This window comes from Phyllobacterium lublinensis (assembly GCF_020164435.1).
GTDB classification, from domain to species: domain Bacteria; phylum Pseudomonadota; class Alphaproteobacteria; order Rhizobiales; family Rhizobiaceae; genus Phyllobacterium; species Phyllobacterium lublinensis.
The window spans coordinates 57,672-166,748 of sequence record NZ_JAIUDQ010000010.1; the positions used below are offsets into that span (position 1 = coordinate 57,672).

General features: G+C 57.8%; 95 protein-coding genes, 1 tRNA gene, 1 pseudogene and 1 riboswitch (1 of these 98 cut by a window edge). Of the genes and pseudogenes, 46 read left to right on the top strand and 51 right to left on the bottom strand.

The annotated features are described in order from the left end of the window. Window positions 1-362: the 3' portion of an SRPBCC family protein gene (locus tag K9U38_RS13715; protein ID WP_224494900.1), read on the top strand. 118 nt of this gene lie to the left of the window's left edge; the window shows 362 of its 480 coding nt (coding positions 119-480); its start codon lies off the left edge, out of view; its stop codon occupies window positions 360-362. A gap of 232 nt (window positions 363-594) precedes the next feature. On the opposite strand, the gene K9U38_RS13720 is transcribed toward K9U38_RS13715, so the two are convergent. The 3 genes from K9U38_RS13720 to K9U38_RS13730 all read right to left on the bottom strand — a co-directional run bounded on the left by K9U38_RS13720 (window position 595) and on the right by K9U38_RS13730 (window position 4,211). Then, entirely contained in the window at window positions 595-1,122 is a 528-nt protein-coding gene (locus K9U38_RS13720; RefSeq protein ID WP_224494901.1) for a GreA/GreB family elongation factor, read from the bottom strand. Between the two features lie 182 nt (window positions 1,123-1,304). After that, on the bottom strand, window positions 1,305-1,754 hold the full coding sequence (gene rnk / locus K9U38_RS13725; protein ID WP_224494902.1) for a nucleoside diphosphate kinase regulator: 450 nt from the start codon (window positions 1,752-1,754) through the stop codon (window positions 1,305-1,307). Window positions 1,755-2,759: 1,005 nt separating this feature from the next. Next, window positions 2,760-4,211 carry an EAL domain-containing protein gene (locus K9U38_RS13730; protein ID WP_224494903.1) on the bottom strand — a complete coding sequence of 484 codons (1,452 nt, stop codon included), beginning with the start codon at window positions 4,209-4,211 and terminating at the stop codon, window positions 2,760-2,762. A 1,138-nt stretch (window positions 4,212-5,349) separates the two neighbouring features. Here K9U38_RS13730 and K9U38_RS13735 point away from each other — a divergent pair. Further along, window positions 5,350-5,841, top strand: a complete 492-nt coding sequence (locus tag K9U38_RS13735; protein ID WP_224494904.1) for a YidB family protein — start codon at window positions 5,350-5,352, stop codon at window positions 5,839-5,841. A 52-nt stretch (window positions 5,842-5,893) separates the two neighbouring features. Then, window positions 5,894-6,166, top strand: coding sequence for a GlsB/YeaQ/YmgE family stress response membrane protein (locus K9U38_RS13740; RefSeq protein ID WP_224494905.1), 273 nt, complete (start codon window positions 5,894-5,896; stop codon window positions 6,164-6,166). Window positions 6,167-6,539: 373 nt separating this feature from the next. On the opposite strand, the gene K9U38_RS13745 is transcribed toward K9U38_RS13740, so the two are convergent. Together K9U38_RS13745 and K9U38_RS13750 are read right to left on the bottom strand one after the other, a co-directional pair. Next, complete coding sequence (locus tag K9U38_RS13745; protein WP_224494906.1) at window positions 6,540-8,654, bottom strand: putative bifunctional diguanylate cyclase/phosphodiesterase; 2,115 nt, start codon at window positions 8,652-8,654, stop codon at window positions 6,540-6,542. 276 nt (window positions 8,655-8,930) lie between these two features. Next, complete coding sequence (locus K9U38_RS13750; RefSeq protein ID WP_224494907.1) at window positions 8,931-9,119, bottom strand: hypothetical protein; 189 nt, start codon at window positions 9,117-9,119, stop codon at window positions 8,931-8,933. 354 nt (window positions 9,120-9,473) lie between these two features. Here K9U38_RS13750 and K9U38_RS13755 point away from each other — a divergent pair, with 354 nt between their 5' ends. Further along, window positions 9,474-11,327 (top strand): TPR end-of-group domain-containing protein, encoded by a 1,854-nt coding sequence (locus tag K9U38_RS13755; RefSeq protein ID WP_224494908.1) that lies wholly within the window; start codon window positions 9,474-9,476, stop codon window positions 11,325-11,327. A gap of 162 nt (window positions 11,328-11,489) precedes the next feature. On the opposite strand, the gene K9U38_RS13760 is transcribed toward K9U38_RS13755, so the two are convergent. The 3 genes from K9U38_RS13760 to K9U38_RS13770 form a co-directional block, all read right to left on the bottom strand. After that, window positions 11,490-12,029 (bottom strand): hypothetical protein, encoded by a 540-nt coding sequence (locus K9U38_RS13760; RefSeq protein WP_224494909.1) that lies wholly within the window; start codon window positions 12,027-12,029, stop codon window positions 11,490-11,492. Between the two features lie 186 nt (window positions 12,030-12,215). Then, window positions 12,216-13,766 carry a hypothetical protein gene (locus K9U38_RS13765; RefSeq protein ID WP_224494910.1) on the bottom strand — a complete coding sequence of 517 codons (1,551 nt, stop codon included), beginning with the start codon at window positions 13,764-13,766 and terminating at the stop codon, window positions 12,216-12,218. Between the two features lie 74 nt (window positions 13,767-13,840). Beyond that, the gene (locus K9U38_RS13770; protein ID WP_224494911.1) at window positions 13,841-14,209 is read right to left on the bottom strand and encodes a hypothetical protein; all 369 of its coding nucleotides are present in this window, start codon (window positions 14,207-14,209) and stop codon (window positions 13,841-13,843) included. Window positions 14,210-14,434: 225 nt separating this feature from the next. Between K9U38_RS13770 and K9U38_RS13775 the strand changes: the two genes are divergently transcribed. Further along, window positions 14,435-15,262: a nickel-binding protein gene (locus K9U38_RS13775; RefSeq protein ID WP_224494912.1), complete on the top strand. Its 828-nt coding sequence runs from the start codon at window positions 14,435-14,437 to the stop codon at window positions 15,260-15,262. Window positions 15,263-15,949: 687 nt separating this feature from the next. Then, the gene (locus K9U38_RS13780; RefSeq protein WP_224494913.1) at window positions 15,950-16,927 is read left to right on the top strand and encodes a site-specific integrase; all 978 of its coding nucleotides are present in this window, start codon (window positions 15,950-15,952) and stop codon (window positions 16,925-16,927) included. Window positions 16,928-16,950: 23 nt separating this feature from the next. Here K9U38_RS13780 and K9U38_RS13785 read toward each other — a convergent pair. Together K9U38_RS13785 and cpdR are read right to left on the bottom strand one after the other, a co-directional pair. Continuing rightward, a tRNA-Val gene (locus tag K9U38_RS13785) sits at window positions 16,951-17,025 on the bottom strand. 102 nt (window positions 17,026-17,127) lie between these two features. After that, a complete protein-coding gene (cpdR, locus tag K9U38_RS13790; protein ID WP_027229490.1) occupies window positions 17,128-17,490 on the bottom strand; it encodes a cell cycle two-component system response regulator CpdR in 363 nt (120 codons plus the stop codon). Between the two features lie 297 nt (window positions 17,491-17,787). Between cpdR and K9U38_RS13795 the strand changes: the two genes are divergently transcribed. Next, on the top strand, window positions 17,788-18,678 hold the full coding sequence (locus tag K9U38_RS13795; RefSeq protein WP_224494914.1) for an N-formylglutamate amidohydrolase: 891 nt from the start codon (window positions 17,788-17,790) through the stop codon (window positions 18,676-18,678). Between the two features lie 242 nt (window positions 18,679-18,920). Then, complete coding sequence (gene hisN, locus K9U38_RS13800; RefSeq protein WP_224494915.1) at window positions 18,921-19,694, top strand: histidinol-phosphatase; 774 nt, start codon at window positions 18,921-18,923, stop codon at window positions 19,692-19,694. 52 nt (window positions 19,695-19,746) lie between these two features. On the opposite strand, the gene K9U38_RS13805 is transcribed toward hisN, so the two are convergent. Together K9U38_RS13805 and K9U38_RS13810 are read right to left on the bottom strand one after the other, a co-directional pair. Next, the gene (locus tag K9U38_RS13805) at window positions 19,747-20,700 is read right to left on the bottom strand and encodes an alpha/beta fold hydrolase (protein WP_224494916.1); all 954 of its coding nucleotides are present in this window, start codon (window positions 20,698-20,700) and stop codon (window positions 19,747-19,749) included. Between the two features lie 195 nt (window positions 20,701-20,895). Beyond that, window positions 20,896-21,318 (bottom strand): hypothetical protein, encoded by a 423-nt coding sequence (locus K9U38_RS13810; RefSeq protein ID WP_224494917.1) that lies wholly within the window; start codon window positions 21,316-21,318, stop codon window positions 20,896-20,898. 293 nt (window positions 21,319-21,611) lie between these two features. On the opposite strand from K9U38_RS13810, the gene K9U38_RS13815 reads away from it, so the two are divergent. Beyond that, window positions 21,612-22,082 carry an Hsp20 family protein gene (locus K9U38_RS13815; RefSeq protein WP_224494918.1) on the top strand — a complete coding sequence of 157 codons (471 nt, stop codon included), beginning with the start codon at window positions 21,612-21,614 and terminating at the stop codon, window positions 22,080-22,082. Between the two features lie 47 nt (window positions 22,083-22,129). On the opposite strand, the gene K9U38_RS13820 is transcribed toward K9U38_RS13815, so the two are convergent. Next, window positions 22,130-23,173, bottom strand: coding sequence for a threonine aldolase family protein (locus K9U38_RS13820; protein ID WP_224494919.1), 1,044 nt, complete (start codon window positions 23,171-23,173; stop codon window positions 22,130-22,132). Window positions 23,174-23,602: 429 nt separating this feature from the next. On the opposite strand from K9U38_RS13820, the gene gltB reads away from it, so the two are divergent. Both gltB and K9U38_RS13830 read left to right on the top strand, forming a co-directional pair. After that, the gene (gene gltB / locus K9U38_RS13825; protein ID WP_224494920.1) at window positions 23,603-28,321 is read left to right on the top strand and encodes a glutamate synthase large subunit; all 4,719 of its coding nucleotides are present in this window, start codon (window positions 23,603-23,605) and stop codon (window positions 28,319-28,321) included. A gap of 114 nt (window positions 28,322-28,435) precedes the next feature. Then, complete coding sequence (locus tag K9U38_RS13830; protein ID WP_224494921.1) at window positions 28,436-29,890, top strand: glutamate synthase subunit beta; 1,455 nt, start codon at window positions 28,436-28,438, stop codon at window positions 29,888-29,890. A gap of 138 nt (window positions 29,891-30,028) precedes the next feature. Here K9U38_RS13830 and K9U38_RS13835 read toward each other — a convergent pair whose 3' ends face one another. After that, window positions 30,029-31,114: an SGNH/GDSL hydrolase family protein gene (locus K9U38_RS13835; protein ID WP_224494922.1), complete on the bottom strand. Its 1,086-nt coding sequence runs from the start codon at window positions 31,112-31,114 to the stop codon at window positions 30,029-30,031. A 200-nt stretch (window positions 31,115-31,314) separates the two neighbouring features. After that, on the bottom strand, window positions 31,315-32,508 hold the full coding sequence (locus K9U38_RS13840; protein ID WP_370631939.1) for a lytic murein transglycosylase: 1,194 nt from the start codon (window positions 32,506-32,508) through the stop codon (window positions 31,315-31,317). Between the two features lie 350 nt (window positions 32,509-32,858). On the opposite strand from K9U38_RS13840, the gene galU reads away from it, so the two are divergent. After that, window positions 32,859-33,761 (top strand): UTP--glucose-1-phosphate uridylyltransferase GalU, encoded by a 903-nt coding sequence (gene galU / locus K9U38_RS13845; protein ID WP_224494924.1) that lies wholly within the window; start codon window positions 32,859-32,861, stop codon window positions 33,759-33,761. 299 nt (window positions 33,762-34,060) lie between these two features. Here galU and K9U38_RS13850 read toward each other — a convergent pair whose 3' ends face one another. Beyond that, on the bottom strand, window positions 34,061-35,689 hold the full coding sequence (locus tag K9U38_RS13850) for an outer membrane beta-barrel protein (protein WP_224494925.1): 1,629 nt from the start codon (window positions 35,687-35,689) through the stop codon (window positions 34,061-34,063). 275 nt (window positions 35,690-35,964) lie between these two features. Here K9U38_RS13850 and K9U38_RS13855 point away from each other — a divergent pair, with 275 nt between their 5' ends. Further along, complete coding sequence (locus tag K9U38_RS13855; protein ID WP_224494926.1) at window positions 35,965-36,960, top strand: KpsF/GutQ family sugar-phosphate isomerase; 996 nt, start codon at window positions 35,965-35,967, stop codon at window positions 36,958-36,960. Here the strand turns inward: K9U38_RS13855 and K9U38_RS13860 are convergent. The 8 genes and pseudogenes from K9U38_RS13860 to omp10 all read right to left on the bottom strand — a co-directional run bounded on the left by K9U38_RS13860 (window position 36,957) and on the right by omp10 (window position 43,210). Continuing rightward, window positions 36,957-37,153: pseudogene (locus K9U38_RS13860) on the bottom strand (type II toxin-antitoxin system HicA family toxin). The gene K9U38_RS13855 and the pseudogene K9U38_RS13860 sit on opposite strands and share 4 nt — an antisense overlap. A gap of 288 nt (window positions 37,154-37,441) precedes the next feature. Continuing rightward, complete coding sequence (locus K9U38_RS13865; RefSeq protein ID WP_224494927.1) at window positions 37,442-37,912, bottom strand: NfeD family protein; 471 nt, start codon at window positions 37,910-37,912, stop codon at window positions 37,442-37,444. A gap of 24 nt (window positions 37,913-37,936) precedes the next feature. Further along, window positions 37,937-38,932, bottom strand: a complete 996-nt coding sequence (locus K9U38_RS13870; protein WP_224494928.1) for an SPFH domain-containing protein — start codon at window positions 38,930-38,932, stop codon at window positions 37,937-37,939. A 124-nt stretch (window positions 38,933-39,056) separates the two neighbouring features. Then, on the bottom strand, window positions 39,057-40,106 hold the full coding sequence (hemH, locus tag K9U38_RS13875) for a ferrochelatase (protein ID WP_224494929.1): 1,050 nt from the start codon (window positions 40,104-40,106) through the stop codon (window positions 39,057-39,059). Window positions 40,107-40,210: 104 nt separating this feature from the next. After that, on the bottom strand, window positions 40,211-42,076 hold the full coding sequence (locus K9U38_RS13880; RefSeq protein ID WP_224494930.1) for a bifunctional metallophosphatase/5'-nucleotidase: 1,866 nt from the start codon (window positions 42,074-42,076) through the stop codon (window positions 40,211-40,213). 15 nt (window positions 42,077-42,091) lie between these two features. Then, on the bottom strand, window positions 42,092-42,343 hold the full coding sequence (locus K9U38_RS13885) for a HepT-like ribonuclease domain-containing protein (RefSeq protein ID WP_224494992.1): 252 nt from the start codon (window positions 42,341-42,343) through the stop codon (window positions 42,092-42,094). A gap of 118 nt (window positions 42,344-42,461) precedes the next feature. Beyond that, complete coding sequence (locus tag K9U38_RS13890; RefSeq protein ID WP_224494931.1) at window positions 42,462-42,752, bottom strand: nucleotidyltransferase family protein; 291 nt, start codon at window positions 42,750-42,752, stop codon at window positions 42,462-42,464. A gap of 68 nt (window positions 42,753-42,820) precedes the next feature. Further along, complete coding sequence (gene omp10 / locus K9U38_RS13895) at window positions 42,821-43,210, bottom strand: outer membrane lipoprotein Omp10 (protein WP_370631933.1); 390 nt, start codon at window positions 43,208-43,210, stop codon at window positions 42,821-42,823. 180 nt (window positions 43,211-43,390) lie between these two features. Here omp10 and K9U38_RS13900 point away from each other — a divergent pair, with 180 nt between their 5' ends. Beyond that, window positions 43,391-43,801, top strand: coding sequence for a VOC family protein (locus K9U38_RS13900; RefSeq protein ID WP_224494932.1), 411 nt, complete (start codon window positions 43,391-43,393; stop codon window positions 43,799-43,801). Window positions 43,802-43,852: 51 nt separating this feature from the next. Here K9U38_RS13900 and K9U38_RS13905 read toward each other — a convergent pair whose 3' ends face one another. The 3 genes from K9U38_RS13905 to K9U38_RS13915 all read right to left on the bottom strand — a co-directional run bounded on the left by K9U38_RS13905 (window position 43,853) and on the right by K9U38_RS13915 (window position 48,248). Continuing rightward, entirely contained in the window at window positions 43,853-45,298 is a 1,446-nt protein-coding gene (locus K9U38_RS13905; RefSeq protein WP_224494933.1) for a homospermidine synthase, read from the bottom strand. A 152-nt stretch (window positions 45,299-45,450) separates the two neighbouring features. Beyond that, a complete protein-coding gene (locus K9U38_RS13910) occupies window positions 45,451-46,371 on the bottom strand; it encodes a heme-dependent oxidative N-demethylase family protein (protein ID WP_224494934.1) in 921 nt (306 codons plus the stop codon). Further along, window positions 46,371-48,248: a M3 family oligoendopeptidase gene (locus tag K9U38_RS13915; protein WP_224494935.1), complete on the bottom strand. Its 1,878-nt coding sequence runs from the start codon at window positions 48,246-48,248 to the stop codon at window positions 46,371-46,373. Before K9U38_RS13915 ends, K9U38_RS13910 begins: the two co-directional genes overlap by 1 nt. A gap of 338 nt (window positions 48,249-48,586) precedes the next feature. Between K9U38_RS13915 and mepK the strand changes: the two genes are divergently transcribed. Next, entirely contained in the window at window positions 48,587-50,488 is a 1,902-nt protein-coding gene (gene mepK, locus K9U38_RS13920) for a peptidoglycan L,D-endopeptidase MepK (protein WP_224494936.1), read from the top strand. Window positions 50,489-50,695: 207 nt separating this feature from the next. On the opposite strand, the gene K9U38_RS13925 is transcribed toward mepK, so the two are convergent. Then, on the bottom strand, window positions 50,696-51,334 hold the full coding sequence (locus tag K9U38_RS13925; RefSeq protein ID WP_224494937.1) for a 2-dehydro-3-deoxy-phosphogluconate aldolase: 639 nt from the start codon (window positions 51,332-51,334) through the stop codon (window positions 50,696-50,698). 287 nt (window positions 51,335-51,621) lie between these two features. Here K9U38_RS13925 and trhO point away from each other — a divergent pair, with 287 nt between their 5' ends. Together trhO and K9U38_RS13935 are read left to right on the top strand one after the other, a co-directional pair. Further along, window positions 51,622-52,551 (top strand): oxygen-dependent tRNA uridine(34) hydroxylase TrhO, encoded by a 930-nt coding sequence (gene trhO / locus K9U38_RS13930; RefSeq protein ID WP_224494938.1) that lies wholly within the window; start codon window positions 51,622-51,624, stop codon window positions 52,549-52,551. Between the two features lie 129 nt (window positions 52,552-52,680). Continuing rightward, a complete protein-coding gene (locus tag K9U38_RS13935) occupies window positions 52,681-53,394 on the top strand; it encodes a tellurite resistance TerB family protein (RefSeq protein WP_224494939.1) in 714 nt (237 codons plus the stop codon). A gap of 60 nt (window positions 53,395-53,454) precedes the next feature. Here the strand turns inward: K9U38_RS13935 and K9U38_RS13940 are convergent, their stop codons facing one another. Continuing rightward, on the bottom strand, window positions 53,455-54,624 hold the full coding sequence (locus K9U38_RS13940; RefSeq protein WP_224494940.1) for a pyridoxal phosphate-dependent aminotransferase: 1,170 nt from the start codon (window positions 54,622-54,624) through the stop codon (window positions 53,455-53,457). 93 nt (window positions 54,625-54,717) lie between these two features. Between K9U38_RS13940 and K9U38_RS13945 the strand changes: the two genes are divergently transcribed. Continuing rightward, window positions 54,718-55,404 carry a GNAT family N-acetyltransferase gene (locus K9U38_RS13945; RefSeq protein ID WP_224494941.1) on the top strand — a complete coding sequence of 229 codons (687 nt, stop codon included), beginning with the start codon at window positions 54,718-54,720 and terminating at the stop codon, window positions 55,402-55,404. Between the two features lie 185 nt (window positions 55,405-55,589). Then, window positions 55,590-55,799 carry a hypothetical protein gene (locus K9U38_RS13950; RefSeq protein WP_224494942.1) on the top strand — a complete coding sequence of 70 codons (210 nt, stop codon included), beginning with the start codon at window positions 55,590-55,592 and terminating at the stop codon, window positions 55,797-55,799. Between the two features lie 74 nt (window positions 55,800-55,873). On the opposite strand, the gene K9U38_RS13955 is transcribed toward K9U38_RS13950, so the two are convergent. The 4 genes from K9U38_RS13955 to K9U38_RS13970 all read right to left on the bottom strand — a co-directional run bounded on the left by K9U38_RS13955 (window position 55,874) and on the right by K9U38_RS13970 (window position 59,752). Continuing rightward, window positions 55,874-56,920: a nickel/cobalt transporter gene (locus K9U38_RS13955; RefSeq protein ID WP_224494943.1), complete on the bottom strand. Its 1,047-nt coding sequence runs from the start codon at window positions 56,918-56,920 to the stop codon at window positions 55,874-55,876. 14 nt (window positions 56,921-56,934) lie between these two features. Continuing rightward, window positions 56,935-57,594, bottom strand: a complete 660-nt coding sequence (locus K9U38_RS13960; protein ID WP_224494944.1) for a DUF1007 family protein — start codon at window positions 57,592-57,594, stop codon at window positions 56,935-56,937. A gap of 63 nt (window positions 57,595-57,657) precedes the next feature. Further along, window positions 57,658-58,557: a LysR family transcriptional regulator gene (locus K9U38_RS13965; protein WP_224494945.1), complete on the bottom strand. Its 900-nt coding sequence runs from the start codon at window positions 58,555-58,557 to the stop codon at window positions 57,658-57,660. Window position 58,558: 1 nt separating this feature from the next. After that, window positions 58,559-59,752, bottom strand: coding sequence for an amidase (locus K9U38_RS13970; protein ID WP_224494946.1), 1,194 nt, complete (start codon window positions 59,750-59,752; stop codon window positions 58,559-58,561). A gap of 543 nt (window positions 59,753-60,295) precedes the next feature. On the opposite strand from K9U38_RS13970, the gene odc2 reads away from it, so the two are divergent. Continuing rightward, complete coding sequence (odc2, locus tag K9U38_RS13975; RefSeq protein ID WP_224494947.1) at window positions 60,296-61,429, top strand: ornithine/lysine decarboxylase; 1,134 nt, start codon at window positions 60,296-60,298, stop codon at window positions 61,427-61,429. A gap of 189 nt (window positions 61,430-61,618) precedes the next feature. After that, on the top strand, window positions 61,619-62,233 hold the full coding sequence (locus K9U38_RS13980) for a GNAT family N-acetyltransferase (RefSeq protein ID WP_370631935.1): 615 nt from the start codon (window positions 61,619-61,621) through the stop codon (window positions 62,231-62,233). A 36-nt stretch (window positions 62,234-62,269) separates the two neighbouring features. Here K9U38_RS13980 and K9U38_RS13985 read toward each other — a convergent pair whose 3' ends face one another. Continuing rightward, window positions 62,270-62,884, bottom strand: coding sequence for an alpha/beta hydrolase (locus K9U38_RS13985; protein ID WP_224494948.1), 615 nt, complete (start codon window positions 62,882-62,884; stop codon window positions 62,270-62,272). A gap of 156 nt (window positions 62,885-63,040) precedes the next feature. Then, a complete protein-coding gene (gene gnd / locus K9U38_RS13990) occupies window positions 63,041-64,459 on the bottom strand; it encodes an NADP-dependent phosphogluconate dehydrogenase (RefSeq protein ID WP_224494949.1) in 1,419 nt (472 codons plus the stop codon). A gap of 307 nt (window positions 64,460-64,766) precedes the next feature. Between gnd and K9U38_RS13995 the strand changes: the two genes are divergently transcribed. Both K9U38_RS13995 and K9U38_RS14000 read left to right on the top strand, forming a co-directional pair. After that, on the top strand, window positions 64,767-66,131 hold the full coding sequence (locus K9U38_RS13995; RefSeq protein WP_224494950.1) for a hypothetical protein: 1,365 nt from the start codon (window positions 64,767-64,769) through the stop codon (window positions 66,129-66,131). Window positions 66,132-66,139: 8 nt separating this feature from the next. Continuing rightward, complete coding sequence (locus K9U38_RS14000) at window positions 66,140-66,619, top strand: NUDIX domain-containing protein (RefSeq protein WP_224494951.1); 480 nt, start codon at window positions 66,140-66,142, stop codon at window positions 66,617-66,619. Window positions 66,620-66,656: 37 nt separating this feature from the next. Here the strand turns inward: K9U38_RS14000 and K9U38_RS14005 are convergent, their stop codons facing one another. Next, window positions 66,657-67,490: a MurR/RpiR family transcriptional regulator gene (locus K9U38_RS14005; protein ID WP_224494952.1), complete on the bottom strand. Its 834-nt coding sequence runs from the start codon at window positions 67,488-67,490 to the stop codon at window positions 66,657-66,659. Window positions 67,491-67,637: 147 nt separating this feature from the next. On the opposite strand from K9U38_RS14005, the gene K9U38_RS14010 reads away from it, so the two are divergent. The 5 genes from K9U38_RS14010 to K9U38_RS14030 all read left to right on the top strand — a co-directional run bounded on the left by K9U38_RS14010 (window position 67,638) and on the right by K9U38_RS14030 (window position 74,326). Next, the gene (locus K9U38_RS14010; RefSeq protein ID WP_224494953.1) at window positions 67,638-68,444 is read left to right on the top strand and encodes an N-formylglutamate amidohydrolase; all 807 of its coding nucleotides are present in this window, start codon (window positions 67,638-67,640) and stop codon (window positions 68,442-68,444) included. A 68-nt stretch (window positions 68,445-68,512) separates the two neighbouring features. Next, window positions 68,513-70,066 carry an amino acid permease gene (locus K9U38_RS14015; RefSeq protein WP_224494954.1) on the top strand — a complete coding sequence of 518 codons (1,554 nt, stop codon included), beginning with the start codon at window positions 68,513-68,515 and terminating at the stop codon, window positions 70,064-70,066. Between the two features lie 78 nt (window positions 70,067-70,144). Then, window positions 70,145-71,515 carry a glutamine synthetase family protein gene (locus tag K9U38_RS14020; RefSeq protein WP_224494955.1) on the top strand — a complete coding sequence of 457 codons (1,371 nt, stop codon included), beginning with the start codon at window positions 70,145-70,147 and terminating at the stop codon, window positions 71,513-71,515. A 185-nt stretch (window positions 71,516-71,700) separates the two neighbouring features. Further along, the gene (locus K9U38_RS14025) at window positions 71,701-73,086 is read left to right on the top strand and encodes an aldehyde dehydrogenase family protein (RefSeq protein ID WP_224494956.1); all 1,386 of its coding nucleotides are present in this window, start codon (window positions 71,701-71,703) and stop codon (window positions 73,084-73,086) included. A 73-nt stretch (window positions 73,087-73,159) separates the two neighbouring features. Beyond that, entirely contained in the window at window positions 73,160-74,326 is a 1,167-nt protein-coding gene (locus tag K9U38_RS14030; RefSeq protein ID WP_224494957.1) for an iron-containing alcohol dehydrogenase, read from the top strand. 51 nt (window positions 74,327-74,377) lie between these two features. Here the strand turns inward: K9U38_RS14030 and K9U38_RS14035 are convergent, their stop codons facing one another. The 8 genes from K9U38_RS14035 to K9U38_RS14070 form a co-directional block, all read right to left on the bottom strand. After that, entirely contained in the window at window positions 74,378-74,767 is a 390-nt protein-coding gene (locus K9U38_RS14035; RefSeq protein ID WP_224494958.1) for a type II toxin-antitoxin system VapC family toxin, read from the bottom strand. Next, window positions 74,764-75,027, bottom strand: a complete 264-nt coding sequence (locus K9U38_RS14040) for a type II toxin-antitoxin system Phd/YefM family antitoxin (protein WP_224494959.1) — start codon at window positions 75,025-75,027, stop codon at window positions 74,764-74,766. The genes K9U38_RS14035 and K9U38_RS14040 overlap by 4 nt, the downstream gene beginning before the upstream one ends. A gap of 66 nt (window positions 75,028-75,093) precedes the next feature. Continuing rightward, window positions 75,094-76,158: an ABC transporter ATP-binding protein gene (locus tag K9U38_RS14045; protein ID WP_224494960.1), complete on the bottom strand. Its 1,065-nt coding sequence runs from the start codon at window positions 76,156-76,158 to the stop codon at window positions 75,094-75,096. Between the two features lie 15 nt (window positions 76,159-76,173). Further along, on the bottom strand, window positions 76,174-76,965 hold the full coding sequence (locus tag K9U38_RS14050; protein ID WP_224494961.1) for an ABC transporter permease: 792 nt from the start codon (window positions 76,963-76,965) through the stop codon (window positions 76,174-76,176). Next, on the bottom strand, window positions 76,962-77,861 hold the full coding sequence (locus K9U38_RS14055; protein WP_224494962.1) for an ABC transporter permease: 900 nt from the start codon (window positions 77,859-77,861) through the stop codon (window positions 76,962-76,964). Before K9U38_RS14055 ends, K9U38_RS14050 begins: the two co-directional genes overlap by 4 nt. Before the next feature lie 171 nt (window positions 77,862-78,032). Then, window positions 78,033-79,136 (bottom strand): ABC transporter substrate-binding protein, encoded by a 1,104-nt coding sequence (locus K9U38_RS14060; protein ID WP_224494963.1) that lies wholly within the window; start codon window positions 79,134-79,136, stop codon window positions 78,033-78,035. A 352-nt stretch (window positions 79,137-79,488) separates the two neighbouring features. Further along, the gene (locus K9U38_RS14065) at window positions 79,489-81,078 is read right to left on the bottom strand and encodes a DHA2 family efflux MFS transporter permease subunit (RefSeq protein WP_224494964.1); all 1,590 of its coding nucleotides are present in this window, start codon (window positions 81,076-81,078) and stop codon (window positions 79,489-79,491) included. Between the two features lie 26 nt (window positions 81,079-81,104). Further along, window positions 81,105-82,280, bottom strand: a complete 1,176-nt coding sequence (locus tag K9U38_RS14070; protein WP_224494965.1) for an HlyD family secretion protein — start codon at window positions 82,278-82,280, stop codon at window positions 81,105-81,107. Window positions 82,281-82,425: 145 nt separating this feature from the next. Between K9U38_RS14070 and K9U38_RS14075 the strand changes: the two genes are divergently transcribed. Further along, on the top strand, window positions 82,426-83,115 hold the full coding sequence (locus K9U38_RS14075; protein ID WP_224494966.1) for a TetR/AcrR family transcriptional regulator: 690 nt from the start codon (window positions 82,426-82,428) through the stop codon (window positions 83,113-83,115). Between the two features lie 4 nt (window positions 83,116-83,119). Here K9U38_RS14075 and K9U38_RS14080 read toward each other — a convergent pair whose 3' ends face one another. Further along, complete coding sequence (locus K9U38_RS14080) at window positions 83,120-83,524, bottom strand: Fur family transcriptional regulator (protein ID WP_224494967.1); 405 nt, start codon at window positions 83,522-83,524, stop codon at window positions 83,120-83,122. 174 nt (window positions 83,525-83,698) lie between these two features. Between K9U38_RS14080 and aztA the strand changes: the two genes are divergently transcribed. From aztA to K9U38_RS14095, 3 genes are read left to right on the top strand one after another with little or no spacing between them, the layout of a single operon-like run. After that, window positions 83,699-84,529: a zinc ABC transporter ATP-binding protein AztA gene (gene aztA / locus K9U38_RS14085; RefSeq protein ID WP_224494968.1), complete on the top strand. Its 831-nt coding sequence runs from the start codon at window positions 83,699-83,701 to the stop codon at window positions 84,527-84,529. Window positions 84,530-84,531: 2 nt separating this feature from the next. Beyond that, entirely contained in the window at window positions 84,532-85,398 is an 867-nt protein-coding gene (gene aztB / locus K9U38_RS14090; RefSeq protein WP_224494969.1) for a zinc ABC transporter permease AztB, read from the top strand. Between the two features lie 19 nt (window positions 85,399-85,417). Then, window positions 85,418-86,356, top strand: a complete 939-nt coding sequence (locus K9U38_RS14095) for a metal ABC transporter solute-binding protein, Zn/Mn family (RefSeq protein WP_224494970.1) — start codon at window positions 85,418-85,420, stop codon at window positions 86,354-86,356. Between the two features lie 17 nt (window positions 86,357-86,373). Here the strand turns inward: K9U38_RS14095 and K9U38_RS14100 are convergent, their stop codons facing one another. The 5 genes from K9U38_RS14100 to K9U38_RS14120 all read right to left on the bottom strand — a co-directional run bounded on the left by K9U38_RS14100 (window position 86,374) and on the right by K9U38_RS14120 (window position 92,519). Continuing rightward, a complete protein-coding gene (locus K9U38_RS14100; RefSeq protein ID WP_224494971.1) occupies window positions 86,374-87,945 on the bottom strand; it encodes a TerC family protein in 1,572 nt (523 codons plus the stop codon). Window positions 87,946-88,356: 411 nt separating this feature from the next. After that, entirely contained in the window at window positions 88,357-88,908 is a 552-nt protein-coding gene (locus K9U38_RS14105; protein ID WP_224494972.1) for a DUF924 family protein, read from the bottom strand. A gap of 3 nt (window positions 88,909-88,911) precedes the next feature. Continuing rightward, entirely contained in the window at window positions 88,912-90,753 is a 1,842-nt protein-coding gene (locus tag K9U38_RS14110) for a monovalent cation:proton antiporter-2 (CPA2) family protein (RefSeq protein WP_224494973.1), read from the bottom strand. An 89-nt stretch (window positions 90,754-90,842) separates the two neighbouring features. Next, on the bottom strand, window positions 90,843-91,697 hold the full coding sequence (locus tag K9U38_RS14115) for an amidohydrolase family protein (RefSeq protein ID WP_224494974.1): 855 nt from the start codon (window positions 91,695-91,697) through the stop codon (window positions 90,843-90,845). Window positions 91,698-91,715: 18 nt separating this feature from the next. Then, a complete protein-coding gene (locus K9U38_RS14120; RefSeq protein WP_224494975.1) occupies window positions 91,716-92,519 on the bottom strand; it encodes an IclR family transcriptional regulator in 804 nt (267 codons plus the stop codon). A gap of 173 nt (window positions 92,520-92,692) precedes the next feature. Here K9U38_RS14120 and K9U38_RS14125 point away from each other — a divergent pair, with 173 nt between their 5' ends. The 14 genes from K9U38_RS14125 to K9U38_RS14190 all read left to right on the top strand — a co-directional run bounded on the left by K9U38_RS14125 (window position 92,693) and on the right by K9U38_RS14190 (window position 106,973). Further along, window positions 92,693-94,009 (top strand): ABC transporter substrate-binding protein, encoded by a 1,317-nt coding sequence (locus K9U38_RS14125; protein WP_224494976.1) that lies wholly within the window; start codon window positions 92,693-92,695, stop codon window positions 94,007-94,009. A gap of 163 nt (window positions 94,010-94,172) precedes the next feature. Continuing rightward, window positions 94,173-95,069: a carbohydrate ABC transporter permease gene (locus K9U38_RS14130; protein ID WP_224494977.1), complete on the top strand. Its 897-nt coding sequence runs from the start codon at window positions 94,173-94,175 to the stop codon at window positions 95,067-95,069. Between the two features lies 1 nt (window position 95,070). Beyond that, a complete protein-coding gene (locus K9U38_RS14135; protein WP_224494978.1) occupies window positions 95,071-95,937 on the top strand; it encodes a carbohydrate ABC transporter permease in 867 nt (288 codons plus the stop codon). Between the two features lie 6 nt (window positions 95,938-95,943). Then, complete coding sequence (locus K9U38_RS14140; protein ID WP_224494979.1) at window positions 95,944-97,041, top strand: ABC transporter ATP-binding protein; 1,098 nt, start codon at window positions 95,944-95,946, stop codon at window positions 97,039-97,041. Window positions 97,042-97,043: 2 nt separating this feature from the next. Further along, window positions 97,044-98,156 (top strand): mandelate racemase/muconate lactonizing enzyme family protein, encoded by a 1,113-nt coding sequence (locus K9U38_RS14145; protein WP_224494980.1) that lies wholly within the window; start codon window positions 97,044-97,046, stop codon window positions 98,154-98,156. 2 nt (window positions 98,157-98,158) lie between these two features. After that, the gene (locus K9U38_RS14150) at window positions 98,159-98,488 is read left to right on the top strand and encodes an L-rhamnose mutarotase (protein ID WP_224494981.1); all 330 of its coding nucleotides are present in this window, start codon (window positions 98,159-98,161) and stop codon (window positions 98,486-98,488) included. Between the two features lie 12 nt (window positions 98,489-98,500). Beyond that, the gene (locus K9U38_RS14155) at window positions 98,501-99,574 is read left to right on the top strand and encodes a Gfo/Idh/MocA family protein (protein WP_255607250.1); all 1,074 of its coding nucleotides are present in this window, start codon (window positions 98,501-98,503) and stop codon (window positions 99,572-99,574) included. Next, on the top strand, window positions 99,575-100,030 hold the full coding sequence (locus K9U38_RS14160) for a MaoC/PaaZ C-terminal domain-containing protein (RefSeq protein WP_224494982.1): 456 nt from the start codon (window positions 99,575-99,577) through the stop codon (window positions 100,028-100,030). A 34-nt stretch (window positions 100,031-100,064) separates the two neighbouring features. Continuing rightward, a complete protein-coding gene (locus K9U38_RS14165) occupies window positions 100,065-100,799 on the top strand; it encodes an SDR family oxidoreductase (RefSeq protein ID WP_224494983.1) in 735 nt (244 codons plus the stop codon). Between the two features lie 161 nt (window positions 100,800-100,960). Continuing rightward, a complete protein-coding gene (locus tag K9U38_RS14170; RefSeq protein WP_224494984.1) occupies window positions 100,961-101,806 on the top strand; it encodes a fumarylacetoacetate hydrolase family protein in 846 nt (281 codons plus the stop codon). A 35-nt stretch (window positions 101,807-101,841) separates the two neighbouring features. Next, window positions 101,842-103,119, top strand: a complete 1,278-nt coding sequence (locus tag K9U38_RS14175; RefSeq protein WP_224494985.1) for an L-fuconate dehydratase — start codon at window positions 101,842-101,844, stop codon at window positions 103,117-103,119. A gap of 235 nt (window positions 103,120-103,354) precedes the next feature. After that, window positions 103,355-103,554, top strand: a riboswitch (cobalamin riboswitch). 118 nt (window positions 103,555-103,672) lie between these two features. After that, the gene (locus tag K9U38_RS14180) at window positions 103,673-104,911 is read left to right on the top strand and encodes an aromatic ring-hydroxylating oxygenase subunit alpha (protein ID WP_224494986.1); all 1,239 of its coding nucleotides are present in this window, start codon (window positions 103,673-103,675) and stop codon (window positions 104,909-104,911) included. Further along, complete coding sequence (locus K9U38_RS14185; RefSeq protein ID WP_304622561.1) at window positions 104,912-106,003, top strand: FAD-binding oxidoreductase; 1,092 nt, start codon at window positions 104,912-104,914, stop codon at window positions 106,001-106,003. An 82-nt stretch (window positions 106,004-106,085) separates the two neighbouring features. Further along, complete coding sequence (locus K9U38_RS14190; RefSeq protein WP_370631937.1) at window positions 106,086-106,973, top strand: LysR family transcriptional regulator; 888 nt, start codon at window positions 106,086-106,088, stop codon at window positions 106,971-106,973. A 71-nt stretch (window positions 106,974-107,044) separates the two neighbouring features. Here the strand turns inward: K9U38_RS14190 and K9U38_RS14195 are convergent, their stop codons facing one another. Then, on the bottom strand, window positions 107,045-108,934 hold the full coding sequence (locus K9U38_RS14195; protein WP_224494988.1) for a beta-N-acetylhexosaminidase: 1,890 nt from the start codon (window positions 108,932-108,934) through the stop codon (window positions 107,045-107,047). Window positions 108,935-109,077: the final 143 nt, after the last annotated feature.

Here is a 109,077-nt window from a genome sequence, read left to right on the forward strand (position 1 = left end):
GGTACGGTCCGACCGGACTCAGCATCGAGACCCACGAAGCCGATATTCGCGAGGGCGGGGTCTGGCGGTTCGACATGGTGGGCCTGTTCGAGGGCCGGGAGCAGCGCTTCCCCAACCTCATGCGCTTTTTGGAGATCGTGCCGAACGAGCGCATCGTGATGGACTACGGCACGCCCGAGCCCAACGACCCCGACCGTTTCCGCACCACGGTGACCTTCGATGAGCAGTCCGACGGCAAGACGGTGCTGACCATGCGCCAACTCCATCCCAGCCGCGAGCGGCGGCGGGTGGTCATTGGCTTCGGCGCGGTGGAATACGGGCTACAGACGCTGGACAGCCTCGCCGCCTGGCTGGACGGCTAAAGCGGATTCCAGGATCGTACCCGTGGAAAAATGCCGGACAACAGTAGGGCAAGTGGCCGAGTGGCGCAGGAAACTCTGAAAGAAGATACTCTCGTGAGAGGTGAGGCCCGACGGTTAGATCGGGCGACTTGTTGTCCGCGTTGAAAATTCGCGCATCATCGCGTCTCGTCCGGCTGAACCCAATCTGCTCATAAGTTGGCAATGGCAACCAGCATGCTGGTCACGACTGTGGTCATGGCAACCTTTGTCCTGGGTCCGTTCTATCTGTCGGGAGCGCCAATGCTCGAACCCGCATTTGGAACATGTTTGACTGTTCCCGCTCTGCCTCTTCCATTCTTTGCATGCGCTCTCTCAAGCGCCGCGCTTCTGCCTCGGGTTGATAAAAGACGTTCTCGACCGTGACCGTTTCAGGCGCTTCCGGTGTTCTCCAGACGACGGCGCTTTGTCCTTCGGTTAACCCGAGCAACGTCAGTCCACGCGGCTCGGTAATCGATATCAGAGTCATACCGACAATCCCGCGCTTTTGATTGTGCGCGACAACACGATTTTCAAGGAGGGTGTTATCGATGCGATAGCTGATGCGGCTGTTGAGTGTTACGACGGTGGGTGGAATATCTTCCGGGAATGTCACGGTTGCGTTGGAAAGCTTGTCCCTGAGAATGGACCGCATCAATTCATCCTTCAGGAACATGTCGTCCTGCATGGTTTGCAACGTGTAATAATCCTTGGTGGTGAGCTGACAGGCATTTGATTTGAACATGACAATCTCCTGCCGGAAACCGCCCCGGTTCCGGCTTACTTTTCCAGAAACATATGGGAAAGCACCCCTGATGTGAGACTATCTGAAAAGACGGTTCACATCAGGGGATGATGTCCTGCCGGATAATTCACCGCGCCATTCAATAGAGCGGTTAACACCAAAACGTCGACCATGATCGCTCCTTACGTGAAAAGGTCAGAGGTTGCCGTAGAACGGAATCCTCCCATGTTGGTCCGATGATCCGTTACCGCCGAGACGGTAAGCTTGTGCCTGCGATCATCCCGCGCGGTCCAGTCCATCGTCTGACCAACAGCCAGGCCGAGAAGGGCAGTTCCGATAGGGGTGAGGACGGATATCTTCCCCTCCGCGATGTCTGCGTCACCCGGGAACACGAGCGTTACCGTTCGCACGTCTCCCGTGTCAGTCTCGTACTCAACGGATGACCCCATGCGCACCACATTCTTCGGCACGGAGACGTCGGCAACCACACGTGCGCGTTCAAGTTCGATCAAAAGGCCGTCGGAAATTTCGGGAATACGATCTGCCGCGGCGAAGGCAAGATTGTTCAACCGTTCATAATCTGTCCTGCCGATCACAATCGCCGGCCTGCGTGGCTTCTTTAAATGTTTCATGATCTTCACTTTCACTCCGGTGTACTCGCGGACACGCTTCAGCGTCCTCGCGTTTCCGGGCGTCGTTATTTGGGAAATATGGATGTGCTCAACGCACCGTTCCTGCTGCGCTACCCCGCGACCGCGGCGCGTTGGCGGCCGCGTCGGGGGTCAGGCTCCCGCGATGGGGCAGACCCTGAAAATTATTCTTTCGTAATAATTAGCAACCGTAAACATTTGCAGGCGATATCCACTTCGGTAGATAAATACATAACTTCGCATTTCGTTATAATACTTGATTGTTACGACGGGAAAGTCAAGGTCTCAGATAGGGTTGGCAGCTTTGGGCCTGTGCGTTCGTGGATCCGAATCATTGGACAGAAGGTCGCATTCGCTTGTTTTATTTATAGAAATGGCCATATTGGAGGCATGACCAGTCCGCTTTATATCACTGAGAGGTGTTCGCCTCGGGCGCATGATTGCGCCCGGGGTGAACGATGATATCTGCCATACCGGCGTAAATCACAATCCCCCGGGTTCGAGACTAAAATAAAAAAATCGAATTCGCCTTCGAATACTTCGTTGGGCCAAGGGAAAATGTGATGTACATACGAAACAAACAAAAAATATGCAGTAATTGCAGAAACACAATCCCGAAGGCCGCGCGCCGCTGCGTGTGGTGCCCCGCCGGCACACCAAGCCCCAGGCGGCGACCTTTGGACCAACCGGAAATGCTCGTGATATCTTCAGGGTTCTTCTCCGTTGCAGGAGCCGCATGGACGTGAGTATCTCAGATAGCCCCAAACGGGTGACATGGCCTATTGTCACGACAGCTCGGAACATCACGACACACATGCATTATCCCGGGTGACTTGATACTTGCACTTACCAAACCGCCACTGGCGAGCCTCCCAAAAGCAGGTGTACTCAGGCCTTGGTATCGGCCCCTTTGCTGTGACCGGCCCTGAAGCGGGCACGACATTTCTTGGGTATCGGCCTTTTCCTCGCCTGTGGCGCCGGGAAGGTTCATTCATAAAACGCGATGAGTTGGGTGAGGGTGAGTGGGCGGGAGAAAAGCCACCCTTGCCCGCGACAGCCCGGTAAGGCCTTCGCAAAGTAATCACGCTGCTCAGTTGTCTCGATACCCTCAACCACCACTTTGAGGCGAAGGGTCCGCGCCATCTCAAGTATCAGTGGCGTGATCGACACTTTTACCGAATCAGTTCCCACCGTGTCGGTAAATGCCTTGTCAATTTTAATTGCATCTATACCAAGGTCTTGAAGGTAGGATAAGCTGGAATATCCCGTGCCGAAATCGTCGAGGTAAACGGGATGACCGACCTTGCGCAGCCTCGTTATCGCCGGAATGGCAACTTCCCGAACCACGGTAGAGCGTTCGGTGAGTTCGATACCGATTTGTGTCGCCGGGATCCCAGATTGCACGATATCATCCAGAACCGCATAAAAGTTGTCATCGTCAAAATCAGCGGCGGCAATGTTGACCGTCACTACCAGTTCCGGATTGGCCTGCAGGAGCGACCGAGCGGAGCGCTCGATTTCTCTAAGGACATAGACTGTAATTTCTCCGGCCAAACCCTCGGCCTCTGCGGCTGCAACAAAAACGTCCGGTCGAATAGTCTCACCATTCCTGTCGGTCCATCTTACCAGAGCCTCCGCTGAAACCATCCGTCCTGACGGCAAGTCAACAATAGGCTGATACACCACCGTCAGTTCCCTTGCCCGCAGAGCCTCCATGAGACGCGAGATCAGTGTCCGCGGTTTGCGTATCAGCAGTGACGCGCTCAACGCGAAGAGCATGCCGGCAGCGCCGCCTATACCCGCCAGCGCCACTGTGAAACCGGACTGTCTTGCAATGGCCTCGGTACGGGTCAATGCAGCTACGGCACAAATGGGATAGGGTACTGGACAACGGATGCTGATCAGATCACCTTCATGGTCCACCGTGCGGTTCCCACCTTCTATGAGCACCTCATCATCGACAATCTTGTTGCCCCACGAGCGCATGACTGTCCGCTCGCGCGAATTCACCACAGCGATAGAATAGCGGAACGGGGGAAACTCCAGATCGAGGAATGCACCAGGCGAAACTACGGCGTTTGCATTTCCTCCCTCAATAATCATTCCAATAACGTCGGGGGCGATAATCAGCCGCTGATTCACCCAAATTCTGCGGCCACGGTCGCCTATGAAGTCGGGCTCACCAACCAGAAGCGGAGGATTGATCGCGCCGAGAGATGTGGTGCACGTCAATCGTCCGTCCACCAGACGTCCCATATCCTTCACGTAACGAGCACCAAAAGCAATCCTCCGCAGATTGGCGAGATCCGGTTGTGAGCAGGCAACGCCCAGTATGTTGTTCGCTTGTTCAAGAATCGTGTCGGTTTCTCGCGCAATTGCTTCGGCGCGACGAGCGAGGTTGTCAGCGTATAGATCGGCCTCGGCGCGGGCGGCGTTCAATGCAAGTATCTTTGCGCCCGAGAACGCCAAGGCGGCTCCCAATAGTCCTGCGATCAGGCAAGCCACTATTGTCAGATACTGCGGTTTGGCTATCCGGCGCAAATCGGTCATCCTGCCATTGACTGTCAGAACGCTCGTGGCAACTCACGCACTACGCAGGAAAAGATTGAAGGCTGAAAGTACGTTACCGTTACAATTCTGAATGATGCTGGTGATAAAGTTAGCTGCAAGAAAGGATGAGGCTCGCGATAGGTCGGCTTGGACGCGTCGAGGAAGGCCGACGCTTCCGCCCCGTTGCGAAATCGACCATCCTTGACTTCGAGGCGACCGATGCTGGCGAGCGCGTAGAGCGCTCATAACAGACCAGAAAATTGCGGCTTTCCTGAATGATCCGCACTCCGAGACTCTATTTTTGTTCCAGGAGATTGGCGACACTAACACTCCCTTTTTTTCGACGTTTACAAAAGGAACCACCATAATGCCCGGCAAGTGCTGGATGACCTTACAGTTGCGGTCGATGCCATGCTGGACGAGTGGAGTAAATACTCAAGACTGCCGATTGCGACCAGCGAATCCGGAAATGCAATTACTCCATGGCGGCGGGAGGTGGCCGCTGCGTATTAGCCGACCGTCAACAAAGCACTAGGATGGGGAAAGTGCGGCGTATCGGTCTTCTTCCGGTGGCCAGACGCCAGACGTTCGCCACGACTCATGGAGACTTCGCCGACCGGGGAAAGAAAGATGGGCTGCAAGGCTGTGACGAGGTGACCTGCACTCAACGACAAGTCGCCCAGTGGATTCTGCTGCACCAAAGACAACGACTTTCACAGGCAAGGCATACCTATGGTGTAGGTGTGCCATATGGCAAGCTCTCAAGGACGAATGCCCGATAAGTACCGTTATCCGTCGTTCTGCTTCGGCTGACCACTGTTCACTCTGGTACGCCTTATGGAAGTGTCGACCTGACCACCCAAAATGCAACGAATCCCGCCATGCCTGCGTTATAGGTTTGCAATCGTATTTCACAAAAATGCAACGAGGGTATGTGTCCGTGCGACGAACCAGAACTCAATGCCGAAAGCGCAGACATTCCAGTAAGTTGGTATCCGTCACAGGCGGATTTTAACGGGAGGTAGAAATGGCATCATCTCGAATGACGGCCCTGTTGGCCATGCTGGCTGTAGCAGGATGGCAGAACAGAGATAAGCTTGGTGAACTCTTGGGGCAGGTCACTGGACAAAAAGCTGGCAACCCTCAGAATGAACCAAATCCCGATGTCAGTACCGCATCAAGTGATGCCGGAGGGCTTGGCGGTCTGTTGGGTGGGTTATTTGGGGGCGGCGGCACCCAAGGCGTTTCCGGAGGACTTGGAGAATTGCTGGAAAGCTTCACCGGCAGCGGGAACCGCGATGTGGCAGATTCATGGGTTCAGACTGGGCCTAACAAACCCGTGGAAACGACGCAGATTTCCGACGCGCTTGGATCCGATGTCATCGATCAACTCGCAGGCCAGACGGGTCTTTCGAGAGACGAACTATTGACCAGGTTGAAGGCTGTTTTGCCGACCGCTGTGGACAAATTGACACCGCAGGGTCGGGTGCCGACCCAGGATGAAACGTCGCAGTGGTAGTCGCCAATACCACGCTTGTCATTGCAGATCTGATTTTGTCGAGGATGGATCGATGGGTATCGTTTGGACAATTATAATTGGAGCGGTCGTTGGGACTATAGCGAAGTTTATCGTTCCCGGTTCCCGGAGTGAGCCAATCGGCTTCGTTCTGACAGCCATTCTCGGGATCGTCGGGGCGATGGTTGCCACTTTTCTCGGACAATCGTTGGGCTGGTATCAGTCCGGCGAAGGCGCAGGCCTCATCGGAGGAATTGTCGGAGCGGTCATCGTCCTGTTGGCTTGGGGCTATTTTGCGGCCCGACGCGGCGCTACGCCACCTGTTTAGCCTCGTTCGGCGACAGTTGGGGGTGGACTGAAAGACTGACCACCTGCTTCATCCTTTCGCAGCTTCCATGAACTCATAGCGCTCCATAGGATAGTATTGGTAATCGCCGCTCCCGATCTCAGCGAGGACGATATATTTGTCTCCCGATTTCTCCTGCTTTAGACGCAGGGAAACGGTGAAACTCCCACTTGGCGTTTTATATTTCAACGGTAACGGCGTAGGACGAGGCTCTGGCCGCTCATGGTGGCAGAGAGGCGCTGCACATGGTGGCGTACTGCAGGTCGTAGCTACATTCCGACCAAAGCGCACGACATAATCCAGACGAGTCGAAACGCTTTGGTACTCGCTGCGAGATTTTGAAAGTGAGTGACCGCTATGTAGCCACGCGAGCGGTTGAAGTGAAGACCGGAGCCGTGTCTGGGGAACAACTCTCCGCCATTGTACTCCTGAGATCGTGCGAACCCGTCAGGGTGATTTGTCCGCTGGTGACAATCTGCTCAAGAGGGGCAGGGCGTCCTAGATAATAGCCTTGCGCTTCGTCACACCCTTCCGTGCTCAGAAGGGAAAGCTGGCCCGACGTCTCGATACCTTCGGCCAAAACCGGGATATCCAGGCTTTTGCCAAGCGCCAACACTGCCCGGATTATCGCCTTCGCCTGGGGGCTGGTCTCGACTTCGCTCATAAAGAAGCGATCCAGTTTGATCTTGTCGAACGGAAACGCCCGCAATGTTTCCAGGGAGGAATAGCCCGTCCCGAAATCATCGAGCGCTATGGTTACACCGAGCGCCTTGATCCGCCGGAGGATATGCAGCGAACGGGCTTTGTCGGCAAAGATGGTGGTTTCCGTCAATTCCAGTTCCAGCCGCGTCGGAGGCAGTCCCGTTTGGAGCAACACCTGATGAACGAGAGTTGGTAGGTCGGCATGGGCGAACTGGATCGGAGACAGATTGACCGCAACCTTATAAGGTTGCTCCCAGGATGTTGCCTCGTTGCATGCAGTTGCCAGCACCCATTCACCCAGTTGCAGGATTAGGCCGTTTTCTTCAGCTAGCGGGATAAACTCGGAGGGTGGGATAAACCCATGTCTAGGATGGTTCCAGCGCAGCAGTGCCTCATAGCCACGAATTTCTCCGGTGGAGACGGACGTCTGCACCTGATAGTGGACATCGAGTTGGCCATTCTCCATGGCCTCCCGAAGTTCGCTCGCCAAGGCTCTGCGAGCCCTGATCGTTTCATCCATCGATTGCTCGTAAAAGCAGATCGCTGTGCTCACGTCAGCCTTGGCTCGATACATCGCAAGGTCGGCATTGCTAATTAGCGTTCCTGTGCTGTCGGCATTGTCGGGATAAACGGCAACGCCCATGCTGGCACCGGTCGTTACTTCATAGTCGTCCAAGCGAATGGGCTTGAAGAGCGCTGTTTCGAGCCGAGTCAGAAAATCCATAAGATCGGCATGGCATCGTGTGCGGTGAATGGCGGCGAATTCATCGCCGCCGAGACGCGCTACGAACTCGCCCTCACGCAACAGGTTGGTCATGCGCTGGGCAAGAATCCTGAGCGCCTCATCCCCGGCACCATGGCCCCGAAGATCGTTAATCTCTTTAAAGCGGTCTAAATCGATACCGACGAGGGCAACCTTGCCCCCTGCAACTCGCGCGCTCTCCACCTCGCGGTCAAGATAGTCGTTGAAACTTGCCCTGTTGGGTAGGCCCGTCAGGCTGTCGTTCAGCGCCAAGTGGCGCAGTTGCTGGTAGGATTCCGCCCGCACACTGTCATCGATGAGATAACTGGCAAGCCCTGTACCAACAATGATCAACGCAACTAAGGCTACAGCCAGCGCCAACGCGTGCAGGGCGTCGGGATTTGAATATGCACCTTCGACCAGCATAGGCGAAACCCGAAACGCGGTCATACCCGTAAAATGCAAACTGACAATCGCGAGCACCAGCACGCCCGTGGCCACAAACTTGTCGCCCCAGAAGGCGCGGCGCAGTGCGAAGTGCAGCGCCATGGCTGTGAACACGACCGACAGTATAATCGATGCCACCAGATAGGACATGTCCCACGAAATGATGCCCTGCACGCGGTATGCCAACATGCCCGTGTAGTGCATGGCGGATATTGCCAGTCCCACGATGCCGCCACCGACAATCGCGGCCAGCCGCGTCACTCCGCTTGCCGCCACGATAAAGCCCAAGGCAGCGCCTGCCATGGCGATCAGCAGGGAAACGATGGTCAGGACTGGATCGAAACTAACCGGGACACCCGGTTCATAGGCAATCACAGCGATGAAGTGGGTGCACCAAATCGATGACCCGGCTGCCACGGCGGTCAGGAAATGCCATCCGGCTTGTTGCAGACCTGTTGTGCCAGTGGTTCGTTGAAACAGGCGGATGATGGCCCAGGAGCCAGCCACACAAACAATTGCTGCAACGAGCACCAGCCAAACGTTATGCTCAAAGGCAACACATCCCAGTACAGTCAGCATCGTTGGATCGGCTTCCGCTCATGATATTTTTTGCCAGCCTAGCTCCAGAGACTTGATACTGGATTAACGATTTCATTCGATAGCTATTGAAGGGTGATGATTTGTCGCCGGGAACAAGGGATTGCTGCTACCCAGAGCACCACCCTGTGTAGGGAGGTTCGAATTAGTGGCGTCTTTGCGTCCACCCCCAAAAATACGGCGCTCAACCCGTTGCCGAGGAGCGCCGTATTATCCCGGAGATAGACGAGCGTCGTTGCTGGCTGCTCTCAGTCTCATTTACGGGTGGATTGGATACGTGGGTGTCGAATGGCGCAATTGCAAGAGTTGTATGGTCGTGTTTTTCAGGCCTGTAGTAGTAGTCGCCAATTCCATACGCTGCACGATGATGACAATCGCAGGGGAACTGCCAGGCGCTGTGGCGAGCAACATGCCCTCGAAAGTTGCCAGACCTCTGAGTATTTCCATCGACGATCTCGTGCTTGGAAGCGGAGATCGCCACACCTGACTTTGGCGGTCGGGCCGGAATTAAGGACGTACCCTAATCCCCACTCACGCCGACTTGTTCAAAGCGGCGATTGACTAAGGCACGGTCTGCATTCGCCATGGTTCGCTGATGACAGATCATCTCGGCCAACGGCGTAGCGACCTGGTGCAGATAGGGTATGTGACAGTTGCACCTGATGATTTTGACTGCAATTCGCTCGCAATTTATCAAAATTTAGGATGCTTAATGCGGTTGAATCGCAGGCTTTGCGATCATCCGAGCCTGCTATTTCCTCCTATGCTATAATCTATTTCAGGGCACGAATGGGACGGTTCATGGAACGCAAGCTTGCAGCCATTCTCGCTGCTGATGTCGCTGGCTATTCCGCACTTATGGAAGCGGATGAAGCTGACACGTTCGAGCGACTCAGGGCAGGCCATAAGGATCTGTTTGACCCCGAAGTCCGTAAATATCATGGGCGCATTTTCAAATTGATGGGAGACGGTCTGCTGGCGGAATTCGGCAGTGTTTTCGATGCTGTTGAATGTGCGGCCGCGCTTCAGCGTGGCATGATAGAGCGCAACGCCACTTTCCCTGAAAGCAATCCCATCGAAATTCGCATAGGCATTAACCTGGGCGAAGTGATTGTTGAAGGCGAGGATCGCTATGGGGAAGGTGTGAACATTGCCGCCCGACTGCAAAGCCTTGCCGACCCTGGGGGCATTTGCGTTTCAGGTAAGGTATTGAAGGAGGTCGAGAAGAAGCTGGCCTATGCTTTCGAGCCAATGGGCGAGCAGTTGGTGAAGAATATTACAGAACCAATTGCCTGTTATCGGGTGAACTTGAACCAAACCCCGCCAAGTCGTGCCAAGCTGCTCACGCAGAGCGGGTCAGCCGCGCCCAGAAGGACGTCGATTGCGGTTCTGCCGTTCAGCAATATGAGCGGTGATCTTGAACAGGAGTATTTTTCCGACGGGATCACCGAGGACATCATTACAGATCTATCCAAAGTCTCCGGGCTGCACGTGATCGCTCGTAACACGGTGTTCACTTACAAGGGCAGGCCAGTGAAGATACAGCAGGTCGCCCAGGAACTCGGTGTCAGGTTCGTGCTGGAGGGCAGTGTCCGGAAGGCGGGCTCGCGCGTTCGGGTCACCGGACAGCTCGTCGACGGCGGAGACGGCAGTCACCACTGGGCAGAGCGCTACGACCGTGAGCTAACCGACATCTTTGCAATTCAGGACGAGATCACCCACGCCATCGTCGATCAGCTGAAGATCAAACTGCTCCCCGACGAGAAAGAGGCAATCAACGCTACTCCTACCGAGGACGTCGAAGCGTATACCTATTATCTGAGAGGCAGGCAGTTTCTGCACATGTGTTCCAAGTCCTACATGCTCCTGGCGCGGCGCATGTTCGCAAGAGCGGCTGAGATCGATCCTGGCTATGCGCGCGCCTACGCTGGCATAGCCAACTGCGACTCGGTGCTTTATTCCTGGCAATATGCCGATGTCTCTATCGACACCATTCTCGCGACAAGTGCTAAGGCACTTGAACTTGATCCCGACCTCGCCGACGCTCACGCGTCGCGCGGCCTTGCGCTCCAGTATGACGGACGGCGAGGGGAGGCTGCCTGCGAATTCGACCGGGCGCTAGCGCTGGACCCTGACCTGCACGAGGCCAACTACTTCTACGGCCGTTTCTTTTTCGAACAGGGTGATTTTGATCGTGCAGCTGAATTGTTCGAGCACGCAGCGCAAGTGAGGTCCGACGATTACCGTTCTGCCGTGCTGCTGGCGAGTGTTTATCGCTCGCTCGATCGTCATGCGGATATGACAAGAGTCGCTCGACTGGGGCTGGATCGGGCCGAACGCGAACTCAATCTTCATCCGGAGAATTCAAGCCCCGCTCAACTGGGTGCGCTTGCATTGGCGCACTTAGGCGAGCGTGAGCGCGCCAAGGAATGGGCGGCACGGACTCTGGCAATCGATCCGGACGACCTCAACGCCTTGTATAATATTGCTTGCACGTATTTGATCATGGACGAACCTGAATCTGCACTTGACCTCCTCGAGAAGACCATTCCAAGAACCAAGCAAATCATGTGGTGGCAAAGCGACCCTGACCTCGATCCGATCCGCGATCATCCGCGCTACAAAAGACTGGTCGCGAGAACCACAACTGGCTGATCCTTGATAAAGACAACTCGCGGCACGCAAGGCGGGCAGAAGAGCGGCGAACTCTTCGCACAAAACCATTTCAGTGTCGGGGACTCGCAGGCGATACCTCTCGTCGTGGTTAACGCTTGGAAGCTTGCCATGAGGCACGGCAGTGGCCCCTCCAGTATAGTTCTATCTCACCCTGTGCTTGTTTTGGTAATCCGCGCAGCGACCCAAGTTCCGCCACAACACGCTAATTAGCTTCTGTCCGACAGACGGATTCCCCTGGCGATGTTCGCCCACAACGAAGTAGGGGTTCAGAGCGTTCATGAAACGAATTGGTGCGTACTCGGACTTTCTTTCTTCCGTGTCGCCGAGATAGGTCAGCAAGATGTCGAAGTAGTATGGGTATCGCGACCAACAGAGTTTTTTGAATTGCTCCCGCGGCATCAAACTGTGCTCGTGATAGCGGTCTATGACGTAGTCCATGAGTTGCAATAACTGTTCGCGAAACAGATCGTCCTGGGTATCGTTCTGATCGCGGAGGACAACCGCAAAAGCATGAACCGTCGCGAACCCAAACGCGCCTATTTCTCCTTGGTCTAGCGACGTTATACCAGCTTGCCTGTATGCCTCTTCGGTATCGGAGACCACGCTCTTGAAGACTTCCATCGCGAGCGCTGGTTGCAACGGAAATGAGTGCCTTGGCCTTTTTCTGAAGAAATTGAACATTTCCCGAGCCTTTTACCTCTCCGTTAACACGAGGTGTTTCGGCATTCCATAAATCGCTCTTAGCTAATTCGGGGAGGGAGTTTTCGACGCATCGTGAAGAGAACTCGGTGTTATCCTCTTTCGGCAGATAATCCTGGAGTGACGCGGTGCATCGTTGAGCTTAAGTTCCAATGGCTTCCGCTAGCACTATCCGGGGTTCAAACTTGAACTGTCCCATCCGCCAAACGCCCGGCGGACAAAACGTGCCTTTTGCGGCCCCTCCATTCTACCCCCCGGAAAGTTACCCGCAACTCCGGTGTGGCCAGTAACCAGCTCACCCGTACGGAAGGAAACGACTATCGAATGCTGATCGAAGTTGCAGACATATTGTCCCCCCTGCGCCTCCGCCACGCATTTGGTCTTGATGACCTTTTTCAGTCTCACTTCCAGTTCACCGAGTTCGCAGCGAGTCATATCGAACACGGTTAACTTGTCTCCAGGATTGCATCGCCCCGCTGCGAACGTCGCATTCAAGGCTTCGATGACGCTCTGCATATGCAAAGCCATGTCGTTGGCAGTCGGTTCGCTACCATCCTCTGCGCCAGTGGTACTCATGACGACAACCTCGGCCAGTGCCGCCTGTCTCCGGCCTTCTGCCGCGATGGCGATGAGGGCGGCAGACTTGCTCCTGTCCCCGAGCACGTTCCTGATTACGTTCTCGGTTGCTGCTCGTGGGTCAGGTTGTCGTCGCGCTTCCGCGAACGCTTCCCGGAATTCAGCCGCGATGGCCGGGTTCGATTCAAGTTCCGCAATCTTCTGCCACATAGGAGCCAGCAGGTTTTCCGGGTCCAGGCTTCCAAACGCATGTTCGAGAAAAGCCCTATATGCCTCGACAGGAGCAAGAGCCGCCCGCGCCAGCGCCAGGCCATCAAGGTTATTCGGCAAACTTGCAGCCGAAGCCCCGACCTTCGTCAAAACGGGCCTGAAGACTTCGTCCAGCCGCTTCTTGCACGCCTCGTAAACCCTGAGTTTGACTTCGTTCGGCCAATCCGACTTGTTGGCCCGATCGTATGCCCGAATTGCTTGTCCCATACCCGTGGGGAACCTTGTCGTACCGGATGCCAGTTCAGCAATAATTGCATCGGCCTTGACGTTCGCCTGTCCTTCCCTGATCTCCGCCAGCAGCAAATCCCTGATTTGCCGATCGACGCGGATCGCATCCGCGGCGCGCTCAAGGCGGTTCCACGAGATCTGCCCGCTCTCACGTGTCTGCATGTACTTACGGAGCCTGTCACGGACCTCTTTGATCTGTCCATCCGTGTCGGAAGGCATTGCCAAGGGCGGTGGGAGTGCTTCGGCCGGCGGGAGCAAAAAGGCCCTGAAGCCCCCTGGATCACATTCAGGAAGCTTTCCATCAATGACACGTTTGCTGCCGCTCTGGCCGACCTGCCCATGCAGGCTCACCGCCCGGAAGCCCGTGGGGTGCATGATCCATGACCCCGGGGTTATCTGGAACGAACCCGTCGGCGTGACAGTGCCTGTAACATTGTAGCTTGCCCGGCCCTTCAACCCGGCACTGTATTCAAAAACGCCCTTCAGTTGTCCGTTGTTGGACTCGTTGATGGATAGCGTCAACTTGAGGTCGAGGGTTCTATTGCAATAAAACGTGCCTCGCCATTGGCCCAGAAGGTCCTCGCTGGCCAGGACCGGACTGTTCGAGCATATCAATAGAAGTGAAGCGCTGAGCCATCGGTTCATAGGATCCCCCGATCCCCGTTCACGATGCGCAAGATTACAACCAAGCGAATGCTGCGAACAGGTAGCCTTATTAGCTACCGGGTCATCGATTTGCCTGCGTGCACAAACGCAAAACTCCCGTCAATGATCATATTTTCTGCTTTCTGCAGCACTTCCAGATGCTCGGCGTACTCCTCGCGAAAGTACGCGGCCATGTTATCAAAGGAGTGGAATCCTTCCAGTCCGTACGAAAGATAGGTTTCGTAACCGCCCACTCGTTCGAGCCAGCGGGTGAAACGAGCAGGATCGATATTCTCAGCCGTCATGAGTTCCCGCAGGAAGTTATCGTGGTTGCCAAGTATGTGACCACAAGTACGAGGACATTGACTAGGGCAAGGTCTGCATTCGCCATGGAAAGCGACAAGATCACGCTTATGGCGCATGCCGTCCACGACCCAGGCCATTGTCTTATAGTCTCGCGGGAGAGTCTCTTCAAACTCGAACACAAATCCGTTCTCGATCAGGCAGCGTATGACTACGGCCGCGTCAGGTCTGCCTCGGGATCGTCGAGTCACTACGTCTCCGCTATGACACGGGCGCTTACTTCACTCAAACCGAAAGGGGATCGATCGATTGCCCAAAAATATGATCGGGCATAGACTTCCGGGAAACTGGGGAAGGGGAAGCCGATGGCCATATTCATGGATCGTCATGATCTCAAAGGATTTAGCGCCGCGGACGTTGCCGAGGCACATCGGAAGGATCTCGAAGTCCAGGATGAGTATGGTGTGAAATTCCTGACCTACTGGTTCGACCATCAGCGGGGCACCGCGTTTTGCCTGATAGATGCACCAGACAAAGATACCGCTCAATGCGTCCATCGGGTGGCGCACGGCCATGTAGCCGGCGAGGTTGTCGAGGTAGCTCTATCCGCCGTGGAGGCTTTTCTTGGCCGGATCCATGATCCCGAACCTCTTGCCGGAAAACAAGAAAATGAAGACTGCGCCCACCGCGCAATCATGTTCACGGATATAGTGGGCTCGACGGAAATGACCGCCCGCCTTGGCGACCGCATGGGCACTGAACTGGTCAGAGCACACGATTCCGTAGTCCGAAGATGCCTTAAAGAATACAGCGGAAGTGAGGTGAAACACACTGGCGACGGCATAATGGCGTCCTTTGTGTCCACTACGCAGGCCGTTGATTGCGCCATCGCCATCCATCGGGAGTTCCACCGGTACAATCTTGGCAATGCCGAACCTATACACATTCGGATCGGCATTGATTGCGGAGAACCCGTCGAGGACAGTAACGATCTTTTTGGCACGACAGTTCAGCTTGCTGCCCGCTTATGCTCGGCGGCCTCGACTGATCAGATTCTCGTATCGGAAAATGCATTCCGGAATCAGCACAGCAGCGCTGCCTTTACGGAAACCGCACCACTGCAACTGAAGGGGTTCTCTATGCCAGTCCCTGCGTTCGAATGCGCGTGGGAACCTTTGGCAAAATCGGGCTAACCATGCCGCTATCGTCTTCGTAGACGCTGCCGGAACCGCGAAAGACGTCAAGCCTTACAAGAATACTTACGCGTGGTTTCTCGATCTCCAGCACGGAAAGATCGTGAAGGCCACGAACAGCATCGCTTTTAATGAACTTTGGAAGCTCACAGCTACTGAACGACGATTCTCTGAGTTAGCCTAGTTACAAATGCACCTCCAAGCATGATCGCATAATGCCTCATGTCTTGTTTGAGTGTCTTTGGTTGGGTTCCACTCAGACAGCTTGTCCGTTGTTGGGGGCCATTGCGGACATTTGCAAGGAATGCGTTCGACGATGGCTTCGTGCCTTGTCTTAAGCCACGTATGGCGCGGCAACCCGGGGCGCAGATCATAGGGTTCGTCAGCGGCCCGTTGACACCGGTCTGCTATCGACAGTCTTTCGCCCACAACCGCCAGTCCGCTTCCGGCCCCAAATCGGTCATTCCTCCCCCGGCAGGAGCCTCCGAGATAAAGGAATTCTGTTAACAGCAGAGTCTTAGGTTCGGATCCCGTGGCCCTTCTTGTGCAAAGGCCGATGGGTTGGGGATGGATCGTCCACAAGCCATTTCTTTCCAGTTAGTAATCGCGCCGGTCCTGAAGGACCCTTTGCTAGGTTTATTAAGTTCCATCCTTAAGCGAAAGCTATCTCATTACTATGAGAACGACGTGAAGCATAAGCCGTCGCAGGCCCCAGCATTCCGTGCGATCTCCATCATTCGCGAATTCTTGGTTGAGCGGATGTCAGTCAAGGCGTCCGTTTCTTCCTTTGGGCCCATCCGCCAGCGCGAGTTCATGGAATGGAGCCGCGATAAGCACGGGCACGGCGCGTCGTACATCGCGCGCAATCTGTCCGTCGTGTCGTCAGCATTTCACTATGCCAAGAAGCTGGTGGCGATCGAAGACGCGTTCGGCACTCGCCATGAAATCCAGTTGCTGACCAGCGCTCCGGATGTCGTGACGCAGGGGAAGGCTGTTGCCAAGCTTGTCAGTCTGCCGGTTCCAGAGCCGCGCCACTACCTGCCAACGATGGAAGAATTCGGAGGGTTCATCGATTCGATCGACAAGCGGCAGGAGAACCTGTTCCGCTTCGTGATGCTATCCCTCAACACCTGGGCTCGACCAGACACGATCATCGATTTTCGGGATACGCCGCAACAGGTGAACCGCCGCTTCAAAGTGATCGATCTAAATCCGATCGGCCGCGAACAGACGGACAAACACCGTCCGAACATACCGGCCAGGGACAACCTTCTGAATTGGCTTGATGAGTGGAACCGCGAAATCCCCTTGCTCTGGAACAAGGTCGCCGCCCTGATGATGAAACAGACGTTCAAGCGTCAAGCGCAGTCGATCGGCTTGGAAGAGTTCACCCAGGGCACGATTCGGCATTTCATGGCGACGTATGCCCGTCGCCAGCATCCCCGGCCGGATCAGGAACAGCTCGACGTGTGGCTGGGTCACGACAAGAAGCGGACCGCGAATCCCTATGAAAGTTTTGATCCGGAATACCTGTTGGAAGCGAAACTCGCGACGGAAAGCATCATCGCGCAGCTGCAAAAACATACGAAACGCCCACTATTTGCGCGCAAGGTGCGCGCAAATGGGCACCTAACACTGATTGTGGGCAAAGAGGACGTAGCATAAGTGGTTGATTTTAAAGGGTCAGATGGTGGGCGTGACAGGGATTGAACCTGTGACCCCTACGATGTCAACGTAGTGCTCTCCCGCTGAGCTACACGCCCATCCGACCGGGCGCATACACCATATTGAATTGTGTCCGTCAATAGCGTTCGAAAGAAGTTATCAGGCTTTCTTTGCCTGAGCGAAAGAATGCCGCAGCCGTTCTAGGCCGCGACCAGCATTTTTTCGATTTCATTGACGAGATCGCGCAGGTGGAAGGGCTTCGAAAGCACCTTCGCATCCTTTGGCGCCTTCGAATCGGAATTCAGCGCCACAGCGGCAAAGCCGGTGATGAACATGATCTTGAGGTCGGGATCGATTTCCGACGCGCGGCGTGCCAGCTCGATGCCATCCATTTCCGGCATCACGATATCGGTCAGGAGCAGGGAGAACGGTTCTTCTCGCAAACGGTCGTAGGCGCTGGCACCATTGTCGAAATGGGTGACATGATACCCCGCCTTTTCGAGCGCTTTGACCAAAAAGCGCCGCATGTCATTGTCGTCTTCTGCAAGAAGGATTCTCTTCATCAGTCCGTCCGAATTGTCTAGCACCGGATCATCCCCAAACCGGCGTCCTGTCAGTATTTACAAAACGCTTTTTTGGTAAAGATCACGTGAATGATTTGCCAGAAAATAAGGGCGAACGGTCCAAATGTCGAGGTAGCCTCCGCAAGATAGCCCCGCTATTTCGAAGTAGCGCGCAGGCCTGACCATAGATCAGAAAGTTAGCAGCTTATGCCTCTTGATGAATTCCATCTCGAGACAAGTTGCACTAGAGTGAAGACTTCCTGTCCGCCAGTACCGCTGCAAACCCTGAAGAGAAGAATGACCGTCGAGCGCGATTTCCCAAACAGCCTGCCTTATGAATTGCGGCAACCGGCCGATCAACGCATCCCATTCGTTTTCAATTCGCCTCATAGCGGTCAGTCATACCCGGTCGCCTTTCTCCGGCAATCGCAGCTCGATCCGCAAACGATCCGGCGTTCCGAGGATTGCTTTGTCGACCAATTATTTGCCGCGGCCGTCATGCTCGGCGCTCCCTTGATGGTTGCGCATTTTCCCCGCGCCTATCTGGACGTTAATCGCGAGCCCTATGAACTCGATGCCAGGATGTTCTTTGAGCCGCTTCCACCCTATGCGAACGGTCATTCGGCGCGTGTAGCGGGTGGGCTTGGAACGATCCCGCGTCTCGTCGGCGAGGGGCAGGAGATCTACGCGCAGAAACTGCATCTCGATGAAGCTTTGGGCCGGATCAACAATATCTACAAGCCATACCATGCGGTTCTTGGCGATGTGCTTGCCACAACGCGGGACCGCTTCGGCTATGCCGTGCTGATCGATTGCCATTCCATGCCGACAGGCATTCGCTTCCCGGAAAGCGGCATGCGTCCGGACTTCATCATCGGTGATCGTTTCGGCACGAGCTGCACCCCCGAACTCGCCTCTGCCGCGATACATCTCCTCAGGGAGATGGGGTATGTCGTAGCGCACAACAAACCCTATGCCGGCGGGTATATCACCGAACATTATGGACGGCCTTTGAAGGCTTTTCACGCCTTGCAGATCGAGGTCAATCGCGGGCTATACTTGAATGAGCACAATTACGAACGGAAGCCCGGATTCGAACAGCTCCAGCGCGACATAGGACTGTTCCTGGCAGATCTGGTCTCGCTGCCCGATTTCCATTTCCTCGGGACACCGCTTGCTGCTGAATAGGGACGAGCAAGCACTATGGTGCAAAAAAAGACCGCGCATAAGCGCGGTCCAAGTCTAGGGAGGAAACGCCCAAGGAGGGCATAGACAGGTCACCCTGTCTGTTGATTACTCTATGTTGCGCCGCACAAATGTCAAGTATTTTGTATGATTTTTTGTGCACTTGGCCTTGATGCCTAAAAAAAATGCAAAGAATTCGCCATTGAGGCAGAAGTTTGAGAATGTTTTAATCGCAAGGAGCCATTTTGTTCGTAGAACTTTCCTTCCTGAAGCGGATTGCGGGCGTTGCGGCGGAGCAAACCCTTCCCCGATTCCGCAACATTTCGCTCGTCGACAACAAATACCAGACCGGTTTTGATCCGGTCACCGAGGCTGATCGGGAAGCTGAAAGGGCGATTCGCACGTTGATCAATGCGTCCTTTCCCGAGCACGGCATTCTTGGCGAGGAGTTTGGTGGAGAGAATCTCGATCAGTCCCATGTCTGGGTGATCGATCCCATAGATGGCACGCGCGCGTTCATTTCGGGAATTCCGGTCTGGGGTACGTTGGCCGGCCTGACCATCGATGGCGATGCAGTGGCCGGTGTGATGGCGCAGCCATTCACCGGGGAACTGTTCATGTGCGATGGAGACGACTCCTGGTACGAAGGACCGGGCGGAACGCGCCGCCTCCAGACGCGAAAGACGATCACGCTTCCCGAGGCGACGCTTTTCACGACAACGCCGATGCTGTTCAAGGACGAGGTGCGGGCCGCCTATGACCGGGTTGAAGAAAAGATCCGGCTGGCGCGCTATGGCACCGACTGTTACGCCTATGCGATGCTTGCCGCAGGATTTGTCGATCTGGTGATCGAATCGGGCTTGCATCCCTACGACATCGTCGCGCTTATCCCGATTATCGAGAAAGCTGGCGGTGTGATCACGACCTGGGATGGTGGCCCGGCAGAACAAGCCGGCAAGATACTTGCTGCTGCAACGCCGGAGCTGCATGCCCAGGCAATGGACCTGCTCAATCGCTAGGAGACCGGTATCGAAGCGCTGCCAACCACTGCCCCTTGCGCAGGTCGTGATACTAGAGCGACTCGCCTCCGGTGCCGGGAATGAAGGCATCAAAAGCGGCGAAGAACTGCTGGCGATAGAAATCCTTCTCCTGCAGGATCTCGTGCTTGGCGCCGTCGACGGTCAGCAGCGTGGTGTTGCGCAGCTGCAGCGCATAGCGTTCGATCGCCGGGGTGGACACAACGCTGTCCATGCCGGCGGCAATGACCAGCATCGGGATCCTTATCATATCGATGAAATCCGGGCGGCTGACCTTCTTGATTGCGGCCGCCGCGGCCACGATCCAGCTTGCGGTTGGACCACCGATGGCGAGCTCCGGCGCTTGCTCGAGGATTTCGCAATTGCGCTGGTAGCGCGCTGTATCCGACGTCACCTCGTTCATCGCAAAGGCTTTGATCGCATGTGGTCCGCCGAGCATATAGGCCTTGCCCAGGCCCGCTGATCGCAACGCATTGGCGCCGAATCGTGCTGCAATCTTCCTGGCACGGCTACCAGTGATGTCGAGCAGCGGAGCGGTCAGGACCATTCGCCTCACACGATTGGAAAGAGCTGGTGCCGCCAGGAGTGCCACCAGCGCTCCCGTGGAATGGCCAAGGATATAGTAGGGGCCGCGGCAATCGGGCAAAAGTACTGATTCGAACAATTGCTCCAGGTCGGCGGCATAGTCATCAAAGCTTTTCACATAGCCCCGGGCGGGATCCGGCAAGAGCCTGCTGGATGCACCCTGGCCGCGCCAGTCGAAGGTGGCTACGGTAAAGCCGCGGGCGGCTATGTCCCGCGCAGTCTCGAAGTATTTTTCGATGCATTCGTTACGCCCTTGCAGAATGAGCACCGTTCCCTGCACAGGATGGCGGGTTGCGGGCGTAATTGCGTAGCGCAGTTCCTTGCCATCGGCGAGGTTCAGGGGCTCGACGCGCGTGCCCGGGGGAAGTGGATTGGATGCAGTTTCGACAAGCGGTCGGATCATTGCGGGAGGGCTCCAAACCTGGTCAATCCTCGTCGTGGACTTGCCGGCGTCAGTTCACTCCCTGATAAAATGGGCGGACACAAAGGTCAAACCGCGATCCCCAAAAAGAATGACCGGAAACCCTTTGCAGAGTTTCCGGTCAGTTCGTTCCGGGCGGAAGGGACGTTACACCCGGAACGATTCGGCTTTTTGAACTCAGTAAGCCGGGTTTATCTCGATGCTCAAGCCGTTGCGACGATCGGCATAACGATCACCCATGCGACGGGTTTCGAGAATTTCGCCGCGACGTGAAACAACGACGAGGACTGGAGCACCGCGGCGCGAAGCACGTACGAAATAACGGCCGCGTTCGAAATCCACATCACGGACGCGATAGCCGCGGCGCTCGAGCATCCGGCTTACATCGCGCGGACCAAAGCGGTCACGGCGGTCGTAGCGATCGTCGCGATAACCGTCATTGTAACGGCGATCCTGAACCAGATAGCCATCTGCTTCGCCACGATTGTCGAGATAGATCGGTGATTCGTCCCGGTAATAACGGCTGTCGGCCATGGCCTGAGCCATAAATCCGGTAACGAGAATCGCAGTGGCGGTCAGCGCAAGAACGGTTTTCTTCATTATCTGTATCCTTTGTGATGTCGGTCGTTTCCAACCTTGAGCGCAGTTATAGATGCGTCGAGGTGAACGTATTCCGAAGATGATGTTCATTTTGCGTTCATCCACAGGGCGGCGAACCAGCAATTTGCGGCGTCAGAATCTTGATCAAAAAAACCTTGAAAACACTCTTTGGCCTAACCAAATAGCTGTTGTGACCGCCATATCGGGGTCGCTGGTTCATCGGGACTTGCCGCAGCGGGAGTCTTCTCGGAACCAAAACACGCAAACATTGTCGCTCAAAGGAGGGCTAAACCATGCGTCACGTTGATTTCTCCCCACTCTACCGTTCAACCGTCGGTTTCGACCGGCTTTTCACGATTCTCGATAGTCTGGCTCAGCCGGAAGGTGCCCAGACATATCCGCCCTATAACATCGAGCGGACAGGCGATAATGCCTACCGCATCACCATGGCAGTCGCCGGGTTCTCCGAGGATGAAATCCAGATCGAGGCCCATCGCAACCAGCTGAAGGTGACCGGTGAGAAGAGCGTTGAGAAGTCCGATGAGAATGCCGAGACGCTTTACCGCGGTATCGCTTCGCGCGCTTTCGAACGCCGCTTCCATCTTGCCGATTTCGTCGAGGTCAGTGGTGCGAGCCTGAAAAACGGCCTGCTGCATATTGATCTGAAGCGCGAAATTCCCGAAGAAATGAAGCCGCGCAAGATCGCCGTGACTTCCCTGTCAGACAAGGAAGCCAAGCAGATCGAAGCGAAAGCTGCAAACTAAGCATCGACGCAATGACTGAAGAAAGCGGCGCGACAGCGCCGCTTTTTTTATTTGATCAGTTCGCCGAAGCGATCGATCTCTTCGGGTGATGTTGCGAAGCTGGTGACGAGTCGAGTCAGCGTTTCTCCCTCGTCCACAAGCTGTCTCTCGTAAGCCGGCGCGTTCATGTCATAGAAAAGCGCTCCGTCCTCACGCAATCTGGCGGCGGTCGTCAGCTTCATGATCGCAAAGATTTCATTGCCACGTGGCTCCCAGGCGAGCCGAATGTTATCGGATGCGGAGATATGGTCCGCCATGCGCCTGGCCATGCTGTTCGCCTGTCTTGCCATATCCAGCCAGAGGTCGCCCTCGAAATAGGCTTCGAACTGAGCGGCGATGAAGCGAGATTTCGAAAAGAGCTGCGCGGCGCGTTGGCGAATGAAGGGAAAGGCCGCGGCCCAGGCGGGGTCCATGAAAACAAGGGCCTCGGCGCACCAGCAGCCATTCTTCGTGCCGCCGAAAGACAGGATGTCGACACCCTGCCGCCAGGTCATGTCTGCTGGGGAACAGCCGAGCGAGACCAGCGCGTTGGTAAAACGGGCGCCATCCATATGAAGCGGCAGGCCGTATTCTCGGCAGACCGTCGAAATGGCGGCAATTTCTCCGGGTTCGTAAAGCGTGCCGCTCTCGGTCAGTTGGGTGATGGAAACCGCCATCGGCTGGCCGGCGCGGACATTGTTGTAGCCTGCGACCGCCCGCCTGAGATTGTCGACGTTGATGCGTCCAAGTGGCCCGTCGACCGGATGGAGTCGCGAGCCCCCGGTCAGATATTCGGGCGCTCCACCTTCGTCGGCGATTGTGTGGGCTTCGCGATGGGCGAAAGTAACGCCGCCCGGCTTTGCAACGCTGGCCTGTGCCAGCGAATTGGCGGCTGTGCCCGTAGCGACGAAGAAAACCGCGACTTCCCTTTCGAAAATCTCGTTGAACGTCTGCTCTACAGCTTTATCGAGGGTGCTCGTACCATAGGCGCTCGCAAAACCGCTGGCGTGCCTGGACAGATTCTCTGCGATTTTCGGATGGGTCCCCGCCCAATTATCGGAAGCAAAATGCATGAAAAAACCTCGGGTTTCGAATTGCGCGGACAGCCATACGCCTTTAACCCGGGGGTGAAAAGATAACCAGAAGTCCCGAGGATGTGGAACTATCTGTTTTCCCTTGAATTTTTAGCGGAAACCGCTTGTTTCGAAACGAACGGGATACTTTTGGTGCATTTTGCGCAATGATATTTCGCCGATTGCAGTTATTTTTTGCTTTTCCATCTTGTTTGTTTGGAATAATTCTGGCATACGGCAATAAGACAGCAATGCTGTCCTAATTTGCGCTAACTGAAAACCGGGGTGGAGAGCACACGTGCTTCCGTCCTTATTGTGGTGACCGCAGCTTGCAATCGGAAGATATGCCGCACCGGAGCGGGACTGGAATGCTTCTCCGTCCCATGAAAGAATGACCGCCCGCGATGGGCTCGAATGGAGGAATTGACGATGTCGGATTTGACGCCATCTGTAACGACTGAACTCGCTCAGGCCGTACAGACTCGTGCGGTCAAAACCAATAAATCGTCCGGTATTCCAGCCAAACAGGGCCTTTATGACCCGCGCAACGAGCACGACGCATGCGGTGTCGGCTTTGTCGCGCACATGAAGGGCGTCAAGTCGCACAGAATCATCGAAGACGGGCTGTTCATGCTCGAAAACCTCACCCATCGCGGCGCGGTTGGCGCCGATCCCTTGATGGGCGATGGCGCCGGCATGCTGGTGCAGATTCCGGATGCGTTCTTCCGCGCTGAATGGGCGGAAAAGGGCGTCGAACTGCCCCCCGTGAACCACTATGCCGTCGGCTATCTGTTCATGCCGCAGGATCCGGATGAGCGGGCTCACATTGAAACGGTGATTTCGGAAGTCATCGCTTCGGAAGGCCAGTCGTTGATCGGTTTCCGTGACGTGCCGGTCGACAACTCTTCCCTGTCGAAGGCGCCGCACATCGCAGCCACGGAGCCATTTCACCGGCAGGTATTCATTGGGCGCAACCCCAACATCGAAACCAACGAGGACTTCGAAGGCAGGCTGTTCGTCCTGCGCAAGGTGATTTCGAACCGCATCTACCAGGAGAATGGCGGCAAGGAGAGCGATTTCTATGTCGTTTCCATGTCGGCGCGGACGATTGTCTACAAGGGCATGTTCCTCGCCTACCAGGTGGGCGCCTATTACAAGGACCTGAAGGACCCGCGCTTCGAAAGTGCGGTCGCGCTGGTCCACCAGCGGTTTTCGACAAACACCTTCCCGTCGTGGAAGCTGGCGCATCCATACCGCATGGTCGCGCACAACGGTGAAATCAACACCCTGCGCGGCAATGTCAACTGGATGGCGGCGCGTCAGGCTTCGGTCGACAGCGAATATTTCGGCAATGACATTTCCAAGCTGTGGCCGATTTCCTATGAAGGCCAGTCGGACACCGCATGTTTTGACAATGCCCTGGAGTTCCTGTTCCAAGGGGGCTATTCACTCGCTCATTCCATGATGATGCTGATCCCCGAAGCATGGTCCGGCAACAAGTTGATGTCGGATGACCGCAAGGCGTTCTATGAATATCACGCCGCGCTGATGGAGCCATGGGATGGTCCGGCCGCAGTTGCCTTCACCGACGGCCGCCAGATCGGCGCAACCCTCGACCGCAACGGACTTCGCCCGGCCCGGTACATCGTCACCGACGACGACTTCGTGATCATGGCGTCGGAGGCCGGTGTCCTGCCGGTACCGGAAGAAAAGATCGTCAAGAAGTGGCGCCTGCAGCCCGGCCGCATGCTGCTCATCGATATGGAAAAGGGTGAAATCGTCTCTGACGATACGATCAAGTCGGAGATCGCCAATCGCCATCCTTACACCAAGTGGCTGAAGAACACGCAGCTGATCCTTGAAGAATTGAGCCCCGTGGAACCGCGTGCTCTGCGCAAGGATGTCAGCCTTCTCGACCGTCAGCAGGCCTTCGGCTACACCCAGGAAGATACGCGCCTGCTGATGTCGCCCATGGCGACGACGGGCCAGGAAGCCATCGGCTCGATGGGAACCGACACGCCGATTTCGGCAATGTCGGACAAGTCGAAGCTGCTGTACACCTATTTCAAGCAGAACTTCGCGCAAGTCACCAACCCGCCGATCGATCCGATCCGCGAAGAGCTGGTGATGAGCCTTGTCTCATTCATCGGCCCGCGCCCAAACATCTTCGACCTTGTGGGTTCTTCGCGGCGCAAGCGGCTGGAGGTTCGCCAGCCGATCCTGACCAATGGTGACCTGGAAAAGATCCGCTCCATTGGCCATACGGAAGACCGGTTCGATACCAAGACACTCGACATCGCCTACAGCGTGGACGAGGGGGCTTCGGGTCTCGCCGGCGCTGTCGAGCGCCTCTGCGACCGCGCGGAAGCTGCGGTGCATGGCGGCTACAACATCATCATCCTTTCCGACCGCCAGGTCGGGCCTGACCGGATACCTATCCCGGCTCTGCTGGCGACTGCCGCAGTTCACCACCACCTTATCCGCAAAGGTCTGCGGACGTCGGTCGGACTCGTGGTCGAATCGGGCGAGCCGCGAGAAGTGCATCATTTCTGCTGCCTCGCCGGCTACGGAGCAGAAGCGATCAATCCTTACCTCGCCTTCGACACGTTGCTCGACATGCACAAGCGTGGCGAGTTTCCACCAGAGGTCGATTCGAAGGAAGTCGTTTCGCGCTATATGAAGTCGATCGGCAAGGGCATTCTCAAGGTCATGTCGAAGATGGGTATCTCGACCTATCAGTCCTATTGCGGCGCGCAAATCTTCGATGCGGTTGGCCTGAAGTCGGCCTTCGTCGACCGGTTTTTCTTCGGAACTGCCACAACCATCGAAGGCGTTGGCCTTGAGGAAGTGGCGGAAGAGACGGTTCGCCGTCACCGCGACGCCTTCGGCAACGACCCGGTCCTGCTCAACACGCTGGAAGTGGGTGGCGAATACGCCTACCGCATGCGAGGTGAGGCGCATCTGTGGTCACCGGATGCGGTCGCCAAGCTGCAGCATGCAGTCCGGACGGATTCACCGGGCACGTTCAAGGAATATTCCGACATGGTGAACAGCCAGTCGGCACGGGCCAAGACCATTCGCGGCCTGTTCAACATCAAGATGGCTTCCGAAAGAGGGCGCAAGCCTGTCTCGATCGATGATGTCGAACCTGCGAAGGAAATCGTCAAGCGGTTCTCGACCGGCGCAATGTCTTTCGGCTCTATCAGCCGCGAGGCACACACGACCTTGGCGGTCGCCATGAACCGGATCGGCGGCAAGTCGAACACCGGCGAGGGCGGAGAGGAGCCAGACCGGTTCTATCCGCTGCCCGACGGCAAGCCCAATCCTGAACGTTCGGCCATCAAGCAGGTGGCTTCCGGCCGGTTTGGCGTGACGACGGAATATCTCGTCAATTCCGACATGATGCAGATCAAGGTTGCGCAGGGCGCCAAGCCGGGAGAAGGCGGCCAGCTGCCGGGCCACAAGGTCGATGCGACGGTTGCGAAAACCCGCCATTCGACGCCGGGGGTAGGCCTCATATCACCGCCGCCGCACCACGACATCTATTCGATCGAGGATCTGGCGCAGCTCATCTATGATCTGAAGAATGTCAATCCTGAGGCCGATGTCTCGGTCAAGCTTGTCTCCGAGGTCGGCGTTGGCACGGTCGCTGCCGGCGTTGCCAAGGCGCGGGCCGATCACATCACGATCTCCGGCTACGACGGCGGAACTGGGGCATCGCCGCTGACTTCGCTCAAGCATGCGGGCAGTCCGTGGGAAATGGGTCTGGCGGAAACACAGCAGACGCTGGTTCTCAACGGCCTTCGTTCGCGCATTGCCCTGCAGGTCGATGGTGGCCTGCGCACCGGGCGCGATGTCATCATCGGCGCGTTGCTTGGAGCCGATGAATTTGGCTTCTCGACCGCGCCGTTGATCGCGGCCGGGTGCATCATGATGCGCAAGTGCCATCTGAACACCTGCCCAGTCGGTGTGGCGACGCAGGATCCGGTGCTGCGCAAGCGCTTCAAGGGCACGCCTGAACATGTCATCAACTTCTTCTTCTACATGGCGGAAGAGGTGCGACAGTTCCTTGCGGAGATGGGATATACGAAACTCGAAGAGATCGTCGGCAAGGCGGAGCTGCTCGAGAAGCGCGAGATGATCGATCACTGGAAGGCCAAGGGACTCGATTTCACCCGCATCTTCCACAAGCCCGAAGCCCCAGAGGACAAGATTCGCTGGACGGAACGGCAGAACCATCCGATCGTCGATATTCTCGACCGCAAGCTGATTGAGCAGGCCAAGGCGGCGCTCGAAAGCAAGATTCCGGTCAAGATCGAAATGGACATCAAGAACGTCGATCGCTCTGCAGGCGCGATGTTGTCAGGCGAAGTGGCCAAGCGCTACCGGCACAAGGGACTGAAGGAGGATACGATCTCGGTCACGTTCCGTGGAACCGCGGGACAGTCCTTCGGCGCGTTTCTGGCGCGCGGCATATCGTTCGACCTGATCGGAGATGGCAACGACTATGTCGGCAAGGGTCTTTGCGGCGGGCGCATCGTTATTCGTCCACCGGCAGAGACGAAAATCGTGCCGGAAAACTCGATCATCGTCGGCAACACCGTGCTTTACGGAGCAATCGAGGGTGAGGCCTATTTCCGCGGCGTGGCAGGCGAACGTTTCGCTGTCCGTAATTCGGGCGCCATCGCGGTTGTCGAGGGCACTGGCGATCACGGGTGTGAATACATGACCGGAGGCGTCGTCGTCGTTATCGGCCAGACGGGCCGGAACTTTGCGGCGGGCATGTCTGGCGGTGTGGCCTATGTACTTGATGAGGCAGGTGATTTTGCCCAGCGTTGCAACATGGCCATGGTTGAACTCGAGCCGGTTCCGGAAGAGGATGACATCCTAGAGAAGCTGCACCATCACGGTGGCGACCTGGCACACAAGGGACGTGTCGACGTATCGGCCAACATGACCCGGCACGACGAGGAACGGCTTGTGCAGCTCATTTCGAACCACATGCACTATACGGGCTCGGGCCGGGCCAAGGAAATTCTCGACAACTGGGAAACCTTCCGGCCGAAATTCGTAAAAGTCATGCCGGTCGAATATCGCCGCGCGCTCGAAGACATGGAGCGCATGCGGATGGGTGTCGCAGCCGAATAAGGTCAACAAGCTCCATGCTTCGAGCGTCAGTTTGATGCTCGGCATGGGGTCCAATGCTGCCCGATCCCCCGCGTGGGAATGGGTGGCCCTCCGAGAGGCGAGGGGAGCAAATTTATGGGTAAGGTTACAGGTTTTCTAGAGATTGACCGCCAGGTCGGCAAGTATCAGCCAGCTTCGGATCGTATCCGGCATTTCCGGGAATTTACCATTCCGATGTCGGACAGCGAGGTCAAGAAGCAGGCCGCGCGCTGCATGGATTGCGGCATTCCGTTTTGCCACGGGCCGACGGGATGTCCGATCCACAATCAGATTCCGGACTGGAACGATCTCGTCTACAACGACAATTGGGACGAGGCGATCCGTAACCTGCATTCGACCAACAATTTCCCGGAATTTACTGGACGAATCTGCCCGGCTCCGTGTGAAGAGGCCTGTACGCTGAATCTCGAGGACGTGCCGGTTTCGATCAAGACGGTGGAGCAGGCGATCGCCGACAAGGCCTATGAAAAAGGCTACATCATTCCGCAGCCGGCCGCGTCCAAGACCGGCAAGAATGTTGCAGTGATCGGCTCCGGGCCAGCCGGCCTTGCCGCCGCACAGCAGCTTGGACGTGCAGGACATGAGGTCCACGTTTACGAGCGCGAGAGCCGGCCGGGCGGATTGCTGCGCTACGGAATTCCGGATTTCAAGATGGAAAAGCATTTCATCGACCGTCGCGTCACCCAGATGGAAGGCGAGGGCGTAACCTTCTTCTGCGGGGTCAATGTCGGAATTGACAAGCCTGTTCAAGAGCTTATCGACAGTTACGACGCGGTGCTCTATTGCGGCGGGGCGGAAACGCCACGTCCGGCCGGCATTCCCGGCGCTGAGCTCGAAGGCGTCCATGATGCCATGCACTATCTTGTCCAGCAGAACCGCCGCATCGGTCGCGAGAACATCGAGTCGGTCGCTTGGCCAAGCGATCCGATCGTCGCTTCTGGAAAGCACGTAGTGGTTGTCGGCGGTGGTGATACGGCATCGGACTGCGTCGGTACGGCTTTCCGCCAGGGCGCCGTGAAGGTGACACAGCTCGACATCCGGCCACAGCCGCCGGAAAAGGAAGACAAGCTCAGCGTCTGGCCGTATTGGGCGACAAAGATGCGCACGTCGTCCTCGCAGGCCGAAGGCGCAGATCGTGAATTTCAGGTGGCAACGCTTGAATTCATTGGAGAAAACGGCACACTGACCCACGTCAAGTGCTGCGAAGTCGACGAGGCGCGCAAGCCGATCGCCGGAACCGAATTCTTCATCAAGGCGGATCTGGCCTTTATCGCAATCGGCTTTTCCGGGCCATTCGAGAACAATATCGTCAAGGAGCTTGCCGGTACACTCGATATGCGCGCCGATCGCCGTGGTAACCGTTCGGTTGCAGCGGACGAGCGGAACTACCGCACCAGCGTCGACAAGCTGTATACGGCCGGGGATGTCCGCCGCGGACAATCTCTCGTTGTTTGGGCAATTCGCGAGGGCCGCCAGGCCGCGCACGCAATTGATGCGGCGTTGATGGGAACGTCAGTGCTGCCTCGATAAAATCGTCAACCGGGCACGTCGAGAAATCGCGTGCCGGTTGAAATTTTTGGGCTGAATTCAAGGATTTTCGAGCAAGATCGCGGGAATGCGTGAGCGATATTCGGCAGCCGCAGAACGGGAAACGGCCTGCAGGTGCCGTCAGCGAACGGCTCCGGTCGTGGGCGGTTCCTCAGGCTTCCTCGGCCAGGAGAAATCGTTGACGCGGCCGGGTTGGCTGTCCGGCGCTACGCCGTCGATCACCAGCTTGTCACGCGCGGACTTTTCGGTCACGGACACGGGACGGGGCGCGCCGCCGAGCAGATCGGTGCCGCCATCGAGTTCAGGGTCGTTGAGGCTGATGGGAGCGAGCCGGTCAACCTTTACCGGCGGCTGCGGGGTTCCGGGAAGTGCCTGGACCGGTGCACCCGGCTTGATTGCAGCGATCTCCGGCGAAGTTGCACTGCCCAGCATCTGGCGCAACGGCTTTTCCACATAGAAGGCCAGCTTGCGCTTGCCGGCCATTGTCAGGCCGATCCCGTCATTGTTGCGCAGCCGCGCGGTTTGCCCGGAGATGTCAAAGCCCGACAGGGTGAAGTTGCCATTTTGATCGACAAAGCCATCCCAGACATCAACAAACGTGCCGTCGGCTTTTTCCGTCGCATTGCGATAGAGCTCGTTGAAGGCAAGCACATCATCGGTGATGCTTTTGGACTTGAAGGCGGGCTGTCCCACCCACACCACCGGATTGCCGGTCTTTTTGACTGCTTCAAGAAAGGCACCGATACGCACCTGGTATTCCTTGGTCCATTCGTCGGTCAAAAGCGTCTGGCCAGCCATCTGCTGGCGGTCGTTGGCGCCGACCATGATGACGACGACCGCCGGTTTTTCCGCTTCAATCAGGCCGCCGATTGATGCCGGCCAGTCATGGTGATCGGCGCGCACGAAACCGGAGGAGCCGTCCGCCTTGTCTACCACCCGGACGCCCGGCGAATCAACAAATGCCGCATCCAGGCCCTCGGCGAGATTGCCAGCCATGAAATCGCCGACGACGAGCACGGTCTTCGCATCGGGCAGTTTTTCCGGAATGGCTGGCTGGGCAACCGACGGGGCGCGGTCGGGCGAGGTCGGACGCGGGCGGCTCGCGCGTTTCATGGTGCGGTTCTTGGGTGCCCGATATCGCCGCCTGCCATCGTCGATGAGCCTATCCGTCGGCTCGCGATAGACCTGGCGCGGTCCGAACAACATGTCGAGGATTGTCCGCGCTGAGGCGGTTTCAACAAAGACAATGCTGCCGGCAAGCCCGAGGGCCAACGATAGGAGCAGGGGTGATAGAGGACGATGGATTTGGCCAGAAACCCTCCTTCTGTCCAGCAGGACAGAAGGAGGTGACTGAACCTCCGGGCAAAACATATCGCTGCGCAACGCGTTCATGCGGGTGTACTACCCTACTTCTTCCGGATGATCGTCAGTACTTCCTTGCTTGGATGACCATCGGGATCGAGACCCATCTGCTTCTGGAATGCCTGGATGGCGTTTCTGGAACTGCCACCAATCTTTCCATCGACCTTGCCGTCATAATAACCCAGTTCGCGCAAATGTGACTGCAATTCTTCGCGCTCCTTCATCGTGATCGGCGTGAAGGGCCGGTTCCAGTCCTGGCGCAGGCCCGATGCACCGGCAATCTGGTCGGCAAGCAGGCCAACGCCGAGGGCGTATTTATCCGCATTGTTATAGTTCTTCAGGACGAAGAAGTTCTTCGTCATCAGGAAGGCAGGACCGCTCCGGCCATCCGGCAGCTTCAGTGTAGCCCTCTCGCTGCCATGCGGGAAGGCTTTGCCGCTTGCGCGGACAACACCGAGACTTTGCCATTCAGCAATGGTGCGTGTGCCGCCGGGGAATTTGCCCCCCGCCGGGAGAACGACTTCATAGCCCCATGTGCGGCCCGATTGCCAGCCATTCTTGCGAAGCAGGTTGGCGGCGGTCGCCAACGCGTCGGGAACCGAGTTCCAGATATCGCGCTTGCCGTTGCCGTCCATGTCGACGGCATAGGCCAGATAGCTCGTCGGGATGAACTGGGTGTGGCCGAGAGCTCCCGCCCAAGAGCCGGTCAGATGGCTGCGATCAATATCGCCTGTCTGCAGGATCTTCATGGCGGCGATAAGCTGGGTGCGCGCATATTTGGCACGGCGTGGATCGGCATAGGCGAGGGTGGCAAGCGAACGCACCGCGTCGCGCATCACGTCATCGCGCTTCATGATCTCGCCGAAATTGGTCTCCATCGACCAGATGGCAAGCAGAATGTTGCGGTCGACGCCATACGATTTTTCGATGGCGCCGAGCCAACGGCTGTACTTTCGCGACATTTCGCGGCCCATTGCCACCGAGTGCTCGTTGACGCGATTGTCGAGATAGCCCCAGACCGGCTCCGTGAACTCCGGCTGGAAACGGGCCTTCTCCAATACTTCCGGATCGATTTCCGTCACACCTGCAAAGGCGCGCTGGTAGGTGGAGGCGCTGATGCCGCTCTTCATGGCCGTTCCACGGAACTCCGCGATCCAACTCTGGAACCTTGCATCGGCGGCCGCGTTGTTAATCGCACCGGCAAATCCGATGCCCGCGACCGCAGCAACCATCAACATGCGCCTGGCAAGAGCCGATGAATTCCTGATCATGTTATCTCCTCGAACTGGTTCCCACATGTTTGGGTCAAACGATAAAATAGGCATGTCAAAGTTAGGATTTGGTTTACCATGCACAGGCAACGAGTGCCACGTGGACACATTAACAACGGCAACGAATAGTTATTTTACAGTGGTATGTATTTTGGGTCTTTGAAACGAAATTGTCTAGCGCACAACCCTGAATTTCGAACAGAAATTGCAGCGAATTGTGTGCAAATTTGAAGTGTTACTGTGCGCTTGTGCAGGCAATAGAGCATATGGCACAGTAATAAAAATTAGTATTTGCGTGTAACTCTGATGAGGTAACGATGACGACCGTCAAGAAAATCCGTAAGGCCGTATTTCCAGTTGCGGGTTTTGGAACCCGCGTTCTTCCCGCCACGAAATCCATTCCAAAAGAGATGCTGACAGTCGTCGACAAGCCGGTCATCCAATATGTCGTAGATGAGGCACGCGAAGCGGGTATCGAGCATTTCATTTTCGTAACCGGCCGCAACAAGGCTGTCATCGAGGACTATTTCGACGCGCAGTATGAGCTTTACGCCACGCTTGCGGAACGCGGGAAGACCGGTCTGCTCGACGAATTACAAGGTATCCAGCCCGGCCCCGGCACAACCAGCTTTACCCGCCAGCAAGTGCCGATGGGCCTTGGACATGCGGTCTGGTGCGCGCGCGATATCGTCGGTGACGAGCCTTTCGCGCTGCTGTTGCCGGACATGATCATGCAGCCGGAGGGCAATGGCTGCCTTGCCGACATGGTGGAGCTCTACAACCAGTCCGGCGGCAATGTGATCGCCGTACAGGAATGCGATCCGGCGGAGACGCACAAATACGGTATCGTCGGGCAGGGCAAGCCCATCGGTAAAGGCTTCGAGCTGACGGAAATGGTGGAGAAGCCGGCCAAGGGCACCGCGCCTTCCAACCTCTACATCAATGGCCGCTACATATTGCAGCCCGAGATTTTCGGCATTCTGGAGAATCAGGAGCGGGGTGCCGGCAACGAAATCCAGCTCACTGACGCCATGCTGAAGCTGACCAAGCAGCAGGATTTCTTTGGCTATCATTTCAAGGGCCGCACCTACGATACCGGTTCGAAGGAAGGCTTTGTGGAAGCCAATGTCGCGTTCGCGCTTTGGCGCAACGACATCCGCAACGGTGTCATCGACAATATCGGCAACATGCTGAAGACGATCCAGCCGAAGCAGGGTTGAAGTTACACCATCGGCTAGCTCCCTCCTTGAGGGGGAGGCAGCTCAGCGACAGCGCCAGGGTGGAGGCGTTACTGACAGATACCCCTCGCCCGGCTTCCGCTCCGCTAGGCCGACCTCTCCCCGGCGGGGAGAGGAACTCGGAAAGGTTTCACCATACAATTGCCTGATGACCTGAGGCCCTGACGCGCGCTCCACGACATTGACGCGACATTTGCAGGATTCCTCTCCCCGCCGGGGAGAGGTCGGCCGAGCGGAGCGGAGGCCGGGTGAGGGGCTAACAAGACTGATGGTCACCCGTCTCAACGTTGCAGCGTCAGCCCCATGAAGACGCTGGTTTCTTCGGTCTGGCGGCTTTCTACCTCGCTATGGGTGAACTCGTGGCGGGCGCTGACGTCGAGACCCACAAAACGGTTGAACCAGTAGGTCGCGCCGATCTCCGCTCCGAAACCCTTGTCCCAGCCAGACCCGTCCGTATTGTCCCGCAGTGACCCGATCAGTGTCGCGTTGACATCAAGATTCGATCGGACCTGGCGTTTGATACCAAGCGTGCCCTCATAGAATATCGAGCCACTGTCATCGGGAGCCGTTGCGCCTTCGACACGGGTCAAGAGGCCGAGACTCACATCTGTGCCGCGTTGCGGCGACCATGTGATCGCGCCGTCGACGGAAAGCCCGTCAATGGCGGCGAGCCGTGGATCATCGATATCCTGACGCAGGTAGCCGATGGCCAGCTCACCCCTGAGTTTCTCCGCTATGTCGAGTTCGACACCGCCCCGCAACCCGAGACGCGGGCCCGAACGGCGGAAGCCATTGGCATCGACCGATTCGTCGTACATCAATTTACCGAGCTCAACTTCGACAAAAGGCTTGATGGCCGCAGACATTTCGAAACCGCCGCGCAGGGCGATGCTGGCGAATGTATTGTCGCGGTCTTTCTGGCTGACGACGCTGCCATCGGAGAATTCAGCATTGTCATAGGTAGTATGGTCGACATTGCCCTTCACATCGGCAAAGAACTTGCCGAACTCGTGGCGGACACCGAGGGCTGCGTCCAGTTCCTGTACCAGGGGACGATTCGAGGTGCCGACGATCGTTGTCGGAGCACTCGGATCCTCCTGGCGGATTCGATAACCCGCCTCACCCTTGACAGTGGTTCGTGCGCCGAGATCGAGCTGAAATCCTCCACGCAAGGCAGCGTTGGGCGCCGAGTATTCCTCACCCGAGATCGTCTTGTCGTAGGTGCCGTCGAAATCGAGGAATGCCGAATGACGCGACCAGTCGGTCGTGGCGCGGGTGCGCAAGCGCGTCTCCGACAGCATGGCGCTGCTGCCATCGGAACTGCCATCGGCATTGGTGGTGGCGCGAATGCCGGTGCTGATCGAAGGGCGCAACGTTACCGTGCCGGCCCTGATGCCGAGCGGTGCAAAGGGTTCCGGATCGGGGCGGATCGTTCGCCGTTCGATGGCAGGCTCGGGCTGGTTGTCGCGTTCGGCGGGAGCGGCAGGCGGGTTGGCTTCCCTGTTCTGCTCGATTGGCGGATTGGGAATGGAGCCGGTCTGTTCTTCGTCCAGCCGATCCTGGAGACCAGCCCTGCGTGGAGAAGCCGGCCGCTCGGCCGGAACCGGCACGGAGGCGTCCGTCGTTGCCGGCGATTGCTGGTCGAGGCCTCCGCTACTGTCTGCGGGGCCGGATGGTGGCGCGCCATTATCGACGGGTACGCCGAGCAGGCCGAGATTGCTGCTGTCATCTTGCGGGAGTGCGCCAGGGCTGACCGGCTCATAGGGTCTAGCGGGGATACCAGTTTCCGTTTGCCGGGCAGGCGGCGAACCCTCCGCCTGTGCGGCGTTGGGTCTGTTCTGTGCCTGGAGCACATTTTCCTGGATGGCGCCGCGCAAGGGAATGGCTTCCTGTCCCGAAGCAACGGACATGAACACAGAGCTGCCGAGCAACGCTGTCGTCAGACAGATGTTGATTGCAGTTCTGAAGCTGCCGCGGGGCGGCGCTTCCAAACGTGGTTGCCATGAATGTTTCAACAGGTGTGCCAATCAGTTCGAACATTGCAGGATGGTAAAGAGGCATGGTTAATGACTGGCTAAGAGCGCCTGTTGAAACCCCGGTGGAGGTGGTGCCGCGACGTCTTTGTGCACCATGCGCTTGAACAAAAAATGGACAGAACGGATGCAAAGCGCTAACGGTTCTCGCCATGCAGGCAATAAACGACACAGAACTGGACCGATCCGCAGCGGTTGATTCCGCAAAACGGACTATTTCAACCGAGAAAGATGGACTGGCGGCACTCAGCAGTTCGCTGGAAGGCCCCTTGGCTGAAGCCTTCTGCAAGGCCATCGAAAAGATTGCCGGAGTACGCGGGCGTATCATCGTTACCGGCGTCGGCAAGAGCGGCCATATCGGTTCGAAGATCGCCGCCACTTTCGCTTCGACGGGCACACCGGCCTTTTTCGTGCATCCCTCCGAAGCCAATCATGGCGATCTCGGCATGATTGCCACCGATGATGCCATCCTTGCAATATCCTGGTCTGGGGATACGGCGGAGCTCAAGGGCATCGTCAGCTATTCGCGCCGTTTCCGTATTCCGCTGATCGCCGTAACGGCGGGAGAGAATTCGGCGCTGGCGACGGCTGCCGACGTGGTGCTGCTGATGCCGCGTGTCACCGAGGCCTGTCCGCACGGACTCGCGCCGACGACGTCGACGCTGATGCAACTCGCCATGGGTGATGCACTGGCGGTGGCGCTGCTCGAGGCACGAGGCTTTACGGCCCACGATTTCAAGACATTCCACCCCGGCGGGTCACTTGGCGCCAGCCTGACGCATGTGCGTGAAATCATGCATCGCGGCGACCGCATCCCGCTGGTGCCGCTGGGAACACTCATTCCCGATGCGATGAAGGTGCTTTCGGACAAACGTTTCGGCTGCATCGCCGTGCAGAACGACGATGAAACGCTGGCGGGGATCATCACCGACGGCGATCTTTCCCGCAACCTGCACCGCAACCTCATGACGGTGAAGGTGGAGGAGATCATGACGCCCAGTCCGAAGACGGTGCCGCCCACCATGCTGGCGAGCGCCGCGCTGGCGCTGCTCAACGAGCACAATATAGGCGCGCTGATCGTGACCGAGAACAACTACCCGATCGGCATCGTGCATTTCCATGATCTGTTGCGGATCGGCGCGGCTTAAAACGCTTTCGGAAGCCCAGCCTGTTTCAGAATTGCATTCGCGGTGTGACGCTTTCCACGTTGGAGGGGACAACAAAGAACCGGCCTGTGACAGGGCTCTTCCAGTATTCGTGACTACTCTTGGCCTGTCGTACGAACTGACATCCGCCCTTGGTCAGGAGACCGGACAATTCCCGATACAGACTTGCTCCCACCTATTCAGGGCGCCTTTGCAATCGGGTGACTTGTTTCAACGTAGAACCGGAGATTAAGCTGCTCGGGATTGCGTATCCAACCGTTCAAGACAGCAATCTCAGGCGCAATCTCCCTTACCCTTTAAAGCAATTCTGCATAGGTCGGTGCTTCTGTTGCAATGGGCAAGTCGTCATTGACGGCTATCCGGACGCCATCTTCCTCAAACACCGACACGACAAAGGCGGGAATCTTCTTCATGAAGATGCGGTATCAGAAGCTTACAGTCGCCGGCAAACGAGACAATAGTCTCATACCTTAGGTGGTACCGCCTCCACGACCAGCGTACCGTGATCGATGCCGGTGATGCGCACGCGCGTGCCGGCGGAAAGGTCCGGTCCGGTCACGCGCCACAGGCTGTCGCCCACGCGGGCGCGCCCCCGGCCGTTGACCGTCGCTTCCTCCAGTGTCACCACCTGACCGATCAGCTGTTCACCGCGCCGGTTGAGCAGGGGTTCATCCGATACGACATCGGTTGCACCCATCAGCCTGCGGCCGACCAGGACGGAAATGACCGAAAGGACCAGGAAGAGGACAACCTGGATCTGCCAGCCCATGCCGAGCGCTTCGCCGAGCAGAATGGCCAGTGCGCCGACAATGAGTGCGGCGATACCGAACCACAGGAAGAAGATGCCCGGCGCGGCGACCTCGAAGATCATCAGAACCAGGCCAAGGACGATCCAGTTCCAGGGGCCGAGCTCAGCGAACAGACGTTCCAGCATCGCTGCAGTTCCTCCGCTTCGTGCTTACGAACTTGATCCGGTGCCCGGCACCGTCCGTCCACGGGCGGGCGGCGTTGCCGGCCCGGTCGGATTGGCCGCGGCATCGCCGAACACTTCACGGGCGATGGCGCCGATGCCGCCAAGCGAGCCGATCAGCGATGAGGCTTCCATGGGCATCAGGATAACCTTCTGGTTGGGGCTGGCGGCGAACTTGCCGAATGCCTCGGTGTATTTCTGCGCGACGAAATAGTTGAGCGCCTGCACATTGCCGCCGCTGATGGCCGCGGAAACGAATTCGGTTGCCTTGGCCTCGGCCTCGGCCAGCCGCTCGCGGCCCTCGGCCTCGCGGAAAGCGGCCTCGCGCCTGCCCTCGGCCTCGAGGATCTGTGCCTGCTTCAGGCCTTCGGCACGCAGGATCTGAGCCGCCCTTGTGCCTTCCGCTTCAAGCACGACGGCACGCTTGTCGCGTTCCGCCTTCATCTGGCGGGCCATCGAATCGAGCAGGTCCTTGGGCGGGTTGATGTCCTTGATCTCAACGCGCGTCATCTTGATGCCCCAGGAATGAGCCGCGTCGTCGACAACTCTCAGCAGCCTGTCATTGATCGCATCGCGGTTCGACAGCAGTTCGTCGAGGACCATCGATCCCATGACGGTACGGATATTGGTCATGGTCAGGTTGAGGATGGCGTTCTGCAACCCGCTCACCTGATAGGCGGCCTGCGGCGCATTCAATATCTGGTAGAAGGCGATGCCGTCGACGGCAATATTGGCATTGTCCTTGGTGATGACCTCCTGCGTCGGAACGTCAAGCACCTGCTCCATCATGTTCAATTTGGCGCCGATGCGGTCAAAGAAGGGAACAATCAGGCTCAGACCCGGCGCAAGGGTGCGGGTATATTTGCCGAAGCGTTCGATGGTGTAATTGTACCCCTGCGGCACGGTTTTCACCCCCGCAAACAGAACCACCAGTACCAGGACAGCGAGGACTGGAATGGTGAAGTCGAAACCGCTGAACGGCATTGTTGTCTCCCTTGGCCGACGACCGCTCGGGCGAGTCAATCGTGATTATCGCCCTTTGCCAGGCGGGGCCAAGATAGACGATAGTTCTGATTCGAGCGAGCCCGCGCAACGGCCAGGTTTTGGCCTAGATCCAGCCCTGCAATTCGCGCCGGACGAGGGTCTCAATGACCGTCATGCCCTCGTCAGAATCATTGAGGCAGGGGACATGGGTGAAGTTGACGCCGCCATTGTGGTGGAAAATTTCAGCACCGCCGACGGCGATTTCCTCCAGCGTTTCCAGACAGTCGGCAACGAAGCCCGGATTGAACACCGCAACGGATTTGACGCCGTCTTTTGCGAGCTTCTCGAGCGTCTTGTCGGTGTAGGGCTGCATCCACTCCTCGGGACCGAAGCGTGACTGGAAGCAGGTGATCAGCTTGTCCTCGCTCCAGCCGAGGCGCTCGCGCAGCAGACGCGTGGTCTTCCAGCAGTGGCAGGGGTAGGGATCGCCGCGCTTGAAATAGCTCTGTGGTATGCCGTGGTAGGAGGCGATCAAAAGTTCCGGCTCGAAGTCGAGCGAGGCGTAGTGGCGCTCGATCGATTTGGCGAGCGCATCGATATAGGTGGCGTCGTCCGGGTAGGCCGGCACGGTACGGGTTGCCGGCATGAAGCGCATCCTGATCAGCGCTTCAAAGAACTTGTCGTTGACCGTTGCCGTCGTCGTGGCGGAGTATTGCGGGTAGAGCGGGAACATCAGGATGCGTTTGCAACCCTGCTCGTCCAGCCGCTGCAGCGCCTGTTCAATCGACGGCTGGCCGTAACGCATGCCCCATTCGACGATGATGTTGGGGTGGGCGGCGAGCGCAGCGGCCAGCTTCTCGCCTTGCGAGCGCGTATATGTCCGCAACGGCGACTCGTTGCGCTCGCGGTTCCAGATCTTGTCGTAGAGTGCGCCGGATTTCTTCGGGCGGGTATTGAGCACGATGCCGTGCAGTACGGGCAGCCAGATGGCGCGGGGCCATTCGATCACGCGCTTGTCGGACAGGAATTCCTTGAGGTAACGGCGCATCGATTTCTGATCGGTGCCGTCCGGCGTGCCGAGATTGACGAGAAGAACGCCAATCTTCGAAGTCTCGCTGCGTGGATGGTTCTCCGGCTTTGTTACCGCTTTGAACGCCTCGCCAGAAACTGCCATATCCGCTAACTCCACTTCTTCGCGTGGACCGTAGTCAGGACAGGGCTGATTGCAAGAGTGCGAAAGGCCGCACGTCGCTGTGCGGCCCTGTCATCGGGCAGCACCTACATCGCCGGAACCTTCATCGCGGCGCCGATCGGTAGCTTCATGACCTTCATGTCCGGATTTGCTTCAGAAAGTTTTTTCCATTCGACGCCCTTCCCATAGACCTCCTCGGCTATGTCCCAGAAGTTGTCACCGCGCTTGATCGTATAGGTGTCGGGATGGTGGTTTGCCGCCGGAGCCGCTGCTGCTGTTGCGGGCTTGGCTGCTTCAGGTGTTGCCGGTGCAGCGGGGATTGTATCAGTGGCGGAGCCGGAAGCAGCAATGGTGATGCGGCCGTCCGTGTAGGGCTTGTACGGATTGTTCTTCGCCAGGTAATCCGCAAGCACGAGTTCCAGCCCCGGGCCATAATCATAGGCATTGACGGCATTGGTGGCGAAGATCTTGTAGCCGTCGCCGCCGGCTCGCATGTAATTGTTGGAAACGACGCCGTAGGTTGCTCCGGTATCGATCGGCTTCCAGCTGTCACCCTGCATCACCTGGACATCGGAGATGCGGCTGCCAACCGGCTTGGAAGCATCGAATGCATATTTGAGACCCGCAACTTGCGGGAAACGGCCCGCGACCTGATCGATCTGGCTGACCCCGTTTTCCAGCGCGGCGATCACGTCGGAGCCGCGCAACTGGAATGTGGCGAGCGTGTTCTGGAACGGCAGGACCGTCAGCACTTCGCCCATGGTGACCTGGCCCGCATCGATCGACGCACGCAAGCCGCCGCCATTGATGATGGCAATGGTGACACCCTGACCCTTGACGCGGTCTAGCATCGCATCGGCGACAAGATCGCCCATGCTGCATTCCTTGACCCTGCAGACCTCGCGAGCAGCTTCGATGGCGTCACTCGATTCGCCAACGATCCTGGCCTTCAACTCTTCGATCGGCTTGCCCAGTTCCTTGATGCGGGCGGCAAAGGCAGGGTCCGGTATCACTGAGGAATCGAGAAGGATTGGTGCGCCCTCACTCTTGATGACATTGCCGTCATCGTCGAAGGTAACCTTGAGCTCGCCGAGATATTTCGAATAGGACTTCGCCTGGACGATCGGCACGTCCCGGCCGGAGGGGTTCTTCACCAGGGTCGGATAGGGTCCGAGGGCTTCCGGGTCGGTGTTCGACAGCAGCGTGTGACTATGACCTCCCACAATCACATCGATGCCGTCCACCTTGGCAGCGAGTTCCTTGTCCCTGAGATATCCATAATGGTTGACGGCGATGATCTTGTTGACGCCTTCGGCCTTAAGAGTCTCAACGAGTTTTTTCAACGTTTCCACTTCGTCCGCAAACTTGACATCGGGTCCAGGGCTGGAGATTTCCGCCGTATCGGCGGTAAGGGCAGAGATGATGCCGATTTTCTGGCCGCCGATTTCCTTGATGAGATAGGGTTTGAACTTGCCGGCAATGGGTGAATTCGGGGCCGCCTCGGTGTTGCTGGAGATGACCGGGAATTTGACCTTGTCGAGGAACTTGGCCAGCGTAACCGGCGTATCATCGAATTCATGATTGCCGAGTGCCATGGCATCGAAGCCCATCTGGTTCATGAACTCGGCGGTGTCGTCACCCTTGTAGGTCGTATAGAACAGCGAGCCCTGGAATTCGTCGCCAGCGTCGAGCAGGACGACATTCCCGCCTTCCTTCGCAATGGCGGCGCGGCGTTCATCGATCTTGCTCTTGACGCGGGCAATGCCGCCGAAACATTCGTTCTTGCTTTCCTCTTCGGCCGAACAGGTCGAATCGAACTTGTTGATCGCCTCGATGCGCGAATGTTCGTCGTTGATATGCAAAATGTTGAGTGTGTAATCGGCCATCGCCACGCCGGCTGTCATGCCGAGGGCTGATGTGGCTAACAGGATTTTACTGAAGAATCTGCACATGACGCGCCCCTTATTTCACAATGACGGCTGCTCTGGATCTTTTTCACGGGCTTGAATCTGATGCAATTGGTTGACCAATACTGGGAACGCCGATTGCACAGTTTCCCAAACAACATCGAGATTTATGTCCAAATAACCATGCGCGATGCGATTTCGCATCCCGCGCATGCTATGCCAGGGTATTTCCGGATGATGTCGGGTGAGTTCGCTGAACTGTTCAAGGATCTTCGTTGCCGCCTCGCCGATGATGATGACGCTCATGACGATTGCCCGTTGTGTGGCTTGTCATTAAGAAAATCAGACTTGCTCAATCCCTCAACAAAGGTCTCTGCGTCAACTGCGGCCTGCTCGATGTGATCAAGATAATCTGCGAGGCGTTTGGCCGTCATACAGGCTGAGCCTCAGACAAAATCTTGACACGTAACTTAGGTGGCAAATCGCCCGGCGTCAGTAAATCAACTGGTACGCCCAGAATTTCCTGGAGTTCATCCTGCAGTCCACCCAGATCGAAAAGCGTCGTTTCCGGCACCGCATCAACGAGTAAATCAAGGTCACTATCATCCTTGTCGGTGCCGTGCAGCACCGAGCCAAAGACACGAAGATTGGCTAACCGAAAACGGCCCGCAGCTTCGCGCACGGCCGTTCGTTTGAGGGTTAAAGCAATGGACGGTCTCATAGGTTCAAGCCCTGATTACCTACCTTTTGTTGGCACACTACCTTGGCGTTTGTATGACAGTTAAGAAATCAACCCACTTGCGGCGAGCGGCGCGTCAGGGAGAACTGCTGGCCTGATGACGAAGTGCAATTCAGCTGGCCGGTGCTGACGAGGGCGCAGTTGACCTTGGACTGGGTACCTCGGGCAAGCGATCGAAGATCGATCTCGATCAGATTGGCGGACGCGAAGCGATAGTTGCCCTCGGCCAGTTTTTCCTTGGTGTCGTTGGCCCGGGTCTCGAAAACGCCATTGTTGAAATTGGAGAAAGCGACGCCGGATGTGTCGAACCATTGACCCTGTACGCTGTCGGACGGCTTGGAAACTTGGGCCGAGCCGCCATCCTGCATGGGCCCGCTCATGCAGCCTGCAAGAGTGATGGTCAGTGCGGTTGCGGCGATGGCCAACGAATAGCGTTTCATCCAGACTGTCTCCCAATGAATCTGCCTGATTCAATGCCGCGAAAATCAAGCAAAAACAAGACCTAAGTTTAACAGTAGTTTTGAAGGACATGATGTTTGCCCCCAGACACTACTGACAAGTTGGCCTTGTGGCGTGAACAACAGTTGGCGATAGTAGTAACCACCAACAGGAGCGAGGCGATGATCGGTTACACGATGGTTGGAACGAACGATCTAAAGCGGGCGATCAGCTTCTATGATCCGCTGATGGCGGAGATGGGGCTCGACCGGTGCTATCGCGACGAGCTATCCACTTCCTGGGGCCGCAAGGAAGACGACCATTTTCCACTGTTCTTTGTCGGATATCCATTCGATGGCGAGCTGGCGACTGTCGGCAATGGGGTGATGACGGCTTTCCGTTTCGACAATAACGCTGCGCTGGTTGACCGCCTTTATGCGATGGCGCTCGACAATGGCGGCAGTGACGAGGGTGCCCCGGGCTTTCGGCCCCAATATGGCGAAGGCTTCTACGCGGCCTATGTCCGAGATCTGGACGGCAACAAGCTGGCCTTCGTCTGTTACGATGCCGAGCCGGTGGCGGGTGATGAGTGACAGAGACGGAAACGGCAACGCGAACGGTTGCCGTTTCCTGTTTCGCAGTGATCAGCGCACGAGGATGTTGCGGAACTGCCAAGGATCGCTCGTGTCGAGGTTCTCCTTGAACAGTCCCGGGCGGTTCTCCAGTGGCGTCCAGTCGGTATAGTGGCCCTTGAGTGGCCCGAGATACGGCTTCTGCACTTCGAGGCAGCGGCGGAAATCCGTCTCGTCGGTCTCGACAATACCTGCATCCGGGTTTTCCAATGCCCAGACCATGCCGGCCATGACAGCGGAAGAAACCTGCAGGCCGGTGGCATTCTGATAGGGAGCAAGCCTGCGGGCTTCCTCGATGGTCAGCTGCGAACCGTACCAATAGGCATTCTTTTCGTGGCCGTAGACGAGAACGCCGAGTTCATCGGCACCGTCGACGATTTCCGACTCGTCCAGCACATGCTGGATCGCCTGGGGCTGGCCGGCTGCCCCGAACATCTCGTCGAGCGACAGTGTTGCCACATTCGCGGGATGATAGGCGTAGTGGCATGTGGGCCGGTACGCCGCCTTGCCCTTCTTGTCGTACACGGTGAAGAAATCGGCGATCGAGATTGCCTCGTTATGGGTTACCAGCAAGCCAAACTGAGCGCCCTCTGTCGGACACCAGGTGCGGATGCGGGTATCGGCACCGGGCTGCTCGAGGAAGATCGCAGCCTTGTTGCCCTTCTTCTGCTTGCGGGCATTCTTCGGCATCCACTTCTCATGGGTACCCCAGCCGAGTTCGGCCGGCTGCAGGCCTTCAGAAATGAAGCCATCAACGGACCATGTGTTCCAGAAGGCGCCAAAGGGTTTCGGCTCGCCAGCGCGTTGCGTGTCGCGCTCGGCGATGTGGATTCCCTTGACCCCGATCTTCTGCATGAGTTTCGCCCAACCCGCGCGATCATCGCGGGCAGGCTCATCATGGTCGACGCGCAGGTCACGGGCGAGGTCCAGGACAGCCTGCTTGACGAACCAGGAGACCATGCCGGGATTGGCACCGCAACAGGACACGGCAGTCGGTCCACCGGGATGCTTTTTCTTTTCGGCAAGCAATGTCTGGCGCAAGGCATAGTTGGTGCGGTCGGCATTATCGAGGTTACTGGCATAATAGAAGCCGGGCCAAGGCTCGATTACGGTGTCGATGTAAAGAGCGCCAACCTTGCGGCACAACCGCAATATGTCGACTGATGACGTATCGACAGACAGATTTACGCAGAATCCCTGCCCGCCGCCTTCTGTGAGAAGCGGCTTCAGCAGGGTCTTGTAATTTTCCTTGGTGACGGCTTCCTGGATCAGGCGGATGCCACGCTCGTCGAGCAGTTTTTTGTTGGCATCGCTCGGATCGATCACGACCAGGCGGGACTTGTCATATTTGAAGTGGCGTTCGATGAGGGGGAGGGTACCCCGTCCGATGGACCCGAAACCGATGATGACGATCGGACCGGTAATTTCTCCATGTACAGGCCAATCAGCCTTCGCCATTTTTTTGCTGCTCCTAATTTTGATCTCCATCAATGAGTACAGCCGCTACAATGCGGCTTCAAAGAAACCATAGAGCATAGACATGACAAAGAGCAAACAACCCAGTGCCCTTTTAGGATGAATTTTTATTATACTGTTAATGATAACGGCGTTTATAGGCGTTCAAGAGCCTCGATAAGCCGTTCCCGGATGCTCATAATACCTTTGTAATGCAATTGCGCAGGATTTAGCGCTTCGAGCTGGCGAGCAAAAGCTTCGGCCAAGGAGCGGCATTGGGGATGTTTCTTCAATGCATTTATAGGGTTCAAATGGATGCGGATGGTAAAGAGGATATCGCCGGACGACGGCAGCTTGCGCAGGGTCTGGCGTTCGACGCGGACGAAACTCTGCGCGGCAATATCCCCTTCCGCGTAAAGGGCTCCTTTCTGATGGCTGGCGAGCGGATGGTAAAGATTGCCATCGGGTTGCAGCGACCAGTTCATGCGCCAGACGGGACGGTCAAGGCGAAGATTGTCGAACATGCGGGTAATCAGCCCGGCATTGCGTGTTCCGGCGCCGAAATCCGGAACCGGAGCGTGGATCTCATCCATCGACCGGCCGAATTTTTCCAAAAGCGTCCAGGATGACGGGAAGGACAGTGAGGCAGCTGCAAGATGCCAGCCGCGCTGCTCGTCCTTGCGCATGAGCACGAGGTCCTCCTGAACGAGACTGGCAGCGCGATGCAGGAAGGGAATATCCGCATCGCCAGCCGGCACCGGCTTGTCGCGCCCGGATATGGCAATGCCGTCATCCGTACGCGTATAGATCGATGGATAGTGCCCGAGGAGATGCTCCGCGATGAGCTCGAACACTTCACGCTGCGACTCGCGCGTACCCGCTTCCTCGACGAAAATCCTGTCGCCATACATGCCGAACAGCCGGTCCTTCTCGGCGAGATAGGGAAGCAGATCATCGTCGATTTCGATCCAGTCCCGCAGATCGAGTTGCTGCAACCCTATGGTGAAGGGTTGCGCTGATCCGTCATAGGGGGTGTGCGTCGGGGCGGCAGGCGCAGCGTTCACGGTGGTATCCATTATTCGGCGTCCATCGCCTCCAGTTCGTCTATAATGCCTTCGATGACCGACAGGCCTTTCTGCCAGAAGGCGGGGTCGGTGGCATCGAGACCGAAGGGAGCAAGCAGTTCGGAATGGTGCTTGGTGCCGCCTGCCTTGAGCATGTCGAAATATTTCTTCTGAAAGCCCGTATCGGCGTTCTGGTAGACGGCATAAAGCGAATTCACCAGGCAGTCCCCGAAGGCATAGGCATAGACGTAGAAGGGCGAGTGGATGAAATGCGGGATATAGGTCCAGAAGGTCTCGTAGCCCGGACCAAAGCGGACCGCGTCGCCCAGGCTTTCCTTCTGCACGTCCAGCCAGATCTCGCCGATGCGGTCGGACGTCAGTTCACCGTTCATCCGCTCGGTGTGAACCCGGCGCTCGAACTGGTAGAAGGCGATCTGGCGCACGACCGTATTGATCATGTCCTCCGCTTTCTGGGCGAGCATCGCCTTGCGTTCGCGCTTGTCGCGGGTTTTTTCGAGAAGCGACCGGAACGTCAGCATTTCGCCGAACACGGAAGCGGTCTCGGCGAGGGTCAGCGGCGTTGAGGCCATCAGGGCACCCTGGTCGCCGGCGAGAACCTGATGCACGCCATGGCCCAGTTCGTGGGCAAGCGTCATCACGTCGCGCGGCTTGCCCATGTAGTTGAGCAGCACATAGGGATGAACCGAGGGAACCGTCGGGTGGGCGAAAGCGCCGGGTGACTTACCCGGGCGGGTCGGCGCATCGATCCAGTTCCTGTCGAAGAAGCGTTTGGCGATGTCTGCCATTTCCGGTGCGAAGCCATGATAGGCGGACAAGACTGTGTCCCGCGCGTCGGTCCACGAGATGACGGCTTGCGGTGTCTCCGGGAGTGGGGCATTGCGGTCCCAGTTGTTCAGATATTCGAGACCGAGCCACTTGGCCTTCAGGGCATAATAGCGGTGGGATAACCTTGGGTAAGCCGCCTGCACGGCCTCCGCCAGTGCATCCACCACTTCGCGCTCGACGCGATTGGCCAGGTGGCGGCTGTCGGCGATATCCTGAAATCCACGCCAGCGGTCGGAGATTTCCTTGTCCTTCGCCAAAGTATTGGTGATCAGGGTAAAGGTGCGCAGGTTCTCGCGGAAGGTTTTTGCCAATGCGTCGGATGCGGCCTTGCGCAGGGCGCCATCGGCATCCTGCAGAAGGTTCAATGTCGGCTCGAGCGAAAGGTCCTCGCCATTCACCTCGAAGCGCAGGGCAGTCATGGTTTCATCGAAAAGCCGGTTCCAGGCACCGCGGCCGGTAACCGATTTTTCGTGAAACAACTGCTCCAGCCGGTCATCGAGCTGATAGGGCCGATCCTTGCGCAGGTCCACCAGCCATGGCCGGTAGTGTCCGATATCGGGATTGTCCGCCATCGCCTTTTCGATAACCGCATCGTCGATGCGGTTGAGTTCGAGGCTGTAGAAGATCAGATGCGTGCTGGTGTCGGTCATTTTCTGCTGGATGTCGCCATACAGCTTTGCCCGCTTCGGGTCCGACGTGTCGCCTGCATAGACCAGTCCCGCGTAGGAGACGATCTTGCCGATCAGTTCCTCGAGCGCTTCAAACTCGCGAATCGAGGTGACAAAATCGCCACCGCCGGCTTTCGCTGCTTCGGCTGCGAGGTTGCCCTTCCAGCGCTGCTCGAAGGCAACTGCCAATTCGTTGGCCCGGACAAGATCGGCCTTGAGTTCGCTGCTTTCGGTCGATGGATAGAGGTCGGCAAGGTTCCACTCCGGAAGTATACCAAGCGCCGCCGCATCGTTCTTTGCCGTGGCCGCCGCGCCGGGTCCGGGCGCGGCCACGGCTGCAAGATCGTATGTGAATACAGTGATTTGAGAACTCATGTTGGGCACCGTGCGATTGCGAGGAAACGCCGAATCAAGCGGCGTCGATCTGGGTTCTAGACCATAAGAGTGGGGTGCGGATTCATCCAGCGTCATCTCTATGATTTACAAAACGTGCATTTTTTAGACTTTGGAGGGGTGGATTCGTCCGTGAAAACGCCTTAATTGTGCTGTTAACAACCCGTTGACCATGTCACAAAATGATGGATTTCGTTCAGTTTTTTGCCATGCTCTCAACGCAATTATTCTACAATAAGTGACCATTAACCATTAAATCGGATAATCCAGCTATTCGGGGGTTGGAAAAAACGGTCAAGGTTGGGACGAAATTGTCAAACATGAATCATGCACAGGACGGCAGGTCTGAGGCGAGTTCTTTCAAGCGCGCCAGCTGGTTTGTTTTCCTCATGGTCTTTGCGTCGATGCTGTTTGCATCCGCACAGGCTTTTGCCGAGACGAGGACTCTCAAGCTTTACTTCATCCACACTAAAGAGCGCGCCGAGATCACATTCAAGAAAAATGGTCGTTACCAGCAGGATGGGCTGAACAAGCTCAACAAATTCCTGCGTGACTGGCGCCGCAACGAACCGACGAAGATGGATCCCCGCCTGTTCGATCTCGTCTGGCAAACCTACCAGGGCGTAGGCGGTCGGGACTATATCAACGTCGTATCCGCCTATCGTTCCCCCGCCACCAATTCCATGCTGCGTTCCCGGTCACGCGGCGTTGCACAAAAAAGCCAGCACATGCTCGGCAAGGCCATGGACTGGTATCTTCCCGGTGTGAAGCTTGCGACCCTTCGCGCAACCGCGCTGAAGTTCCAGGCCGGCGGCGTCGGTTACTATCCGACCTCCGGCTCGCCCTTCATTCACACCGATGTTGGCAGTGTCCGCCACTGGCCGCGCATGAGCCGCAGGGAATTGCTGGCCGTGTTCCCGGATGGCAAGACGATCCATGTTCCATCGGACGGCAAGCCGTTGCCCGGATATGAACAGGCGCTGGCTGCGTATGAATCGCGCAAGCGCAATGGCAGCTCGATCCAGATTGCGAGTGCCTCCAGTTCCAGCCGTCGCGGCAAGACCCTTTTTGGCGTTCTTTTCGGCGGTGGTGCTGACGAAGAGGAGGATACTGGCGAAAGCGCGGTCGCGTCCGCACCGGCAGCTTCGCGTGCCGTTGCCAAGGCAGCTCCTGCGGCGGCTGCCGATCCTGAGGAAGGTGCAGCAGCGCCAGCGCCGGCCGCTACGGCAGCCAAGCCTGCCGCTATCGCACCGGAACTGCCGACGCGCGAAGCGCCCGCGCCTTTGACAGCGCCGCGTCCTGACGCACCGCTCGCCATTACGCCGGAAGACAATCAGGCACTGGCCTTTGCCGTTCCCGTTCCGCTGCGCCGCCCGAACTACACGCCGACACCGGCTCCCGGCCAGCCGGACACGCTCAATGCGCTGGCTGAGGAAAAGCCGACGGTCATTGCTGCGTTGCCGACGCCGCGCCCGCAGGATAGTGCCAGTGCGATCCGCGATATGATTGCTGCAAATGTCGATGAGCCCGTCGCGCCCCCGGCGCAGCCTGAAATGGTCAATGCGCTGGTGCCGGTTCCGTTCGACAAGCCACATAATGCGCCCAAGCCTACCGACATGATGGTGGCATCGGTCGTCCCGAATCAACGTCCGGTGGCGCCGGCCCTGCAGGTCGCTGCCGAGGAGAACCCGGATATCATCGAGGTTCCCGAAGAGGACGACCTTACTCCGGAAGCGATCATCAAGCAGTCTGACGTTGAGGTGCCGGCAGCGGGTGAAATGCCGACGCTGCCAGGAACAACCGGCGGACGCGTCGCACAGGCGCAGCAGAACACGCAGGTCGCATCGGCTGAACCGCAACCGTCACTGCGCCGTACCATGCTCGAAGCCAAGGGCGATCCGGTCGCGATGCTCGACAGTGGCGTGGTCACGACCGCCAAGGCCGCCAAGCCGCACCGTCAGACGGCACAGAACCAGAATCCGAAGGCCATACAGGTTTCTTCCGACCTGCCTGAGCGTGCCCTGTCGGCCGAGCAGGTTGCCGAGATATCGCCGGATGTGGAACCGGCCGTCCTGCGCAATGAAACCATGCGCACGGCCCCGACGACGGTCTACACAGCAGGGTTCCAGCAGAACCTGCCCGTGGCAAATGCCAACAAGTTCACCGGCAAGGCCGTCACATTCCTGCAGATCGCCAAGTTCGACGCGACCAACGGATCGTAACGGCAACCAGCAGCCCCTCCTTATCTCCCCCCTTGTGGGGGAGAATGCGATTTCAACATCTTAGCGCCAGCTAAGTGTCAGAAATCGCCAGAGAGGGGGATTTTGAGCGTGTTTTGAGCAGATCCCCTCACTTGGATTCTCTAAGGATTTGGCTAGTTCCAAATCCAAGAAAATCCTATCTCTCTCGCAAGGGGAGAGATAATGGCCTCAGCCAGCCAGCTTTACAGCCTCTGCAGCAAGCCTGGTGATTTCGTCCCATTTGCCAGCCTTGACCAGTTCTTCCGGGGCGACCCAGGAGCCGCCGACGCACACTACATTCGGCAAGCTCAGGTAGGTCTTGGCATTGGCAACGCTGACACCGCCCGTCGGGCAGAACAATGTGCCGGCAAGCGGCGAGGCGAGGGATTTGAGGAAGGTCGCGCCGCCCGCCTGTTCGGCCGGGAAGAACTTCAGCATCGTGTAACCTTCCTCGCGCAGTGCCATGATTTCGCCGGGCGTGATGGCTCCGGGCAACAGCGGTACTTTGCTGTGACGGGCTGCCTCGATGAGCTGGGGCGTTGCGCCGGGGCTGACGATGAAGCGCGAACCGGCAGCGCTGGCCTCTTCATACTGGCGTGCATTGAGAATGGTGCCTGCGCCGACGATCGCCTCGGGCACTTCGGCGGCAACGGCGCGAATGGCATCAAGTGCGGCGGCGGTTCGCAGGGTGATCTCGATGGCAGGAAGCCCGCCTGCCGCAAGCGCGCGTGCCAGCGGAACGGCGTCAGCGACGTTCTGGATGAGAATGACGGGAATGACCGGCTGGCCCTTGAGGACTGGGAGTAACAAATCGGTCTTCTGGGTCATGTCATTCTCTCCGTTTTAACAGCTTCAATCGATTTAGTAGGGCTCGTCCGGTTTGTCTACTTTGATTTCCCGGATGAGGCATTTCCAGTGCGTGGTTCGCCGTTCGACAAGCTCAGGATGAGACTCACCATGAGGGACATAGTGGATTTCCAAGGCAATCGCCAACGCAGATTACTACACCGTGCAGTTCCGGCTCCATCCCTCATGGGCAAAGTGGGACATGCAATGCTTGTCCCAGCTGCAAAACCCTTGAAATTGCAGCCCTAGCACAGTAGTTGGATGCAATCATGACACAAGACGCGCCGACACCGCCATTTACAGTGGCCGCCCTCTACCGCTTTGCCCGGTTGGACCACTATGAGTCGCTCCAGCAACCATTGGCGCAGCTGTGTTGTGGTGAGGGCATCAAAGGCACGCTGCTTCTGGCTGCGGAAGGCATCAATGGTACCGTTGCGGGGTCCGCGGCGGCGATCGGGAAACTCGTTGATTTTCTTGAAGCAGAACCAGCCGTTGCCGGGATGGAGCTCAAATATTCACATGCCGGCGAGATGCCGTTCAAGCGCATGAAAGTGCGCCTGAAGAAGGAGATCGTCACGATGGGCGTCGAGGATATCGACCCCCTGAAGAGTGTGGGTACCTATGTTCCGGCCGGAGAATGGAATGCGCTCATCTCCGATCCCGACACGATCCTCATAGACGCACGCAACGATTATGAAACGGCAATCGGTACGTTCCAGGGGGCGATCGATCCGCAGACGAAAACATTCAGGGAGTTCCCCGAGTGGGTCGAGAACCATCGCGAGGAACTCGAAGGCAAAAAGATTGCCATGTTCTGCACCGGCGGCATTCGCTGTGAGAAAGCGACGGCGTTTGTAAAAGGTCTTGGCTTCGATGATGTCTTCCACCTGAAGGGCGGCATCCTGAAATATCTCGAGGATGTGCCGGCCGAGCAGAGCCGCTGGGAAGGCGAATGCTTTGTCTTCGACGAGCGTGTTTCGGTGGGCCATGGCCTTGTCGAGGGTGAGGCGGAGCTGTGCCACGCCTGCCGTAATCCCATCCAGCCCGAGGACAAGCTTTCGCCGCTGTTTGAGGAGGGCGTTTCCTGTCCGAATTGCTATCACGAGCGGACAGATGAGGACCGCGCGCGCTTTGCCGAACGGCAAAAGCAGGTGAGGTTGGCGAAGGAACGGGGCGAGAAGGCCCATATCGGTTCCTAGCCCTGCGAAGAATCTGCAGAACCACGCACCCTCTTCTGCCTTCCCATAAATTGCTCTCCTGTCATTGCAATGCCATGAACCGGGACCTAACTAAGCGGGGCGAATTCATGCAGCCAAGAGGAGATTTGCATGCTTGATCCGAAGAAGATTCTCGATGATTTCCTGGGGAGCAGCATACCCGGAACAGGAACCTCGGTTCGCGATACGGCCGGCAAGGCAACACAGATGGCCAAGGACAATCCGCTTGCTGCAGGCGCTCTGGCTGCAATCCTGCTTGGTACGGGTACTGGCCGCGAAATCACCGGCGGCGCACTGAAGCTCGGCGGCCTCGCTGCCGTCGCAGGGCTGGCCTACAAGGCCTACCAGAATTATCAATCGGGCAAGGCGCCGACCGAGGCAACGCAGACCGCCGGCGGCGAGTTGTTGCCGCCACCGGACGATTCAAGTTTCCATCCTGAAACAGCCCCGCAGGGCGAGCATGAATTTGCGCTGGTGCTGGTGCGTGCCATGATCGCCGCCGCCCGCGCCGATGGACATATCGACGACGAAGAACGGGCACGCATCACCGAAAAACTGTCCCTTTCCGGCATGAACAGCGATACGCAGGAATTTCTCGCCAACGAGTTGAGTGCTCCGGTGGATATCGATGCGCTCGTTGCGGCTGCCGTAACCGACGCGCAGAAAGTCGAACTCTACACCGCTTCCCGCCTGACCATCGAGCCGAAGACCCGGGCCGAGCGCGGTTATCTCGACCTATTGGCTGGGCGTCTCAAATTGCCTGACAGCCTGATCGATCACATCGAAGCAACTGTGGCCAATGTGAAGGCGAATACTGCCGCCTGACACGCTGCAAAGCGGTGGTGCGTGGTTCGCCCCTTCGCACCACCATGTCCGCAGCCTTGACTATTTCGTCAGAAACTTCTCGATGCGTTCAATGGCACGCACGATGTTTTCTTCCGAGTTGGCATAGGAGAGGCGAATGTAGCCTTCGCCGAGAATGCCGAAATCCGGGCCGCCGATCAGCGCCACGCCAGCTTCGTCGAGAAGCGCCGCAGCCAGCTGCTTGGCGGGCCAGCCGGTCTCCTTGACATTGGGGAAGGCATAAAAGGCACCCTTCGGTGTCGCGCAGCTGATGCCGGGCAGGCTGTTGAGTCCGTCGACGACGATCTTGCGGCGGTTGTCGAAGGCCTTGCACATCTTGATCACATCGTCCTGCGGCCCGTCGATGGCGGCGATGCCGGCGAGCTGGCTCGGGGCGTTGACGCACGACCAGCAATTGACCGCGAGCTTGCGCACCTTGTCATACAGCTGGTCCGGCCAGATCGACCACCCCATGCGCCAACCGGTCATCGCCCAGGTCTTCGACCAGCCATTGAGGATGATCAACCGGTCGCGGATCTCCGGGAAGGAGAGGAGGGAGCAATGCTCCTCGCCGTCATAGGTCATGACGTCATAGATTTCGTCCGACATGATGGCTACATGCGGGTGCGCCTCCAGACCTTTGACAAGCTTTTCGATTTCCGCCTTTGGCGTAACGCCCCCCGTGGGGTTGGCAGGAGAATTGAGGATCAGGAGCCGGGTCTTCGGCGTGATCAATGCAAGGGTTTCTTCGGCCGAGAAGGCAAAGCCGTTCTCCTCGCGGATGGGAACAGGAATCGGCTTTGCTCCCGTGAACTCGATCATCGAGCGGTAGATCGGGAAGCCGGGGTCTGGATAGAGAATTTCGGCGCCAGGTTCGCCGAAAATCAGGATGGCGGCAAACATGGTTACCTTGCCGCCGGGAACGATCATGACATTCTCGGGAGAAACCTCGACGCCCGTGGTGGTCAATGTACGGCGGACGACCGCCTCGCGCGCCGCAAGCAGCCCGGTTGCCGGCGTATAGCCGTGATGTCCGTCCCGCAACGCCTTGATCGCGGCCTCGACGATGTGGTCGGGCGTTTTAAAATCCGGCTGGCCGATGCCAAGATTGATGATATCCTTGCCTTGCGCGGCGAGGGCAGTGGCGCGGGCAAGGACAGCAAAGGCATTCTCTTCACCGATACGGTCGAACCCGGAAATAGTACGCAGCATTTTCTTGTCTCACATACAATTTTCAACTTCTGCTTTGTGCGTGTGCCATCGTATGGAGTCAAATACTCTTACATCATCAGGCGGGTAAAACTCATGATTGATCTTGCAGACTGGACGCCGCGCCCTACTCCTGCCCGTGAGCCGCTCGACGGACGGTATGTGCGGCTCGAACCGCTTGACGCGACAAGGCATGGCGACGGACTTTACGAAGCGTCGTCGGTTGCCGATGCCGATGACCGCTTCCGCTACCTCTTCGAAAATCCGGCGCAGGATCGCGAAGCCTTCAGGGCGTGGCTGGAGAAAGTCGAAGCGAGCAAGGATCCGCTTTTCTTCGCCGTCATCGACAAGGCAAGCGGCAAGGTCGCTGGGCGCCAGACGCTGATGCGCATCGACCCGGCTTTCGGCGTGATCGAGATCGGTAATATCTACTGGGGACCGCTTATCTCGCGCAAGCCGGCGGCGACAGAGGCACAGTTCCTGTTCATGCAATATGCCTTCGATGGTCTCGGCTACCGGCGCTACGAGTGGAAATGCAACAATGCAAATGAGCCCTCAAAGCGTGCCGCCGAGCGCTTCGGATTCAAGTTCGAGGGAATTTTCCGCCAGCACATGGTGCAGAAGGGCAAAAACCGCGATACGGCCTGGTACTCGGTCATCGACAGCGAATGGCCGGCACTGAAAACAGCCTACCAGGCCTGGCTCTCTCCGGATAATTTCGATGCCGATGGCAGGCAGATCAGGCGGCTGGAGGAGTTCCGGGTCAATAGCGCCGGTGAATAATTGGCTGGCACAATGGTTTGCGTGGTTCGACAAGCTCACCATGAGGGACGTTGAGGATTGTAGTTGAGGCGCATGGAACGTTCATTGCATTCACGACCTCGTCGAACCACGCAATTTCCCCCGCCCTTGCATAAAAATCCAACAAGGTTACAACGCCCTAGATTGACCTGGAGGCGATGAACGCGATGGATCCGAAAACCCGTAATGCGGCAATTGCAGCCTTTTGCATCATGCTCGGCTTTGGCATCGTAGCCTACTGGATGCCGACGCTGATGCTGGCACTGGGCGAACGCTCGACGCTCGCAGCGGGTATCTTCGCCATTGTCTTCGTGGCCGGGTTCTTCCTGGTTTTCTGGCTGCGGGCCAGAAAACAGCATGAGGATGAGCGGTCGTAGGCCATTTCCATTTCTCTCCGAGCCATGGAAGTGCTCCAAGTATTGGTTTTACGCAGCTCCGGACGAAAAACCTACTAGAACCGTCTCGATGCGGTCAGGAGCAGGGCGCCGATCAGGACGATAAACAAAGCTCCACTGACCTCGATGATGTTTTGAAGGCGGCCGGACAGCGCGGCAGCGCCTGAAATTCGCAACGCAGCGTTCTTGGCAGTGACGGCGAGTGTTGCCAGGATCGCAACGGTAATGAACGTTCCAAGCGCCATTGCGAAGACCGAAAGCACGCCGCCGAGAATGAGCCCGTTCAGCAGCGAGAAGGTGAGCACGATGAGTGCTCCCGAGCAGGGACGCAGGCCAACCGCCACAATGGCCGCCCAGGCGGTCTTCCAGTTGAATTCACCAGAGAGCATCGCTGGATCCGGGGCGTGCGAATGGCCGCAAGTCGCGCACACTTCGCCTTCGGCATGATGGTGGTGTTCATGTCCGTGGCCATCATGGCCATGGTCGTGCGAATGGTGGTGATGGTCATGGTCATGATGATGGTGGTGGTGACCGTGATTATGCTTCTCAGGTAAAAGATGGACCGCCCTAGGGCGGAACAACAGCGGTACCTTGCGCCACAGCAACGCCAGGCCGAAGGCGATGATCAGCACGAAGCTTGCAATCTCCATGTAATGTGCGGCGTCGTCCATCGAGACCGTTGTGCCACGCAGCACCAGGAAGGTGAGACCGATGACGAAGAGCGCGGTGAACGCCTGCAGCATCGACGATGCAAAGGAGAGAAGCACGCCGCGCTTCAACGTCGTCTCATTGGCCAGCATGTAGGAGGAAATCACGGCCTTGCCGTGCCCGGGACCCACCGCGTGGAGGATACCGTAGAGGAATGACAGTCCGACGAGTATCGAAGCTTGCCATGGGTCCTCACGCATCGCCTTGAGTGCGTGGGTCATGGCGAGGTAGAATTCGCGCTGCTGCACATTGATCCAGAGGATGAATGTGGCGAAGGGGCCGGTGGGTTGCATGGCCACCTCGTTCGACCCTATTCCGAGCGACGACTGTGCCAGCGCATGGCCGCCGACGAGTGCCACGAGAACCAAAGCGCCAAAAAGGGTTCGTTTCCGCATCATTCCATTCCCTGTCACCCCTTTGGGGCGCATTCAATTTCGAGCCGCGTCGCAAATATCTTCGACATGTTCGTGCCGGTCGGATCGTTGAAGAAGGCCTCGGTAAGCGTTCCCTGGTTGGCGGCGATCGCTTGGTCTGGGTCCGGTCGGACCACCTTTTGCGTGCAGCTGCCGGGAAGTCCCTTGACGTGAATATCCGTGTCGTTGACGTAATCGATGGCCGTGTAGAACGTCGGGTCATAGACACCGAAGCTGGTCTTCTTGCCGAGAGTGAGCGGCTGTTTGGGTGTACTTTCGAAGATGATCAGCAGCTGATTGTTCTGGAAGTCGGCCAGAAGATTGGCAGGTGCAGCCATGGCGACACTCTTGCCGTCGAGTGTCACAGTCTGGAAGTAATCATACTCGGAGATGGACTGGCTGATCGTGCTGGCGAGGTCCGCCAGTTCCTTGTCGTCGAGCTTCATATCGGCATTCTTGTCGAACTCGACCAGCACGGTACTCGAGAACAGGTCATCGAAACGCCAGACGTGGCCGAGCTTTTCGACGGTTCCATCGGGTTTGATGGTAAGATCCAGCCGCGCTTCCGCAAAGACGTGCGGGTGCACATGGGCAGGTGTGGCGAACATCAAAGCCGCCGCAAGCGCGCCGCTGAAAACCGCGAATCTCTGGAGCATGGATGACCCTTTGTGAGTTGCTGCACAGGACATTCCGAACTTGGCGAAATTGGGACCAATGTTCTAGACCTTGCGATTGTCCTTGAACCATTTGGCGAGAAAATCGACGAGCACCCGTACCTTTGCCGGAAGGTAACGGCGGTGCGGATAGACCGCATAGATACCGGCGTCGCGGGGTACGAATTCTTCGAGCACGCTGACGAGGCTGCCATTGGCGATATCGGCCCGTGCGATGAAGTCCGGAATCGATGCAAACCCCAGGCCGGCAAGTGCTGCCCGCCGTCCTGGAAGCGGGCTGTTGATCTCGAGGGGGCCACCGACCTGTACCGATATCGGCGCACCGTCTTCATTGAGGAATTGCCAAGCGGTGCGCGTGCGATTGTTGGTGTCAACGATACAGGGCAGGCCTGCGAGTTGCTCCGGCCGCGTGGGTCTGCCCACGCGCTCGACCAGTTGTGGCGAGCCGCACACGATGACGCGAAACGGCGCGATGCGCTTGGCGATGAGGGATGAGTCCTGGAGCCGGGTGATTCGAATGGCGAGATCGAAACCCTCTTCCACAAGGTCGACAAAACGATCGTCGAGCCGCACGTCGAGAACGATGTCCGGTTGCTCGGCACAAAAATCGACGAGACATTGACCGATCTGCGCGTCGGCGAAAGATCGGGGAGCAGAAATCTTAATCCGGCCCTTGATGTCGCTGCTCGATTCGCGCACCGCCTCCTGGAGGCTTTCGACCTCGCGCAAGATCTCGCTGGCACGCTGGTAATAGGTGTGTCCTGACTCCGTCAGTGAAAATTGCCGGGTTGTCCGGTTGAGCAGAAGCGCACCGAGTTCGTCCTCCAGCTCGCGTACATATTTGGAGAGGAGTGCCTTCGACCGGCCGATCTTGCGCGCCGCCGCGGAGAAGCCCTCGGCCTCCACGACATCGATAAATGCGCGCATGCGGGTGAGCGTATCCACGTCAGGCCAGCCTTTCCGAAGCAGTCAAAATTGCGCGGCCCAGGCTGATCAGAGCGCGGTCGCTGCCTTTTGGGCCGAGCAGGGAAATGCCGAACGGCGCCCCGTGGACAGCGCCAATAGGCAGGGTGATCTGCGGAAAGCCGGACAGGCCCGAAAGACAGAACAACCGCACGCAACGTTCGCGATAGGCCTGTGAATCGTCGAACGAGATGGTGACAAGCGGTGCAGCACCGGGGACCGTCGGCAGGACCATGACGCTGTCATCCCCGAGCAGGTCCGACAATTCGCTGCGGAATAGTTCGCGCCGTTTCATCTGCGACCTATAGGCCGCAAGGTCTATGGTCGAACCATATTCGAAGCGTTCCCTCACTGCCGGCCCGAGGTTCCGCTCTTTCCTGGAAATCCACGCGCCGTGCGCAGCCCAGGCTTCGAAACCCTGGATCTGCCGCAAACAAAGATAAAGGTCGTCCATCGAGGCGGTGGGCTGGCGCGCTGACCGCGCCTGGCCAAGATGGGCGCAGACGATCGCATACATTGCGCGGTAGGCGGCATCTTCCGCTTCACCTAGCAGGAGGTGCTCGAGCAGGGGAATGAACAGGGGGCGATTGAGCCTGAATTCCTGATCGTCAGGCCCGAGCAGAACCGCGCCGACCTTTTCATAGAGTGCGATATCGCGGGCGAACCAGCCAAACGTATCGAGCGAGGGTGCCAGCGGCATGGTTCCTTGGAGCGAGATGCGTCCATGGGTGGTCCGGAGCCCGACCAGACCGCAGAAACTGGCAGGTGCGCGAATCGAACCGCCCGTGTCGGAACCAACCGCGATCGTGGCGAGCCCGCCGGCGACGGCCGATGCAGAACCCGAAGACGAACCGCCAGAAACGCGATCCGGCGCGTTCGGGTTCACGGGATGGGGGTAATGCACGTTCTGGCCCATCATGGAAAAGGCCAGCTCGTCCGTCTGCGTCTTGCCGACAAACCTTGCCCCGGCATCGAACAGTGCCTGTACAGCCGGGGCTGTTCTGGTTGCAGCAGGTGATTCGTCGGCTTTTTGCGGATTTCCTCCACCGGTGACGAGACCCGCGACATCGAATATGTCCTTGACCGCCAAAGTTTCACCGTTCAGCGGGCCTTTGCCAGAAGAAAGGTTAACCGTTGGTAAATCCAAAAGGGCATTCAGGGGCGAAATTGTGCGCATCGTTCAATGATTCTAGGTCATTTGCCGTTGTCTGTTCAATGAATAAAAAATTTCCGCCGGACCCATATTTTTCATTGATTGGACACATCTTTGTCCTTATATGGCCCTTGCCCAAAGTCGCACGTGCCTGTGGGTGTCCGCCGATCCTCATAATGGTGAGGAAACGGTATGGTACCTGGAACTAACCCCTCCAGTCAGTTTAGCGGCCTACTGCTGAACTGAGGACATCTTGAAGCAACGACGGTGCGGGCCTTTCTGGTGTCTTCCGGCTGTCCATAAGCCGGGATTACTGAAGAGGCACACCTTCATTGCCGGTAGTGCGGATGGGTTCATCCAAACCAAGGCAGACAAAGCGGATTTACGCGAACTTTAGCGTGGGTCCATCGCCGCATGAATCTTTCCCGTGGTTCCAGCATCTCCAAAGGCTGGCCTCGCGCTGGACCGACTCACGCACTTTGTCCCTGCGGTCGAACGGGCGCACCCCGTGAAATCGCGACTTGCTTAAGGCGGCCGGAAGTGCCGCTACGGATTGGAGACCCAACGATGGCTACACAGCGCATCCTCGACTTCATCAATACCCGACGTCCGAATGGTCCCTGCATGGTGCTGGATCTCGAGGTCGTCCGCGAGAATTTTCATAATTTCGAGATGGCGTTGCCTGAATCGAAGATATTCTACGCGGTGAAGGCCAATCCTGCGCCCGAAATCCTGCGCCTGCTCGCCTCACTCGGCTCGAGCTTCGACACTGCTTCGGTTGCAGAAATCGAAATGGCACTTGACGCCGGTGCAACGGCCGACCGTATTTCCTTCGGCAACACGATCAAGAAAGAGCGTGACATCGCGCGCGCCTTCGAGCTTGGCATTCGCCTGTTCGCTGTCGACTGCGTCGAGGAAGTCGAGAAGGTTGCTCGCGCGGCGCCCGGCTCGCGCGTTTTCTGCCGCGTCCTGACCGATGGCGCCGGCGCCGAATGGCCGCTGTCGCGCAAGTTCGGCTGCGTGCCGGCCATGGCGGTCGACGTGCTGCGTGCCGCGCAGTCGCTTGGTCTTGAGTCCTATGGCGTTTCGTTCCATGTCGGTTCGCAGCAGACGGATCTGTCCGCCTGGGACCGTGCACTCGGCGACGCGAAGCATGTTTTCGACAAGCTCGCGATGGAAGGCATCACCTTGAAGATGGTCAATATGGGCGGCGGTTTCCCCACCCGTTATCTGAAAGACGTGCCGACCGCCCAGGCCTATGGTCAGGCGATCTTCCAGGCATTGAGCAGGCATTTCGGCAATCGCCTGCCCGAGACCATCATCGAGCCAGGCCGCGGCATGGTTGGCAATGCCGGCGTGATCAAGGCGGAAGTCGTGCTCGTGTCGAAGAAGGCCGACAATGACAATGTGCGCTGGGTCTATCTCGATATCGGCAAGTTCGGCGGCCTTGCCGAAACAATGGATGAGGCGATCCGCTACCAGATCACCACGCCGCGCGACGGTGACCACAGTGCGCCTTGCGTCCTTGCCGGTCCAACCTGCGACAGTGCCGATGTGATGTACGAGAAGAACCCTTATCCGCTGCCCCTGTCGCTGACCATCGGCGATGAGGTGCTGATCGAGGGAACGGGTGCCTACACCACGACCTACTCTGCAGTTGCATTCAACGGGTTTGAGCCACTCCGATCATACGTGATCTGAAAGACCTTGATAACTCCACCCTGATGGGCACCTGATGTGATTTTCTGCGCTTCCGATGCTCATGGACCCAAAAGTCCACTGCGCTCCGGTTCTCGAAAAACCGCACCAGCTACCTCATCAGGCTGAGTTCTCAAAAGGTCTCTCACTCCGCATGACGCGATGACGCCCCCTGATTGATTGGTCAAGATAATGAGTGCAACAGACTACATCCAACAAAATCTGCATCCGGACGGAATGCAGGGCTTTGTAATCCGCAACGAGACTGCGCAGGATGAACGGGCGCGCGAGGATCTGCTCGACCGCGCCATGGGCGAAGGCCGGCGCCGCAAGTCTTCCGAAAAGCTGAGACGAGGGCGCCTGCCTTCGGCAGGTCTTGCCTTTGTGGCGCGGGGCGCCGACGGGACGCTGCTGGGCAGCGTACGGCTGTGGGATATCCAGGCTGGTCATGATACAACGGGCAAGCCGGTGCGTGCTCTTCTGCTCGGACCTTTGGCAGTCGAACCGCTGCTCAAGGGACAAGGTATTGGTGCGGCCCTGATGAGGCATGCGATCAACGAGGCTGCGCGCCTAGGTCACGGCGCGATCATCCTTGTCGGTGATCCGGAATATTACGAACGTTTCGGATTCAGCGGCAGCAAGATGAGCGAGCTTGCAATGCCCGGCCCTGTCGAGCGTCGGCGTTTCCTGGCGCTGGAATTGAAGCAAGGACATCTTGCCGGCTGCCACGGCCTATTGAGCCCAAGGGGCCGAAAGTCTTCGCGTTCGATGAAAATTCTCCCGGTTTCGCTAAGATTCTCGATGTAGATAAGGAAAACCGGCCAATCGGCCGGTTTTTTGTTGTCAAACCTTTTCGCGAACAAACCGTTCGATCGCCGTCACTTCATTCTGTTGAATTTCGTGACCGCCGGAGTGCCAGACAAGTTCGGTCTCGACACCTTGCGAAATCAGATAATCGGCGAAGGATTGCGTCATCTCCGGCGGGCAGATTGTATCGAGCCTGCCGGCCGTGATCAGGGCGCGCTTGCCCGCAAGGCCTGTTTGCGGCGCCGGCTTCCATGGAACGAGCGGATGCATGAGAATCGCGTCGTCAAACAGGTCCGGCTGCTCCAGCATTACCGACGCAAGAATGTTGGCTCCATTGGAATAGCCGAGCCCAATGACATTCGATGCCTTGGCGGCGGCCTTATGCGCGCGGACGAAATCCGCCATTGCGGCCGTGCGTCTGGCGAGATCATCCATGTCATAGACGCCTTCGCCCGTCCGGCGAAAGAAACGCGAAGCCCCATGCTCGGAAACATCGCCGCGCGGCGAAACGATACCCGCTTGCGGCAGCAGGCGCCGGCCGAAATCGAAGAACTGGTTCTCGTCGCCGCCGGTGCCGTGAAAAACGAAGAGCAGCGGGCTTCCCGGCTGCCCGGCCTTGTAAGCGCGATGCTGATAACTATCGATTGACATGTCTGACCTCTCCAGAGCGGGCAAAGGCCCCCGCTCTCATTGATGGTGTGTGCATGCCCGACATATGCGGCGGGAGGCGGCATTGTGAAACCCACCGCCCGCTTGATGCATTGTCGCCGCTACGTAGACAATAGCGGCGCGGACTCACCGATGCACTCAGCCGGCATCGGACCATGGGCCGTGGAAATCGCCTTCTTCGCCGATTCGCTTGAAGCCGTGCGCGCCGAAGAAATCGCGCTGGGCCTGGATGAGATTTGCCGATCCGCGCGCCTGGCGATAGCCGTCAAAATAGTTGAGCGCGGCCGACAGCGCCGGCGTTGGCAGGCCGGCCAGAGCCGCTTCGGCAACGATCCTGCGCAGGGATTGCGAACCGGTCTTCATCCGGTCGATGAATGCAGGCGCAAGCAGCAGGTTCTTGCCTTCGCGGCCCTCGAATGCCGCTGCGATCTCGTCGAGGAACTGCGAACGGATGATGCAGCCGGCGCGCCAGATGCGAGCCGTGGTGGCAAGTGGAATGTTCCAGCCATGCTCCTTGGAGGCGCCCGCCATAACATCGAAGCCCTGCGCATAAGCGGCAATCTTGCCGGCCAGCAAGCCTTCCTCGAGGGCGTCGATAAATGCCAGGCCCTTGTCCGCAAGCTTGGCTGAGCCGAGTTCACCATAGGCGGCGGAGGCATCGCTGCGCTCCTTGACGAGCGACGAGATCGACCGGGCGGCGACAGCAGCTTCGATCGCGGTCGCAGGAATGCCCAGCATCTGTGCTTCGATCGCGGCCCAGCGGCCGGTGCCCTTCTGGCCGGCGCTGTCGAGAATGACATCGACCGCCGGCTTGCCCGTCTTCCTGTCGGTCGCCTGCAGCACCTTTGCGGTGATCTCGATGAGATAGGAGTTGAGCGGGCCGGTGTTCCACTTCTCGAAGATCTTGCCGATTGCCTCCGGAGCAAGGCCGAGGCCATCGCGCAAGAGGCCGTAGACCTCGGCGATCATCTGCATGTCGGCATATTCGATGCCGTTGTGGATGGTCTTGACGAAATGGCCGGCACCGTCCGGGCCAAGCAGCGCGGAACAGGGAAAGCCTTCAAACTTGGCGGAGATCGCAGTCAGGACCGGTTCGATACGGGCATAGGATTCGGCAGTTCCACCGACCATGATGGATGGCCCATGGCGTGCACCTTCTTCGCCGCCCGATACGCCCATGCCGACAAAGGTTGGATCGTTAGGGCCAAGTTCGGCAAGGCGCCTTACGGTGTCATGGAAATTAGCGTTGCCGGCATCGATGATGATGTCTTCCTTGGCGAGGAAGGGCTTCAGAGCCGCAACCTGTTCGTCTACCGCTTCACCTGCCTTGACCATCAGGATGATCGGGCGCGGCGCACGAATGCTTCTCGCCAGCTCTTCAAGCGTGTCGCAAGGAATGATCTGGTCCTTCAGGCGGCCTGCCTCTTCGTAGAACTCGCGGGTCTTGGCCACGGTCCGATTGAAAACTGCGACGCGATAACCGTTGTCGGCGATATTGAGCGCCAGATTGGCGCCCATGACGCCAAGGCCGATCAATCCGATATCAGCTTGCTGCATGATCTTGGTCCCTAGACTACATTCATTATTCGGTTTTGCTCGGGAGAGGAGGTCCCCACCCGCAGGAACTGCATTTGTATAGCAATACAAGTTCCCGGCAATGCTTTAGACCTTTCCGGCCGGACCCGAAAGGGCGTTTCACGTCAGGTATGAAGCGCGCGGCGTTGGCCACCTGTTTCGAACCCGGGCAGGTGTGCAGGAATCTGCATCGATTTTATTTTATACATGCGATTCGGAGTGATACTTTAGTATGGCCTATAAATATATTTCACTATAACTATTTGAGGCAGTAAAAATCTGAGATATTGTGACTGAATATAGTGTTGATATTGCTCGTGACGGATTTTTATTTTGCACTCCTATGGGTAAAACCAATTTTTTTAATTCGATAGAGGCCGGCAAAGTTGCGGCGACAGTACCTGAAGCTAACAATGGGCAGCCCGCGCTGACGTTACGGGAAAATTTCGGGCTTCCGGGTTCTCAACTTTATTGCAGCGTCTTCCTGCCGCCCCCTTTTGCTACCTATGGACCAACATTCTATGTGGAGGATGTCATCGACGTGGATGGGCTCTCAGCCGATTGTCCGTGTGATCCGGAGTACGGCAGCCTCGTATCGGGTTCGGCTCTGAAAACGGCCCTTCGAGCGGCTGGCTTTTCCATCGGTCGATCAAGGCTGCGCGGGCACGATCGAAGACGTCTCGTTCAGGAGCGTTTGGACATGGCTGAGCTCCTACGGTCGTATGGATGTGAGGTCTTTACCGCGTCGAACGACGTCGAATGGCTCAATCTCGCTTCGGTTCGAGGCGTAATCGCAACGCATGTTGACCAGCAGCAATATGCTGTCGAGAACATTGCCGGCTTGAGCGCCCTTGATCTGTGGACCGTTCATTTCCAGCGTGCCGACGGTACACATGTCTGCCTTGCGGAGCATGGCGTGAGCGCCGCCGCAGTTGGAGAGCGGCTCGACAGGATTGGAGTGCGCCGTCACGGCGAGCAGTGCATCGTGCTGAATGCGCCAGACCGAATGATTCCATGGGAGATCCCGGCAAGAGGTGACCGCAAGCTCACTCAACTGTCAAATTGGATCGATTATGGATTCAATGTGTGGTCGGACAGCGATAGCAGACCGCACCTGGTGATAGGAGAGGCTGTGATCCGGGTGGCAGATATACAATGTCGACGACAAGAGTTGGAGCTCTTTCTGACCGCCGCTGCAACGCACTTCGAGGGCTTCCATATCCTCGAACTTGCCGAAGGTTGCAGGTATGGCGCTCCAACCAACAGCATCGATGTAGGGACCGCGATTCTGAGCAATGCTAGCCTATCGGACAGGTGCCGCAACAGGATGGAAGGCATTCTTCGGCGCTCTATCGACAACTCCATGCATTTCGAGGAGAATCCTCCGGGATTTCGCTGCGCCGTGTTTCCAGTCGACAGGTCAGCGTATTCGTTGCTTGCAGAAGGAGATCCCCTGCATCACGCTTCGGTAGACCGCAGTCAGATCGATCCGCTTGATCCCATGGATATCTTCTTTGATATTCATGGGCAGGAGCACGAGCGCCTGGCAGCACGGCTGAGTGCGAGGCGCGAGCAACTGGGGGAGGCCCCTCATTCGCAGGACGATGAGTGCCGTCCGGATTCACCTCTTCACCTATGTTCAGGACTTGAGTGAACGCAACAATGGAACACCGGATATCCTCTGGGGCGCTTGTGCTCCGCGATGAACGAATCCTCCTGGTCAGGCACCGATTGGAAGGCGAGTACGATTATTGGGCACCCCCCGGAGGTGGGGTGGAGGATGATGAGGAACTCGAGGCAGCGGCTGCGCGAGAAGTATTTGAGGAGGCCGGGATAAGGGCTCAGATGCTCTCGCTCGCCTATATCGACGAGTTGATAGATCACTATGGACGCATGATAAAGTTTTGGTACATTGCGCAGTATCTATCTGGAGAAATCACTTTGGAGCTCAACCCTGCGGTGGAAGAGAGCATTGTGGACGCTGGATGGTTCGCCCATGCTACCTTGCCGAAGGAACACGTTTTCCCAGTGCTCCTTCGTGACCAGTTCTGGAAGGACTTGGGAAGTGGGTTTCAACACCCAAGAAAATTGCCCCTACAGCATTCAATCTTCCAGCTGAAGTCGGGCCTCGCCGAAGAATAGAGGCTGACACGCCCGCTGAAGATGTCAGAACTTGCAATCAGTTATCACGCAGTTTTTCCATGTCGCGGATGCGATCGGCGCTGCCCTTTTCCAGCTTGCGGGTGACTTCCGCAACCAGGGTCTCGGCCACGAGGAAGAGGGCTGCCGATGAATCCCATGGCGAAGGTACTGCCGTTCGGCCGGCGATGACGTGGCGGGCAAATCGGGCGATAGGCGAAAGCCATTGATCGGTAATCAGGACGATCTCCACACCGCGCGCCTGGGCCTTCTCGGCGAACCGAACCAGGCTTTGCTGGTAACGGCGAATATCAAAAATGACCAGCACATCCTTTTTGCCCATGTCGATCAGCTGGTCGCGCCAATGACTTTCCTGCCCGGTGAGATGTGTTACGCCCGGACGCGTAATCTTGAGGTGTGCTGCCATATATCGGGCAATCGGATCGGTAAAGCGGCCGCCCAGCAGGTAGATGCGCGCGCGGTTGCGGCTGATAGCTTCCGTGACATCATCCAGCTGTTGCGCCGAGAGATGCTGGAAGGTCTCGCGAATGTTCTCGATAGCTGCTTCCATGAGGGGAAAGACCGGACCGCCCTTTACGCTCTGGATCGACGCTGCACGGTTCCACGGTGATTGAACCTGGGCAGCCAGTTCTTCCTGAAGTGCTCCCTGGAAATCCGGGTAGCTCTGGAAGCCAAGCCGGGACACGAAGCGAAGAATCGTTGGCGAACTAACGCCGGCCTGCGTCGAAAATTCGGCCACGGTTCTCAGTCCGATCAACGGGTAATTGCCAATCAGCGTCTGCGCGGCTTTGCGTTCCGATACCGACATCGCGTCCATTTTCTCAGCTATCAGCTCGGAAATACTGGTTGTCATGGATGTTTCCCTGTCCAGCCAAGACCCTATCCGTGTCAGAATGCGATTTTCGGATTTGACAATCTTGGTTGATATGTATCAAATCATACGAGAGCGGAAATAAAAACATAAAATGTAACGTAAGATACAGTTGCCGAAGAGGCTGCGATGGGATTGTCCCGGAGAGTGACGCATGACTGGACTCCAGTCCGGGTATCGAACCCCGACGGGCGTTCGCAGTGTGTCATCCTTTGCGACCATGCATCCAATCATATCCCGCCAGGCTTTGCCATGCTCGGCCTCGATGCCGCTGATCTGCAACGACATATCGCGTGGGATCCCGGTGCGCTTGGCGTCAGTCAGGCGATGAGCAGGCGCCTGGATGCGCCGCTGGTTGAATCCTGCGTGTCGCGTCTGGTGATCGATTGCAACCGCCCGCTCAATGCGCCGGACCTCGTGCCGTCCTTAAGCGAAGCGACGTCCATTCCTGGCAATGTTGGCCTGGATGATGCGGCCAAATCGCAGCGCATAGCGCTTTCGCACCGGCCCTATCACGCCGCCATCGAGAAACTGGCGCAGGAGCGGGCGAGCAAAGGCCTGCCTGATCCGGTCTACGTGGCGGTCCATTCCTACACGCCCGTCTATCGCGGGGTGGCCCGTCCATGGGATATCGGCATTATCCATGATGATGATGACAGGGTTGCCGCGCCATTGATTGCAGGGTTGCGAGCGTTGAACCGATTCAATGTCGGCATCAACGAACCCTATTCACCGGCGGATCGTGTCTACTACACACTGGAGCGGCACGCTTCAGCCTTCGGATTACCGGCGGTGATGATCGAGATCCGCAATGATCTCATCAGCACCCCACAGGAAGAACAGGCCTGGGGCGACACACTTTCCGGGCTGCTCAGGGAGATCGTAGAGAAACCGCTTTTGACAATGGCGGGCTCGCCAACAAGGGGATCGGCATAAAAACAACCATGGAGTAGCGCTCTCGCGAGATCTGACGTTGCAACTTACCAGAATAATAGGGGAACGTGATGACACAGCAAGACTACACTGACAGAGACAAATCGGAGGACATCAAAGTCCTCCACAGCATGGGCTACGCCCAGGAATTGGAGCGGCGCCTCAGCCGCTTTTCAAACTTCGCCGTCTCCTTCTCGATCATTTGCATCCTGTCCGGCGGTATCAACTCGCTGGCACAGGCGACATCCGGCGCGGGCGGCGCGGCCGTTGGCATCGGCTGGCTCGTCGGCTGTTTCGTCTCGCTGACGTTCGCCGTTGCCATGTCGCAGATCAGTTCCGCCTATCCAACAGCCGGCGGGCTGTATCACTGGGGTTCGATCCTCGGCAATCGCGGCACCGGCTGGGTGACGGCATGGCTTAACCTGCTTGGCCTCATCACGGTCCTTGGCGCTATCAATGTCGGCACCTGGACTTTCTTTATAGGCGCTTTCGGCCCGACGCTCGGCATCGAAAACACGCTGACGACACAGACGATCTTCCTTATCATCATTACGGGCGGCCAGGCGCTCATCAACCATCTTGGCATCAAGCTGACAGCCAAACTCACGGATTTTTCCGGCTACCTGATCTTCTTCGGCTCGATTCTGATTGCGGTTGTCTGCCTGTTCGCAGCGGAGACCTGGGATTTCAGCCGGCTCTTTACCTTCCACAACTATTCCGGCGAGGCGGGCGGTAATGTCTGGCCAGCCGTATCGAACTGGTGGGTGTTTGCACTCGGGTTGTTGCTGCCGATCTACACGATCACCGGCTATGACGCTTCGGCACATACTTCCGAGGAAACGCTGAAGGCCGCGAGTTCCGTACCGCGCGCCATGGTCATGTCGGTCGTCTGGTCGGCCATCTTCGGTTACCTGTTCCTTGCCGCATTCGTGCTGATGATTCCGAACATGGACGAAGCCGCAGCACAGGGCTGGAATGTCTTCTTCTGGGCTTTCGACCAGCGGGTGGCCTCGGGTCTGAAGGAATTCGTCTACCTTGTCGTCTTCGTGGCGCAGCTGCTCTGCGGCCTCGCCACAGTGACATCCGCCTCGCGCATGATCTTTGCCTTCTCGCGCGATGGTGGACTGCCTGCATCCGGAGCGCTTTCGAAGGTCAGCCCGACCTACCGCACCCCGGTGGCCGCGATCTGGACAGGCGCAGCCCTTTCGGTGCTGTTCGTCTGGGGTTCGTCGGTTGTCTCCGTCGCGGGCACCTCCGCCTACACGATCGTCGTATCCTGCACGGTCATCTTCCTGTTCCTGTCGTTCACGGTACCGATTGTGCTCGGCCTCATGGCCTGGGGAACGCCGAAATGGGACAAGATGGGACCATGGAACATGGGTCGCGGCATCTTCACGCTGTTTGCGATCCTCTCCATCCTTTCGATGATCCTGATCTTCATCATCGGTATCCAGCCGCCCAATGACTGGGCATTGTACATCACGGTCGGGTTCTTCATCCTGACTGCCGTGATCTGGTTTGCGTTCGAGAAGCGCCGGTTCCAGGGACCACCACTTGGTGAAATCATTGCCGCACGCCAGGCCGCCATCAAGGCAGCAGAGCAGGCGGTCGGCGAACGGGCCTGATTTAAGCAGCGGGGGCGACCGGTACGGCACCGGTCGCCCCTTTTATTTTGACCGAATTGACCTTTCAAAGGAAAGAATATGCCCGGACACTGGAGTTTCGACGATCTAAAGCGCCGTGTGAACAATGGCGAGATTGATACCGTTCTCGCCTGTTTCGTGGACATGCAGGGCCGGCTGATCGGCAAGCGCTTCCACGCTTCCCATTTCGTCGAGTCCGCGCATGACGAAACGCACGGCTGCAACTACCTGCTTGCCAACGATATCGACATGGAACCTGTGCCCGGTTACAAGGCGGCGAGCTGGAAGCAGGGCTATGGTGATTTCATCATCAAACCCGACCTTTCCACGATCCGCCATATTCCGTGGTTGGAAAAATGCGCGCTGGTGTTGTGCGACGTGCTCGATCATCACCACCATGAGGATCTGGCCCATTCGCCGCGCAGCATCCTGAAGCGGCAGCTGGCCCGGCTGAAAGAGCGTGGCTATCTCGCCTATTTTGCCTCGGAGCTCGAATTTTACCTCTTCGACGAGACCTATGAGAGCGCCCGTGCCAAGCACTGGAAGGGCATGAACACGGCGTCGCCCTACATCCAGGATTATGTGATCCAGATGACGACCAAGGAAGACGCCGTCATGCGCGCCATCCGCAACGGGCTGTTCGATGCCGGCATTCCGGTCGAGAATTCGAAGGGTGAGTGGGGGCCCGGCCAGGAAGAAATCAATGTGCGCTATGCAGAAGCGCTGGAAATGGCGGACCGCCATGTGATCATGAAGAATGGCTGCAAGGAAATTGCCACCCAGATGGGCAAGGCGATCACATTCATGGCGAAGTATGATTACGCGCTGGCGGGGAGTTCCAGCCATGTCCACAACTCCCTGTGGAGCGCGGATGGCAAGACGCCGCTGTTCTACGACAAGAAGGCGGAACATACGATGTCGCCCCTGATGCGCCAGTGGGTGGCAGGGCAGCTGAAATATGCCGATGACTTCACCTATTTCCTCGCGCCCTTCATCAATTCATACAAGCGCTTCCAGGCGGGAACATTTGCCCCGACGAAGAATGTGTGGAGCCTCGACAATCGCACCGCCGGCTTCCGCCTCTGCGGCGAAGGCACCAAAGCCATCCGTATCGAGTGCCGCATCGGCGGCGCCGACCTCAATCCCTATCTCGCCTTTGCGGGTCTGATTGCTTCGGGACTGGCCGGCATCGACGAGAAACTGGAGCTGGGTGCGCCATTTCAGGGCGATGCCTATGGCGGCACGCGGCTGAGGGAGATTCCAAAGACGTTGCGCGACGCCACCGAGACACTGGCGCGCTCGAAAATGCTCAAGGAGGCGCTCGGTGAGGATGTGATCGAGCACTATGTGCATACGGCGCGATGGGAACAGTTCGAATATGACCGCCGCGTGACCGACTGGGAGTTGCATCGCGGCTTCGAACGGTATTGAAGACTTGGAAAATGTGACATACCCCTCCCTGCTGCTGCGCAGCTTTCCTCCCCACAAGGGGAGGATGCAGGAGCCAAGCTTGAGCACTTTCACAGCTTGGCGATTTGCGGTGGTGACAGGTGCAACGACCTTATTCTCACCCTTGTGGGGAGCGGTCCATAAAATGAAGACAAGAGGTTTTTGCCATGACCGAGACGGTCAAACTGATTACCCCGATCGACGGTTCCGTTTATGCGGAGCGGCCGGTCGCAACCGACAAGGCCATTGACGCCGCTGTTGAGACGGCCAGGCAGGCGCAGCCGGATTGGGCGCAGACGAGCATTGCGGAACGGGGCCGTCTTTGTTTGGCGGCGCTGGACGCACTGCTTGCCACGAATGACGAGATTGTGCCCGAAATCGCCTGGCAGATGGGCCGTCCGGTACGCTATGGCGGCGAAAAGGGCGGCGTGGAAGAGCGCACGCGCTACATGGTCAAGATCGCCGAGACGGCACTCGCTCCCGTCGTCGAAAATGACAAGTCCGGCTTCCGAAGGTATATCAAACACGTGCCACTTGGTGTCGTGATGGTCATTGCCCCGTGGAACTATCCCTATCTTACGGCGGTCAACACAATCATTCCGGCGCTGATGGCGGGCAACAGCGTAATCCTCAAGCATGCGGCGCAGACGCTGCTTGTCGGTGAACGGTTCGCCCAGGCGTTCGAGAAGGCTGGCCTGCCTAAGGGCGTGTTTCAGAACATCGTGCTCAATCACGCTCAAACGGAGAAGTTGCTCGGTTCCGGGCGCATCGACCATGTGAACTTTACCGGTTCCGTCGGGGGCGGCCGCGCTATCGAAAAGGCCGCGGCGGGAACGTTCATGACGCTCGGACTCGAACTTGGCGGCAAGGATCCGGCCTATGTGCTCCCGGACGTCAATCTCGACCATGCGGTGGCCAACCTTGTCGATGGCGCTTTCTTCAACTCCGGCCAATGCTGCTGCGGCATCGAGCGCATCTATGTGCACGAGAACGTTTATGACCGGTTCGTCGACGGCTTTATCGACCTCACCAAGCAATATGTCGTCGGCAATCCGCTCGATGCCTCAACGACGATGGGGCCGATGGCACAGACACGCTTTGCCGATCTCGTTCGCGAGCAGAAGGCGGAAGCCCTGCGCAAGGGCGCCAAAGCTCATGTGAACATGAGTGTCGCCAATGACAGGGCGGGGTCGCCATACCTGGCGCCGGAAGTGCTGACGGGTGTCGATCACCAGATGAGCGTCATGCGCGAGGAAAGCTTTGGTCCAATCGTCGGCATCATGAAGGTGCGCAATGACGAGGAGGCTGTGGCGCTGATGAATGACAGCCAATATGGCCTGACAGCGTCGCTATGGACGACGGATACCGATCACGCCGCAGAAATCGGCGACCGGATCGAGACCGGCACAGTGTTCATGAACAGATGCGATTACATCGACCCCGCACTTGTCTGGACCGGGGTCAAGGAAACGGGAAAGGGCGCCGCCATGTCTGCGATCGGCTACGGCAATCTGACGAGACCGAAGTCTTTTCATCTGCGCCAAGAGATCTAGCGACCATCTTGGCTTGTCGAACCACGCACAGCAGACGTTTCAACCCTTTCTAGAGCTTCAAAAGAGACCTGACATGAGCAAACTGATTTCCAAATGGAACTACCCGACCACGGTTCGCTTTGGCGCCGGACGCATCAAGGAACTGCCGGAGGTTCTGGAAACAACGGGCATCAAGAAACCACTGTTCGTCACCGATCCCGGGCTTGCCAAGCTGCCTGTCGTCGCATCGACCCTGAAGATCCTTGATGAGGCCAAGGTTCCCTATGGCGTATTCTCGGATGTGAAGCCCAATCCGGTCGACTCCAACCTGACCGCTGGCATTGCCGTATTCAAAAAGGGCAAACATGATGGCGTCATCGCATTCGGCGGCGGCTCGGCGCTCGACCTAGGCAAGCTGATTGCCTTCCAGGCGGGCCAAACCCGTCCGGTCTGGGATTTCGAGGATGTAGGCGATTGGTGGACACGCGCCAACAGCGATACGATCGCACCGATCATCGCCGTGCCGACGACAGCCGGAACGGGCTCCGAAGTCGGGCGTGCCGGGGTTATCACCAATGAGGAAACGCATACCAAGAAGGTGATCTTCCATCCGAAGCTGTTACCGGCTGTTGTCATCGCCGATCCGGAGCTTTCGGTCGGCATGCCGGCGTTCATCACTGCCGGTACAGGCATGGACGCCCTGGCGCATTGTCTGGAAGCCTATTGTGCTCCGGGCTATCACCCGATGGCCGATGGTATTGCGGTGGAAGGAATACGGCTGGTGTTCGAGAACCTGCCGAAAGCCTATGCCAATGGCAAGGATCTGACGGCGAGGGCCCATATGATGAGCGCTGCTGCCATGGGTGCTGCGGCCTTCCAGAAGGGTCTCGGAGCAATCCATTCGCTGTCGCATCCGATCGGTGCGCTTTATGATACCCACCACGGCATGACCAACGCAGTATTCATGCCCTATGTGCTGGCGTTCAATCGCGATGCGGTCGACGAGCGCATTGCGCGTCTTGCCAGCTATATCGGCATCAAGGGTGGCTTCGACGGGTTCGCGAAAGCAGTGATCAAGCTCCGCAAGGAGCTGAAGGTGCCGCACACGCTGCCGGGTCTTATCAAGGACCTCGACATGACCAGGAAGCAGAAAGAGCTGATCGCTGACATGGCCATCGTCGATCCTACGGCTGGCGGTAATCCGGTCAAGTTGACGAAGAAGGCGGCACTGAAGTTGCTGGATGAGGCGATTGCGGGGTAGCCGAAAGCATACACTTGACGTCAGATAAAAGAAGCGCCGGAGACGGCGCTTCTACGCTGGAACCACAAGCGTGGGATGGTAACGCCAAAGCTTGGCGTCGGCAGTTATCAAGGGCATGGCCTCATATAGTGCCTGGCCAATCATGATGCGGTCAAACGGATCGGCGTGATCGGCAAATTGAGGGAGCGATGCCACAGCTTCAGCATGATCGCCTGTAACAGGCAATTCGACCAATCCAGCAAGATGAAAGGCGGAGCGGGCCTCGCGTGGATGCAGTCGCAGATTTCCCTTGGCATGTTTTATCGTAATTTCCCAAATGGCCGCGACACTCACAAACAGGATATTTTCGGCACTTTCTGCAATTTCGACGACCTTCGCAGATAGATTGTCCGAACCTTCTACCATCCAAAGTGCAATATGGGTGTCCAGCAACAGCCTCACGGTAAAAGACTTTCACTTGCTTCGAAATCCTTGGCGATGTCAGCATCGCCTGCATTGAACTCCTCCACAGTCTTGGGGAGATTCAGGCCTTCAAGGATATGCTTTGCTGCTCCTAAACGTTTCGGGACCGTATAGGGCACCAGTTTCGCAACGGGCTTTCCATTGCGTGCCAAGATAATCTCGTTCTCGCGACCGGTCTCCAGGCCTTCGACCAAACTCGACAGTCGGGTCTTGGCATCATGCATGTTGATGGTGAGCATAGCAGCCTCTATTAGCTAAGGTTACTTAGCTAATAACATACTTTCCGAAATGAGTACAGTTTTGGCTTAATGCCCCAATACGAGCAGGTCCTTTGCGCAGAGGCTGACCTTGACGTTTTCGCCAGGCTCGGGCGGCGGTGCGCTTGGATTGTTGAACGTGTCGAAGGACACGGTGTTCTCGCCAAGCGATGCACGGATGCGGATGACCGACCCCAGGAAATGCACGCTGTTGATCTTGCCGTCGAGCGTGGTTTCGCGCTTGTCGGTGGCTTCGCCGAGGCTGACGGCTTCGGGGCGCACGGCAAGGGCGATCCTGTCTCCGGTCTTGTGGCCGTTAAGCCGCGGCCCAATGGTAAAGTCCTTGCCGTCCACGGTGATCACGCCGGCACCGGCATCGCGGACCGTCGCATCGAGCGTGTTGAGCGTCCCAACAAAAGAGGCCACAAACCGGGAGGCGGGCTGATTGTAGATCTCGAATGGCGCGCCAACCTGTTCGGCCCGGCCTTCATACATGACGACGATGCGGTCGGAGATCGACAGCGCTTCTTCCTGGTCGTGGGTAACGAAAATCGTGGTGATGCCAAGCTTGCGCTGGATCGCGCGAATTTCCTCGCGCAGCGAAACGCGGATCTTGGCATCAAGTGCCGACAACGGTTCGTCCAGCAGGAGCACCTGCGGCTTGGTCGCAAGCGCACGGGCGAGCGCCACCCGCTGCTGCTGACCGCCCGACAACTGGTAGGGAAAGCGCTCGGCGAGATGGTCAAGCTTGATCAGCGACAGCATCTCATGGACCGTCGCGTCGATTTCGGCTTGCGGCCGCTTGGCGACCTTGAGCCCGAAGGCGACATTCTGCGCGACCGTCATATTTGGGAACAAGGCATAGGCCTGGAACACCATGCCGATATTGCGCTGGTTCGGCTTGAGATTGACAACGTCCTTGCCGCCAATGCTGATCTGCCCCGAGCTCGGTGTTTCGAAGCCAGCAACCATGCGCAAGACTGTCGTCTTGCCGCAACCGCTCGGTCCGAGAAAGGAGACGAATTCGCCTTTCTCGATGTCCAGATTGAAATCATGAACGACGGTTGTGGCTCCGAAGCTCTTTTTCAAATGGCTGATGCTGAGAAATGACATTGGCTTGATTCCGGTCTATCGCTTGGTCGCAGCGAGTGATTTGTTGAAGCGGGTAACAACCTGGATCAGGCCCATGCAGACCCAGGTGATTGCGAATGCAATAACGGACAGCGCCGCCGGCTCATAGGCGCGGTTCGCACCCATCAGCTGCAGGAACGGACCAAACGCCGGGCGGTTCAAGAGCGCCGCCATGGTGAACTCACCGATCACAATGGCGAAGGTGAGGAAAGCGCCGGACAAGACCGCAACGAGCACATTGGGCAGTATGATGCGCGACATGATGGTGATGCGGCTTGCCCCGAGGCTTTCTGCCGCTTCGGTCATGGTGCGTATGTCGATGGCGCCGAGGCCTGTGTCAACGGCGCGGTACATATAGGGTAGCGCCAGCGTCGTATAACCGAGGCATAGCAGGATGTTCGTACCCATGGCGGACCCTGTCAGCGGCAGGATCGAGGACGTGTTGTAGAGACGGATATAGCCAAACACGATGACGATCGCCGGAATGACAAGCGGTAGCAGCGTGATGAACTCGATGAACGGCCGCCAGCCGGGCAGCCGCAACCGAACCCAATAGGCTGTCGGAACAACCAGAACGACCCCGACAATGATGGTGGCGATCGCCATCACGACGGAATAGGCGAACGTCGCCTGAAATCCGGGATCGCTGAGCACGACCCAATAGGCATCGAGCGAATAGACGCCGCGCCGCATGCGCAGCGAGAACTCCAGCAAGCCGAGGAGCGGCAGCACGAAATAGACGATGCCAAAGGCGAGGGCGAGCCAGGACCAGATGCGATTCGTCTTCATTTGAGCCACCGTTCGCTGCGGGCGCGCATCCAGATATATATGCCGTTTGAAACGCCGGTAATGATGATCATTCCGAAGGCGAGCGCATAGCCAAGCTGTGGATCCTGGAGCACGTCTCCGCGTATCTGTGCGTAGAGAACGATCGGGACGATGCTGAGCGAGGAGCCCGTTAAGGCATAGGCCGTGGCGATCGCTCCGAAGGAATTGGCGAACAGCAGGAGTATGGTGCCGAGCAATGCCGGCCAAAGGATTGGAAAGGCGACCATGCGCCAATATTGCGGGCCAGTCGCGCCAAGAATGAGCGCTGCTTCCTTCCACTCGCGCTTCAAGCCGTCAAGCGCCGGCGTGATGATGAGAATCATCAAGGGAATCTGGAAGTAAAGGTAAGTCACGGTCAGGCCCCAGAAGCTCAGCAGATTGAAGCCGTGGGCATAGAGATTGAAACCGAAAATATTGGTGAGCAGATAGGTCACGAGGCCGGTGCGCCCCAGGGTGAACAGGAAGGCATAGGCCAGCGGAACGCCGGCAAAGTTCGATGCGACACCGGAAAAGGTCATGAGCGGAGAACGGATCCAGCCGGGTAGACCACCCAGGGTGACGGCTGCAGCAATGCAAAATCCAATTGCCGCGCCCAACAGTGCCGAAGCCAGCGAGATCTTGATGGATATCCAGTAAGCGTCACGGATCGATGGCTGGAACAGATTGATCATGTTGGTGAGGGTCAGATTGCCCTCGGCATCCTGAAAGGCACCGGCGACGAGATAGATCGTCGGCAAAACCAGGAACATGATGGTGAATATCAAGAAGGGCATCACGCCGAGCCAGTCGAGCGAAAGGCGTTTGCGCTCAGCCAGGGGAACTGGGGATGACGTGCTTGGCTCTGTAATGGCACTCATGAGTGTCGACACCGCTTTCGTGGGTACAATATAGCCGTTGCCTCACAATATGCGAAGCGAACAAGACCGACACGGATTTTCTTCATTTCGTCGTGCCCTATGACATATGGGCCAAGTGCTGACGCAAGCATATCCCCGCGGAGCGATCCGCGGGGATATGTCCGTCAGGACTTACTGGACGTTGGCGCCAACGACCTTGTCCCAACCCTTGGTGATGGCTTCCTTGGCGGCGGCCTGTTCATCAAGTGTCGGGAAGAATGCATCCTCATAGGCATCAGCCGGCGGAAGCTTGTCGAGGAGTTCCTTCGGTACCTTGTTGTTCTTTACCAGGTCCTGGAAGCGCGCAGGATGGCAATAGCCCTTCAGATAGCCGATCTGACCTTCATCAGAATAAAGGTATTCCATCCAGAGCTTGGCGGCATTCGGATGCGGTGCATAGGCGCTGATTGCCTGGACATAGACACCAGCAAGGACGCCCGATTCGGGAACGACGACTTCAACCGGCGGATTGCCCTTGAGCGTGTCGCGACCGGCAAGCGCATTGTAATCCCAGGTGATGATGATCGGCGTTGCACCCTGTGCGAGCGTGCCGGACTTGCCGATGACCGGAACAAAATTGCCGGCCTTGTTCAGGTCGCTGAAGAACTTCAGGCCAGCTTCACCGGATTCGGCACCTGCCTTGGCACCGGTTGCTGAGCCAGCAGCCTGAACGGCCAGGATCGCCTGGTTGGACGCGCGCGGATCGCCGGCCAGCGCAACGCTGTTGGCATATTCTGGCTTGAGCAGGTCCGCCCAATCCTTCGGAATGTTCTTGACGATATCGGTATTCACCTCAAACGCCATGACGCCATAATAGTCACCGTACCAATGGCCTTCTGCGTCCTTGACGTTCTCCGGAATCGAATCCCAGGTCGAAACCTTGTACGGCATTGTCAGGCCGCCTTTCTTGGCGTCAGGGCCGAAAGCGAAGCCAACATCGATGACATCCGGTGCCTGCGGGCCCTTGTTGTCCTTATTTGCCTTGATCGCTTCAACTTCGTCCTTCGAACCGGCATCCGGGTTCAATTCGTTGACTTCGAGGCCGTACTTTGCCTTGAAACCAGCGATGATGTCTCCGTATCCGCACCAGTCATGCGGCAAGGCGATGGTTGTGAGCGAGCCTTCCTTCTTCGCTGCTTCGACCAGCTCGGCCGGCGCGTCAGCCAATGCGATGGTCGTGCTTGTGAACAGCAGTGCAGTCGACAGCGCAAGCAAGCGTTTTGAGTAATCTACCATTTTGAAACCCCTTTTTGAGCGATACGTCTTTGGCTCTGTTTCGACGTCCAGCAACCCGATATAGGTGTCTCATGTCAGTTGGATGACAGACCGATGACACGGTTGTGAACGTCGTTTTCCTGAGCAGTAGCGGGAGTGAACCACTTTTTACGTGGCTTAGCAATTCAACCTGGATGCGATTTTTCAATGTAATCTGCGGGTTGCAAAATCTCGGGCAATTACAGACAAATGCGCTGATTGATCGTTGTTCAACCAACGTGTTCGCAGCCCGCCAGGCAAGCTCTGGTGATCGCGCAACGGATAATGGTTATGGGGCTAATCTCTTCGATCTAGATCGCGATCTGCGTCGGCGTCAGTGGCCGCCGCCGCCTCCCGATGGCGCTGCTCCAGGCTTGCGCATGAGAATCGCGAAGACAGCAAGCGAGGCGAAGAGCAGGGTCAGGATGTAGAACACATCCATGAACGAGAGGAGCGACGCCTGTTGGTGCACCATGCCGGAGAGCTTGCTGAGCGCGGTCGTTGGCCCGTCGAGGCCGTGCGATGCGAAGTTCTTCGTCATCGTGGCCATCATGTCCTCGGCTTCCGGATTGCCCCAGTGAACGCTTTCTGAAAGCCGCGCATAGTGAATGGCACCGCGATCGGTCAATATCTGATTGATCACAGCCAGTCCGACGGCACCGCCAAGATTCCGCATGAGGTTGAACAGCCCCGATGCATTCTTCAGGCGAGCCGGCGGCAAGGTGCCAAGCGCAAGGTTGTTGATCGGCACCATGCACAGCATGAGCGAGACGCCGCGGAATATCTGCGGGATCAGAAGCTCATGGAAGTCCCAGTCGGCAGTCAGGTTTGTCATGGTCAAAGTACCGGCGGCAAAACCGAGAAAACCGATCATGATCATGATCCGCGGGTCCATGCGGCCAGACAGGAAGCCGGCTACGGGGGCCGTGAGGAACATGCAAAGCCCGCTGACAAACAGGGCTTCGCCGATCATCAGTGCATCATAACCCCTGATCTGCCCCAGATAGACCGGGTAGATATAGGTCAGGCCATATAGGCCAATGCCAAGGACGAAGGAGAATGCCGAGCCGAACGCAAAGTTCAGGTTCTTGAATGCGTAGAGGTCGACGATGGGCTGTTCCGCGGTGAAGGCACGGTAGAAAAACGTGACGCAGCCGATAACCATGACGATGCTGCAGTAATAAACCGCATTGTCCTGCAGCCAATCATTGCGCGGGCCTTCCTCCAGCACATATTCGAGCGAGCCGAGGAAGGCCGCCATGGCGGCAAGACCCCACCAGTCGAACTTGTTGAGCAGCGAGCGATCGCCCTTGTCGAAGTCGATCAGGTTCCATGCAGCAATCGCCACTGCAATGCCGGGGATGACATTGACGAGAAACAGCCAGTGCCAGGAGAAGGCGTTGCTCAGATAGCCGCCGACCGTCGGTCCGATGGTCGGAGCGAGCGTTGCCACCAGGCCGATCATCGGGGAAACAATAGTGCGCTTGGAGGGCGGGAAGATCGTGAAGGCGGCCGCAAAGACGCTCGGGATCATGCCGCCGCCGATAAAGCCCTGGATGGCGCGGTAGACGATCATCTGGTCGATGCTCGTTGCCGTGGCGCACAGGATGCTGGCGGCCGTGAATCCCGCCGCGGAGACCGAGAACAGGATGCGTGTCGACAGGAGCCGCCCCAGAAAGCCGGAGAGCGGGATCATGATGACCTCTGCGATCAGATAGGAGGTCTGAACCCAGGAAATCTCATCGGAACTTGCGCTCAGGCCAGCCTGGATCTCGGCAAGCGATGCCGAGACGATCTGGATATCGAGGATGGCCATGAACATGCCGAAGACCATCGCGAGGAAGGCGATGGCCTTCTTCGGATCGATATGCTCGTCCGGAACGGCAGGTATGGCCGCTCCTCCGATAGTAGTGGCTTTCGACATGATCTTCGGCCTGTCCGGGTTTGGTTCTACTTGGCTGGTGTCGTGCGCGTATCGATGTCGACAACGACGCTGAGGCCAGCCTGCAGCTTGCCGCTCGCCAGAGCGTCGGCGGGCAGTGCGATGCGAACCGGAACGCGCTGGACAACCTTTGTGAAGTTGCCGGTAGCATTTTCAGGCGGGAGCAACGAGAACACGGCTCCGGATGCCGGGGCGACCGAAGCGACAGTGCCTTCAAACGTGTCACCTGACATGGCGTCGACCTCAATGTGGACCTTCTGACCCACGGCGATCTCGCGCAGCTGCGTTTCCTTGTAGTTTGCGTCGATATAGAGCGCGTTTACCGGAACGAGGGCCGCGAGACGCTGTCCCGGGCTCACCAGGTCGCCAGTCTTGGCCGCCAGGTTGCCGATCACACCATCGACCGGCGCACGGATAACGGTAAAGCCAAGGTCGCGGGCCGCCTTGTCCTTGGCAAGCTGCAGCGATGCAATGGAGCTCTCGGCTTCCTTGTACTGTGCTTCAAGCACGCCGACATTGGCCACGGCCGTTGCAATTTGCGCGTCGGCCGATGCGATGTTGGCCTTGGCCTGGTCGAGGGCTGCGGTTGCATCATCGAGCTGCGACTGGGACGCAAACTGCGTGGCGTGCAACTGGTTGGCGCGAACCGATGCTGCCTGGGCATTGGTCAGCACAGCCTGCGCGGCGAGCTTGCCCGCCTGCGCCTGCTGCAGCGATGCCTTGGCCGCTTCGGTCTGGGCCTCTATGCGTTCGAGCGACAATCTCTGGGTGGCGATCTGCGCTTCGGCCTGGTTTTCAGCAATCGTATAGTCGCCCTTGTCGAGGGTGATCAGCGGGTCGCCCGCCTTGACGCGCTGGTTTGCAACGACGTTGATCGTATCAATATAGCCGGTGACCTTGGGAGCAATCGCCGTGATGTCGCCCTGAATGTAGGCGTCGTCCGTGGAAACCATGAAGCGCCCGGTCGTCCACCATTCGTGGCCGTACCAGGCACCTGCTCCGATCGCTGCAATGATCACGACGGGCAGCACGAAGCGCCTTACGGAACGCTTTGGCTGTGCAAGGATCGTCGTAACGTCGGGTTGCGGCGCTTCGGTCTTTGCTGGTGCTTCAGACTTTGAAGCAGGAGCCGGGGCTGGAAACTGACGGATCTCAGCTTCATTGGTTGCTTTCGACACGGGCATGGGATGGCTCTTTCCAAGAAACGTCACTCGCAAAAGTGATTAAACCAATCGGTTCGATCGTTGACATAGCGCAAACGAAGGCGCATATCAAGTGCATCGAACCGATTGGTTCGAAAAAGAATCGAAAAGAGGAAGCAACGCCAACATGTCGTCTGTGAAACCATCCGTCATGTCATCCACGGCACGGGCCGATGAGGATTTCGCGGAGGCTGAGCGCCCGAGCCGGTTGGCCGCTGGCCAGGATCCGGTCAAGCGGCAGCAGATACTCGAGGGCGCCAATCGTGTGTTTTCGCAGATGGGCTTTGATGCCGCGAGCATGAACGACATCACGCGTGAGGCGGGGGTCTCAAAAGGCACCATCTATGTTTATTTCGACAGCAAGGAAGAGCTTTTCCTGGAGCTGTGCATCCACTACCGCGACATCCTGTTTGCAGATATCTACCAGGCGCTGGAAACCGAAGGAGACCTGCGCGCGGCGTTGATCGAGTTCGGAATCGCCCTGGCAACTGTGTTGACGTCGGACGTTGTCGTTCGCGCGCAACGCGTGGTGATCGGCGTCGCCGAGCGCATGCCTTCGATGAGCCGCGATTTCTACGAACGCGGCCCGAAGCGTGGCCACGCGCTCATGCGGGCGCTCCTTGACAGGCACGTGGCGGCAGGAAGGCTTGATATCGAAGACACGGAGCTCGCCAGTTATCAGCTGGCGGACCTATTCCTTTCAGGCATGTTCAAGAAGCGGTTGTTTGGTTGCCTACCGCAGCCCCCATCAAAGGAACTCGTCCGCAAAACCGTGACCGCGGGTGTCGACGTGTTCCTGAAGGCGTATCAGCGCTGAGGGTTCAGGCGCTGGCGCAATTGCCGCAGACGCCGCGGATTTCGATGGTCGTCTTGGATTGCTTGAAGCCGTTGCTGTTGGTCCAGTCGCGCACACGGCCAGTGATGATCTCGTCCGAGAACTCCGTGACCTGGCCGCACGTGTCGCAAATGGCAAATGCGATCATGCCGTGGCTGTGATGATGCTCATGCGGATGCGAGCAGGCAACGAAAGCATTGATGCTTTCGAGCCGGTGGATCATTCCGTAATCGAGCAGCTTGTCGAGAGCACGATAGACCTGAAGCGGCGCACGGAAGCCGTCACCACGCAACTGGTCGAGGATCGTATAGGCGCTGAGCGGCCCGTCGGCCCGAGCCAACGCATTGAACACAAGCGATTGGTTCTTGGTCAGCTCCTGGGTGGTTGTCATGGGCGCTCCTTGGTGTTCGACAAGAGATAGGAAGTTTTTGTCTTTTCCGCCAGTGGATACAATATTTTTGGCCGATCCCAAACTCGCCATTGTTGACTAATGTAATAACATCACATATCGAAATGGCAAGCTTTGACAGCCGGCAGCGGCTGCATTCCGGATGCGGATAGATTGATGACTGAACCGTGCCTTACCTTTGACGATCTCACCCTGGGCTATCATCGCCACCCGGCCATTCATCATTTGAGCGGGAGTATCGCGCGCGGATCGCTGACGGCGGTCGTGGGCTCCAACGGTTCGGGCAAGTCGACGCTCATGAAGGGTATCGTGGGGGTCTTGAAGCCGATGTCAGGATCGTGCACGGTCGAAAAAGGCGTTCGCATCGCCTATCTGCCCCAGCAATCCGAACTGGACCGGTCGTTTCCAGCACGTGTGATCGATCTGGTTTCGCTCGGCCTCTGGCCCAAGCGCGGCCTGCTTGGCCGCTTCACATCGGACGATCGTGATCGGGTTGCCAGGGCGCTGATGAGTGTCGGGCTTGGCGGCTTTGAAAAGCGTCCAATCGATACACTTTCTGGCGGACAGTTGCAGCGTGCTCTGTTCGCCCGGGTCCTGGTGCAGGATGCGGATCTGATCCTGCTTGACGAGCCCTTCAATGCGATCGACGCCAAGACCGTCGGCGACCTGATCGAGTTGATCAAGCGCTGGCACGGCGAAAAGCGGACAATCATGGTTGTCGTGCATGATCTCCATCTGGTGCGGGAACACTTCCCCGAAACGCTGCTTCTGGCGCGCAAACCGATTGCCTGGGGTGAATCGCGCGAGACCTTGCGGCCAGAGAATCTGTTGCATGCGCGCCAGTTCCATGAGGCGTGGGAGGAGGGAGCGCCCTGGTGCGAGGATGATGCGGTGCATTCGCCGCACGGTGATCACCATGATCATGCGCATGGGCACCATCATCATCACGGTAGCCCCGACCATGGCTCGAACAAGGGCGCTGCCTGATCATGTATGATTTCCTGATCGCCCCATTCGTAGACTACAGCTTCATGCAGCGCGCGCTCCTCGGTTCATTGGCACTTGCCCTCGGCTCCTGTCCGGTCGGCGTTTTCCTGATGCTGCGGCGCATGAGCCTGACTGGCGATGCGATGGCGCATGCAATCCTGCCCGGTGCAGCTGTAGGGTTTCTGCTGTACGGCCTCCAGATCGTGCCGATGACCATCGGTGGATTGATCGCAGGCGTCGTCGTTGCGCTCGGGGCAGGCGCTGTGTCGCGATTCACCATCCAGAAGGAAGATGCCTCGATGGCGGCCTTCTACCTCATCTCGCTGGCGCTGGGGGTCCTGATCGTTTCCCTGCGCGGCTCGAATATCGATCTGATGCATGTGCTTTTCGGGACTGTTCTTGCCCTGAACAACGAGGCGCTTGGCCTTATCGGAATCATCTCCGTTGTCAGCCTGGTGACACTGACTATTTTCTGGCGCGGGCTTGTTGCGGAATGTCTCGATCCACTGTTCCTGCGCTCCGTCAGCCGCATTGGAACGCCCGTCCATTTCATTTTCCTGGCGCTCGTGGTCATCAATCTCGTTGGCGGTTTCCAGGCGCTGGGAACATTGCTCGCGGTCGGGCTCATGATGCTGCCGGCCGCGGCCGCACGCTTTTGGACCGTGCGCGTGGGTCCCATGTGCGCATTGGCCATCATTATCGGCTGCTTGTCCTGCGCCGCAGGTCTGCTCATCTCCTACCATTTTTCCGTGCCATCGGGGCCAGCCATCATCCTGTCAGCTGGCGCGATCTATCTTTGCTCCATCATCCTCGGCTCGCGCGGCGTGATCCACACGCGCCTGCGCCCGCACCGTCACAGAACTGCCTGAAATCGAAAGGAACGGCTCAATGATCAAGGCTCTGACACTTGCTACCGCTTTGAACGTTATATTATTACTTGGCGCAGGATATGCTGCCGCTGGGGCGGATGGCCTTAAGGTAGTTTCCAGCTTCACGGTCATTTCGGATCTTGCCAGAAACGTTGGCGGCGCCAAGGTATCCATCACGACGCTCGTCGGTCCCGATGGCGATGCCCATGTCTACGAACCGAAGCCGGCGGATGCCGCTGCGGTGGCGGCGGCGGACGTGGTTCTTGTCAATGGACTTCATTTTGAAGGGTTTCTGCCGCGTCTCGTCGAAGCAAGCGCGACCAAGGCGCCCATCATCGAGTTGAGCAAGGGCGTTGAGCCAATCAAGAGTGCCGAGGAAGAACATGACCACGGTGCCGCTGGCAGCACCGAGCATGACGAGCATGGCGCCTACGACCCCCATGCCTTTCAGTCGATCAGCAACGCCAAGATCTACGTCCAGAATATCGTAGGTGCGTTCTGCGCAGCCGACGCGGCCAACTGCGACGCCTACAAGTCAAACGCCTCGGCCTATACTGCAAAGCTCGACGCCACGGAATCCGATGTCAGGGCAGCCATCGCCTCAATCCCGGAATCAAAGCGTCTGGTGATTACGTCGCACGACGCCTTCGGTTATTTCCAGCATGAATATGGTCTGAAATTTCTAGCACCGGAGGGTATCTCCACCGACGCCGAGGCATCGGCTGCCGATATCGTCGCCTTGATCAAGCAGATCAAGGACGACAAGGCTTCCGCTATCTTCATCGAAAGCATCACCAATCCGCGCCTGATCGAGCAGATCGCCAGCGAGACGGGTTTGAAGATTGGAGGCACCCTCTACTCGGATGCACTGTCGAGGCCGGAAGATGGCGCCGGCACCTATATCGACATGATGCATCACAACATCGATACATTCAAAACGGCCATTCTCGGCAACTGATCACCGGATCACTGGCGCTAGATGAACGCTGCCGTCTGCGTCGGCGAAATGCGTACTTTGCCGATGTTACGGCCATCCATCTCGACGATCTCAAATTCGAGGTCGTCGACCGTCAGCTTTTCTCCCACTGCAGGGATATGGCCAAGGTTCCAGAGGATATAGCCGGCGAGCGTCGTGTAACGGTCGGCATCATCGACGAGATCGCGCTCGATCAAACCGCCGAGGCGACGAATGTCGATATAGGCATCGACAACCATGCTGCCGTCCTCCGCGCGTTCAAGAATGGGGCTTTCCTCACCCTCCTCGGGAAAGTCGCCGGCAATCGCCTCAAGAACATCCGTCGGGGTTACCACACCTTCAAATGAACCGTGCTCGTCGAGGACGATGCCCATCTGGACCGTGGTACCGCGAAGCTGTTCCATCACACGCAGGACATTGGCGTTCTCATGGAGAATGAGCGGCTGGCGTGTCACCTTCTCCCAATCGATCTTGCCGCCATCGAGAATGGCGAACAGCAGATCCTTGGTCAGCGCCACGCCGACGAATTCATCGACGCGTCCGCGCGCAAGCACGACGCGGCTGTGATTGAGCGTGCGGATTTCCGCAAGCAGTTCGTCATTGGTCTCGTCGAGATCCAGCCATTCCACCTCATTGCGCGGTGACATGATCGAACGAACCGGGCGCTCGACCAGATCGAGGACACCGCGAATCATTTCCTTCTCCTCGGGATGGAAGACATCGCCTGCAGCGCTGTGTTCAGCGATGACATCGAGTGTATCGGAATGCGGTGCGTCGCTGCGCCCGCCTCCCAGAAGCCGCAGCACTGCACCGGCAGTACGATCGCGCAGGTCCATCGTGGTGATACGCTTCTCGCGATTGTGCCGGCCGACCTGATTGGCCGCCTCGACAAGCACCGAAAAGCCGATGGCGGCGTAGAGGTAGCCCTTGGGAATGTGGAATCCAAAGCCTTCGACGATCAGGCTGAAGCCGATCATCATCAGGAAGCCAAGGCACAGGATCACAACGGTCGGATGCTTGTTGACGAAGGTCATCAACGGCTTCGAAGCCAGCATCATCACGCCGACGGCAATCACCACGGCTATCATCATGACTTCGAGATATTTCACCATGCCAACGGCTGTGATGACACTATCGAGCGAGAAGACCGCATCGAGGACGACGATTTGCGCGATGACCTGCCAGAAGACCGCGTGTGCCACGTTGGTTTCCTTGGCCGACATGTGACCTTCCAGCCTCTCATGCAGTTCCATGGTGCCCTTGAAGAGCAGGAAGATACCGCCGAGGATCAGGATGATATCGCGGCCGGCGAAGCCAAATCCTGCGACGCTGAAGAGTGGCTTCGTCAGCTGGACGACCCACGAAATGGAAGCAAGCAGCAGGAGCCGCATGACCAGGGCCAGCGACAGACCGACAAGCCGCGCACGGTTGCGCTGGTGGGGCGGCAGTTTGTCGGCGAGGATCGCAATGAAAACGAGATTGTCGATGCCAAGCACGATCTCGAGCACGACAAGCGTGGCAAGACCAATCCAAGCATTGGGGTCGGCAATCCAGTCCAGTGTCCAGTCCATGGGGAAGTCAGGTCCTTTTATTGATTAGTCAGCGCGGCATCGCGGCAGGATTGGCTTGAAAAAAGCAGCCCAAATCCACCCGCGGCGCAGGCAAAGAAGAAAAACGTGAAATAGGAGGGATTGGTTGCTGACGCCGCATATGCAGGGTCAGCATGCTTCGCAAGTCCGGACTAGGAGGCTCTTCAGATTGTTCGTCCGGCATTGATGCGCGGTCAGTCCCTGTTTGACTGGCTGTCATTGTGAGATTTGAAAGGTGCCAGATGGGGCTATAATGGCAGTCCGGTGGCTGCCGTTCAAGAGGCCGCTGAGATTTTGCCTTCGAACAGGCGAAACTTGTTCCGACACCGGGTCACTCGACGAGGATTGTTCAGACCAGGACTGAAATGACGGGGCGATGCCTGGGCGCCATGGCTATCCCGAAAAGCCCCCGCCATCAAGGAACGCCTGCTCCTCTTCGGTGGTCTGGCGGCCGAGAATCGCATTGCGATGCGGGAAGCGGCCGAAACGGCGAATGATGTCGTAGTGCTGGTTGGCATATTCCAGATTTGCCGGGGCGCCTTCCCGGCACAGCTCCACCGAACGCCGCTGGTCATCGACATTTTCCGAATGCATGAAGGGCATGTAAAAGAAGGCGCGGAGCTGCGGATCGACGGACAGGTCGTGGCCCTGTTCCAATGCACGGCCCGCATAGAGGCGGGCGAGGGTGTCGGTCGCATACATATGGCCAGTGTCGCGGAAGAAATTGCGCGGCAGCTGGTCGAGCAGGATCAACAGCGCCAAGGCACCATAAGGTGTTTCAAGCCAGTTTTCATATTCGCGGCGCGCGGCAGCCAAATGATCTTCGGTGAAGCGTTGGCGACAGGTTTGGTCGAACGCCTCATCCTTGGTGAACCATTTCTGGGGTCCTGCCTCCCGCCAGAAGTCGACGATTCCGGCAATAATAGGCGTGTCGCTGTCATCCATCGGTTACGCTCCCCCTGCATCCGCGCCCTGCGCTGCAGGCAGGACACTTGCGGTTTCCTCGTTTAGCGCGCGCCCGGTACTGCGCGGCTTGATCAGTGGTCCTGGTACCGGCGCGTTGCCCTTCATCAAATCGGTGCCAGCCCAAATGCCGCCCGCCAACTGCAAATCGAGACGTTCGGCATCGCGGCGGCGTACGTCCACGACAATCTCCGCGGCTTCCGCCGGCTCGACGCCAAGTCCAATCAACGTGTTCTGGCCGAAGATGACAGCGGATTCGAACGTTTCGCGCATCTGGTACTCCACGCCGATCTTGATGAGTTCAATCGTCGTGCCGCGATCATAGGCCCGGGCATAGATCTGCACGAGAGGAAATTCGGACTTGATGAGGCCTGCGATCGAAAGAATGGTTTCGGCCTTGTCCACGCAGACCAGCACAGCCTGCGCGCGGCCCGCGCCTGCCGCATGCAGAATGTCGAGCCTGGTGCCATCGCCATAGTAGACCTTGAAACCGAATTTTGCCGCCGCCTGGATCATTTCAATGTCATTGTCGATGATGGAAATATCGACGCCGCGCAACAGCAGAGGCTGGCTCGCGATCTGGCCAAAGCGGCCAAAGCCGATGATCAGAACGCTTCCCGAAAGACCTTCCGCCACCTCGACCCCCTCGAGGTCCTGCTTTTCTACCGGCATCAGGTAGCGCAACGCAACGAGCAGCAGGGGTGTCAGGAACATTGAGAAAATGATGACGGCGGTGAGAATTGCGTTTGCCTGGCCGTCGAGAATGCCGACCGCGGTTGCCGCCGCGTAGAGCACGAAAGCGAACTCACCGCCCTGGGCCATGATGACGGCGCGTTCGATCGCTTCACGGTTCGTCGATTTCAATACCCTGGCGACAAGATAAATTCCCGTACCTTTCACCAGCTTGAAGGCTATGACGTAGAAGATGACGGTCTTCCAGTTTGCGGCGACCACGCCAAGGTCAAGCGACATGCCAACGGCAAGGAAGAACAGTCCGAGCAGGATGCCGCGGAAAGGCTCGATATCCGCTTCGAGCTGGTGGCGGAAAGTCGATTCGGAGAGCAGTACGCCCGCCAGGAATGCGCCCATGGCCATGGAAAGCCCGCTGACCTGCATCAGCAGCGCCGATCCGAGGACGACAAGGAGTGCTGCAGCCGTCATGACCTCGCGGGCACGCGATTGGGCGAGGAATCCGAACAGCGGATTGAGCAGGTATTTGCCGGCGAGGATGAGACCCGCGATGCTGCCGATCCCGATGCCTATCGCCATCCAGCGGATCCCTTCGGGCGCCGAGGCGCCCATGGGTGCGAGGAAGACAACAAGAGCAAGCAGGGGAACGATGGCAAGGTCTTCAAGCAGAAGAATAGATACCATGCGCTGGCCCTGCGGGGTCGCGGTCTCTGCCCGCTCTTCAAGCAGCTGCATGACGATGGCGGTTGATGTGAGAACGAAGCCAGCGCCGGCGACGAAGGACTGGGCCACCGGAAAGCCTGTTGCAATGCCGACCCCGGTTAGCAGCAGCGCGCAGAATCCTACCTGCAGAGCGCCAAGGCCAAAAATATCCTTGCGTAGCCCCCATAGGCGCGACGGTTGCATTTCAAGGCCAATGATGAAGAGAAACATGACAACGCCGAGCTCTGCCACATGCAGAATCGTTTCGGGGTCGGAAAAGAATTTCAGGCCAAACGGGCCAATGAGGACACCCGCCGCCAGATAGCCGAGGATCGAGCCAAGGCCGAGGCGCTTGAACAGGGGGACGGCTATGACGCCCGCACCAAGCAGGACCACAACGCTTAAGAGATCCGGTCCGCTTGTTTCTACCGCCATTGTGTGTCCTGTCCTTGGGTGTCGCCGATTTTACCATGGGTAAAGCGGTGAGCCGCAGCAGGCAAGTCTATTTGAACCTCAAGACGGCTTCAGGCGAGATTCCAGATGCGCCTGGCATTCTTCGAAAAAAGCCGTGCACGCTCGTCATCGCTGCAGCCCGAGAGGAGGGCATGGGTTGCGGCGACCCAGGTCGCAAGTCCACCTCCGAGGGTACAGACCGGCCAGTCGCTACCCCACACGAGGCGGTCGAAGCCGAAACTGTCGATGACATGATGCACATAGGGCCCCAGCGTCTCGACCCGCCATGTTCCGGCATCCGCATAGGCGACAACGCCTGAAATCTTGGCAACAACATTTGGGCGCCTGGCGATGTCCGTGATCTTGCCACGCCATTCGTTCAAGCCTTCGCCCTTGATGTCGGGCACGCCGCAATGGTCGAGGATGAACCGAACGTTCGGCGCAAGGTCGACGAGCGCGATGGCCGTTTCGATCTGCCGGGGCAGAACGCAGAGGTCGAAGGTAAAGCCGGTTGCCTCCAGCCGCTTGATGTTCTCACGGAACAACGCGCTTTCCGACAGGTTGTCCGGCATGACATGCAAGACGCGGCGGAAGCCTTTGATCAGTGGATTTGCCTTTTGCCGTTCAAGAAAGCCGGCGAATTCCGGTTCTTCCGGGCGGCAGGAAGAAATGCAGCCGGCGATCAGGCTGCCCTCACGCTTTGCCAGGCCGCCTATGTAGCGCGATTCGGCCTCGATATCGGAAGGTGCCACGTCCACCTCCATATGCACGGCCTGGGTGATCCCGGCGCGATGAGCCTGGAGCGCATATTCTTCGTAGCGGAAGTCGCGGTTCAATGCCTCCACACCCGACAGCCAGGGATAGGACAGGGCCGACTGGTCGATGAGGTGCAGATGGGTGTCTATGATGGGGGCAGTAACTAGCAACTGAAAATCTCCCCTTGTTCAGGCTGTTCGCGCGACGCTGGAGTGAATGACGTCTGCACCGGCGAGTTCAGAAAGCTTCTGTGCCGTGGCGACCAACATCTTGCGCGCGTCGTCGACACCAGGGGCATCGGCAATATTGAGCAGCTGGATGTAGGGGCAGGTGAGTGCGGCGATGGCCCGGCCATCCGGCCCCAGCACGGGAGCCGATACGTTATATACGCCAGCCGTCTGTGCGCTGGGCATGACCTCGTAGCCGCGCTGGCGAATGTGATTCAGGCGCTGATAGAAGTCAGGCGGCTGGGCGATATCATCGGCGAGCTTCTCATATTCGGCGATCATCATCGCCCGTTCTTCATCGGAGCGGAACGCCAGCAGCACATGGCCGGAGCCCGTATTGAACAGGCTGATATGCGATCCGACACGGATGGAGATGCCCCAGTAGTCCGGGGCTTCCTGCTGGGCGATGACGACGGCAGCGCCGCGATCAAAGACGCTCAGCTGGTTGGCCTGTTTCGAGCTGATGGCAAGGTCTCGCATCAGCGGCGTCGCATAGGAAGCAAGGCGTCTTACCGGCGCGTGCAGTTGTGCCAGCCCGAAAAGCTTCAATGTCAATGAATAGCGGTCGCCTTCAAGCCGTGTGACGTAGCCGCGGCGCACGAGACGATCGAGCATCCGGTAGAATTCATTGGGGCTGCGGCCGAGAAACTTGGCGATTTCGGCCTGGGTAAGCCCTCCGTCGATGCCCGAAAGAAGTTCAAGAATATCCAGTCCCTTATCGAGCGCCGGCGCGCGATAGCGGTCGCTGTCGTCGTCCTCTGTCATTTGAATCTCCCCCCCAGCCGTATGCATATACGAAGATCATATTCGGAGGAAAGCAGTTTCCTTGCTTGACGGTCAAGCCTATTAATGTTTGTATATGAATGAAACGCCCATATGTGGGTATTCAAAATCGCGAGGGCCGGGGAGTGGCGCTTGTTCATGGGGAGGAGTTTTCGATGAAGAACCTGTTGGCCAGCGTTTCAGCTGGCGTGATAGCAATACTTGGCGCGCAGGCCGTCCATGCGGCCGATCTGCCGGGAAAATTCGAAGGTGTAACGATCGATGCCAAGCTTATTGGCGGCCAGCAGTACGAGCCGCTCTATGAGCGCATCGGTGAATGGGAAAAGCTGACAGGCGCAAAGGTCAACATCCTTTCGAAAAAGAATCACTTCGAGCTCGACAAGGAAATCAAGTCTGATATCGCCTCCGGTAGCCTGAACTGGTGCGTTGGCTCGAACCACTCATCGTTCGCACCACAATATCCCGGCATCTACACGGATTTGAACAAGCTGATACCGGCCGAAGAAGTCGCCGCGTTTGTGCCTTCGAACATCCAGTCGTCAACGCTCGACGGCAAGCTGGTCATGCTGCCGCGTGCCCAGTTCGACGTATCGGCGCTGTATTATCAGAAGAGCCTCTATGAGGATGAAGGCAACAAGAAAGCCTTCAAGGAAAAGTACGGCTATGAGCTTACGCCGCCGGACACCTGGCAGCAGGTAACCGACCAGGCTTTGTTCTTCACGAAAGCTCCAGACTTCTACGGTACCCAGTTTGCCGGCAAGGAAGAAGCGATCAATGGCCGCTTCTATGAAATGGTTATCGCCGAGGGTGGTGAGTACATCGACAAGGACGGCAAGCCCGCCTTCAACTCGGATGCCGGTGTCAAAGCCCTTGACTGGTTCGTCAACCTCTACAAGGCGAAAGCTGTTCCGGCAGGCACCACGAACTATCTCTGGGACGATCTCGGCCAGGGATTTGCCTCCGGTTCCATCGCCATCAATCTTGATTGGCCAGGCTGGGCAAGCTTCTTCAATGACCCGAAATCGTCGAAGGTTGCCGGCAATGTCGGTGTCAAGGTTGCGCCCGCGGGCTCGTCGGGCAAGCGGACCGGCTGGTCTGGTCATCACGGTTTCTCCGTGACGGAATCGTGCGCCAACAAGGAAGCCGCCGCTTCTCTCGTCTGGTGGCTGACCAATGAGGACAGCCAGAAGCTCGAGGCCAAGGCTGGCCCATTGCCGACCCGCACAGCGGTCTGGGCGTGGGATATCGAACAGGCAAAGGGTGATCCCTACAAGACCGAAGTGCTGAACGCCTTCCAGGAAGAAGCAAAGAACGCGTTCCCGGTACCACCACTTGCGGAATGGATCGAAATCTCGAACGCGGTCTATCCGGAACTGCAGGCCGCGATCCTGGGCGACAAGACGTCGAAGGAAGCGTTGGATACGGCTGCCAAGAAGGCAACCGAGATCCTTCAGGATGCCGGAAAGCTCTGAGCGGTGCCGCCTTGCCCTCCCCCTCGGGGGAGGGACGGACCGCAGGTCCGGGGGATCGGTCGGAACAGCATCCAAACATGTAAGATCCCACCCTGCTGCGTCGCAGCCATCCTCTCCAAAAGGGGGCAGGGCGGAAAGCAGAGTCCAGAAGGCCATTATTTCAATGAAATTTCCCAAATTTTCGGCGCCTGTGCTCCTGCTGCTGCCCGCTATTGTCGTTCTTGCTGCGGTGATCGTGCTGCCGCTGCTGTTCTCGCTCTATTCAAGCTTTACGCCCTTCCGGCTGACCAAGCCGGAAACCATCTGGGTGTTCATCGGCTTTCGCAATTATGTGAGTGTGCTGACCAATGTGGAATTCTGGACCGCCTTCGGCCGGACCGTTCTGCTTCTCACCGTCGCCCTCAACGCGGAAATGTTCCTGGGCCTCGGCTTGGCGATGCTGGTCAACAAGGCCACGCATGGGCAGCGCCTGCTGCGTACGCTGATGATGTTCCCGATGATGTTTTCGCCGGTTCTGGTCGGCTTCCAGTTCAAGTTCCTGTTCAACGACAATATCGGCTTCGTCAACAATGCACTGCAATCCCTGGGCCTCACCACGAATGCCATCCCCTGGCTGATCGATGGCAATCTTGCGCTGTTTTCGATCATTGTCGCCGAGGTCTGGTCGTCCACGGCGGTTTTCGCAATCCTGATCCTCGCGGGACTGCTTGCAATGCCGCAAGAACCAGTAGAAGCGGCGCGGGTCGATGGTTGCACTCCTTGGCAGACTTTCCGCTACGTGACATGGCCCTATCTGATGCCGTTCGCTTTCATCGCCATGACGATACGCTCGCTCGACGTGGCCCGCGCCTATGACATCGTCAAGATCATGACCGACGGCGGGCCGGCGAAACGGACTGAGCTCCTGTGGACACTCGTAGGGCGCACGGCCTACAGCGATGCACGCATGGGTCTTGCCAATGCCATGGCCTATATATCGATCCTGCTGTCGATCCTGTTCACAGTGTATTTTTTCCGAAAGCTTGCAGCGGCGCGCCAGCAAATCGGAGCGGAGTGGTAAAATGGACCAGAACACGTCCCACCGATACAAACGCCGCGGATTAAAGCTGCTTCACCTCGTCGGCCTTTTTCTTGCAATGCTGATTATCTGCTTGCCTGGTCTGTGGATCGTGCTGAGTTCGCTGCGGCCCACCGTGGAGATCATGGCAAAGCCGCCGGTCTGGATTCCGCAGGACCTCTCGCTCGACGCCTATCGCGCCATGTTCGGCGGAGCAGGGCAAGGCGGCATTCCCGTCTGGGAATATTTCCGCAACTCCCTGATCATTTCCATCACGTCGACCATCATCGCGCTGACGGTTGGCATGGCGGGCGGCTACGCCTTCGCTCGCTACAAGTTCAAGGGCAAGTCGGGGATATTCCTCGGCTTCATGCTGACGCGTGCCGTGCCTGGAATTGCGTTGTCACTGCCCTTGTTCATGATTTTTGCCCGCGTCGGTATCATCGATACGCATTTTGCGATGATCCTCATCTACGTGGCCTTGAACGTGCCTTTCACCATCTGGCTCATCGACGGTTTTTTCCGGCAGGTGCCGAAGGACCTGGCTGAGGCCGCTCAGATCGATGGCTGCACACGCTGGCAGGCGTTCTGGCAGGTGGAGTTTCCGCTTGCCGGCCCCGGCATCGCCTCGGCGGGCATCTTCGCCTTTCTCACCTCGTGGAATGAATATGCATTGGCCTCGCAGATTACCCGTTCGGTCAATTCGAAGACGCTGCCGGTCGGTCTTCTCGACTATACCTCGGAGTTCACCATCGACTGGCGCGGCATGTGCGCGCTTGCCGTGGTCATGATCATCCCGGCGCTCACACTCACCTTTATCATCCAGAAGCATCTCGTGTCCGGACTGACGTTCGGCGCGGTGAAAGGTTAATTTGTTATGGCTCCCGTAACACTGAAAAAGCTGGTCAAGAGTTATGGCAATGTGGACGTGGTCCACGGCATCGACCTCGAGGTCAAGGATCGCGAGTTCATCGCGCTGGTCGGACCGTCCGGTTGCGGCAAGTCGACGACGCTGCGCATGATTGCCGGCTTGGAGGACATTAGCGGCGGAGTTGTCGAAATCGGCGGAAAGCCTGTCAACGACCTGCCGCCGCGCGCGCGAAATATTTCGATGGTGTTCCAGTCCTACGCGCTCTACCCGCACATGACCGTGCGCGAAAACATGGGCTTTTCGCTGAAGATCGGCAAAGTCGCACAGAGCGACATCGACACCCGGGTCAATGAGGCCGCCGCCATCCTCGATCTCGACAAGCTGATGGATCGTCGCCCCTCGCAGCTTTCGGGCGGCCAGCGCCAGCGCGTTGCCATGGGCCGGGCGATCGTTCGTCAGCCGGATGTGTTCCTGTTCGACGAGCCACTCTCGAACCTGGATGCAAAGCTTCGAACGCAGGTGCGTACCGAGATCAAGCGCCTCCATGCCAAGGTGCAGTCCACCATGATCTATGTGACGCACGACCAAGTGGAGGCAATGACCCTATCCGACCGGATCGTCATCATGCGCGATGGCCATATCGAGCAGGTCGGTACCCCGGAAGAAGTGTTCAAGCGTCCGGCCACACGCTTCGTTGCCGGTTTCATCGGGTCACCGCCCATGAACCTCAACGATGCAACAGTTGCCGACGGAAAGCTCGTCTTTGCCGGGGGTCAGAGCCTGCCGCTACCGATCGCATTCCGCGGCAAGGTTGCGGCCGGCGACAAGGTGATCTTTGGATTGCGGCCCGATGACATCTACCCCACGGGGCATGGACTGAACTCTGGGGAGGCCACGGACGTGCATGAAATGGAACTGCCGGTGTCCATTACCGAGCCGCTTGGAAATGAAACGCTGCTTTTCGTCACCATGGCACAGCGCGAATGGGTGTCGCGCATGCTCAATCCCCGTCCAATGGAGGCTGGAGAAATGGTAAAATTCAGTTTCGACCTTTCCCAGGCGCACCTTTTCTCGCCGGAAACCGGTAAAACCCTACGGAGCTGACCATGGCCAAAATCGAACGCGTTGAACTGCGGATGGTGGACCTGCCGCCAAAGGTCTTGCGCACCGATGCTATTCAGAGTTTCGTCAGTCAGGAAACGCCAATCGTCACGATCACCGACAGCGATGGGGCAGCGGGGACCGGCTATAGCTATACTATCGGCACTGGTGGCTCGTCGGTCATGCGCCTGCTCTCCGACCACCTGGCACCGCGCCTTCTAGGCAAGGATGCCGACCAGATCGAGGCCATCTGGCGCGAACTCGAATTCGCAACCCATGCAACGACGATCGGCGCCATTACTGCGATTGCGCTTGCCGCCGTCGATATCGCGCTATGGGACCTGCGCGCGAAGAAGCAGGGCTTGCCGCTATGGAAGCTGGCTGGTGGCGCCAAGGACCGCTGCCCGCTCTATACCACCGAGGGCGGCTGGCTGCACATCGAGAAGCAGGCGCTCGTCGATGATGCGCTGCAGGCACAGGCCAAGGGTTTCAGGGGTGCCAAGGTCAAGATCGGACGCCCACATGGCTCGGAGGATCTCGATCGACTGTCGGCCGTTCGTGACGCCGTGGGGCCTGGCTTCGAGATCATGACCGATGCCAATCAGGGGTTCACGCTGGATGAGGCCATCCGCCGTTCGCAGGTGCTGCGGGATGTCGATCTGGCCTGGCTGGAAGAGCCGCTGCCCGCCGACGATATCGACGGTCATGTGCGTCTGTCGGCGGCAACCCAAATACCCGTTGCCATCGGCGAGTCGCTATATTCGATCCGCCACTTCCGTGAATATATGCAGAAGCGCGCCTGCTCGATCGTTCAGGTCGACGTCGGACGTATCGGTGGGATCACGCCCTGGCTCAAGGTGGCGCACACGGCCGAAACCTTCGACATGCCGGTCTGCCCGCACTTTCTGATGGAACTGCATGTCAGCCTCACCTGCGCGGTACAGAACGGCAAATATGTCGAGTATATCCCGCAGCTTGACGACCTCACGCATACCGGGATGCGCATCGAGAACGGCTATGCCATCGCGCCGTCGGAGCCAGGGATTGGTATCGACTGGGATTGGGATGCAGTGAAGGGTCGAAGCGTCGATGAATTCACGACCGAGATAAGGGCCTGATTATGCAACGCATGGGAATGATGATCGGGCTGAATGCCGGCAAGGTTGCGGAGTACAAGCGCCTTCATGCGGCGGTGTGGCCGGAAATCCTTGAGCTGATCTCAAGCTGCAACATCCGCGACTACACGATCTTCCTGCGCGAGCCGGAGAACATCCTGTTCGGTACCTGGGAATATCACGGGACAGATTTCAAGGCCGATATGGACAGGATGGCGGCGAACCCGAAGAACAAGGAATGGTGGGCCGTGTGCATGCCGTGCCAGGTGCCGCTGGAAAGCCGGGCCGAAGGCGAATGGTGGGCGATGATGGAAGAAGTCTTCCATCTCGACTGATGAGGAATTGGTATGAGTTTTGACCCTGCAAATTTGCAGCAAAGCTGGCCCTTGCCGGCGAAGCCACGACCTATCGTCACCTTCGGTGCCGGCAGCATCGTAGGCGATGCGCACTATCCGGCCTACAGGAAAGGCGGATTTCCCATCGCCGGACTGTTTGATCCAGATCAGGCGAAGGCAAGGAAGCTGGCCGAAGAATGGGGCGCCACGGCCTATGCTTCAGTTGCAGAGGCAGCCGCGGTGGAAAACGCTGTCTTCGACCTCGCCACGCCTCCGGCACGCCATGCCGATATTTTGAAGGTCCTGCCTCAAGGTTCTTTTGCGTTGATCCAGAAGCCGATGGGCAGCGATCTTGAGCAGGCGTCGGAGATCCTGCGCATCTGCCGGGAGCGGAATATCACAGCAGCCGTCAACTTCCAGCTGCGTTTCGCTCCAATGATGCTGGCACTCAAGGACGCGATCGCGCAGGGTTGGCTTGGCGAGGTTATCGATTTCGATGCCTGGCTGGCACTCGATACGCCATGGTCGTTGTGGCCTTTTCTCGCCGATCTGCCGAGGGTTGAGATCGCCATGCACTCGATCCATTATATCGACCTTATCCGGCAGATACTGGGCAACCCGCTTGGCGTGCATGCCAAGACGCTCGGCCATCCCGGGCACCGGGTCGCGCAGACGCGGACGAGCGCCATTCTCGATTATGGCGATACGGTACGCTGTTCGCTGTCGGTCAATCACGACCACAAGTTCGGCCGCCGGTTCCAAGCCTGCGAGTTCCGTATTTGTGGCACGGGAGGTGCGGCCTATGTGAAGCTCGGTGTCAATCTCGACTATCCACGCGGCGAACCGGACGAGCTGATGATCTATCCGAAGGGCGGAACAGACTGGGTCAAGGTTCCACTGCAGGGCGCCTGGTTTCCCGATGCCTTTGTCGGGCGGATGGCCAACCTGCAACGCTTCGCCAGTGGCGAAGATCGGGAGCTCGTCAGTTCTGTTGAGGATGGCTGGCACACCATGGCATTGGTCGAGGCGGCCTATCAGTCCAGCGCGGCGCCGGCCACGCCGCTGGCACACAAGCCGGAGGCATGAATGTCGGAGCAAGCGATTTATTTCGAGGACTACAAGCTTGGCGATGTGCGCCTCACCACGGGCCGCACCATCACCGAAACGGATTTCGTCGTCCATGCCGGTCATACGGGCGATTTCTTCCCGCATCACATGGATGCGGAGTTCGCGAAAACCACACCCTTTGGCCAGCGCGTCGCCCACGGCACGATGGTCTTTTCCATCGGGGTCGGCCTTACCGCGAGTCTGATCAATCCGGTGGCATTTTCCTACGGCTATGATCGCCTGCGCTTTGTCAGGCCGGTATTCATTGGCGACACGATCCGGACGCGGGTCACGATCAGCGCCAAGGAGGATGATCCGAAGCGGGCAGGCAGTGGCCGCGTGGTCGAACGATGTGAAGTCATCAATCAACGCGACGAGGTTGTTCTTGCCGCTGACCATATTCTCATTGCCGAACGCAAGGCCATAAGGGCATGAAGGGCATAGTGAAATGCCGGATGGAGGTTTGAAAATGACAGGTAAGCTCGCAGGCAAGCGCGTTCTGATAACAGCGGCAGGGCAGGGCATTGGCCGCGCGTCGGTGCTGGCTTTCGCGCGTGAAGGCGCGACCGTCCATGCGACGGACATCAATCAGCAGTTGCTCGACGACCTGCCAAAGGAGGCCGGAATCATCCCGCGCCGCCTCGACGTGCTGAAGACCGAGGAAGTCAACCGGGTGATTGGCGAGATCGGTGCCGTCGACGTACTGTTCAATTGTGCCGGGTTCGTCCATGGCGGTTCCATACTGGAAATGCCGGACGCAGATCTCGACTTCGCCCTCGATCTCAATGTTCGCGCCATGATCCGTACGATCAGGGCTGTGCTGCCGAGCATGCTGGAACGCAAGGGCGGGGCGATCATCAACATGTCGTCTGTCGCCAGCAGCGTGAAAGGCGTGCCCAATCGCTTTGCCTATGGTGTGACGAAGGCTGCTGTCCTCGGCCTGACCAAGGCGGTGGCTGCCGACTACATCACGCAGGGTATTCGCTGCAACGCCATCTGCCCGGGTACGGTAGAAAGCCCGTCATTGGAACAGCGCATGCGCGCAGGCGGTGACTACGAAGCAACCCGCGCTGCCTTTATCGCGCGCCAGCCGATGGGCCGTCTCGGCCTGCCGGAGGAGATTGCCGACCTTGCCGTCTATCTGGCCGGTGCGACCTATACGACAGGCCAGGCCTACAACATTGATGGCGGCTGGACGGTCTAGGAGACTTTGCGAATCCACCCTGGTGGCCATCTGATGCGATTGTCTGCGCTTCCGGTGCTCATGGACCCAAAAGTTCACTGCGCTCCTGTTTTCGAACACCACACCAACTGTCTCATCAGACTGAATTCTCAAGCGTCTCCCATAAGAAAAAGGATTGAATGATGAAATTTCTACGTTACGGCGCCCAAGGGCAGGAAAAGCCCGGTGTCCTGGATGATCAGGGCCAAATCCGTGACCTTTCGGGGAAAATCGGCGACCTCTCGGGCGGCGTCCTGGTACCTGAAGCATTGGCCAAGCTCGGCGAACTCGACATCAGCAGTCTGCCCATCGTCGCCGGAAATCCGCGGCTCGGTCCATGCGTTGCGGGGACCGGCAAGTTCATCTGCATCGGACTAAACTATGCGGATCACGCCGCAGAATCCGGCATGGCCGTACCGCCGGAGCCGGTCATCTTCATGAAGGCCACGTCGGCCATCGTCGGCCCGAACGATGATCTTGTCATCCCGCGCGGATCGGAAAAGACCGACTGGGAAGTGGAGCTCGGCGTCGTCATCGGTCGGACCGCAAAATACGTGACCGAAGCTGAAGCTCTCGACTATGTTGCGGGATATTGCACCGTACATGATGTGAGCGAGCGTGCATTCCAGACCGAGCGCGCGGGCCAGTGGACCAAGGGCAAGTCCTGCGACACGTTCGGACCGACCGGTCCCTGGCTTGTGACCAAGGACGAGGTTGCCGACCCGCAGAACCTTGCCATGTGGCTGACGGTCAATGGCGAGACCATGCAGAACGGATCGACCAAAACGATGGTCTATGGTGTTGCATTCCTTGTTTCCTATCTCAGCCAGTTCATGAGCCTGCATCCGGGGGACATCATTTCGACCGGCACGCCTCCCGGTGTCGGCATGGGCATGAAGCCGCCGCGCTATCTCAAGGCAGGTGATGTCGTGGAGCTGGGCATTGAGGGCCTGGGCACCCAGAGGCAGGTGACGCGCGCCGACGTATGAACGTGCGCCGCAGCAACAGATAAAAGAGGCATATCGTGACCCGCATCACTGATCTTCGTGTTTTCGACATCCGTTTCCCGACCTCACAAAGCCTTGACGGGTCGGATGCAATGAATCCCGATCCCGATTATTCGGCCGCCTATGTCGTGCTCGAGACGGATGTGGCCGGTCTGGCCGGACACGGTCTCACCTTCACGATCGGACGCGGCAACGAGATTTGTTGCCTTGCAATCGAAGCAATGAAACATCTGGTCATCGGACTCGACCTCGACTGGGTGAAGGAAAACCCGGGTCGCTTCTGGCACTTCGTCACCGGCGATAGCCAGTTGCGCTGGATCGGCCCGGACAAGGGCGCGATGCATCTCGCCACGGGCGCCGTGGTCAATGCGGTATGGGACCTGCTCGCCAAGGAAGCAAACAAACCGGTTTGGCAACTGGTCGGTGAAATGACACCGGAAGAAATCGTCAATATCGTCGACTTCCGTTACTTGACCGACGTGCTGACCCGCGACGAGGCACTTGCAATTCTGCGCAAGGCCGAGGCCGGTAAGAAGGGGAGGATTGCTACGCTTAAAGCAGAGGGTTACCCCTGCTATACGACATCCGCCGGCTGGCTCGGCTACTCCGATGAAAAGCTCCGCCGACTCTGCCAGGAGGCCGTCGATGCCGGGTTTAACCACATCAAGATGAAGGTGGGTCGCGACCTTGATGATGACATTCGCCGCCTGACGATTGCCCGCGAAGTGATCGGACCCGACAGGATCCTGATGATCGATGCCAACCAGGTGTGGGAGGTGAACGAGGCGATCGACTGGATCAGGAAGCTCTCCTTCGTCAAACCATTCTTCATCGAGGAACCGACTAGTCCGGATGATGTGGCGGGCCATCGCAAGATTCGCCAGGCTATCAGCCCCGTGAAGGTCGCAACAGGCGAGATGTGCCAGAACAGGATCATGTTCAAGCAGTTCATTGCCGAAGGTGCCATTGATGTGGTGCAGATCGATTCGTGTCGCATGGGCGGATTGAACGAAGTTCTGGCCGTGCTGCTGATTGCGGCCAAATACGGTCTGCCGGTCTGGCCCCACGCGGGTGGCGTTGGCCTGTGCGAATATGTGCAGCACCTGTCGATGATCGACTACATCGCGGTCTCGGGCACGAAAGAGGGCAGGGTAATCGAATATGTCGATCACCTCCACGAGCATTTCATTGATCCCTGCAATATCCGGAACGCAGCCTATATGCCGCCGTTGCTGCCGGGGTTTTCCATTGAAATGAAGCCTGAGTCGATGAAACAATACCTATACAAAGCGTAGCTTAAGGGAGTTTTGACGCGACTCCAGTGCGTGGTTCGACGGGGACCACCATGAGGGAGGTTGAGGCTTGCCGGTGCCAAGAAGTGCCACCATGGCTTGCGTTTTGCGATCGCCCCACTTTCCTCAAAGTGAGCTGAGAACCATGCACAATGGCTTTGCGACACGCAATTGCATCGTGTCGCCGTTCGTAAATGCGATGTCGTTTCCGCGCCTATTCTTTTGCCGTGCCGGGTGCTCTTATCGGGACACTCGAGGTGCCGCTTCTAGGGAAGCGGAGAATTGGGAAGCCGGTCAACAACCCGGCGCTGCCCCCGCAACGGTAGTGGAGTGGAAAACGCGGCATAACAGCCACTGGGAGTGCACCCCGGGAAGGCGCCGTGAAGCCCGACAAGGCAACTCCAGAGCCCGGAAACCAGCCCCGAGTGACAAAACCGACTGATCGCGGTGGGCGATCAAGGAGCATGCTTTTGCGTGGTCGATGTCCATTGACCTTGCGGACGTTCTTCTCCGTCACCACCAGTCAGTTCTTTGCAAGCTCAGGCGAGGACACGACATGGATATTCGTAACGAACTGCTCCGGAACCTCAGAAACCGGAAACCGGGCTACGGACTCGAACAGGCCTTCTATTCCGATCCGGATTATTACCGTCTCGACATGGAGAACATCTTCTATCGCGACTGGCTTTTCATCGGCCACGATTGCGAGGTGGCAAAGCCAGGCAACTACTTCACCGTCCAGGTTGGTGATTATCCGGTCGTAATCGTCCGCGATCGCCAGGGACAAATCCGCGCCTTTCACAATTCCTGCCGCCACCGCGGTTCGCGCATCTGTTCGGGTGAAAAGGGTTCATCCGCCAAGCTGGTGTGCCCTTACCACCAGTGGACATATGAGCTCGACGGGCGTTTGCTGTTCGCCCGGCAGATGGGCGACGATTTCGATGCCAGCCAGTTCAGCCTGAAAACGGTTCATTGCGAGAGTGTGGGCGGTTACATTTTCATCTGCCTTGCCCAGGTCGCTCCGGATTTCGGTCCGACACGCGCCATGCTGGCCCCTTATCTTGCACCGCATCGGCTGACCGAAACGAAGGTCGCCTTCCAGAGTTCCATTGTCGAGAAGGGCAACTGGAAGCTCGTGTGGGAAAACAACCGCGAGTGCTATCATTGCGTCGCCAACCATCCGGAGCTGTGCAAGACGTTTCCGGAAGCCCCGAGCGTCACTGGTATCCAGGGTTCCAAGGATGATCCTGAAATCGTCGCACACTGGGACAAGTGTGAGGCCGCCGGACTGCCCAGCGTCTTCCGCATTGCCGATGACGGTCAATACCGCGCCACGCGTGTACCGCTTTTGCGGGACGCCGAGAGCTACACCTTGAGCGGGAAGCGCGCGGTTGGGCGGCAACTCAGCGACGGCGTGAATTCAAAACATATCGGCTCGCTTTTGCTTTACCACTATCCGACGACCTGGAACCATATCCTAGGCGACCACGCGATCTCCTTCCGTGTGCTGCCGCTCGGTCCCGACGAGACACAGGTCACCACCAAGTGGCTGGTGCACAAGGATGCGGTCGAGGGCGTCGATTACAACATCGAAGAACTGACGCATGTGTGGCTGGAAACCAATGACCAGGACCGCCGCATCGTGGAGGAAAACGCCTTCGGCATCCGTTCTCCCGCCTATGAACCCGGACCCTACTCCGTCGAGCATGAGGGCGGCGTGCTGCAATTCCTCGAGTGGTACAGCAATGCGATGGAAACCCGGCTCTCCGGCAACAAACTCAGCAAGGTAGCGTAAATGAATATGTCGCTTTCTCAGAATTACCCGCACCTCGATCAAATGCAGCCATGGAACGACAGGTTGCATTTGCTGGAGTGTCTGTCGGTCATCGAGGAAGCGCCAAATGTGAAGACGTTCACGTTCCGGTCGGACAATCATAACTGGTTCCGCTATGAGCCGGGCCAGTTCATGACTTTTGAATTGCCTGTCCAGCCGGAAGCGGTTCTGCGCACCTATACTCTCTCGTCAAGTCCGTCACGGCCATTCACGATCGCCGTGACGGTCAAGGCGCAGGAACACAGTATCGGCACGCGCTGGATGGTGGATCATCTGACGCCGGGCGTACGGTTGAAGGCCTTTGGTCCGCTCGGTGACTTCTCCATGCGCAGGCATCCTGGCGCAAAGTACCTGTTCATCTCGGCGGGGTCGGGCATCACGCCGATGATGTCGATGACCCGCTGGATGCATGATTGCGCGCCGCAGAGCGATATCAGCTTCGTTAGCTGCACGCGCCGGCCCAGTGACATCATATTCCGCAAGGAACTCGAATGTCTGACGAGCAGCATGCCCAATCTGAAGCTCGCCTTCCTCATCAAGGAGCACGAAATGGGGCAGGTCTGGACCGGCATCCGCGGCAGGCTTGAAGCACCCAAGCTGCCGCTGCTCGCGCCGGACTTCAAGGACCGGACAATCTTTTGCTGCGGGCCTGAAGGCTTCATGCGTGATGTTCGCGCCATGCTTGAGGCCGCCGGCTTCGACATGACGCATTATCATCAGGAAAGTTTCGGTCCCGCCGCTGAACCGGTCCTGCCGATGCTCGATGTCATCTCGACCGAGGCTGCCGAAGCCGCGACAACCGTCACATTTTCAATGTCGGGCATGGAGGTGCCCTGCGGAGCAGGGGAAACGATCCTGAAAGCTGCCCGCGGCGCCGGAGTCCGTATTGCCGCGGCATGCGAATCTGGCCTGTGCGGCACCTGCAAGGTGATGAAGCTGTCGGGCGACGTCGACATGGACCACAATGGCGGCATACTCGATGAAGAAATCGACGAAGGCTATATCCTCGCCTGCTGCTCCAAGCCGCTCGGCAATGTCGAGGTCGAAGCCTAGGGCCAGGGCGGACACGTCACCTGGATATTACTTAATGTGATCGACCCCATGTGCTAGTATCAAGCATATGAATTTGCGTTCTGTGGATCTTAATCTCCTTGTCGTGTTGGACGCACTTTTCGACGAGGGGCATGTTTCGCGTGCAGCGAAGCGGCTTGGTCTTTCGCAGCCAGCCGCATCAAGTGCGCTGGAGCGCTGCCGCCAGCTCTTCAACGACCCGTTGCTGGAACGGGGCAAGGGCATGATGCGGCTGACGCCGAAAGCCGAATCGCTGCGTGTGCCGATCAAGAACCTGCTCGCCGACGTCAATCGCGTGCTGGATCCGCCAGCTGTCGACCTCGCCACCTTGCGCAAGACAATACGCATCGACATGGCGGATTACCCCTCCGTGGTCATCACTGGCGCCCTGCATCAAGCGCTTGCAGAATCGGCGCCCGGAATCGACCTGGTAGTTCAGTCCGGCCAAGGCTCGGTCGAGGATGTGCTCGACGATCTTGCCAAGGGAACGGTTGACCTTGCCGTTTCCATGTTCCCGAAGGTCGATGGATCCTTCAGGCGGCATGTTCTGCGCAAGGAGCATTTTGTGGTGATGATGCGCAAGGGGCATCCGGCTGCCGCTGCTTTCGATCTCGAGAAGTGGTTGACGTTTCCCCACCTCGTGGTTTCTGGCCTTGGTCATAGCAAGGTTGATCTCGACGAAACACTGGCGGCGCATGGCAGGGAACGTCGCGTCGGCATTGTCGTGCCGGGTTATTTGATGGTGCCGCCGCTTCTGGCCCGGTCGGACCTGATAGCGATGATCCCGAGCCTTTGTGTTCCGAAGGACGCCGCGGGCGACTTTGCAGTGTTGGAGCCGCCGATCCCGGTGGATGGTTTCACATTGCATCTCGTCTGGCATGGAAGGCGGGACCAGGATCCCGCCGTACATCATGTTGCAACGATTATTCAGGGTCTGCTTGAAGGGGCCTAGAAAACCGCCGTCTTGCCGCCGTTGAGCATGACGCAAGATTCGATGTGCTTCTTGAGGGGGCTCCACTTTCGCTATCGATTCACTGCAAATATGTTGGATGGCGTTTGCCAGTCGATCTCGTTCGAACGGTAAAAACCAACACCGAAGGCATCCCAACGTGCTCCCTGATAGCCGAGACGTGTCTTGAAGCTGTCCCAGGAATGCGATGCCAAGGGTGACCAGCCTATTTCCGCAGTGGAAGCCAAGCGCGGGAAAGCCATGTAGTCGGTGTAGGTCGTCGGCGCAACGAAGCGCGGATCGGGGCCGCTTGGGAGGCTCCCGAAGCTGTCGGTGAAGGCGCGGTCGGCCCAGAGGAGGGCTTCCACGCCCAGGATATCGCTATCCGCAAGCAGTCGCGTATTGCCATCCACCGAAGCCAATTCAGTTGTTGGATCCCAACCGTAGGATTTTTCGATGTTGACGGTATCCGCCCGCCCGTAAGGAGTGCTGGCATCGTATTTCATGTCGAGATAGGCGTGATCGGCTGGAGACATGACGAATTTGGCGCCCAGGCGCAGGCCATTTCGTACATGGGAGATGTTCGTGTTCTCGGCCGCCGTACCGATTGTCTCGCGATCATTCTCGTCGCCCCGATACTGCAGCACGGTTCCCGGCGGCAATTCGGCTTGCCCAATCTGGTGCCAGCCCATCAGGAGTTTCTTAGTTGTCGCGGCCGGTATGGCTGTCGCATCGACATAGGCCGTCATTTGCTTGAGAGCCACGTTGGGCGCTTCGTCGCCCCCAATGTGGAGATAGGGCCCAGGCGTCAAAGCTGCCAAACTCGTCAGCACGGTGTCCAGGTAAGTCTTGGCATTGTCGATATGAGTATCATCATCGAGACAAATCGCTGGGTTGCCCACATCAAAACCGGAATAGGGCGGACGTCGTGTGTCGTTGCAATTCAGGTTGGCAATCGAAGCCTGGGCAGCAAGTGTATGCCCCGGGCCATCGATTTCCGGAACGATCGTGATGTAGCGCGATCCGGCATAGGCGACGATGTCTCTGAACTGTGCGCGGGTGTAGAACCATTGATTTTCGGGTTTCGACGCGAACCCGCTCTGGGTCGTTCCGCCGATGCTCGTCAAATCCGGCAATTCGTCAATGGCGATACGCCAGCCCTGATCGTCCGTCAGATGAAGGTGCAGTGTGTTGATCTTGAGCAGGGCAATTTCGTCGATATATCGTTTGACCTCATCGACGGTGTAAAATCGACGCGCGACGTCGAGCATCGTGCCGCGGTAGTTGAAGCGCGGCCAATCGACGATCTTCACGGCGGGGATGGCCCATGTGTGATTGGTGGTCTGGCTGCCATAGATTGCGGGCGGGAACAATTGCAGGAATGTCTGCACGCCGTTGAACAGGCCGTGAGCAGTTGCAGACCTGATTGCCACGCCATACTCGCCGGAGACAAGGGAGTAGCCTTCCGGCCCGATCTGCTCACCGTTCGGCCCTCTGAGTGCTCGGATCTCGAGTTTTATGCATGGGGGGTCAACCACCGAGGGATCCCCGGTGATCATTGGATTGACCGGCAGTTCAAGACCAGTTGATGACTGGAGTGTCCTCCGCAGGTAATCAACAACCGGTGTCAGGCTTGCATCGCCCGCATCAATGGCGATCAAAGTCCTGTCAGAGAAAGTCGCGCCCGTTCCGGTCGTGTCTCCATAGGCGGGCACAGGCAACAATGGCGGAAAATTCGCGGATATGCTGCCGCTGCCCAATGCCGCTGCAATCGATGCCGTGTCGTCAAGCTGCGGATTCAAGCAATATTTGCTGTTCTGGCCGGATTTCGGCTGTTGCTGGTTGGCCCCCGGCTGAACGACTGGTGCAACTGGAAAAGTGGGCTCTGTTGGCGTCTTGGACGATTCGCTATTGCAGGCGATGAGCGCAAGTGGCAGCAGCAAAGCTCCTAAGCGTTGAAACATGCTCCTCATCAAATTTCCCAATACTCCATGCTGAGAATATCGGGATGATCTTTGAAAGGTCGGTCGGATACAATTGGTCTTTCGTATGAGAGCGGCGCATTCAAGCGTTGAACAGCGCCGCCCTAAGCGGTTCGAGAGCCTCA

Excerpts from the sequence above, each read along its gene's own strand:
- K9U38_RS14105 (WP_224494972.1), bottom strand. The coding sequence starts at position 88,908 with ATGGATGACAGCGACACGCCTATTATTGCCGGAATCGTCGACTTCTGG.
- gltB (WP_224494920.1), top strand. The coding sequence starts at position 23,603 with ATGTCGGATTTGACGCCATCTGTAACGACTGAACTCGCTCAGGCCGTA.
- K9U38_RS13820 (WP_224494919.1), bottom strand. The coding sequence starts at position 23,173 with ATGCATTTTGCTTCCGATAATTGGGCGGGGACCCATCCGAAAATCGCA.
- trhO (WP_224494938.1), top strand. The coding sequence starts at position 51,622 with ATGACACAAGACGCGCCGACACCGCCATTTACAGTGGCCGCCCTCTAC.
- K9U38_RS13955 (WP_224494943.1), bottom strand. The coding sequence starts at position 56,920 with ATGCGGAAACGAACCCTTTTTGGCGCTTTGGTTCTCGTGGCACTCGTC.
- K9U38_RS14015 (WP_224494954.1), top strand. The coding sequence starts at position 68,513 with ATGACACAGCAAGACTACACTGACAGAGACAAATCGGAGGACATCAAA.
- K9U38_RS13750 (WP_224494907.1), bottom strand. The coding sequence starts at position 9,119 with ATGGAAATACTCAGAGGTCTGGCAACTTTCGAGGGCATGTTGCTCGCC.
- K9U38_RS13935 (WP_224494939.1), top strand. The coding sequence starts at position 52,681 with ATGCTTGATCCGAAGAAGATTCTCGATGATTTCCTGGGGAGCAGCATA.
- K9U38_RS14160 (WP_224494982.1), top strand. The coding sequence starts at position 99,575 with ATGTCGGAGCAAGCGATTTATTTCGAGGACTACAAGCTTGGCGATGTG.
- K9U38_RS14110 (WP_224494973.1), bottom strand. The coding sequence starts at position 90,753 with ATGGCGGTAGAAACAAGCGGACCGGATCTCTTAAGCGTTGTGGTCCTG.
- odc2 (WP_224494947.1), top strand. The coding sequence starts at position 60,296 with ATGGCTACACAGCGCATCCTCGACTTCATCAATACCCGACGTCCGAAT.
- hemH (WP_224494929.1), bottom strand. The coding sequence starts at position 40,106 with ATGGCAGTTTCTGGCGAGGCGTTCAAAGCGGTAACAAAGCCGGAGAAC.
- K9U38_RS13940 (WP_224494940.1), bottom strand. The coding sequence starts at position 54,624 with ATGCTGCGTACTATTTCCGGGTTCGACCGTATCGGTGAAGAGAATGCC.
- K9U38_RS13770 (WP_224494911.1), bottom strand. The coding sequence starts at position 14,209 with ATGGCCTGGGTCGTGGACGGCATGCGCCATAAGCGTGATCTTGTCGCT.
- K9U38_RS14170 (WP_224494984.1), top strand. The coding sequence starts at position 100,961 with ATGAAATTTCTACGTTACGGCGCCCAAGGGCAGGAAAAGCCCGGTGTC.
- K9U38_RS13720 (WP_224494901.1), bottom strand. The coding sequence starts at position 1,122 with ATGTTCAAATCAAATGCCTGTCAGCTCACCACCAAGGATTATTACACG.
- K9U38_RS13735 (WP_224494904.1), top strand. The coding sequence starts at position 5,350 with ATGGCATCATCTCGAATGACGGCCCTGTTGGCCATGCTGGCTGTAGCA.
- mepK (WP_224494936.1), top strand. The coding sequence starts at position 48,587 with ATGAATCATGCACAGGACGGCAGGTCTGAGGCGAGTTCTTTCAAGCGC.
- omp10 (WP_370631933.1), bottom strand. The coding sequence starts at position 43,210 with ATGAAACGCTATTCGTTGGCCATCGCCGCAACCGCACTGACCATCACT.
- aztB (WP_224494969.1), top strand. The coding sequence starts at position 84,532 with ATGTATGATTTCCTGATCGCCCCATTCGTAGACTACAGCTTCATGCAG.
- K9U38_RS13950 (WP_224494942.1), top strand. The coding sequence starts at position 55,590 with ATGGATCCGAAAACCCGTAATGCGGCAATTGCAGCCTTTTGCATCATG.
- K9U38_RS14070 (WP_224494965.1), bottom strand. The coding sequence starts at position 82,280 with ATGCCCGTGTCGAAAGCAACCAATGAAGCTGAGATCCGTCAGTTTCCA.
- K9U38_RS14025 (WP_224494956.1), top strand. The coding sequence starts at position 71,701 with ATGACCGAGACGGTCAAACTGATTACCCCGATCGACGGTTCCGTTTAT.
- K9U38_RS14045 (WP_224494960.1), bottom strand. The coding sequence starts at position 76,158 with ATGTCATTTCTCAGCATCAGCCATTTGAAAAAGAGCTTCGGAGCCACA.
- K9U38_RS14180 (WP_224494986.1), top strand. The coding sequence starts at position 103,673 with ATGGATATTCGTAACGAACTGCTCCGGAACCTCAGAAACCGGAAACCG.
- K9U38_RS14065 (WP_224494964.1), bottom strand. The coding sequence starts at position 81,078 with ATGTCGAAAGCCACTACTATCGGAGGAGCGGCCATACCTGCCGTTCCG.
- K9U38_RS14040 (WP_224494959.1), bottom strand. The coding sequence starts at position 75,027 with ATGCTCACCATCAACATGCATGATGCCAAGACCCGACTGTCGAGTTTG.
- K9U38_RS14095 (WP_224494970.1), top strand. The coding sequence starts at position 85,418 with ATGATCAAGGCTCTGACACTTGCTACCGCTTTGAACGTTATATTATTA.
- K9U38_RS13980 (WP_370631935.1), top strand. The coding sequence starts at position 61,619 with ATGAGTGCAACAGACTACATCCAACAAAATCTGCATCCGGACGGAATG.
- K9U38_RS13880 (WP_224494930.1), bottom strand. The coding sequence starts at position 42,076 with ATGTGCAGATTCTTCAGTAAAATCCTGTTAGCCACATCAGCCCTCGGC.
- K9U38_RS14030 (WP_224494957.1), top strand. The coding sequence starts at position 73,160 with ATGAGCAAACTGATTTCCAAATGGAACTACCCGACCACGGTTCGCTTT.
- K9U38_RS14060 (WP_224494963.1), bottom strand. The coding sequence starts at position 79,136 with ATGGTAGATTACTCAAAACGCTTGCTTGCGCTGTCGACTGCACTGCTG.
- K9U38_RS13815 (WP_224494918.1), top strand. The coding sequence starts at position 21,612 with ATGCGTCACGTTGATTTCTCCCCACTCTACCGTTCAACCGTCGGTTTC.
- K9U38_RS14165 (WP_224494983.1), top strand. The coding sequence starts at position 100,065 with ATGACAGGTAAGCTCGCAGGCAAGCGCGTTCTGATAACAGCGGCAGGG.
- K9U38_RS13760 (WP_224494909.1), bottom strand. The coding sequence starts at position 12,029 with ATGTTCAATTTCTTCAGAAAAAGGCCAAGGCACTCATTTCCGTTGCAA.
- K9U38_RS14005 (WP_224494952.1), bottom strand. The coding sequence starts at position 67,490 with ATGACAACCAGTATTTCCGAGCTGATAGCTGAGAAAATGGACGCGATG.
- cpdR (WP_027229490.1), bottom strand. The coding sequence starts at position 17,490 with ATGAAGAGAATCCTTCTTGCAGAAGACGACAATGACATGCGGCGCTTT.
- K9U38_RS14050 (WP_224494961.1), bottom strand. The coding sequence starts at position 76,965 with ATGAAGACGAATCGCATCTGGTCCTGGCTCGCCCTCGCCTTTGGCATC.
- K9U38_RS13865 (WP_224494927.1), bottom strand. The coding sequence starts at position 37,912 with ATGCTGGAACGTCTGTTCGCTGAGCTCGGCCCCTGGAACTGGATCGTC.
- K9U38_RS13870 (WP_224494928.1), bottom strand. The coding sequence starts at position 38,932 with ATGCCGTTCAGCGGTTTCGACTTCACCATTCCAGTCCTCGCTGTCCTG.
- K9U38_RS14195 (WP_224494988.1), bottom strand. The coding sequence starts at position 108,934 with ATGTTTCAACGCTTAGGAGCTTTGCTGCTGCCACTTGCGCTCATCGCC.
- K9U38_RS14135 (WP_224494978.1), top strand. The coding sequence starts at position 95,071 with ATGGACCAGAACACGTCCCACCGATACAAACGCCGCGGATTAAAGCTG.
- K9U38_RS14000 (WP_224494951.1), top strand. The coding sequence starts at position 66,140 with ATGGAACACCGGATATCCTCTGGGGCGCTTGTGCTCCGCGATGAACGA.
- K9U38_RS13970 (WP_224494946.1), bottom strand. The coding sequence starts at position 59,752 with ATGCGCACAATTTCGCCCCTGAATGCCCTTTTGGATTTACCAACGGTT.
- K9U38_RS14185 (WP_304622561.1), top strand. The coding sequence starts at position 104,912 with ATGAATATGTCGCTTTCTCAGAATTACCCGCACCTCGATCAAATGCAG.
- K9U38_RS13900 (WP_224494932.1), top strand. The coding sequence starts at position 43,391 with ATGATCGGTTACACGATGGTTGGAACGAACGATCTAAAGCGGGCGATC.
- K9U38_RS14130 (WP_224494977.1), top strand. The coding sequence starts at position 94,173 with ATGAAATTTCCCAAATTTTCGGCGCCTGTGCTCCTGCTGCTGCCCGCT.
- K9U38_RS13960 (WP_224494944.1), bottom strand. The coding sequence starts at position 57,594 with ATGCTCCAGAGATTCGCGGTTTTCAGCGGCGCGCTTGCGGCGGCTTTG.
- K9U38_RS14075 (WP_224494966.1), top strand. The coding sequence starts at position 82,426 with ATGTCGTCTGTGAAACCATCCGTCATGTCATCCACGGCACGGGCCGAT.
- K9U38_RS14150 (WP_224494981.1), top strand. The coding sequence starts at position 98,159 with ATGCAACGCATGGGAATGATGATCGGGCTGAATGCCGGCAAGGTTGCG.
- gnd (WP_224494949.1), bottom strand. The coding sequence starts at position 64,459 with ATGCAGCAAGCTGATATCGGATTGATCGGCCTTGGCGTCATGGGCGCC.
- K9U38_RS13855 (WP_224494926.1), top strand. The coding sequence starts at position 35,965 with ATGCAGGCAATAAACGACACAGAACTGGACCGATCCGCAGCGGTTGAT.
- K9U38_RS13850 (WP_224494925.1), bottom strand. The coding sequence starts at position 35,689 with ATGTCCGTTGCTTCGGGACAGGAAGCCATTCCCTTGCGCGGCGCCATC.
- K9U38_RS14125 (WP_224494976.1), top strand. The coding sequence starts at position 92,693 with ATGAAGAACCTGTTGGCCAGCGTTTCAGCTGGCGTGATAGCAATACTT.
- K9U38_RS14145 (WP_224494980.1), top strand. The coding sequence starts at position 97,044 with ATGGCCAAAATCGAACGCGTTGAACTGCGGATGGTGGACCTGCCGCCA.
- K9U38_RS14140 (WP_224494979.1), top strand. The coding sequence starts at position 95,944 with ATGGCTCCCGTAACACTGAAAAAGCTGGTCAAGAGTTATGGCAATGTG.
- K9U38_RS14100 (WP_224494971.1), bottom strand. The coding sequence starts at position 87,945 with ATGGACTGGACACTGGACTGGATTGCCGACCCCAATGCTTGGATTGGT.
- K9U38_RS13745 (WP_224494906.1), bottom strand. The coding sequence starts at position 8,654 with ATGCTGACTGTACTGGGATGTGTTGCCTTTGAGCATAACGTTTGGCTG.
- galU (WP_224494924.1), top strand. The coding sequence starts at position 32,859 with ATGACGACCGTCAAGAAAATCCGTAAGGCCGTATTTCCAGTTGCGGGT.
- K9U38_RS13755 (WP_224494908.1), top strand. The coding sequence starts at position 9,474 with ATGGAACGCAAGCTTGCAGCCATTCTCGCTGCTGATGTCGCTGGCTAT.
- K9U38_RS13945 (WP_224494941.1), top strand. The coding sequence starts at position 54,718 with ATGATTGATCTTGCAGACTGGACGCCGCGCCCTACTCCTGCCCGTGAG.
- rnk (WP_224494902.1), bottom strand. The coding sequence starts at position 1,754 with ATGAAACATTTAAAGAAGCCACGCAGGCCGGCGATTGTGATCGGCAGG.
- K9U38_RS13890 (WP_224494931.1), bottom strand. The coding sequence starts at position 42,752 with ATGAGACCGTCCATTGCTTTAACCCTCAAACGAACGGCCGTGCGCGAA.
- K9U38_RS13985 (WP_224494948.1), bottom strand. The coding sequence starts at position 62,884 with ATGTCAATCGATAGTTATCAGCATCGCGCTTACAAGGCCGGGCAGCCG.
- aztA (WP_224494968.1), top strand. The coding sequence starts at position 83,699 with ATGACTGAACCGTGCCTTACCTTTGACGATCTCACCCTGGGCTATCAT.
- K9U38_RS14020 (WP_224494955.1), top strand. The coding sequence starts at position 70,145 with ATGCCCGGACACTGGAGTTTCGACGATCTAAAGCGCCGTGTGAACAAT.
- K9U38_RS14080 (WP_224494967.1), bottom strand. The coding sequence starts at position 83,524 with ATGACAACCACCCAGGAGCTGACCAAGAACCAATCGCTTGTGTTCAAT.
- K9U38_RS13810 (WP_224494917.1), bottom strand. The coding sequence starts at position 21,318 with ATGAAGAAAACCGTTCTTGCGCTGACCGCCACTGCGATTCTCGTTACC.
- K9U38_RS13740 (WP_224494905.1), top strand. The coding sequence starts at position 5,894 with ATGGGTATCGTTTGGACAATTATAATTGGAGCGGTCGTTGGGACTATA.
- K9U38_RS13830 (WP_224494921.1), top strand. The coding sequence starts at position 28,436 with ATGGGTAAGGTTACAGGTTTTCTAGAGATTGACCGCCAGGTCGGCAAG.
- K9U38_RS13915 (WP_224494935.1), bottom strand. The coding sequence starts at position 48,248 with ATGAGTTCTCAAATCACTGTATTCACATACGATCTTGCAGCCGTGGCC.
- K9U38_RS13910 (WP_224494934.1), bottom strand. The coding sequence starts at position 46,371 with ATGGATACCACCGTGAACGCTGCGCCTGCCGCCCCGACGCACACCCCC.
- K9U38_RS13775 (WP_224494912.1), top strand. The coding sequence starts at position 14,435 with ATGGCCATATTCATGGATCGTCATGATCTCAAAGGATTTAGCGCCGCG.
- K9U38_RS13835 (WP_224494922.1), bottom strand. The coding sequence starts at position 31,114 with ATGTTGTTCGGACCGCGCCAGGTCTATCGCGAGCCGACGGATAGGCTC.
- K9U38_RS13840 (WP_370631939.1), bottom strand. The coding sequence starts at position 32,508 with ATGTTGATGGTTGCTGCGGTCGCGGGCATCGGATTTGCCGGTGCGATT.
- K9U38_RS13905 (WP_224494933.1), bottom strand. The coding sequence starts at position 45,298 with ATGGCGAAGGCTGATTGGCCTGTACATGGAGAAATTACCGGTCCGATC.
- K9U38_RS13795 (WP_224494914.1), top strand. The coding sequence starts at position 17,788 with ATGACCGTCGAGCGCGATTTCCCAAACAGCCTGCCTTATGAATTGCGG.
- K9U38_RS13805 (WP_224494916.1), bottom strand. The coding sequence starts at position 20,700 with ATGATCCGACCGCTTGTCGAAACTGCATCCAATCCACTTCCCCCGGGC.
- K9U38_RS14155 (WP_255607250.1), top strand. The coding sequence starts at position 98,501 with ATGAGTTTTGACCCTGCAAATTTGCAGCAAAGCTGGCCCTTGCCGGCG.
- K9U38_RS13765 (WP_224494910.1), bottom strand. The coding sequence starts at position 13,766 with ATGAACCGATGGCTCAGCGCTTCACTTCTATTGATATGCTCGAACAGT.
- K9U38_RS14120 (WP_224494975.1), bottom strand. The coding sequence starts at position 92,519 with ATGACAGAGGACGACGACAGCGACCGCTATCGCGCGCCGGCGCTCGAT.
- K9U38_RS14010 (WP_224494953.1), top strand. The coding sequence starts at position 67,638 with ATGGGATTGTCCCGGAGAGTGACGCATGACTGGACTCCAGTCCGGGTA.
- K9U38_RS13925 (WP_224494937.1), bottom strand. The coding sequence starts at position 51,334 with ATGACCCAGAAGACCGATTTGTTACTCCCAGTCCTCAAGGGCCAGCCG.
- K9U38_RS14055 (WP_224494962.1), bottom strand. The coding sequence starts at position 77,861 with ATGAGTGCCATTACAGAGCCAAGCACGTCATCCCCAGTTCCCCTGGCT.